Source organism: Streptomyces sp. NPDC126510 (assembly GCF_040302345.1).
Lineage (GTDB): Bacteria > Actinomycetota > Actinomycetes > Streptomycetales > Streptomycetaceae > Streptomyces.
In genome coordinates this window covers 172,288-283,898 of record NZ_JBEORR010000003.1, presented here as the reverse complement: position 1 = coordinate 283,898, position 111,611 = coordinate 172,288, and the positions used below count along the sequence as shown (strand labels likewise).

At 69.8% G+C, this 111,611-nt stretch carries 104 protein-coding genes and 5 pseudogenes (1 of these 109 running past the window's edge); 40 read left to right on the top strand and 69 right to left on the bottom strand.

Going from position 1 to position 111,611, the window contains the following annotated elements; translation table 11 throughout:
* Positions 1–277, top strand: the 3' portion of a protein-coding gene (locus ABTX60_RS05280) for a hypothetical protein (RefSeq protein ID WP_352095707.1). It extends 35 nt beyond the left edge of the window; the window shows 277 of its 312 coding nt (coding positions 36–312); its start codon lies beyond the left edge, outside the window; the stop codon is at positions 275–277.
* On the opposite strand, the gene ABTX60_RS43200 is transcribed toward ABTX60_RS05280, so the two are convergent.
* From ABTX60_RS43200 to ychF, 6 genes are all read right to left on the bottom strand, one after another.
* Entirely contained in the window at positions 231–452 is a 222-nt protein-coding gene (locus ABTX60_RS43200; RefSeq protein ID WP_502992274.1) for a DUF7848 domain-containing protein, read from the bottom strand. The two genes, ABTX60_RS05280 and ABTX60_RS43200, sit on opposite strands and share 47 nt — an antisense overlap.
* Positions 452–655, bottom strand: coding sequence for a hypothetical protein (locus tag ABTX60_RS05275; protein WP_352095706.1), 204 nt, complete (start codon positions 653–655; stop codon positions 452–454). The genes ABTX60_RS43200 and ABTX60_RS05275 overlap by 1 nt, the downstream gene beginning before the upstream one ends.
* Before the next feature lie 61 nt (positions 656–716).
* Positions 717–1,547, bottom strand: coding sequence for a helix-turn-helix domain-containing protein (locus ABTX60_RS05270; protein WP_352095705.1), 831 nt, complete (start codon positions 1,545–1,547; stop codon positions 717–719).
* Positions 1,544–2,089, bottom strand: coding sequence for a DUF6879 family protein (locus tag ABTX60_RS05265; RefSeq protein ID WP_352095704.1), 546 nt, complete (start codon positions 2,087–2,089; stop codon positions 1,544–1,546). Before ABTX60_RS05265 ends, ABTX60_RS05270 begins: the two co-directional genes overlap by 4 nt.
* Positions 2,073–2,264, bottom strand: a complete 192-nt coding sequence (locus tag ABTX60_RS05260; protein ID WP_352095703.1) for a hypothetical protein — start codon at positions 2,262–2,264, stop codon at positions 2,073–2,075. Before ABTX60_RS05260 ends, ABTX60_RS05265 begins: the two co-directional genes overlap by 17 nt.
* Before the next feature lie 331 nt (positions 2,265–2,595).
* On the bottom strand, positions 2,596–3,684 hold the full coding sequence (gene ychF / locus ABTX60_RS05255) for a redox-regulated ATPase YchF (protein ID WP_030842729.1): 1,089 nt from the start codon (positions 3,682–3,684) through the stop codon (positions 2,596–2,598).
* Positions 3,685–3,880: 196 nt separating this feature from the next.
* On the opposite strand from ychF, the gene ABTX60_RS05250 reads away from it, so the two are divergent.
* The gene (locus ABTX60_RS05250) at positions 3,881–4,474 is read left to right on the top strand and encodes a DUF6542 domain-containing protein (RefSeq protein ID WP_352095702.1); all 594 of its coding nucleotides are present in this window, start codon (positions 3,881–3,883) and stop codon (positions 4,472–4,474) included.
* Positions 4,475–4,582: 108 nt separating this feature from the next.
* On the opposite strand, the gene ppgK is transcribed toward ABTX60_RS05250, so the two are convergent.
* Complete coding sequence (gene ppgK / locus ABTX60_RS05245) at positions 4,583–5,329, bottom strand: polyphosphate--glucose phosphotransferase (RefSeq protein ID WP_352095701.1); 747 nt, start codon at positions 5,327–5,329, stop codon at positions 4,583–4,585.
* Between the two features lie 68 nt (positions 5,330–5,397).
* Positions 5,398–6,423: a 4-hydroxy-3-methylbut-2-enyl diphosphate reductase gene (locus ABTX60_RS05240; RefSeq protein WP_352095700.1), complete on the bottom strand. Its 1,026-nt coding sequence runs from the start codon at positions 6,421–6,423 to the stop codon at positions 5,398–5,400.
* 53 nt (positions 6,424–6,476) lie between these two features.
* On the opposite strand from ABTX60_RS05240, the pseudogene ABTX60_RS05235 reads away from it, so the two are divergent.
* From ABTX60_RS05235 to ABTX60_RS05220, 4 genes and pseudogenes are all read left to right on the top strand, one after another.
* Positions 6,477–6,672, top strand: a pseudogene (locus ABTX60_RS05235) (amino acid permease); the annotation flags it as partial.
* Positions 6,673–6,774: 102 nt separating this feature from the next.
* Positions 6,775–7,983 carry an exodeoxyribonuclease VII large subunit gene (gene xseA, locus ABTX60_RS05230; protein WP_352095699.1) on the top strand — a complete coding sequence of 403 codons (1,209 nt, stop codon included), beginning with the start codon at positions 6,775–6,777 and terminating at the stop codon, positions 7,981–7,983.
* A gap of 9 nt (positions 7,984–7,992) precedes the next feature.
* Positions 7,993–8,238, top strand: a complete 246-nt coding sequence (locus tag ABTX60_RS05225) for an exodeoxyribonuclease VII small subunit (protein ID WP_352095698.1) — start codon at positions 7,993–7,995, stop codon at positions 8,236–8,238.
* Between the two features lie 120 nt (positions 8,239–8,358).
* Entirely contained in the window at positions 8,359–8,949 is a 591-nt protein-coding gene (locus ABTX60_RS05220; RefSeq protein WP_352095697.1) for a malonic semialdehyde reductase, read from the top strand.
* Between the two features lie 67 nt (positions 8,950–9,016).
* On the opposite strand, the gene ABTX60_RS05215 is transcribed toward ABTX60_RS05220, so the two are convergent.
* Entirely contained in the window at positions 9,017–9,541 is a 525-nt protein-coding gene (locus ABTX60_RS05215) for a DUF4245 domain-containing protein (RefSeq protein ID WP_352095696.1), read from the bottom strand.
* Between the two features lie 127 nt (positions 9,542–9,668).
* Here ABTX60_RS05215 and glpX point away from each other — a divergent pair, with 127 nt between their 5' ends.
* The gene (glpX, locus tag ABTX60_RS05210; protein WP_352095695.1) at positions 9,669–10,703 is read left to right on the top strand and encodes a class II fructose-bisphosphatase; all 1,035 of its coding nucleotides are present in this window, start codon (positions 9,669–9,671) and stop codon (positions 10,701–10,703) included.
* Between the two features lie 166 nt (positions 10,704–10,869).
* Here glpX and ABTX60_RS05205 read toward each other — a convergent pair whose 3' ends face one another.
* Positions 10,870–11,247 (bottom strand): WhiB family transcriptional regulator, encoded by a 378-nt coding sequence (locus ABTX60_RS05205; protein WP_352095694.1) that lies wholly within the window; start codon positions 11,245–11,247, stop codon positions 10,870–10,872.
* Between the two features lie 114 nt (positions 11,248–11,361).
* Positions 11,362–12,078 (bottom strand): DUF1707 SHOCT-like domain-containing protein, encoded by a 717-nt coding sequence (locus ABTX60_RS05200; RefSeq protein ID WP_352095693.1) that lies wholly within the window; start codon positions 12,076–12,078, stop codon positions 11,362–11,364.
* 165 nt (positions 12,079–12,243) lie between these two features.
* On the opposite strand from ABTX60_RS05200, the gene ABTX60_RS05195 reads away from it, so the two are divergent.
* The 4 genes from ABTX60_RS05195 (at position 12,244) to ABTX60_RS05180 (ending at position 18,632) form a co-directional block, all read left to right on the top strand.
* On the top strand, positions 12,244–13,914 hold the full coding sequence (locus ABTX60_RS05195) for a fumarate hydratase (protein ID WP_352095692.1): 1,671 nt from the start codon (positions 12,244–12,246) through the stop codon (positions 13,912–13,914).
* A 77-nt stretch (positions 13,915–13,991) separates the two neighbouring features.
* Entirely contained in the window at positions 13,992–15,395 is a 1,404-nt protein-coding gene (locus ABTX60_RS05190) for a class II fumarate hydratase (RefSeq protein ID WP_352095691.1), read from the top strand.
* 83 nt (positions 15,396–15,478) lie between these two features.
* Entirely contained in the window at positions 15,479–16,171 is a 693-nt protein-coding gene (gene fomD, locus ABTX60_RS05185) for a cytidylyl-2-hydroxypropylphosphonate hydrolase (protein WP_352095690.1), read from the top strand.
* A gap of 322 nt (positions 16,172–16,493) precedes the next feature.
* Positions 16,494–18,632 (top strand): SpoIIE family protein phosphatase, encoded by a 2,139-nt coding sequence (locus ABTX60_RS05180; RefSeq protein WP_352095689.1) that lies wholly within the window; start codon positions 16,494–16,496, stop codon positions 18,630–18,632.
* A gap of 96 nt (positions 18,633–18,728) precedes the next feature.
* On the opposite strand, the gene ABTX60_RS05175 is transcribed toward ABTX60_RS05180, so the two are convergent.
* The gene (locus ABTX60_RS05175; RefSeq protein ID WP_352095688.1) at positions 18,729–21,023 is read right to left on the bottom strand and encodes a transglycosylase domain-containing protein; all 2,295 of its coding nucleotides are present in this window, start codon (positions 21,021–21,023) and stop codon (positions 18,729–18,731) included.
* 262 nt (positions 21,024–21,285) lie between these two features.
* Between ABTX60_RS05175 and ABTX60_RS05170 the strand changes: the two genes are divergently transcribed.
* The 5 genes from ABTX60_RS05170 (at position 21,286) to ABTX60_RS05150 (ending at position 26,139) form a co-directional block, all read left to right on the top strand.
* Positions 21,286–22,221: an SPFH domain-containing protein gene (locus tag ABTX60_RS05170; RefSeq protein WP_352095687.1), complete on the top strand. Its 936-nt coding sequence runs from the start codon at positions 21,286–21,288 to the stop codon at positions 22,219–22,221.
* Positions 22,218–22,478 carry a type II toxin-antitoxin system antitoxin gene (locus tag ABTX60_RS05165; protein WP_352095686.1) on the top strand — a complete coding sequence of 87 codons (261 nt, stop codon included), beginning with the start codon at positions 22,218–22,220 and terminating at the stop codon, positions 22,476–22,478. Before ABTX60_RS05170 ends, ABTX60_RS05165 begins: the two co-directional genes overlap by 4 nt.
* 126 nt (positions 22,479–22,604) lie before the next feature.
* Positions 22,605–23,129: a PadR family transcriptional regulator gene (locus ABTX60_RS05160; RefSeq protein WP_352095685.1), complete on the top strand. Its 525-nt coding sequence runs from the start codon at positions 22,605–22,607 to the stop codon at positions 23,127–23,129.
* A complete protein-coding gene (locus ABTX60_RS05155) occupies positions 23,126–23,815 on the top strand; it encodes an ABC transporter ATP-binding protein (protein ID WP_352095684.1) in 690 nt (229 codons plus the stop codon). Before ABTX60_RS05160 ends, ABTX60_RS05155 begins: the two co-directional genes overlap by 4 nt.
* Positions 23,812–26,139, top strand: a complete 2,328-nt coding sequence (locus ABTX60_RS05150) for an ABC transporter permease (RefSeq protein ID WP_352095683.1) — start codon at positions 23,812–23,814, stop codon at positions 26,137–26,139. Before ABTX60_RS05155 ends, ABTX60_RS05150 begins: the two co-directional genes overlap by 4 nt.
* A 77-nt stretch (positions 26,140–26,216) precedes the next feature.
* On the opposite strand, the gene ABTX60_RS05145 is transcribed toward ABTX60_RS05150, so the two are convergent.
* Entirely contained in the window at positions 26,217–27,152 is a 936-nt protein-coding gene (locus ABTX60_RS05145) for a LysR substrate-binding domain-containing protein (protein ID WP_352095682.1), read from the bottom strand.
* A gap of 148 nt (positions 27,153–27,300) precedes the next feature.
* On the opposite strand from ABTX60_RS05145, the gene ABTX60_RS05140 reads away from it, so the two are divergent.
* Positions 27,301–27,855, top strand: coding sequence for a peroxiredoxin (locus tag ABTX60_RS05140; protein ID WP_030842656.1), 555 nt, complete (start codon positions 27,301–27,303; stop codon positions 27,853–27,855).
* Between the two features lie 6 nt (positions 27,856–27,861).
* A complete protein-coding gene (locus tag ABTX60_RS05135; protein WP_031103031.1) occupies positions 27,862–28,395 on the top strand; it encodes an alkyl hydroperoxide reductase in 534 nt (177 codons plus the stop codon).
* Positions 28,396–28,487: 92 nt separating this feature from the next.
* Here the strand turns inward: ABTX60_RS05135 and ABTX60_RS05130 are convergent, their stop codons facing one another.
* From ABTX60_RS05130 to ABTX60_RS05115, 4 genes are all read right to left on the bottom strand, one after another.
* Positions 28,488–29,795, bottom strand: a complete 1,308-nt coding sequence (locus ABTX60_RS05130; RefSeq protein WP_352095681.1) for an AI-2E family transporter — start codon at positions 29,793–29,795, stop codon at positions 28,488–28,490.
* A 136-nt stretch (positions 29,796–29,931) separates the two neighbouring features.
* Positions 29,932–30,633: an aggregation-promoting factor C-terminal-like domain-containing protein gene (locus tag ABTX60_RS05125; protein ID WP_352095680.1), complete on the bottom strand. Its 702-nt coding sequence runs from the start codon at positions 30,631–30,633 to the stop codon at positions 29,932–29,934.
* A 419-nt stretch (positions 30,634–31,052) separates the two neighbouring features.
* A complete protein-coding gene (phoH2, locus tag ABTX60_RS05120) occupies positions 31,053–32,378 on the bottom strand; it encodes an RNA 5'-3' helicase PhoH2 (protein ID WP_352095679.1) in 1,326 nt (441 codons plus the stop codon).
* Between the two features lie 354 nt (positions 32,379–32,732).
* On the bottom strand, positions 32,733–33,506 hold the full coding sequence (locus tag ABTX60_RS05115) for an isoprenyl transferase (protein WP_352095678.1): 774 nt from the start codon (positions 33,504–33,506) through the stop codon (positions 32,733–32,735).
* Between the two features lie 802 nt (positions 33,507–34,308).
* On the opposite strand from ABTX60_RS05115, the gene ABTX60_RS05110 reads away from it, so the two are divergent.
* Positions 34,309–35,664: a winged helix DNA-binding domain-containing protein gene (locus ABTX60_RS05110; protein ID WP_352095677.1), complete on the top strand. Its 1,356-nt coding sequence runs from the start codon at positions 34,309–34,311 to the stop codon at positions 35,662–35,664.
* 18 nt (positions 35,665–35,682) lie between these two features.
* Here ABTX60_RS05110 and ABTX60_RS05105 read toward each other — a convergent pair.
* From ABTX60_RS05105 to ABTX60_RS05065, 9 genes and pseudogenes are all read right to left on the bottom strand, one after another.
* Positions 35,683–36,495: pseudogene (locus tag ABTX60_RS05105) on the bottom strand (methyltransferase domain-containing protein).
* A gap of 60 nt (positions 36,496–36,555) precedes the next feature.
* Positions 36,556–37,011 (bottom strand): annotated as a pseudogene (locus ABTX60_RS05100) (GNAT family N-acetyltransferase); the annotation flags it as partial.
* Positions 37,012–37,162: 151 nt separating this feature from the next.
* A pseudogene (locus tag ABTX60_RS05095) lies at positions 37,163–37,686 on the bottom strand (LLM class flavin-dependent oxidoreductase).
* A 78-nt stretch (positions 37,687–37,764) separates the two neighbouring features.
* Entirely contained in the window at positions 37,765–38,424 is a 660-nt protein-coding gene (locus ABTX60_RS05090) for a hypothetical protein (protein WP_352095676.1), read from the bottom strand.
* A gap of 11 nt (positions 38,425–38,435) precedes the next feature.
* Positions 38,436–39,107 carry a hypothetical protein gene (locus tag ABTX60_RS05085; RefSeq protein ID WP_352095675.1) on the bottom strand — a complete coding sequence of 224 codons (672 nt, stop codon included), beginning with the start codon at positions 39,105–39,107 and terminating at the stop codon, positions 38,436–38,438.
* A 9-nt stretch (positions 39,108–39,116) separates the two neighbouring features.
* Positions 39,117–40,346, bottom strand: coding sequence for a hypothetical protein (locus ABTX60_RS05080; protein ID WP_352095674.1), 1,230 nt, complete (start codon positions 40,344–40,346; stop codon positions 39,117–39,119).
* 117 nt (positions 40,347–40,463) lie between these two features.
* Positions 40,464–40,787 (bottom strand): DUF6317 family protein, encoded by a 324-nt coding sequence (locus ABTX60_RS05075; protein WP_352095673.1) that lies wholly within the window; start codon positions 40,785–40,787, stop codon positions 40,464–40,466.
* A 126-nt stretch (positions 40,788–40,913) separates the two neighbouring features.
* A complete protein-coding gene (locus ABTX60_RS05070) occupies positions 40,914–41,906 on the bottom strand; it encodes a hypothetical protein (RefSeq protein WP_352095814.1) in 993 nt (330 codons plus the stop codon).
* Positions 41,907–41,950: 44 nt separating this feature from the next.
* Complete coding sequence (locus tag ABTX60_RS05065) at positions 41,951–42,610, bottom strand: hypothetical protein (RefSeq protein ID WP_352095672.1); 660 nt, start codon at positions 42,608–42,610, stop codon at positions 41,951–41,953.
* A gap of 312 nt (positions 42,611–42,922) precedes the next feature.
* Here ABTX60_RS05065 and ABTX60_RS05060 point away from each other — a divergent pair, with 312 nt between their 5' ends.
* The gene (locus ABTX60_RS05060) at positions 42,923–43,300 is read left to right on the top strand and encodes a DUF192 domain-containing protein (protein WP_352095671.1); all 378 of its coding nucleotides are present in this window, start codon (positions 42,923–42,925) and stop codon (positions 43,298–43,300) included.
* A gap of 148 nt (positions 43,301–43,448) precedes the next feature.
* Positions 43,449–44,075, top strand: coding sequence for a hypothetical protein (locus ABTX60_RS05055; protein ID WP_352095670.1), 627 nt, complete (start codon positions 43,449–43,451; stop codon positions 44,073–44,075).
* 475 nt (positions 44,076–44,550) lie between these two features.
* Here the strand turns inward: ABTX60_RS05055 and ABTX60_RS05050 are convergent, their stop codons facing one another.
* The 16 genes from ABTX60_RS05050 to ABTX60_RS04975 all read right to left on the bottom strand — a co-directional run bounded on the left by ABTX60_RS05050 (position 44,551) and on the right by ABTX60_RS04975 (position 59,610).
* Positions 44,551–45,381, bottom strand: coding sequence for a hypothetical protein (locus tag ABTX60_RS05050; RefSeq protein WP_352095669.1), 831 nt, complete (start codon positions 45,379–45,381; stop codon positions 44,551–44,553).
* Entirely contained in the window at positions 45,378–47,603 is a 2,226-nt protein-coding gene (locus ABTX60_RS05045; protein ID WP_352095668.1) for a hypothetical protein, read from the bottom strand. Before ABTX60_RS05045 ends, ABTX60_RS05050 begins: the two co-directional genes overlap by 4 nt.
* Positions 47,604–47,804: 201 nt before the next feature.
* On the bottom strand, positions 47,805–48,386 hold the full coding sequence (locus ABTX60_RS05040) for an OmpA family protein (protein ID WP_352095667.1): 582 nt from the start codon (positions 48,384–48,386) through the stop codon (positions 47,805–47,807).
* Between the two features lie 80 nt (positions 48,387–48,466).
* Positions 48,467–49,042: a hypothetical protein gene (locus ABTX60_RS05035; RefSeq protein WP_352095666.1), complete on the bottom strand. Its 576-nt coding sequence runs from the start codon at positions 49,040–49,042 to the stop codon at positions 48,467–48,469.
* Positions 49,043–49,073: 31 nt separating this feature from the next.
* Positions 49,074–49,679: a pilus assembly protein TadG-related protein gene (locus tag ABTX60_RS05030; RefSeq protein WP_502992273.1), complete on the bottom strand. Its 606-nt coding sequence runs from the start codon at positions 49,677–49,679 to the stop codon at positions 49,074–49,076.
* Positions 49,676–49,909 carry a Flp family type IVb pilin gene (locus ABTX60_RS05025; RefSeq protein WP_352095665.1) on the bottom strand — a complete coding sequence of 78 codons (234 nt, stop codon included), beginning with the start codon at positions 49,907–49,909 and terminating at the stop codon, positions 49,676–49,678. The genes ABTX60_RS05030 and ABTX60_RS05025 overlap by 4 nt, the downstream gene beginning before the upstream one ends.
* A 145-nt stretch (positions 49,910–50,054) precedes the next feature.
* A complete protein-coding gene (locus ABTX60_RS05020) occupies positions 50,055–51,017 on the bottom strand; it encodes a response regulator (RefSeq protein WP_352095664.1) in 963 nt (320 codons plus the stop codon).
* Positions 51,018–51,043: 26 nt separating this feature from the next.
* Entirely contained in the window at positions 51,044–52,753 is a 1,710-nt protein-coding gene (locus ABTX60_RS05015) for a sensor histidine kinase (RefSeq protein WP_352095663.1), read from the bottom strand.
* 15 nt (positions 52,754–52,768) lie between these two features.
* Positions 52,769–53,656, bottom strand: a complete 888-nt coding sequence (locus tag ABTX60_RS05010) for a DUF5936 domain-containing protein (protein ID WP_352095662.1) — start codon at positions 53,654–53,656, stop codon at positions 52,769–52,771.
* A gap of 30 nt (positions 53,657–53,686) precedes the next feature.
* On the bottom strand, positions 53,687–54,631 hold the full coding sequence (locus tag ABTX60_RS05005; RefSeq protein ID WP_352095661.1) for a type II secretion system F family protein: 945 nt from the start codon (positions 54,629–54,631) through the stop codon (positions 53,687–53,689).
* Between the two features lie 9 nt (positions 54,632–54,640).
* Positions 54,641–55,978, bottom strand: a complete 1,338-nt coding sequence (locus tag ABTX60_RS05000; RefSeq protein WP_352095660.1) for a TadA family conjugal transfer-associated ATPase — start codon at positions 55,976–55,978, stop codon at positions 54,641–54,643.
* A 25-nt stretch (positions 55,979–56,003) separates the two neighbouring features.
* A complete protein-coding gene (locus tag ABTX60_RS04995) occupies positions 56,004–56,363 on the bottom strand; it encodes a TadE/TadG family type IV pilus assembly protein (RefSeq protein WP_352095659.1) in 360 nt (119 codons plus the stop codon).
* Between the two features lies 1 nt (position 56,364).
* The gene (locus ABTX60_RS04990; protein ID WP_352095812.1) at positions 56,365–56,694 is read right to left on the bottom strand and encodes a pilus assembly protein; all 330 of its coding nucleotides are present in this window, start codon (positions 56,692–56,694) and stop codon (positions 56,365–56,367) included.
* Between the two features lie 62 nt (positions 56,695–56,756).
* Positions 56,757–57,989 (bottom strand): CpaE/TadZ family protein, encoded by a 1,233-nt coding sequence (locus tag ABTX60_RS04985; protein WP_352095658.1) that lies wholly within the window; start codon positions 57,987–57,989, stop codon positions 56,757–56,759.
* Between the two features lie 9 nt (positions 57,990–57,998).
* On the bottom strand, positions 57,999–58,706 hold the full coding sequence (cpaB, locus tag ABTX60_RS04980; RefSeq protein ID WP_352095657.1) for a Flp pilus assembly protein CpaB: 708 nt from the start codon (positions 58,704–58,706) through the stop codon (positions 57,999–58,001).
* Between the two features lie 70 nt (positions 58,707–58,776).
* Positions 58,777–59,610 (bottom strand): hypothetical protein, encoded by an 834-nt coding sequence (locus ABTX60_RS04975; protein ID WP_352095811.1) that lies wholly within the window; start codon positions 59,608–59,610, stop codon positions 58,777–58,779.
* A gap of 385 nt (positions 59,611–59,995) precedes the next feature.
* On the opposite strand from ABTX60_RS04975, the gene ABTX60_RS04970 reads away from it, so the two are divergent.
* The 5 genes from ABTX60_RS04970 to ABTX60_RS04950 are packed head-to-tail and all read left to right on the top strand — an operon-like array spanning position 59,996 to position 64,679.
* Positions 59,996–61,555: a hypothetical protein gene (locus ABTX60_RS04970; RefSeq protein ID WP_352095656.1), complete on the top strand. Its 1,560-nt coding sequence runs from the start codon at positions 59,996–59,998 to the stop codon at positions 61,553–61,555.
* Positions 61,556–61,575: 20 nt separating this feature from the next.
* Positions 61,576–62,136 carry a hypothetical protein gene (locus ABTX60_RS04965; protein ID WP_352095655.1) on the top strand — a complete coding sequence of 187 codons (561 nt, stop codon included), beginning with the start codon at positions 61,576–61,578 and terminating at the stop codon, positions 62,134–62,136.
* Between the two features lie 2 nt (positions 62,137–62,138).
* Positions 62,139–62,570: a DUF3592 domain-containing protein gene (locus tag ABTX60_RS04960; RefSeq protein WP_352095654.1), complete on the top strand. Its 432-nt coding sequence runs from the start codon at positions 62,139–62,141 to the stop codon at positions 62,568–62,570.
* Positions 62,570–62,959 carry a hypothetical protein gene (locus ABTX60_RS04955; protein WP_352095653.1) on the top strand — a complete coding sequence of 130 codons (390 nt, stop codon included), beginning with the start codon at positions 62,570–62,572 and terminating at the stop codon, positions 62,957–62,959. The genes ABTX60_RS04960 and ABTX60_RS04955 overlap by 1 nt, the downstream gene beginning before the upstream one ends.
* Before the next feature lie 31 nt (positions 62,960–62,990).
* Positions 62,991–64,679 (top strand): chitinase, encoded by a 1,689-nt coding sequence (locus ABTX60_RS04950; RefSeq protein ID WP_352095652.1) that lies wholly within the window; start codon positions 62,991–62,993, stop codon positions 64,677–64,679.
* Positions 64,680–64,685: 6 nt separating this feature from the next.
* On the opposite strand, the gene ABTX60_RS04945 is transcribed toward ABTX60_RS04950, so the two are convergent.
* The 5 genes from ABTX60_RS04945 to ABTX60_RS04925 all read right to left on the bottom strand — a co-directional run bounded on the left by ABTX60_RS04945 (position 64,686) and on the right by ABTX60_RS04925 (position 70,727).
* The gene (locus ABTX60_RS04945; RefSeq protein WP_352095651.1) at positions 64,686–65,120 is read right to left on the bottom strand and encodes a hypothetical protein; all 435 of its coding nucleotides are present in this window, start codon (positions 65,118–65,120) and stop codon (positions 64,686–64,688) included.
* A 25-nt stretch (positions 65,121–65,145) separates the two neighbouring features.
* Positions 65,146–66,462 carry an Nramp family divalent metal transporter gene (locus tag ABTX60_RS04940; protein ID WP_352095650.1) on the bottom strand — a complete coding sequence of 439 codons (1,317 nt, stop codon included), beginning with the start codon at positions 66,460–66,462 and terminating at the stop codon, positions 65,146–65,148.
* Positions 66,463–66,573: 111 nt separating this feature from the next.
* The gene (locus ABTX60_RS04935) at positions 66,574–67,050 is read right to left on the bottom strand and encodes an ATP-binding protein (protein ID WP_352095649.1); all 477 of its coding nucleotides are present in this window, start codon (positions 67,048–67,050) and stop codon (positions 66,574–66,576) included.
* Positions 67,051–67,131: 81 nt separating this feature from the next.
* Positions 67,132–68,031 (bottom strand): anti-sigma factor RsbA family regulatory protein, encoded by a 900-nt coding sequence (locus ABTX60_RS04930; protein WP_352095648.1) that lies wholly within the window; start codon positions 68,029–68,031, stop codon positions 67,132–67,134.
* Positions 68,028–70,727, bottom strand: a complete 2,700-nt coding sequence (locus ABTX60_RS04925) for an ATP-binding protein (RefSeq protein WP_352095810.1) — start codon at positions 70,725–70,727, stop codon at positions 68,028–68,030. Before ABTX60_RS04925 ends, ABTX60_RS04930 begins: the two co-directional genes overlap by 4 nt.
* A gap of 274 nt (positions 70,728–71,001) precedes the next feature.
* On the opposite strand from ABTX60_RS04925, the gene ABTX60_RS04920 reads away from it, so the two are divergent.
* Positions 71,002–72,354, top strand: coding sequence for a M14 family metallopeptidase (locus tag ABTX60_RS04920; protein ID WP_352095647.1), 1,353 nt, complete (start codon positions 71,002–71,004; stop codon positions 72,352–72,354).
* 45 nt (positions 72,355–72,399) lie between these two features.
* Here ABTX60_RS04920 and ABTX60_RS04915 read toward each other — a convergent pair whose 3' ends face one another.
* From ABTX60_RS04915 to ABTX60_RS04895, 5 genes are all read right to left on the bottom strand, one after another.
* Complete coding sequence (locus ABTX60_RS04915) at positions 72,400–72,915, bottom strand: hypothetical protein (RefSeq protein WP_352095646.1); 516 nt, start codon at positions 72,913–72,915, stop codon at positions 72,400–72,402.
* 65 nt (positions 72,916–72,980) lie between these two features.
* Positions 72,981–74,459, bottom strand: coding sequence for a GntP family permease (locus ABTX60_RS04910; protein WP_352095645.1), 1,479 nt, complete (start codon positions 74,457–74,459; stop codon positions 72,981–72,983).
* Between the two features lie 101 nt (positions 74,460–74,560).
* The gene (locus ABTX60_RS04905; RefSeq protein ID WP_352095644.1) at positions 74,561–74,971 is read right to left on the bottom strand and encodes a RidA family protein; all 411 of its coding nucleotides are present in this window, start codon (positions 74,969–74,971) and stop codon (positions 74,561–74,563) included.
* Entirely contained in the window at positions 74,968–75,729 is a 762-nt protein-coding gene (locus ABTX60_RS04900) for an IclR family transcriptional regulator (RefSeq protein ID WP_104777651.1), read from the bottom strand. Before ABTX60_RS04900 ends, ABTX60_RS04905 begins: the two co-directional genes overlap by 4 nt.
* Positions 75,726–76,760 (bottom strand): sugar kinase, encoded by a 1,035-nt coding sequence (locus ABTX60_RS04895; RefSeq protein ID WP_352095643.1) that lies wholly within the window; start codon positions 76,758–76,760, stop codon positions 75,726–75,728. The genes ABTX60_RS04900 and ABTX60_RS04895 overlap by 4 nt, the downstream gene beginning before the upstream one ends.
* Positions 76,761–76,894: 134 nt before the next feature.
* Between ABTX60_RS04895 and ABTX60_RS04890 the strand changes: the two genes are divergently transcribed.
* Both ABTX60_RS04890 and ABTX60_RS04885 read left to right on the top strand, forming a co-directional pair.
* Entirely contained in the window at positions 76,895–78,178 is a 1,284-nt protein-coding gene (locus ABTX60_RS04890) for an amino acid deaminase (RefSeq protein ID WP_352095642.1), read from the top strand.
* Positions 78,179–78,191: 13 nt separating this feature from the next.
* Positions 78,192–79,805, top strand: a complete 1,614-nt coding sequence (locus tag ABTX60_RS04885) for an N-acyl-D-amino-acid deacylase family protein (RefSeq protein WP_352095641.1) — start codon at positions 78,192–78,194, stop codon at positions 79,803–79,805.
* Between the two features lie 25 nt (positions 79,806–79,830).
* Here ABTX60_RS04885 and ABTX60_RS04880 read toward each other — a convergent pair whose 3' ends face one another.
* Both ABTX60_RS04880 and ABTX60_RS04875 read right to left on the bottom strand, forming a co-directional pair.
* Positions 79,831–80,757 (bottom strand): S1 family peptidase, encoded by a 927-nt coding sequence (locus tag ABTX60_RS04880; RefSeq protein WP_352095640.1) that lies wholly within the window; start codon positions 80,755–80,757, stop codon positions 79,831–79,833.
* A gap of 162 nt (positions 80,758–80,919) precedes the next feature.
* Entirely contained in the window at positions 80,920–81,912 is a 993-nt protein-coding gene (locus tag ABTX60_RS04875) for a hypothetical protein (RefSeq protein WP_352095639.1), read from the bottom strand.
* A gap of 126 nt (positions 81,913–82,038) precedes the next feature.
* Here ABTX60_RS04875 and ABTX60_RS04870 point away from each other — a divergent pair, with 126 nt between their 5' ends.
* The 4 genes from ABTX60_RS04870 (at position 82,039) to ABTX60_RS04855 (ending at position 84,537) form a co-directional block, all read left to right on the top strand.
* The gene (locus ABTX60_RS04870; protein ID WP_352095638.1) at positions 82,039–83,250 is read left to right on the top strand and encodes a pyridoxal phosphate-dependent aminotransferase; all 1,212 of its coding nucleotides are present in this window, start codon (positions 82,039–82,041) and stop codon (positions 83,248–83,250) included.
* Between the two features lie 127 nt (positions 83,251–83,377).
* Positions 83,378–83,797, top strand: a complete 420-nt coding sequence (locus tag ABTX60_RS04865; RefSeq protein ID WP_352095637.1) for an SCO4983 family protein — start codon at positions 83,378–83,380, stop codon at positions 83,795–83,797.
* Positions 83,798–83,929: 132 nt separating this feature from the next.
* Positions 83,930–84,100, top strand: coding sequence for a hypothetical protein (locus ABTX60_RS04860; RefSeq protein ID WP_352095636.1), 171 nt, complete (start codon positions 83,930–83,932; stop codon positions 84,098–84,100).
* On the top strand, positions 84,100–84,537 hold the full coding sequence (locus ABTX60_RS04855) for an ATP-binding protein (protein ID WP_352095635.1): 438 nt from the start codon (positions 84,100–84,102) through the stop codon (positions 84,535–84,537). Before ABTX60_RS04860 ends, ABTX60_RS04855 begins: the two co-directional genes overlap by 1 nt.
* A 202-nt stretch (positions 84,538–84,739) precedes the next feature.
* Here the strand turns inward: ABTX60_RS04855 and ABTX60_RS04850 are convergent, their stop codons facing one another.
* Complete coding sequence (locus tag ABTX60_RS04850; RefSeq protein WP_352095634.1) at positions 84,740–86,569, bottom strand: phosphoenolpyruvate carboxykinase (GTP); 1,830 nt, start codon at positions 86,567–86,569, stop codon at positions 84,740–84,742.
* A 327-nt stretch (positions 86,570–86,896) separates the two neighbouring features.
* Here ABTX60_RS04850 and trhA point away from each other — a divergent pair, with 327 nt between their 5' ends.
* Together trhA and ABTX60_RS04840 are read left to right on the top strand one after the other, a co-directional pair.
* Complete coding sequence (gene trhA / locus ABTX60_RS04845; protein ID WP_352095633.1) at positions 86,897–87,610, top strand: PAQR family membrane homeostasis protein TrhA; 714 nt, start codon at positions 86,897–86,899, stop codon at positions 87,608–87,610.
* A gap of 121 nt (positions 87,611–87,731) precedes the next feature.
* Positions 87,732–88,463, top strand: coding sequence for a Mut7-C RNAse domain-containing protein (locus ABTX60_RS04840; protein WP_352095632.1), 732 nt, complete (start codon positions 87,732–87,734; stop codon positions 88,461–88,463).
* 88 nt (positions 88,464–88,551) lie between these two features.
* Here the strand turns inward: ABTX60_RS04840 and ABTX60_RS04835 are convergent, their stop codons facing one another.
* From ABTX60_RS04835 to ABTX60_RS04815, 5 genes are all read right to left on the bottom strand, one after another.
* The gene (locus tag ABTX60_RS04835; RefSeq protein ID WP_352095631.1) at positions 88,552–90,954 is read right to left on the bottom strand and encodes a galactose oxidase family protein; all 2,403 of its coding nucleotides are present in this window, start codon (positions 90,952–90,954) and stop codon (positions 88,552–88,554) included.
* Positions 90,951–92,144 (bottom strand): glycosyltransferase, encoded by a 1,194-nt coding sequence (locus ABTX60_RS04830; RefSeq protein ID WP_352095630.1) that lies wholly within the window; start codon positions 92,142–92,144, stop codon positions 90,951–90,953. Before ABTX60_RS04830 ends, ABTX60_RS04835 begins: the two co-directional genes overlap by 4 nt.
* Complete coding sequence (locus ABTX60_RS04825) at positions 92,141–93,790, bottom strand: ArnT family glycosyltransferase (protein ID WP_352095629.1); 1,650 nt, start codon at positions 93,788–93,790, stop codon at positions 92,141–92,143. The genes ABTX60_RS04830 and ABTX60_RS04825 overlap by 4 nt, the downstream gene beginning before the upstream one ends.
* The gene (locus tag ABTX60_RS04820; protein ID WP_352095628.1) at positions 93,787–95,070 is read right to left on the bottom strand and encodes a glycosyltransferase; all 1,284 of its coding nucleotides are present in this window, start codon (positions 95,068–95,070) and stop codon (positions 93,787–93,789) included. The genes ABTX60_RS04825 and ABTX60_RS04820 overlap by 4 nt, the downstream gene beginning before the upstream one ends.
* A gap of 146 nt (positions 95,071–95,216) precedes the next feature.
* Positions 95,217–97,250, bottom strand: a complete 2,034-nt coding sequence (locus ABTX60_RS04815; protein WP_352095627.1) for a thioredoxin domain-containing protein — start codon at positions 97,248–97,250, stop codon at positions 95,217–95,219.
* 170 nt (positions 97,251–97,420) lie between these two features.
* Between ABTX60_RS04815 and ABTX60_RS04810 the strand changes: the two genes are divergently transcribed.
* Complete coding sequence (locus ABTX60_RS04810) at positions 97,421–100,621, top strand: tetratricopeptide repeat protein (RefSeq protein ID WP_352095626.1); 3,201 nt, start codon at positions 97,421–97,423, stop codon at positions 100,619–100,621.
* Positions 100,622–100,766: 145 nt separating this feature from the next.
* On the opposite strand, the gene ABTX60_RS04805 is transcribed toward ABTX60_RS04810, so the two are convergent.
* Positions 100,767–101,072, bottom strand: coding sequence for a hypothetical protein (locus ABTX60_RS04805; RefSeq protein ID WP_352095625.1), 306 nt, complete (start codon positions 101,070–101,072; stop codon positions 100,767–100,769).
* Positions 101,065–101,946, bottom strand: coding sequence for a mycothiol conjugate amidase Mca (mca, locus tag ABTX60_RS04800; protein WP_352095624.1), 882 nt, complete (start codon positions 101,944–101,946; stop codon positions 101,065–101,067). Before mca ends, ABTX60_RS04805 begins: the two co-directional genes overlap by 8 nt.
* A 147-nt stretch (positions 101,947–102,093) precedes the next feature.
* Here mca and ABTX60_RS04795 point away from each other — a divergent pair, with 147 nt between their 5' ends.
* Positions 102,094–102,492 carry a DUF4307 domain-containing protein gene (locus ABTX60_RS04795; protein WP_352095623.1) on the top strand — a complete coding sequence of 133 codons (399 nt, stop codon included), beginning with the start codon at positions 102,094–102,096 and terminating at the stop codon, positions 102,490–102,492.
* Positions 102,493–102,671: 179 nt separating this feature from the next.
* Entirely contained in the window at positions 102,672–103,169 is a 498-nt protein-coding gene (gene greA, locus ABTX60_RS04790; RefSeq protein ID WP_352095622.1) for a transcription elongation factor GreA, read from the top strand.
* Between the two features lie 55 nt (positions 103,170–103,224).
* On the opposite strand, the pseudogene ABTX60_RS04785 reads toward greA, so the two are convergent.
* The 3 genes and pseudogenes from ABTX60_RS04785 to ABTX60_RS04775 form a co-directional block, all read right to left on the bottom strand.
* Positions 103,225–103,371 (bottom strand): annotated as a pseudogene (locus tag ABTX60_RS04785) (ABC transporter permease); the annotation flags it as partial.
* A 133-nt stretch (positions 103,372–103,504) separates the two neighbouring features.
* Positions 103,505–105,211, bottom strand: a complete 1,707-nt coding sequence (locus ABTX60_RS04780; RefSeq protein WP_352095621.1) for a recombinase family protein — start codon at positions 105,209–105,211, stop codon at positions 103,505–103,507.
* 11 nt (positions 105,212–105,222) lie between these two features.
* On the bottom strand, positions 105,223–105,462 hold the full coding sequence (locus ABTX60_RS04775) for a recombinase family protein (RefSeq protein WP_352095620.1): 240 nt from the start codon (positions 105,460–105,462) through the stop codon (positions 105,223–105,225).
* 774 nt (positions 105,463–106,236) lie between these two features.
* On the opposite strand from ABTX60_RS04775, the gene ABTX60_RS04770 reads away from it, so the two are divergent.
* On the top strand, positions 106,237–106,515 hold the full coding sequence (locus tag ABTX60_RS04770; protein WP_352095619.1) for a hypothetical protein: 279 nt from the start codon (positions 106,237–106,239) through the stop codon (positions 106,513–106,515).
* Here ABTX60_RS04770 and ABTX60_RS04765 read toward each other — a convergent pair whose 3' ends face one another.
* The 4 genes from ABTX60_RS04765 to ilvA all read right to left on the bottom strand — a co-directional run bounded on the left by ABTX60_RS04765 (position 106,516) and on the right by ilvA (position 110,647).
* On the bottom strand, positions 106,516–106,782 hold the full coding sequence (locus ABTX60_RS04765; protein WP_352095618.1) for a hypothetical protein: 267 nt from the start codon (positions 106,780–106,782) through the stop codon (positions 106,516–106,518).
* 581 nt (positions 106,783–107,363) lie between these two features.
* Positions 107,364–108,170, bottom strand: a complete 807-nt coding sequence (locus tag ABTX60_RS04760) for an ABC transporter permease (RefSeq protein ID WP_352095617.1) — start codon at positions 108,168–108,170, stop codon at positions 107,364–107,366.
* 118 nt (positions 108,171–108,288) lie between these two features.
* Positions 108,289–109,266 (bottom strand): ATP-binding cassette domain-containing protein, encoded by a 978-nt coding sequence (locus tag ABTX60_RS04755; protein ID WP_352095616.1) that lies wholly within the window; start codon positions 109,264–109,266, stop codon positions 108,289–108,291.
* 151 nt (positions 109,267–109,417) lie between these two features.
* Positions 109,418–110,647, bottom strand: a complete 1,230-nt coding sequence (gene ilvA, locus ABTX60_RS04750; RefSeq protein ID WP_352095615.1) for a threonine ammonia-lyase — start codon at positions 110,645–110,647, stop codon at positions 109,418–109,420.
* 163 nt (positions 110,648–110,810) lie between these two features.
* Here ilvA and ABTX60_RS04745 point away from each other — a divergent pair, with 163 nt between their 5' ends.
* A complete protein-coding gene (locus ABTX60_RS04745) occupies positions 110,811–111,317 on the top strand; it encodes a MarR family winged helix-turn-helix transcriptional regulator (RefSeq protein ID WP_352095809.1) in 507 nt (168 codons plus the stop codon).
* Positions 111,318–111,611 lie beyond the last annotated feature (294 nt).

Here is a 111,611-nt window from a genome sequence, read left to right as displayed (position 1 = left end):
CGTAGACGAGTGGACCGGCGACGACGCATCGCAGGGTGCAGCCGTCCTCGAAGCGAGGGTGGGTACTGTGGTCGACGCGAGCGGCATGAAGCCGGAGACCGTGCAGCACTGGCGTGCCGACTTCCTTGCGCCGGTGGTCACATCGCTGCGTACAGAAGGGGCGGCAGCCCTTGCCAGGGGCGAGTCGTGGAGCAAGGCCGCCGGACCGTTCCTGGCGTGCGCCTCTTCCGTCACCCCGTCCGCACCACCAGAGCGAATGACGTACACACGCGCCTGAAGCCCTCGTGGCCGGTGCGTCCCGTGTGTCCCATGCACTCGACGTCCACAGCCGCCCCGTCTTCGGAAGGCGTCGCTGACCAGTCGCAGTGGAGGCACTCGGCCTCGAATGTCACGTCGGTGTCCGGGTGCTGGGTGATCCGGTGCGTGACGTAGCGCAGCACAGCGCGGGGCATTACCCACCCCCGTGCGCGTCCCGCAGGTGCGCGCGCAGGGTCACGTTCATGTCGGACACCTTGGAGTAGTCCCAGACCGACCCGGCGTTGGCCCGTTGTACCGCGAGGCCGAGGCAGTCCCGGCAGCCCGGGACGGGTTCCGGCCGTGCCGGCGGTAGGGAAGAAGCCACCGGTTCCGGCAGCGTCGACGGTTCTCCGTGCATCTCGTACGCCTCCCCGCATCTCGTCGAGAAGGCCATGGTCAGCCGGTCCGAGGGGCCGAAGCTAGGGCGTTTCCCGTTCGCGCAAGAACGCGTCCCGGATGCCCTCGACTAGGTCGCGCATTGCGTCCCCGGCAAGGGACACGGAGACGAAGCGGTCGAATTTCTCGACGTACAGGGAGACGTCCCGTGGGTCGGTGACGACCACCTCGGCGTGTGTCGTCTCGACCGTCACCACGCGGTCGTCCCGGATGACGAAGGAGTGACCGGGCACGTCGCGCTGCGGCGCGTCGAGGGGAACCACGCGCACGTCCACGTTCGGCAGGCGGGACACCGACACGATGCGATCCAGCTGGCCCGCCATCATCGCGGGCGGGAGGAGACGCCAGCGCAGGACGGGTTCCGTCACCACGAAGTGGAGGACTTTTCCGGTGTCGTACAGGACGCGTTGCCGCTCGATCCGGGCGGAAGCCGTACGGGAGAGCTGCTCGTCCGTGAGGCCCTTCGGCTCCAGCACGGCCCGGATGTACTCGGGCGTCTGGAGCAGACCGGGAACCAGGGACGGCTGGAAGAGGCGCAGGAGCGTCATCGAGGACTCCAGCGCCCTGATCTGCTCCTGCTTCTTATGGTAGCCCATGCGCCGGAAGAGTCGCCATGCAGTCGCCTCGGTGGCCTGTGCACGGGCTACGGCGAGGTACTCGGCCTTGATCTCCGGGGACACGTCCAAGGCCGTGAGAATGCGCTCTACGTCCGCTGCCGCCGGGGCGACACGGCCGTTCTCGATCTTCGACAACTTGGCCGTCGACATGACAGCGCTGCGGGCAACGGCCTTGGCCTCCTTGCCGGACGCCTGCCGTAGCGCCCGCAGCGCGGCGCCCAGTTCTGCCTGATTCACGCTGCTCCGTGCTTCTCCCACCACTCGGCGAAGGGCACCGACATGGCCAGGGCGACGCTTCGATACGTCGCGTACTCGAACTCCTCGCCCGTGGGCAACGCCCCCTGTGCCGGGACAAAGGTCGGCCCGGTGAACGCCCCGTTCTCGTCGTAGTTGAGCACGACGGGCTCGCGCCCGTCGAAGAGCCAGAAGTCGGGCACACCTTCCAACGGATTCGGGCGGTCGGTCGTGTCGAGGATGTGGAACTCCTCGCCCGCCGTCATGTTCGTCTGGTAGCCCCAGCCCAGCTCGTAGCGGAGGTACGGCGTGAGCGGGCGGGACAGGATGTGGACGCGCACCATGCGCTTCGCGCTCTCCGTCGCCTTGCGCACAGTCTCCAACCAGCCCGCGTTGTAGTCCTCGGGCTTGGGCTCCCCTGCAAGGAAGGCGCGGAAGGCTGCGGGGTTTCCCGAGTTGCTGTAGTCGTCGAGGGTCTCCAGCCGGAACGCCTCCTCCTGGAAGGTGGAGAACCGGGCGGCCAGGTCGTTAGATGCGCTGATCACGGATTGCCTTCCGAATGAGGTCCATCGGGATTTCCGCCAGGGCTTCGCCCTCCGGCACGTCGAGACTGTGTCCCGTCGGCACGCCTCCCTGCACGATCAGGGTTCCCTTGTCGGTCGCGTACAGGGTGGGACAGTCCCCGTTCTCACAGGTCGTAGCCAGCTTCGTCAGCCTCATACGGTGCCCCCTCGTTCCCGTGCTCCGGTGTCCCGTTCATCGTTCCCAGTCGGCGGCCTGCACAACAAGAGGTTCGGATTTCCAGAACGGGAAACCGGTCTGCCGTCGCTTCGTCCGGGTCAATCCCTTCGGCTGCCCTCCCCTCCCCCGCCGGAGCCCCAGGTCAGAGCCCCGGATACCCGCTGCCAGGGTCAGCACCAAGTCAGCACACGCCCCGGAAACAGCCTGAATCCGCAGGAGAAAACAGGAAGGGGCCAGATTCGAAGATCTGGCCCCTGACCTGGGGTTTCTTGCTCTGACCAGCCACTTCAGCCGATCAAGGAATCAGGCACTACACGTTGAAGCGGAACTCCACCACATCCCCGTCCTGCATCACGTACTCCTTGCCCTCCATCCGCGCCTTCCCCTTCGCGCGGGCCTCCGCCACCGAACCCGTCTCCACCAGGTCGTCGAAGGAGATGACCTCCGCCTTGATGAAGCCCTTCTGGAAGTCGGTGTGGATGACGCCGGCGGCCTCGGGGGCCGTGGCGCCCTTCTTGATCGTCCAGGCCCGGGATTCCTTGGGGCCGGCGGTCAGGTACGTCTGGAGTCCCAGGGTGCGGAAGCCGACGTGGGCGAGGGTCGCAAGGCCCGGCTCCTCCTGGCCGACGGACTGGAGGAGTTCCAGCGCCTCGTCCTCGTCGAGCTCGGCGAGGTCCGCCTCCAGCTTGGCGTTGAGGAAGATCGCCTCGGCCGGGGCGACCAGCGCCCGCTGCTCGTTCTTGAAGTCCTCGTCGGTCAGCTCGTCCTCGTCGACGTTGAAGACGTAGAGGAACGGCTTGGTGGTGAGCAGGTGCAGGTCGTGCAGGAGCTCCTCGTTACCGGAGCCCTGGACGATGCCCGCGGAGAACAGCGTGTCGCCCTTCTCCAGGATCTCCTTCGCCTCCTCGACGGCCTTGACCTTCGGCGCGATGTCCTTCTTGATGCGCGACTCCTTCTGGAGGCGCGGCAGGACCTTCTCGATGGTCTGCAGGTCCGCGAGGATCAGCTCGGTGTTGATCGTCTCGATGTCGTCCTTGGGCGAGACCTTGCCGTCCACGTGCACGACGTTCTCGTCCTTGAAGGCACGGATGACCTGGCAGATCGCGTCGGACTCGCGGATGTTCGCGAGGAACTTGTTGCCGAGGCCCTCCCCCTCCGACGCGCCGCGCACGATGCCGGCGATGTCGACGAAGTCGACCGTGGCCGGGAGCACCCGCTGCGAGGAGAAGATCTCGGCCAGCTTGGTGAGGCGCGGGTCGGGGACGCCGACCACGCCGACGTTCGGCTCGATGGTGGCGAACGGGTAGTTGGCCGCCAGCACGTCGTTCTTGGTCAGGGCGTTGAACAGGGTCGACTTGCCGACATTCGGCAGACCGACGATTCCGATCGTGAGCGACACGTTGCGACTTCCCGTGAGTGGAGGGCCAGGGGGCCGGTTCCCGTGAGTGCGGGGCCAGAGGGCCAGGGGACCGGCCGATCCACCAGTCTACGGCGTGTCCGGAACCGTACCGGCGACGTATCGAACGCTTGGCCAAGCTCGGCCGACGGTGTGTCTGAGGGGCCATTCGGCATATTGAACGACCTAAGTTGGTGTGGTGGAGCAATACAGGACGCGATCTCCCCGGTACGGACCGCGACAGGACCGGCCCAGGCCGCCCCGGCAACCCGTGCCGTCACAGTCGGGACGGGGGGCGGGGGATGAGCCCGTGCGTGCGGCACGGCCGCCCGGGCAGCAGCGCCGCCCGGCGCCGGTACGACGGCCCGCGCCCGCACCGGCGGCCACCACGGGAGGACTCCCGAACCCCCGGCTGACCGGGCTGGGCAGCGGGCTGTTCTGCACGGTGGTGATGTTCCTGCTCGGCCTGCTCTGCTCGACGCTGTTCGGAACGTCCCTGACGGCGTACGGCGTGCTGTTCCTGCCGGTGTGCGCGCTGAGCGCCCTCTGGGTGCGCCGGGGGGACCTGATGACCCCGCCCGTCGTGCTGCCCATCGCGTTCACCGTGGGGCTGCTGCCGGTGGCCGACGGCGAGGGCGGGACCGGCGGAATGCTGATGGGCCTGGTGACGGCACTCGCCACGCAGGCCGGCTGGCTGTACGGAGGGACGCTGATCGCCGGGCTGATCGTGATCGTCCGGCGGATCCGGCTGGTGCACCGACGGCGGGCGGCAGGAGTCCGGCCGCCGACCTGACATCGCCCGGTCCGGAAACCGCCCCCGCGCCCACCACCGGTCTCACACCCGGCCCGGCACAACCCCCGCGCCGACCACCGGCCGCACTCCACCCGGCCGGGGACAGCCCTAGTGTCCGGCCGCCCGCATCGCCGCGCCCACGATGCCCGCGTTGTTCTGCAGCTGGGCCGGGACGATCTCGGCCTTGATGCCCTCGATGTGGGGCAGGAACTTGTGGGACTTGCGGCTGACACCGCCGCCGATGATGAACAGCTCCGGCGAGAACAGCATCTCGACGTGGGCCAGGTACTTGCGCACGCGGTGCGCCGCCCAGTGCTCCCACGTCATGTCGTGGTCCTCGCGGGCCTTGCTGGAGGCCCGCTTCTCCGCGTCGTGGCCGTCGAGCTCCAGGTGGCCCAGCTCGGTGTTGGGCACGAGGACGCCGTCGGCGAAGACCGCGCTGCCGATGCCGGTGCCGAGGGTCAGCAGGATCACCGTGCCCCGGCGGCCGCGGCCGGCGCCGAAGTGCATCTCGGCGACGCCTGCCGCGTCCGCGTCGTTGACCACCGTCACCGGCAGCCCGCCCAGCCGCTCGCCGAGCAGCGCGCGGGCATCGGTGTCGATCCAGCTGTCGTCGACGTTGGCCGCCGTGCGGATCGTGGCTCCGTCGGTGACCACGCCCGGGAAGGTCACTCCGACCGGGCCCGTCCAGCCGAAGTGGTCGACGACCTGCTTGACGCCGTCGGCCACCGAGTCGGGCGTGGCCGGGTGGGGGGTGAGGACCTTGTGGCGCTCCTGCGCCAGGTCGCCCTTGTCCAGGTCCACCGGCGCACCCTTGATCCCGGATCCGCCGATGTCCACTCCGAAGATCTGCATGGCCCTACGTTACGACGGACGACTGACGGTCACAGGCCGGACAGCGGTGCTCCCCGGCCTGTCCGCGATCACTCCCCGGAATTTTCACCGGTCCCGGCCCCGCCCCGCTCGGCGGCCAGGGCGGCGGCCTCCTCGCGCAGGTCGCGGCGCAGCTCCTTGGGCAGGGAGAACGTGATGGACTCCTCGGCCGCCTTGACGATCTCGACGTCCTCGAAACCGCGCCGGGAGAGGAACTCCAGGACCTGCTCGACCAGGATCTCCGGGACGGAGGCGCCCGAGGTCACGCCGACCGTGCTCACGCCCTCCAGCCAGGCCTCGTCGATCTCGTCGGCGAAGTCCACGAGGTAGGCCTCGCGGGCACCCGCGATCTTGGCGACCTCGACGAGCCGCTTGGAGTTGGAGGAGTTGCGCGAGCCGACCACGATGACCAGGTCCGACTCGGCGCCCATCTGCTTCACGGCCAGCTGACGGTTCTGCGTGGCGTAGCAGATGTCGTCGCTGGGCGGGGAGATGAGCTGCGGGAACTTGTCCTTCAGGGCGTCGACGGTCTCCATGGTCTCGTCGACGGACAGCGTGGTCTGGGAGAGCCAGACGACCTTGGACGGGTCGCGGACCTCGACCTTCGCCACATCGCCGGGCCCGTCGACGAGCTGGATGTGGTCGGGGGCCTCGCCGGAGGTGCCGATGACCTCCTCGTGGCCCTCGTGGCCGATCAGGAGGATGTCGTAGTCCTCGTTCGCGAAGCGGACGGCTTCCTTGTGGACCTTGGTGACCAGCGGGCAGGTGGCGTCGATGGTGGCGAGCTTGCCGCGCTCGGCCTCCTCGTGGACGACGGGGGCCACGCCGTGCGCGGAGAACATGACGATGTTCCCCGGGGGCACTTCCTCCGTCTGCTCGACGAAGATCGCGCCCTTCTTCTCCAGGGTCTGCACGACGTACTTGTTGTGGACGATCTCGTGCCGGACGTACACCGGAGCGCCGTACTGCTCCAGGGCTTTCTCGACGGCGATCACGGCGCGGTCCACACCCGCGCAGTAGCCACGGGGGGCGGCGAGCAGGACACGGCGGCCAGGCGAAGCAGACATGCGTCCCATCGTAAGGCCGCGTTCCGCGGGTCGAAGATCGCGTGTGCGCGCCGTCCCCCGGCGGTGCCGGGTTCGTGGCGACCTGGATGGCGATACTCGACTACGTCCTGATCCCCGCGGCGGCGTGCCTGTTCTCCGGGGTGGCGATGAACGCGCTGGTCCCGGAGGTGTCACGGTGGGTGTGGACCGCGCCGACCGTCGTGACGACGCCGCTGAACCAGTGGGGCGTGCGGACCGCCGCCCGGGTGGGCTTCGTGGCGTTCGTGGGTGTGCTGTTCATCGCGCGGACGTGTCTCGTGGCGCTGCTGGAGCCGGTGTCCTCACCGCGTGTTGTCGGCGGTGCCCACTACCCTCGCGGGCATGGCTGTGAACACGACTCCGGAAGCCCCGCTGCCCGTCGGCGAGGTGTCGCGGCTCATCGGGGGCTGGATCGACCGGCTCGGGGCGGTGTGGGTCGAGGGGCAGATCACGCAGTTGTCGCGGCGGCCGGGTGCCGGTGTGGTGTTCCTGACGCTGCGGGACCCCTCGTACGACATCTCCGTCGGCGTCACCTGCTACCGGCAGGTGTTCGACGCCGTCGCGGACGTGGTGAGCGAAGGCGCCCGGGTCGTCGTCCTCGCGAAGCCCGAGTGGTACGCCCCGCGGGGACAGCTGTCGCTGCGGGCCGCCGAAATACGGCCCGTCGGGGTCGGTGAACTGCTCGCGCGGCTGGAGCAGCTGAAGAAGTCCCTCGCGCGGGAGGGGCTGTTCGCGCCGGAGCGCAAGAAGCCGCTGCCGTTCCTGCCGCAGCTGATCGGGCTGGTCTGCGGACGGGCCTCGGCCGCCGAGCGCGACGTCCTGGAGAACGCCCGGCACCGCTGGCCCGCCGTCCGCTTCGAGGTGCGCAACGTCGCCGTGCAGGGCGTGCACGCCGTGCCGCAGGTCGTGCAGGCGGTGAAGGAGCTCGACGCGCTCGACGACGTGGACGTGATCATCGTCGCCCGGGGCGGCGGCAGCGTGGAGGACCTGCTGCCGTTCTCCGACGAGCAGCTGATCCGCACGGTCGCGCAGTGCCGTACGCCGGTGGTGTCCGCCATCGGGCACGAACCGGACAACCCCCTGCTGGACCAGGTCGCCGACCTGCGCGCCTCGACGCCCACCGACGCGGCCAAGAAGGTCGTGCCGGACGTCGGCGAGGAGTACGAGCGGGTGCGGATGCTGCGGGACCGGGCGCGGCGGTGCGTGGGCGCCCTGGTGGAGCGCGAGGAGCGCGGGCTGGCGCACGCGCTGGCACGGCCGTCGATAGAGGATCCGCACCGGATGATCGATGGGCGGGCCGACCAGGTGGCGGACCTGCTCGACCGGGGCAGGCGGTGTCTGCGGCACCAGCTCGACCGGGCGGACTCGGAGCTGGCGCACACGCACGCGCGCGTGGTGGCCCTCTCTCCGGCCGCGACCCTGAAGCGCGGGTACGCCGTGCTGCAGAAGGCGGACGGGCACGCCGTCCGCGACCCGGGCGAGGTGGAGGCCGGCGAGGCCCTGCGCGCGCGGGTCTCCGAGGGTGAGTTCTCCGTACGAGTGGACACATAGGGTGGGTGGATGACCAGCGAGGTTGACGAGACACCGGGCACGAGCGAGGCGCTCGGGTACGAGCAGGCGCGGGACGAGCTGATCGAGGTCGTCCGGCGTCTGGAGGCGGGCGGTACGACGCTGGAGGAGTCCCTCGCGCTCTGGGAGCGGGGCGAGGAGCTGGCGAAGGTGTGCAGGCGCTGGCTGGACGGAGCCCGGGCGCGGCTGGACGCGGCGCTGGCGGAGGAGGCCGCGGAGGAAGCGGACGGGCGGTAACAGGGACCGTTCGGTTCGGGTGACACACGACACCCCCACATTAGTTGAACGTTGAACTTCAGTGGCGTACGGTCGAAGACGTCAGCCGATCTTCCGGACCAGACACGAGAAAGTGCATCCATGTCCCTCGTTCTTGACCCCGCCGCCCAGGACCTGCTGTTCCGCGAGGCCCGTTCCGCCAACACCTTCACCGACGAGCCGGTGACCGACGAGCAGGTGCAGGCGATCTACGACCTGGTCAAGTACGGCCCGACCGCCTTCAACCAGACCCCGCTGCGCATCACCCTGGTCCGCTCCCCCGAGGCCCGCGAGCGCCTGGTGGCGCACATGGCCGAGGGCAACCGGCCCAAGACGGCGAGCGCCCCGCTGGTGGCGATCCTCTCCGCGGACAACGAGTTCCACGAGGAGCTGCCGCACCTGTTCCCGGCCGCCCCGCAGATCAAGGACATCTTCTTCACCGAGCGCCCGGTCCGCGAGAACGCCGCCGCGCTGAACGCCACCCTCCAGGCCGCGTACTTCATCGTCGGTGTCCGCGCCGCCGGTCTCGCCGCCGGCCCGATGACCGGCTTCGACTTCGAGGGTGTCCGCAAGGAGTTCCTGGACGACGACCACACCCCGCTGATGGTCGTCAACATCGGCCGCCCCGGCCCGGACGCCTGGTACCCGCGCTCCCCGCGCCTGGAGTTCGACCAGGTCGTCACGACGATCTGAGCCGCCCCCGCGGACGCACACGAGGAAGGCCCCCGGCACCTGCGCCGGGGGCCTTCCTCATGCGCGCTCACTTCGTCTGCAGCGCCTCGGCCATCTTCGTCAGCTGTGCGAACGACGCGGTGCCCGTCACGACCGTCGTCGAGCCCTTCGTGCCCTCCAGGACCAGCGCGTCGTAGCGGCCGCCCTCGTAACGGGTCCAGGTCTCGCCGGCGATCTTCTCGCTCTTCCCGGTCTCGTGAGCGCCCTGGGTCGCCTCGTCCAGGAAGACGGGGCGGCGCTGAGTGGACTGCTCGACCGCCACGTACTCCCCCTCGGGATCGTGGAAGCCGAGGTGCCAGGCGTCGTACTCGTCGCCCCGGAAGCGGACGGAGGTGGCCTTCCATGCGTCGGACAGCCCCTCGGGAGCGGCCACGGGGTAGGAGGCGGCGCGGCGTGCCGTGAGCAGCTCGACCCGGTAGTCGACGGCCTTGACGTCGGGCGCGCTGTCGTCGTGCGGGATGAAGAGGTACACGAAGCCCGCCACCAGGATGATGATCCCCATCGAGAGGATCATGTCCCGCGCCGTCTTCTGCTTGCCGTTCTCGCCTGCCACGCCCCCTATCGTCGCAGGTCCCTGCCGCGCTCATCCGTGGGGGCCCCTGCTCATTTTGCGGACTCGGGGATAGAGTCGGGCGACAACACCCTCATCCGGCCGTCGCCGTACAGAAAGGTGCGCTCCGATGACCGAGCATCATCATTTGCCGTCCGAACTCGATGTGCCCTCCGAGGCCCCCGACCGCAACCTCGCCCTGGAGCTCGTCCGGGTCACCGAGGCGGCGGCGATGGCCGCGGGCCGTTGGGTCGGGCGGGGGGACAAGAACGGCGCCGACGGCGCCGCGGTGCGTGCCATGCGGACCCTCGTCTCCACCGTCTCGATGAACGGCGTCGTCGTCATCGGCGAGGGCGAGAAGGACGAAGCCCCGATGCTGTTCAACGGGGAGCAGGTGGGCGACGGGACCGGGCCCGAGTGCGACATCGCCGTCGACCCGATCGACGGCACCACGCTGACCGCGAAGGGCATGACGAACGCGATCGCGGTGCTGGCCGCCGCCGAGCGCGGGTCCATGTTCGACCCGTCCGCCGTCTTCTACATGGACAAGCTGGTCACCGGGCCCGAGGCGGCCGACTTCGTCGACATCAACGCCCCGGTGTCGGTGAACATCCGCCGGGTCGCCAAGGCGAAGCGGTCCGCGCCGGAGGACGTGACGGTGGTGATCCTGGACCGGCCGCGGCACGAGGGCATCATCAAGGAGATCCGGGAGACCGGGGCCCGCATCAGGCTGATCTCCGACGGCGACGTGGCCGGCTCGATCCTGGCGCTGCGGGAGGGCACCGGGGTCGATCTGCTGCTCGGCATCGGCGGTACGCCCGAGGGCATCATCTCGGCCTGCGCGGTGAAGTGCCTGGGCGGCACGATCCAGGGCAAGCTGTGGCCCAAGGACGACGAGGAGCGTCAGCGGGCGATCGACGCGGGGCACGACCTCGACCGGGTGCTGACGACCGAGGACCTCGTCACCGGCGAGAACGTGTTCTTCGTTGCGACCGGCATCACGGACGGCGAGCTGCTGCGCGGGGTGCGCTACCGGGCGGAGACCGCGACGACCGACTCGATCGTGATGCGGTCGCGGTCGGGCACGGTCCGCCGGATCTCCTCCGAGCACCGGCTGAGCAAGCTGCGGGCCTACAGCGCGATCGACTTCGACAAGGGCAAGTAGCGCCGCTCGGCCCGGGGGGCGCGGGTTGCGGCGCGGCCGCGGCGTGTACGTGGCGTCGCGCCCGCGGCGCAGCCGCATATCGATACAGCCCGCCCCCGAAGAAGGCCGGTTGAACCAAAGGGCGTCCCCGGTGCGGTGGGGACGCCCTTCTCGTGCTGCTCGGCCGTCAGCCGGCCGCGGCTATCCGGTCCGCCGGGCGGGCCGTCTTCTTCAGCTCCATCTCGCGGCGGCGCCGCCGGGCCAGGACAACGCGGCGTTCCGCGGCGGTGAGGCCGCCCCAGACGCCGTAGGGCTCGGGCTGGAGCAGGGCGTGTTCGCGGCACTCGACCATCACGGGACAGCGGGCGCAGACCCGCTTCGCCGCTTCCTCCCGGGACAGCCGCGCGGCGGTCGGTTCCTTGGAGGGGGCGAAGAACAGGCCGGCCTCGTCGCGCCGGCACACGGCCTCGGTGTGCCACGGGGCGTCCTGGTCCCTGTCTCGCGTCGGCACCCGCTGGGCCGGAACGGCAGCGACCTGCAGGGACGAATGCGGCGGTTGCAGCACGGTCTACTCCTGACGACGGCTTCGGGAGCGAGCGACGATGCAGCAAGGCCTACCCGCTGTACGCGCGCCTATGCACTGAGTTCCGAACCGCCGGTTTCGGTGGATTCGCGGCTGTCAATGCCCCAGATGCTTGCGCAAACCCTTGTCGACCTTCCGCTGCACCCGGTCCAGGATGTCCGCGACGATCTTGCCTCGCCTCGGCCGCGCCTCGACGCTGCCCAGGACGGCCCAGCCGTCGACGTAGACGATGGGGGCCTCCGGGTCGTCCGAGTCGAGCGTGGCCACCTCGAAGCTGCCGAGGACGCCACCGCCCATGCCGCGGAGCGACACGTTCTCCGGGACGCGGATGTCGACGCTGCCGAAGATCGCGAAGGACTTGACGACGACCTGCTGGTGGTCGAAGAGGGCCTCGCTGAGATCTATCTCGACACTGCCGAAGATCGCGTACGCGTGGATACGGCGGCCCGCGCGCCGGCGGCCCTTGCGGACGGCGCCGCTGAACACCGCGACCACGTTGTCGTCCGGGTCGATCGGGATGGCACCGGCGGTGGGGCGCCAGGGGGCGGGGGTGTGGGCGGGGCCGGGGCTCCGGCGGTGGGCAGCGGGCAGGTCCCGCACGAAGACCTCCAGCTCGCCGACCGTCTTGGCGCGCAGCACCCCCTCGACGCGCTCGGCGTGCTCGTCCGCGGTGAGGCGGCCCTCGGCCAGGGCGTCGTGCAGGAGGTCGGCGATGCGGTCGCGCTCGGCGTCGGAGGCGCGGAGCTCGGAGGCGGCGGGCGCGCCCTGCTGCCGGAGATCCGGCTTCTGGAGGTCCTGCTTCTGAAGGTCCACGGCAGCAGCGTACCGAAACACGATAGATCGCGATAGCCCCCCTTCGGGGCCGACGTGACGAACTGAGCCTTACCTCACAGGCTCGCTGTCAGCGGCAGGTTCTACGCTGGTTGGCGCTCGCCAACGGAGGCGGGCCGCCGTCCGTCGAGTGAGGAATGGGCTGAGATGCCTGAGTTCGCGTACACCGATCTGCTCCCGCAAGGGGAGGACACCACGCCCTACCGACTGGTGACCTCCGAGGGTGTCTCCACGGTGGAGGGGCCGGACGGGCGGACCTTCCTCCAGGTGGAGCCGGAGGCGCTGCGCAAGCTCGCCGAGGAGGCCATCCACGACATCCAGCACTACCTGCGCCCGGCCCACCTCGCGCAGCTGCGCCGCATCATCGACGACCCCGAGGCGTCGGGCAACGACAAGTTCGTGGCGCTGGACCTGCTGAAGAACGCGAACATCGCGGCGGCCGGAGTGCTGCCCATGTGCCAGGACACGGGCACGGCGATCGTGATGGGCAAGCGCGGACAGAACGTGCTGACCCAGGGCCGCGACGAGGAGGCCCTGAGCCGCGGCATCTACGACGCGTACCAGAACCTGAACCTGCGCTACTCGCAGATGGCTCCGCTCACCATGTGGGAGGAGAAGAACACCGGCTCCAACCTCCCCGCGCAGATCGAGCTGTACGCGGCCGACGGCGGCGCCTACAAGTTCCTCTTCATGGCGAAGGGCGGCGGCTCGGCCAACAAGTCGTTCCTGTACCAGGAGACGAAGGCCGTTCTGAACGAGTCCTCCATGATGAAGTTCCTGGAGGAGAAGATCCGTTCGCTGGGCACGGCGGCCTGCCCGCCCTACCACCTGGCGATCGTGGTCGGCGGTACGTCCGCCGAGTACGCGCTGAAGACCGCGAAGTACGCCTCCGCGCACTACCTCGACGAGATCCCGGCGGAGGGCTCCGAGCTCGGGCACGGCTTCCGGGACCAGGAGCTGGAGCAGAAGGTCTTCGAGCTGACGCAGAAGATCGGCATCGGTGCGCAGTTCGGCGGCAAGTACTTCTGCCACGACGTGCGCGTGGTGCGCCTGCCGCGGCACGGCGCCTCGTGCCCGGTGGCCATCGCGGTGTCCTGCTCCGCCGACCGCCAGGCCGTCGCCAAGATCACCGCCGAGGGTGTCTTCCTGGAGCAGCTGGAGACGGACCCGGCGCGGTTCCTGCCGGAGACCACCGACGAGCAGCTCGACGAGAGCGGCGACGTCGTGAAGATCGACCTGAACCAGCCGATGGAGACGATCCTCGCGGAGCTCACCAAGTACCCGGTGAAGACCCGTCTGTCCCTGACCGGCCCGCTGGTCGTGGCGCGTGACATCGCGCACGCCAAGATCAAGGAGCGGCTTGACGCGGGCGAGGAGATGCCGCAGTACCTGAAGGACCACCCGGTGTACTACGCCGGTCCGGCCAAGACGCCCGAGGGTTACGCGTCGGGCTCCTTCGGCCCGACGACGGCCGGCCGGATGGACTCCTACGTGGAGCAGTTCCAGGCGGCGGGAGGCTCCAAGGTGATGCTCGCCAAGGGCAACCGCAGCAAGCAGGTCACCGACGCGTGCGACGCCCACGGCGGCTTCTACCTCGGCTCCATCGGCGGCCCGGCCGCCCGTCTCGCCCAGGACTGCATCAAGAAGGTCGAGGTCGTCGAGTACGAGGAGCTCGGCATGGAGGCCGTCTGGAAGATCGAGGTCGAGGACTTCCCGGCCTTCATCGTCGTCGACGACAAGGGCAACGACTTCTTCCAGGACCCGGCGCCCGCGCCCACGTTCACCTCCATTCCGGTACGCGGACCCGGACTCGCCTGACCACGGCGGTGATGATTCGCCTCCGCGGGGAACAGTGGTCGCGGCGCTGACGCTGTGACACGTGGAGGTGATCGTCGATGACCGACGAGCAGAACAGGACCGAGTACCGCACCGAGCACGACTCCATGGGCGAGGTGCGGGTGCCCGCGCACGCCAAGTGGCGGGCCCAGACCCAGCGGGCCGTGGAGAACTTCCCGGTCTCCGGGCAGCGCATCGAGCGTGCGCACATCGAGGCGCTGGCCCGCATCAAGGGCGCGGCGGCCAAGGTCAACGCCGAGCTGGGGGTCCTGGACAAGGACATCGCCCAGGCCGTCCAGGAGGCGGCCGGGGAGGTCGCCGAGGGCAGGTGGGACGAGCACTTCCCGGTCGACGTGTTCCAGACCGGGTCCGGGACCTCGTCCAACATGAACACGAACGAGGTCATCGCCACCCTGGCGAGCGAGCGGCTGGGCAGCGCCGTGCACCCGAACGACCACGTCAACGCCTCCCAGTCGTCCAACGACGTCTTCCCCTCCTCGATCCACATCGCCGCCACCGCCGCCGTGACGCGCGACCTCATCCCGGCCCTGGAGCATCTCGCCGCCTCCCTGGAGCGCAAGGCCGAGGAGTTCGCCGACGTCGTGAAGTCCGGGCGGACGCACCTCATGGACGCCACGCCCGTGACGCTGGGCCAGGAGTTCGGCGGGTACGCGGCCCAGGTGCGGTACGGCATCGAGCGTCTGGAGGCCTCCCTCCCCCGGCTCGCCGAACTGCCCCTCGGCGGTACGGCCGTCGGTACCGGCATCAACACCCCGCCCGGCTTCTCCGCCGCCGTCATCGAGGAGGTCGCACGGACGACCGGGCTGCCTCTCACCGAGGCCCGCGACCACTTCGAGGCGCAGGGCGCCCGGGACGGCATCGTCGAGACCAGCGGCCAGCTGCGGACCATCGCGGTGGGGCTGACGAAGATCGCCAACGACCTGCGCTGGATGTCCTCCGGGCCGCGCACCGGTCTCGCGGAGATCGCCCTGCCCGACCTTCAGCCCGGCTCCTCGATCATGCCGGGCAAGGTGAATCCGGTCATTCCCGAGGCCGTGCTGATGGTGGCCGCCCAGGTCGTGGGCAACGACGCCACCGTCGCGACCGCCGGCGCCGCCGGGAACTTCGAGCTGAACGTGATGCTGCCCGTCATCGCCAAGAACGTGCTGGAGTCGATCCGGCTGCTCGCCAACGCGACGCGGCTGCTCGCCGACCGCACCGTCGACGGCATCACCGCGAACCGCGAGCGGGCGCGGGAGTACGCCGAGTCCTCCCCCTCCGTCGTGACCCCGCTGAACAAGTACATCGGGTACGAGGAGGCCGCGAAGGTCGCCAAGAAGGCGCTGGCCGAGCGGAAGACGATCCGTCAGGTCGTGCTGGACGGCGGGTACGTGGAGCGCGGGGACCTGACCGCGGAGCAGCTCGACGAGGCGCTCGATGTCCTGCGGATGACGCACCCGTGACGAAGGGACTCCTTCGTGTGCCCGGCGCGTGAACCGTGACACGCGCCGCAGCGTCGTATGCCTACGGCACCTAATATCTGGTCATGGCAGACGGTGGAGCGATGAGACGCGTGGAAACGGGTGGTGCGGCAGGCTTCTGGGCGCCCGGGAGCCGGATCCTGTGGCGGTACCGGGAGAACGGCGGCACGCAGGTGCACATCGCGCGGCCCGTCACCGTCGTCCGGGACGACGCGGACCTGCTCGCCGTGTGGCTGGCGCCCGGCACCGAGTGTGTGAAGCCCGTGCTCGCCGACGGCACCCCCGTACACCTGGAGCCACTGGAGTCGCGCTACACCAAGCCGCGGACCGTGCAGCGCGACCGGTGGTTCGGCACGGGCGTGCTGAAGCTGGCCCGGCCCGGCGATCCCTGGTCGGTGTGGCTGTTCTGGGAGCCGGGCTGGCTGTTCAAGAACTGGTACGTGAACCTGGAGGAACCTCTGGCACGTTGGGCGGGCGGCGTCGACTCCGTCGACCACTTCCTGGACATCTCCGTCCATCCCGACCGCAGTTGGCACTGGCGGGACGAGGACGAGTTCGCCCAGGCCCGCCGGGACGGGCTGATGGACGACCAACTGGCGGAAAAGGTACAGGAGGCGGGACGGAAGGCGGTGGAGGTGATCCACGCCTGGGGGCCGCCGTTCTCGGAAGGCTGGCAGCACTGGCGCCCGGACCCCTCCTGGGCTGTACCGTCACTGCCGGAGGACTGGGATCGTACGCCCGCGCATGTGTCCTCATGAGACCCTTGCTGCGCCCCCGGGCAAGAAACGTAGGATCGTCCTCCGCAAGGGCGCGCGGCGACAACTACCGGAGCACGCGCTGGGCTTGACCGATCGTCACCGAGGGGCGGCAGGACGTGAGCGAGGGGTACGAGGGCAACACCGGCAGGGCCTGCGCCACAGGCCCTGTGGGCCGTCAGAAGGCCCCCGCGGGCCGCAGACGGTCCGTCGGTGGCACAGGAACAACCTCTGACCACGCGGGAATTCCGTTCCTGGGGCACGTAATCCGGGTATCGGAATTTCGGCGGGACCAACTGCGCGCGCGGCGCGCAGCTCCGGACGGATGGATTCGACACGCGTGACGGAGCAGCCGACCTCGTTCGAACGCCCCCAGGCGGGCGACGACCCCGCGGACCCCCGCGGGGCTCTCGTGCATACCCCGGCACCGGCGCGTGCGCCCGGCGCCTTACCGGTACATGGCCGCCCAGGCGGCGACGTCAGCGTTCCGGTCACGACGGCACACAGCACGCCGGGCACGTCGGAGCCGGGCACCTCCACGCCGTTCGGCAAGGGCAAGGACACCGTGAGCGACCCCGCCTCCGAGCACTCCCAGCCGGGTGCCGAGCAGACCGCCGAGCGCGAGACGCCTCGGCCGCGCCCCGCCCCCGAGGGCATTCCGGTCCAGCCGGCCGACGAACAGGACCGGCCGCCGGTGAACAGCGACGGGCAGGAGCGGCGCAGCGGCCAGAGCCTGCCGCCCGGCCGCCCCACGCCGATGCGGCGGGACGGCGACCGGCTCAGGTTCGTGGGGGCCGCCACCCGGCGGATCGCCCGCGGCATCGACCTCGACGAGATCGTCATGGGGCTGTGCCGGGCCACCGTGCCCACCTTCTCCGACGCGATCCTGGTCTATCTGCGCGACCCACTGCCCGTCGGCGACGAGCGGCCCACCGGCCCGCTGGTGCTGCGGCTGCGCCGCACCGACCGGATACCGGCGGAGCGCGACACGGAGAACGGCTTCCTGCCGGCCGCGCAGCCCGAGCCGAACGAACTCGACACGGTCGGCGCCGAGCTGTGCGAGGTACGGCCCGGCAGCGCCCTCGCCGAAGTGCTGCGCGGGGTGCGCCCGGTGTTCACCGACGCCCCCGCAGCCCGCGCCGCGCTGCCCGAACTGCTCGGGGAGGACGGCGAGTTCGCCGTGCCCGACGGGCAGCGCGCGATCCTCGCCCCGCTGCGCGGACGGCGCCGGGTCATCGGTGCCGCCCTGTTCCTGCGCCGCCCCGAGCGCAACGCGTTCGACCCGGACGACCTCCTGGTCGCCGCCCAGCTCGCCACGCACAGCGCCCTCGGCATCGACAAGGCCGTGCTGTACGGCCGCGAGGCCTACATCGCGGACGAGCTGCAGCGCACCATGCTGCCCGAGACGCTCCCCCGCCCGACGGGCGTGCGGCTGGCCTCCCGTTACCTGCCGGCGGCGGAGACGGCCCGGGTGGGCGGCGACTGGTACGACGCGATCCCGCTGCCCGGCAGCCGGGTCGCCCTGGTCGTCGGTGACGTCATGGGCCACTCCATGACCTCGGCCGCCATCATGGGCCAGCTGCGCACCACGGCCCAGACCCTCGCCGGTCTCGACCTGCCGCCGCAGGAGGTCCTGCACCACCTCGACGAGCAGGCCCAGCGTCTCGGCGTGGACCGCATGGCGACGTGCCTCTACGCCGTGTACGACCCGGTATCGCACCGCATCACCATCGCCAACGCCGGTCATCCGCCGCCCGTCCTGCTCCACCTGGGCGGCCGCGCCGAGGTGCTGCGCGTGCCCGCCGGTGCCCCGATCGGGGTGGGTGGCGTGGACTTCGAGGCGGTGGAGCTGGACGCGCCCGCCGGTGGGACACTGCTGCTCTACACAGACGGCCTGGTCGAGTCCCGGCTGCGCGACGTGTGGACCGGCATCGAGCAGCTGCGGGAGAAGCTCGCCGCGGTCGCTCAGCTCACCGGGCCGGACCATCCGCCGCCCCTGGAAGCGCTGTGCGACGAGGTGCTCGACATGCTCGGCCCGGGCGACCGGGACGACGACATCGCGCTGCTCGCCGCCCGCTTCGACGGGATCGCGCCCAGCGACGTGGCGTACTGGTTCCTGGAGCCGGAGGACGCGGCCCCCGGCCGAGCCCGCCGGCTGGCCCGGCGCGCGTTGCAGCGCTGGGGGCTGGAGGAACTCAGCGACTCCGTCGAGCTGCTCGTCAGCGAGGTCGTGACGAACGCCGTGCGGTACGCGTCCCGGCCGGTCACGTTGCGGCTGCTGCGCACGGATGTGCTGCGCTGTGAGGTCGGCGACGACGTGCCGCAACTGCCGCGACTGCGCCAGGCACGCGCCACCGACGAGGGCGGGCGCGGGCTGTACCTGGTGAACCGGCTGGCCCGGCGCTGGGGCGCGACCCGGCTCAGCACGGGCAAGGTCGTCTGGTTCGAGCTGAACCGCGGCTGACGGAGCCCCGAGAGCACGACGAACACGCCGAAGGGCGCCCGGTGCCCCCGGGCGCCCTTCGGCGTGTTCTGCCGGCCGTCTCCGGCCGGTCGTCTCCTACTGGTCGCCGTCGCCCGGCTTGATCGGGTCGAACGGGTCGCCACCGTCGCCCGGTGGTGTCGTCTGCGGGGTCGTGGGCGGGGTGAAGCTGGGCGGGGCCGTCGACGGGGTGGCCGGCGGGGACGACGAGGGCTCCTCCGTCGTCGGCGGCGGGGACGACGACGGCTCCTCGGTCGTCGGCTCCTGCGTCGGCTCCTTGGTCGGCTCCTGCGTGGGCGTCGGCGTCCAGGTCGGCTGGACGGCCGCGCCCTGCTGGGTTTCGAGGTCGAACTTGCTGACCTCGCCCATCACGCCGAAGGTGTACGCCGCCCAGATCCGCGCCGGGAAGTCACCTCCGTTGAGCCGGGGCTTGCCTGCCGCCTTGTACATCGCGACCTGGGCGTGGGTCTTGGCGTCCTCGCCGAACAGGCCCACCGAGGTGACCAGCTTCGGCGTGTAGCCGGTGAACCAGGCCGACTTGTTGTTGTCGGACGTACCCGTCTTGCCCGCGACCTGCTGGCCGTCGCGCAGGGGGTTGTTGCGCACGGACGCCTGTGCGGTGCCGTCGTCGACCACGCCGGTCAGCACCGAGGTGACCGAGTCGGCGGCCTCGCGGCTGATGACCTCTTCGCCGATCGGGTCGGGCATGGTGACGTTTTGGTTGAGGTGCTCCGCGGACTTCAGGACGGCCGGGGTGACCTTCCTGCCGTGGTTGTCGAGCGTCGCGTAGACACCGGCCATCTGCAGGGGGCTGGCTCCCATGCTGCCCAGGGTCTGCGCGGGCACGGCCTCCATGTTCTCGGTGTCCATGCCGAGCTCGCCGGCGACCTTCACCACCTCGGACATGCCGACGTCGACGCCCATCTGCGCGAAGACGGAGTTGACGGACTTGTTCATCGCCGTCTGGACGGAGATCGGGCCGTAGTTCCGGTCGTCCTCGTTCTCGGGGGCGAAGCCGACCTTGGTGCCGTCCTCCACGACCTGGCGCTTGCTCGTGCCGTCGTAGACCGTGTTGGCCGTGATCGGCTTGCCGCTCTGTGTCTGCGCCTGCTCCTCCAGGGCCGCGGCCAGGATGACCGGCTTGAAGGTGGAGGCCGGCTGGTAGTCGGAGCGGGTGGCGTTGTTCGTGTAGTGCTTGAAGTAGTCCTCGCCGCCGTACATCGCGACCACGGCGCCGGTCTTCGGGTTCACCGACGCGGCACCGGCCTGGACGTCTCCGTCCACCTTGCGCTTGTCGGGGTCGAGCTGGCTGGTCAGCTGCTGCCGGACGGACTTCTCCAACGCCGCCTGCTTCTTCTTGTCGATGTTGAGCGTGAGGGTCCAGCCGCCGGCGTTGACCAACGCCTCGGCTTCCTTGCTGTTGTCGGCGGTGCCTTCGGCGACGAGCTGCTTCTCCAGCGCCGCGTTGGCGGCGTTGACCAGGTAGCCCTTCTGGCCCTCCATGCCGGGGGCGGGCTTGGGCTCCTCCGGCACGGGGAACTTCATGCCGGCCCGCTTGGACGCGCTCAGCCAGCCCTCGTCGACCATGTTGTCCAGAACGTAGTTCCAGCGCGCCTTCACCAGCTTCTTACCCTCCTTCGAGGCGACGGCCCAGTCGTACTGGCTGGGGGCCTGGAGGAGTGCGGCGAGGTAGGCGCCCTGCGCGACCGTGAGCTGTTCGGCGTCCTTGCGGTAGTAGGCCTGGGCGGCGGCCTGGATGCCGTAGGCGTTGCGGCCGTAGTAGCTGGTGTTGATGTAGCCGGCGAGGATGTAGTCCTTGGACTTCTCCCGGTCCAGCTTCAGGGAGATGACCATCTCCTTCAGCTTGCGCGAGACGGTCTGTTCCTGCGTCAGGTAGTAGTTCTTGACGTACTGCTGGGTGATCGTCGAACCGCCCTGCGCGCCGCGGCCCGACAGCGTGTTGAACAGGCCGCGGGCGGTGCCCTTGAAGTCGACGCCGGAGTCCCTGAAGAAGGTCTTGTTCTCGGCGGCGACGAAGGTCAGCCGCACGCCCTTGGGGACCCGGGACAGGTCGACGTTCTCGCGGTTGACCTTGCCGTCGCGGGCCATGACCGAGCCGTCGCTGTACTTGTAGATGTTGCTCTGCCGCTCGGCGTCGACGTTCCCGGCCGCGGGGATCCCGATCATCATGTACAGCACGATGAAGGCGCCCATGCACAACAGGCACAGGCCGAGGAAGGTGCCGAGGATCTTCTTCCAGGTGAAGAGCCTGCGTATGCCGCCCTTCCCGGGCACGCCCGACGAACGGTGGCCCTTGGGTGCCGCCCGGCGCCCACCGCGCTGTCTGGCGCGTCTTTCTTCCGCTCGTCCCATGGGTCCGATCCGCTCCGCTTCGTTCATGTGTGCTCACGCGTCACACAGGTTCGCCGCTCAGGTCAGCTCAGAAAGCTAACACCGGGAGATAAGAGATAGGGCAGCCGATCCAGCCCTTTGCGGACGTGACAATCAGCACCCATTCCCAACGGAACCGACGTTCGAGACACCCGCAGGGTTGCCAGGTAGCGAAAAAGTGATATCACTTAGCTAGACGGAAGCTAAGCAGGAGCGGCTTCCCAGGAGAAACGGGGGATCACCCATGTCCACACCGGAACCGCAGGTCACGGCCGATGTGCCCGAGATGCCGGCACCCCGCGTGCGGGAGTTCACCGCCCACAGCATCGGCGGCGGACTCGCCCTGCTGCTCGGCCTGCTCGGGCTGCTGGCCGGCTCGGGACTGATCGCGGCCGCCACCTCGGTGCAGCCGGCCGGGGCGCAGGCCGGACTGATCATCGGCGGCATCCTGATCGCGCTCGCGGCGTTCCTCGCCATGTGCGGGCTGAACATGGTGGCGCCGGGCGAGGCCCGGGTCGTCCAGCTCTTCGGCCGGTACCGGGGCACCATCCGGCAGGACGGCCTGCGCTGGGTGAACCCCTTCACCTCGCGCACGAAGATCTCGACGCGCGTCCGCAACCACGAGACCGCCGTGCTCAAGGTCAACGACGCCTACGGCAACCCGATCGAGCTCGCCGCGGTCGTGGTCTGGCGCGTCGAGGACACCGCCCAGGCCACCTTCGAGGTCGACGACTACATCGAGTTCGTCTCCACCCAGACCGAGGCGGCCGTGCGGCACATCGCCATCGAGTACCCCTACGACGCGCACGAGGAGGACGGCCTCTCACTGCGCGGCAACGCCGAGGAGATCACCGAGAAGCTCGCCGTGGAACTGCACGCGCGCGTGGAGGCGGCCGGAGTGCAGATCATCGAGTCCCGCTTCACGCACCTCGCGTACGCGCCCGAGATCGCCTCGGCCATGCTCCAGCGGCAGCAGGCCGGAGCGGTGGTCGCGGCGCGGCGGCAGATCGTGGACGGCGCGGTGGGCATGGTGGAAGCCGCGATCGCCCGGATCACCGAGCGGGACATCGTGGAGCTGGACTCCGAACGGAAGGCGGCGATGGTCTCCAATCTGATGGTGGTGCTGTGCGGTGACCGGGCCGCACAGCCGGTCCTCAACACCGGGTCTCTCTACCAGTGACGGTCCCTCCCGAAGACCAGGGCCCGCAGCGCCGGCCGCCGCAGCAGCGCAAGCAGGTGCTGCTGCGGCTGGACCCCGCGGTGTACGAGGCGCTCGCGCGATGGGCGGGGGACGAGCTGCGGTCGACCAACGCGCAGATCGAGTTCCTGCTGCGGAAGGCGCTGGCGGAGGCGGGGCGGCTGCCGCGGGAAACCGGGCCGCTCCCCCGGCGGGGGCGGCCGCCGGCAGGGCCCCCCTCCGGACCGCCGTCGGCCTGAACACCCGGGGCGCGGCTGTTACAGAAGCGTGACAACGCGCTCCGACCTGCACGGCCGCACCCCGCGCCATGCCCTACACACTCGGCGTATACATACTGCGTATACACCCCGTGTACAGTCCTGCCCATGTCCATCGGTCACACTCTCCTGGGACTCCTGGAGTCCGGCCCGCGCCACGGTTACGACCTGAAGCGGGCCTTCGACGAGAAGTTCGGTCACGACCGGCCGCTCCACTACGGCCAGGTCTACTCGACGATGTCCCGCCTGCTGAAGAACGGGCTCGTCGAGGTAGACGGCATCGAGGCGGGCGACGGTCCCGAGCGCAAGCGGTACGCGATCACCGAGGCCGGCATCACCGACGTCGCGCGGTGGCTCGCCACGCCCGAGAAGCCGGAGCCGTACCTCCAGTCGACCCTCTACACCAAGGTCGTCCTCGCGTTGCTCACGCACCGCGACGCCGGTGACATCCTCGACACCCAGCGCTCGGAGCACCTGCGCAGCATGCGGATCCTCACCGACCGCAAGCGCAAGGGCGATCTGGCCGACCAGCTCATCTGCGATCACGCGCTGTTCCACCTGGAGGCGGACCTGCGCTGGCTGGAGCTCACCGCGGCGCGTCTGGACAAGCTCCGTGAGGCGGTGACCCGATGACGATTCCCGCCGGTTCGCTCCTCACCGCCCAGGACCTGCGCAAGGCGTACGGCCCGACGACGGCGCTCGACGGCGCCGAGTTCTCCATCCACCCCGGCGAGGTCGTCGCCGTGATGGGGCCGTCCGGGTCGGGCAAGTCGACGCTGCTGCACTGTCTCGCCGGGATCGTCATGCCCGACTCGGGCTCGATCACGTACAACGGACGTGAGGTGACCGCGATGGGCGACGCCGAGCGCAGCGCGCTGCGGCGCTCGGAGTTCGGGTTCGTGTTCCAGTTCGGTCAGCTCGTGCCGGAACTCACCTGCGTGGAGAACGTCGCGCTGCCGCTGCGGCTGAACGGCTCCTCCCGCAAGGAGGCCGAGCGGACCGCGCTGGCCTGGATGGAACGGCTGGAGGTCGACGACCTCCGCAAGAAGCGGCCCGGCGAGGTGTCCGGCGGTCAGGGACAGCGGGTCGCCGTCGCCCGCTCGCTGGTGACGAACCCCCGGGTGGTGTTCGCCGACGAGCCGACCGGCGCGCTCGACTCGTTCAACGGCGAGCGCGTGATGGAGCTGCTGACGGACGCGGCCCGGTCCGCCAACGCGGCCGTGGTGCTCGTCACGCACGAGGCCCGGGTGGCCGCGTACTCCGACCGCGAGATCGTCGTACGGGACGGCAAGTCCCGTGACATGGAGCGCGTCGTATGAGCCTCGGGCAGTGGAGCCGGGACCTGGCCATGGGGGTCCGGTTCGCCTTCGCCGGCGGACGCGAGGGGTGGACGCGGGCGCTGCTCACGGCCGTCGGTGTCGGACTCGGAGTGGCGCTGCTGCTGCTCACCACCGCCATCCCGAACGCGCTGGCGGAACGAGACCGGCGCGAGGAGGCCCGCAGCGACCACACCTTCGGCCAGCAGGAGATACCCAAGGCCGACGACACGCTGGTCGTCGTGGACTCCGACACCACGTTCCGGGACATGGACGTGCGCGGCCGGCTGCTGGAGGCGGAGGGCCCGCGGGCGCCGCTGCCGCCGGGTGTCTCGGCGTTCCCGGCGGTGGGCGAGATGGTCGTCTCCCCCGCGCTGAAGGAACTGCTCGCCTCGGACGAGGGCAAGCTGCTGCGGGAGCGGCTGGATTACCGGATCACGGGGACCATCGGCGAGCAGGGACTGGTCGGTTCGCAGGAACTCGCCTACTTCGCGGGCGGCAAGGGGCTCATGAAGGTGCTCGACGGGCCCGCCGGCGGGGCCCGGATCGACAGCTTCGGCAACGACGACCTGGGGCCGTCCGACCGCTGGGACCCGGTACTGCTCCTGTTGGTCCTGGTCGTCTTCGTGGTGCTGCTGATGCCGGTCGCCGTGTTCATCGCCGCGGCCGTACGGTTCGGCGGCGAGCGGCGCGACCGCAGGCTGGCCGCGCTGCGGCTGGTCGGCTCCGACAGCCGGATGACTCGGCGGATCGCCGCCGGCGAGGCACTCGCCGGATCCGTGCTGGGGCTCGTGCTCGGCACCGGGTTCTTCCTGCTCGGACGCGAACTGGCGGCCTCCGTGGAGGTCTTCCGCGTCAGCGTGTTCCCCAGCTATCTGAATCCCTCGCCCCTGCTGGCCGTCCTGGTCGCGCTGGCGGTGCCGGCGGCCGCGGTGCTGGTGACGATCCTCGCCCTGCGGGGCGTGGTCATCGAGCCCCTCGGCGTGGTGCGCACGGCCAAGCCCTCGCGGCGCCGCCTGTGGTGGCGGCTGCTGCTGCCGCTGGGCGGGATCGCGCTGCTCTACCCGATGATCGGGCAGGGCAACGAGGGCGGGAACTTCAACCAGTACCTCGTGGTCGGCGGCGTGATGCTCCTGCTGGTCGGCGTCACGGCCCTGCTCCCCTGGGTGGTGGAGTCGGTCGTGGCCCGGCTCGGCTCGGGCGGGGTCGCCTGGCAACTGGCCGTACGCCGACTGCAGTTGAGCAGTGGTGCGGCGGCCCGCATGGTCAACGGCATCGCGGTGGCGGTGGCCGGGGCGATCGCGCTGCAGATGCTGTTCGCCGGGGTGGAGGGCAACTACACCCAGGCGTCGCAGTACGACGTCTCCCGGGCCCAGATGAGCGTGGACGTGCCGGAGGGCGCCGACGCCTCTCCCATCATCGGGAAGTACCGCGACACCGAGGGCGTGCGCAAGGTCACCGTGCTGTCCGATGTGCATCTCGGCGACCGGCGCGACGATGCGGAGTCCCTCATCCAGATCACCGTGGCCGACTGCGCGTCGCTGGGCGAGGTGGCCACGTTCCCCTCCTGCCACGACGGTGACGTGTTCGCGGCCAAGGGCTCGGAGTACGACAACTCGAGCGAGTACCTGGCCAAGCCGGGCAGGAAGCTGTGGGCCGAATCGGACGACTCCGGCCGCTCGGTTTCCTGGACCGTGCCACAGGACATCCGGCAGGCCCAGTCCCGTGAGGACCCCACCGGGTACGAGCGCGGCGGCATCCTGATCACGCCCGGCGCGCTGCCCGAGAAGCTCGGGGCACTCACCTCCACCCAGCTCTACCTGAGCCTGGACTCCTCGGAGCCGGACGCCTACGACCACGTGCGCAACACGGCCGCGCGGCTCGACTCCGCGGTCCAGCCCATGACCTGGAACAGCACCGAGAGCAACGAACGCTACGCCACCATCCGCACCGGCCTTTCCGTGGGCGCCGCCTGCGTGCTGGCGCTGATCGGGGCGAGCCTGCTGGTCTCGCAGCTGGAGCAGCTGCGCGAACGCCGCAAACTGCTGTCGTCCCTGGTCGCCTTCGGCACCCGGCGCCGCACCCTCGGCCTGTCGGTGCTGTGGCAGACGGCGATCCCGATCGGGCTGGGTCTGCTGCTCGCCGCGACGGTGGGCATGGCCCTGGGCGTGGTGCTGCTACGGATGACCAACACGTCGGTCCGGGTGGACTGGCCGAGCGTGCTGTCGATGACCGGCATCGGCGCGGGCGTCGTCCTGGTGGTGACGCTGCTGAGCCTGCCGCCGCTGCTGAAGCTGATGCGGCCGGACGGGCTGCGGACCGAGTAGGGCCGGGTCCCGTACGAGCTGTCAGGCGCCCTGGCCGGGTCCCATGGAAGTACGGGACCGGCCAGCGGCACGAGCGGTCAGCCGTCCTGGTCCAGGACCCGCACGGGCAGCGGCCGCAAGGCCTGCCGCAGGGCGGCCGCCAGCTGCTCGTACTCCGCGCCGCGCGCGGCCCCCGCCCGCATCGCCAGTGCGATCCGGCGGGTGGGGGCCGGGTCGGCGAAGTATCCGGTGAGGAGCTGGTTGCTGCGGGAGGTCTCCACCTTCAGGGCGGTGCGCGGCAACAGCGTCACGCCGAGTCCGCCCGCGACGAGCTGCACCAGCGTGGACAGCCCGGCGGCGGTCGTGGTGACCGGCACGTCGTCACGGCCGGCCTCCCGGCAGATGTCGAGGGCCTGGTCACGCAGGCAGTGCCCCTCGTCCAGCAGCAGCAGGTTCAGCTCGCGCAGCGCCTGCCGCGGAATGCCCTCCCGTCCGCCGAGCCCGTGGTCGAGCGGGGTGACGAGCACGAAGTCCTCGTCGAACAAGGGAAGTTCGGCCACACCCGGGACGCCGAGGGGCACCGCGAGCAGCAGCAGGTCGAGCCGCCCGCTGGTCAGACCGTCGAGCAGGCTGGCGGTCTGCTCCTCGTGCACCTGGAGGTCGAGGAGCGGATACCGGTCGTGGACGAGCCGCAGCACGGTCGGCAGCAGATAGGGCGCGACCGTGGGGATGACCCCGAGGCGCAGCGCCCCGGTGAAGGGCGCCCGGACCGCCTCCGCCTCCTCCAGGAGCGCGCCCACCTCCCCCAGAACCGCCTTGGCCCGTACGGCGATCCGCTCACCCTCGGGTGAGAGCAGCACCTTGCGCGTCGTACGCTCGAGGAGCGTCACTCCGAGTGTTTCCTCCAGGGCCGACACGGCGCCCGAGAGGGCGGGCTGGCTCATGCCGATCGCCGCGGCCGCGTCCCGGAAATGAAGGTGCTCGGCGACCGCCGCGAAGGCACGGAGCTGAGCGAGGCTGGGCTGCCTGCGCATGCTACCGACAGTCACTGATAACTACCTCCGATCAACTCGACCGAGTGTAGCTATTTCCGTAATCAATCGAGCCTGTGCCAACATCAACACAGTCCAACCCATGGGAAACCCCCGCGATCCGGGAGTTTCTTCGCTGCAAGGAGAGTGTGTGCTCACCGTCGGTGACAAGTTCCCCGAGTTCGACCTGACCGCCTGCGTCTCGCTGGAGAAGGGCAAGGAGTTCCAGCAGATCGACCACAAGACCTACGAGGGTCAGTGGAAGGTCATCTTCGCGTGGCCCAAGGACTTCACCTTCGTGTGCCCGACCGAGATCGCCGCCTTCGGCAAGCTGAACGAGGAGTTCGCGGACCGCGACGCGCAGGTCCTCGGTTTCTCCGGTGACTCCGAGTTCGTCCACCACGCCTGGCGCAAGGACCACGACGACCTGCGCGACCTGCCGTTCCCGATGATGGCCGACTCCAAGCACGAGCTGATGCGCGACCTCGGCATCGAGGGCGAGGACGGCTTCGCCAAGCGCGCCGTGTTCATCGTGGACCAGAACAACGAGATCCAGTTCTCGATGGTGACCGCGGGCTCGGTCGGCCGTAACCCGAAGGAGGTCCTCCGGGTCCTGGACGCGCTCCAGACGGACGAGCTGTGCCCCTGCAACTGGTCGAAGGGCGACGAGACCCTCGACCCGGTCGCGCTGCTCTCCGGGGAGTGATCTGACATGTCGCTGGATGCCCTGAAGTCCGCGATACCGGACTACGCCAAGGACCTGAAGCTCAACCTGGGCTCGGTCATCGGCAACTCCGACCTGCCGGCCCAGCAGCTCTGGGGCACGGTGCTGTCGACGGCCATCGCCTCGCGCTCCCCGATCGTGCTGCGCGAGCTGGAGCCGGAGGCGAAGGCGAACCTGTCGCCGGAGGCCTACACGGCGGCCAAGGCCGCCGCCGCGGTGATGGCGATGAACAACGTCTTCTACCGCACCCGCCACCTGCTGTCGGACCACGAGTACGGCACCCTGCGCGCCGGCCTGCGGATGAACGTCATCGGCAACCCGGGCGTCGACAAGGTCGACTTCGAGCTGTGGTCCTTCGCGGTCTCCGCCATCAACGGCTGCGGCATGTGCCTCGACTCCCACGAGCAGGTGCTCCGCAAGGCCGGCCTCGACCGCGAGGTCGTCCAGGAGGCCTTCAAGATCGCCTCCGTGATCCAGGCGGTCGGCGTCACGCTGGACGCCGAGGCGGTTCTGGCCGAGTAATCCCCGGCCGCACGCCTTGAGGGTCCTTGGACCTCACGTATCGTAGGGCCCCGCCCACCTGACCGGTGGACGGGGCCCTGTCGGCGTTCCGGCTACTCCGAGGGGGTCTGTGGCGTCGGCTCCGCGCTCACCGCCGTGGCCCCGCGCGGCCGCACCGAGTGCCGCAGCGCCGACTTCTGCGAATACGACCGCAGATACCCCGCGACCGTGTTCGTCACCGCCACCAGCGGCACGGCAACCACCGCACCACCGATCCCGGCCACCATCGCGCCCGCCGCGACGGACAGCACCACCGCCAGCGGATGGACCCGAACGGCACGCCCCAGGATGAACGGCTGCAGGATGTGCCCCTCGATCTGCTGCACCGCCAGCACCACCACCAGCGTCATGACGGCCGTGAACACCCCTTGGGTGACCAGTGCGACGACCACCGCCAGCGCCCCGGACACCACCGCGCCCACCAGCGGGATGAACGCGAACAAGAAGACGAACACCGCCAGCGGCACGGCCATCGGCACATCGAGGAAGTAGATGCCAAGACCGATGAAGATCGCGTCGATCAGCGCGACGATCACCGTGCCCCGCACGTACCCGGTCAGCGTCCGCCACGCCGCCGGACCGGCCCCGGCCACTCCCGGCCGTGCCGCCGCCGGCACCAGCTTCAGCGTCCACTCCCAGATCCGCTTGCCGTCGTAGAGCAGGAACAGGGTGCAGAAGACCGACAGCAGGATTCCGGTGAGCGCCTCGACGACGACCGTCACGCCTTCCAGGCCCGCCGAGGTGATCTGGTCGGTGTTCGCCCCGACCGCCTCGCGCAGGTTCGTGGCGATCTCGTTGATCTGCTTGTCCGTGACGTGGAAGGGGCTGTTCAGCAGCCAGTTCCGCAACTCGTCGATGCCGTCCTGGATCTGGCCCGAGAGGTCGTCGATGTTCTCCATGACCTGCCAGGTCACGAACCAGCCGATGAGGCCGATGACGACGAAGCCGAGGACGGCCGTCAGCGCGGTCGCCGGACCGCGCGGCACGCCGTGGCGCCGCAGCCGCGCGACCGTCGGCTGCAGCATGGCCGTGATGAGCAGCGCGATGACGAACGAGAGCACCACGAGCTGGACGGCGCTGATGACCCGCATCAGCACCCAGAGCGTGCCCGCGAGGACGAGCAGCCGCCAGCCGGCCTCGGCCGCGACCCGCACGCCCCACGGCACGGCCAGCGCGGGATCGGGGCGGGCGGCGACGTCGGGGGCGTAGTCCGGGGGCGGTGGCACGTGTTCACCGGCGAGCGTCCCGGGCTCGGGGTCGTCCCGCTCCCGTTCGGCCTCGGCGCGGCGTTCGTTGTACCGCTCGCTCATCTCGGTCAGCCCGGCACCGAGCCGGCCGAGCCACCCTGGCACTCGCGACATGATCCGTCCTTTTCCCCCGTCTTGGCGCACCACTCCCCCGGGGGAGCCGCTCGTCCGACCGTACATGGCGCGAACCCCGCACCGGACGACGGTGCGGGGCTCGCGCGAAGTACAGGATCGGCCGGGGCCGGTCGGCTCAGTACCAGTGGTTGGCCTGCCAGAACGACCAGGCGTCACAGGGGCTGCCGTAGCGGTCGTTCATGTAGTTGAGGCCCCACTTGATCTGGGTGGCCGGGTTGGTCTGCCAGTCGGCGCCGGCGGACGACATCTTGGAGCCGGGCAGCGCCTGGAACATGCCGTAGGCCCCGGAGGAGGGGTTGACGGCCTTGTAGTTCCAGTCGGACTCGTGGTCCACGATGTTGCTGAAGCACTGGAACTGACCCGACGGCACCAGCTGCCTCGCCATCGCCTGGATCTGGGCGATGCTGTAGGAGCTCGCGACGGGGAAGTCGGAGATGTCCTTGGAGCGGCTGGCGGCGGCCTTGACCTCCGCGCGCTCCTTGGCCGCTGCCTCGGCCGCCTTGGCTGCCTTCTCAGCGGCCGCCTTCTTGGCGATGGCCGTGTCGGCGGCGGCCTTGCGGGCGGCCTCTTCGGCGTCCTTCTTCGCGCTCGCGTCCGCCTGAATGGCCTGTGCGTCGGCCTGCTGCGTCAGCGACGCGGTCTGCACCTGGGCCTGCTGGCCCGCGGGGATGTCCGCGAGCAGCGTGGCGCCGGTTGCCGTCGCTTCCGCGTCGTTGTTCTGCGCGGTGCTGCCCGAGGCAACGCCGACGACGCTTCCGACAGCGGTGACCGCCGTGGCCGAAGCCACTGCGAATCCCCGGACCGAGATCCGGCTCACACGGTTTCCTTCCAGCATCGCCCGCTTCGGTGACCCTCGCGGACGCAATCGTGCCCCTGGCACTGGCCTCCCCAACTGCGGGGTCACGGGAGGCGCGGGCCCGGTGGGCAACTCCCCCGAGGGGAGCGCCGTGTGTAGCTCGGGCGGCATACGACATCGCTATGCAGTTGATGCTGTTGCTTTTGTGGTGCCGTACCGCTGGGGGTACAGGTGTGTCGTATGCGGGGCCTGACAGGAGTGAGACTCTGCCGTAACACGACGGGGCAAGGCAATTCCGAGTTGCGTGTGAAAGCTCACATCCCGTTTGGCGCAGGTAATTCCACGGAACGGCCACACACGAAGGCGCCGCCCGGCTAGGCTCTTCACCTTTTCCGGACGGCGCCAACTATCGCATAACCGCTACTACTTACCGCGGCCGGTCAGATCTGCCCGTCTTCGAGCATTTCGGTCACAAGGGCGGCGATCTGGGACCTCTCGGACCGTGTCAGGGTCACATGCGCGAAGAGCGGATGCCCCTTCAGCTTCTCGACGACGGCGACGACACCGTCGTACCGGCCGACCCTGAGGTTGTCCCGCTGGGCCACGTCGTGGGTGAGAACCACCCGCGAATTGGCCCCGATCCGGGACAGAACGGTAAGAAGCACGTTCCTTTCCAGCGACTGGGCCTCGTCCACGATCACGAACGCGTCGTGCAGCGAGCGTCCCCGGATGTGGGTGAGCGGCAGGACCTCCAGCATCCCGCGCGCGGTGACCTCCTCGATGACCTCCCGGGACGTGACCGCCGACAGCGTGTCGAAGACGGCCTGCGCCCAGGGGCTCATCTTCTCGGCCTCGGAGCCCGGAAGATAGCCCAGCTCCTGCCCGCCCACCGCGTACAGCGGACGGAAGACCATCACCTTCTGGTGCTGACGGCGCTCCAGCACCGCCTCCAGACCGGCGCACAGGGCCAGCGCCGACTTGCCGGTGCCGGCCCGGCCACCCATCGACACGATCCCGACGTCCGGGTCGAGCAGCAGGTCGAGCGCGATCCGCTGCTCGGCACTGCGGCCCTTGATGCCGAACACCTCACGATCCCCGCGCACGACCCGGATGTTGCCGTCGGCCGTGACCCGGCCGAGCGCCTTGCCGCGCTCCGACTGGATCATCAGACCCGTGTGCACGGGGAGGCCGGAGACCTCGGGCACATACACGTGGCCTTCCTCGAAGAGGATGTCCACCTGCTCACCGGGCAGGGTCAGTTCGGACATTCCGGTCCAGCCGGAGGAGTCCGTGATGGCGAGTTCCGCGCGGTACTCCTCGGCGAGGAGCCCGACGGAGGACGCCTTGATCCTGAGCGGGAGGTCCTTCGACACGACGGTGACGTCGAACCCCTCGGCCTGCAGATTGCGGGCGACCGCGAGGATGCGGGAGTCGTTGTCCCCCAGGCGGTAGCCGCTGGGCAGCACGCTGGGGTCCGAGTGGTTGAGCTCGACACGGAAGGTCCCGCCCAGATCCCCCGTGGGGATGGGTGCGTCGAGGCGACCGTGCCGGACCCGGAACTCGTCGAGCAGGCGGAGGGCCTGCCGGGCGAAGTAGCCGAGTTCGGGATGGTGCCGCTTCGCCTCCAGCTCCGTGACCACGACGATGGGGAGCACGACCTCGTGCTCGTCGAAGCGGTTCAGGGCGTTCGGGTCGGCCAGCAGGACGCTGGTGTCGAGAACATAGGTGCGCCGGTCGGGCTTGTGGCGCTTTGTGCTGGTCACCACGGAAGGACGTACCCCCTCGGATGAGGTCGGGGAGCGACGGTATGGAGCTGGACCGGTCGTCGGCCGCCCTGCGCGGGCCGATAACCGGCCCTCCGCCTCTTCGTCCGTGCTGTGACCGCACGATCGGGCTGGTGCAAAGGGCCTCCCGGGCGGACGGCCCCGTGCCGTCCGCTGAGATCCGACACCCGTGGTTCGGGCGTCGACCTGTCTGGGTTATGCCCTCGAACGAGCGTCGCCATGCAACGGCATATGACGGCGAGCCGGTGAACTCGGAGTTACAAGCGTCGCGAAGGGGGTATTGGGAGGTGTTCTGACGTGGGACGTCCTGCGTCCGGGTGCCCGTCTGCGGGTACGTCAGCCGCCGTAGCGCCGGTGGCGGGCGGCGTAGTCGCGCATGGCCCGCAGGAAGTCGACCTTGCGGAACGCCGGCCAGAACACGTCACAGAAGTAGTACTCCGAGTGCGCGGTCTGCCAGAGCATGAATCCGGACAGCCGCTGCTCGCCGCTGGTGCGGATCACGATGTCGGGGTCGGGCTGGTCGCTCGTGTAGAGGTGACGCCCGATCATGTCGATGTCGACGGCCTCGGCGAGCTCCTCCATCGAGGTGCCCTTGTCCTGGGCGTCGAGCAGCATCGACCGCACGGCGTCGGCGATCTCCTGGCGGCCGCCGTAGCCGATGGCGACGTTGACCAGTATCCCGTCGACGTGCGCGGTGGTCTCCTCGGCCTCCTTGAGGATGGTCTGCATCCCCGAGGGCAGCAGGTCGGGCGTGCCGACGTGGTGCACGCGCCAGCGGCCGTCGGCGGCCAGGGTGCGCACGACGTCCTCGATGATGCCGAGCAGGGGGACGAGCTCTTCCTGCGGGCGGTCGAAGTTGTCCGTGGACAGGAGCCAGAGGGTGACGACCTCGACGTCCGTCTCACTGCACCAGCCGAGGAACTCCTCGATCTTCCCGGCCCCGGCCCGGTGGCCGTCGACGGTGCTGGAACCGGCGGCCTTCGCCCAGCGCCGGTTGCCGTCCATGATGACGCCGATGTGCTTGGGCACCTGAGCGTGGTCCAGGTGACCTTCCACCCGGCGTGCGTACAGCCTGACCAGCAGGCCACGCAGCTTGTCGCGCAGGTTCACGTGATTGTCAGCCCCTCCGTACGGATCGGACAGGCCGCGGCGTGCGGCCCGGTCGTGGCCGCGGGCGGTCCCTGCCCGTATGGCGGTCCCCGGAGGCGAAGCCTACCCTCGCCGGGGCCATGGGCCGCCAACGGGGGCGGAACGAGCGGTTCCGGCCGATGGTTCCAGCCGCCCTGCGGGCAAAGAAAAACGGGCCGGTCCGTGGGGGGGAGACGGACCGGCCCGAGGGGGGGTTTCCACCATAACCCTTCGTGAGTGCTGCTGGGTGCATCGGCGTGCCACAACTACTCTCCGGAGCCGACCGGCGACACGGCGACGCGTGCGGAGGCCTTCGTTCAGGGCCCGCCCCTGGCCGAAACTCGGCGCATAAGCAGGGGAATCAGACGTTCCGTGGCCGGGAACCGTAGGATTTGCCGCACCTTGGGCCCCGCTCGGGTGACTTGTCCCGACATCCCCCCGACGGGTGACGCACATGTGAACGCCCGCTTGACCCGGGAGCGGCCGGGGAACGCCTGCACGCCGCCCGCCTGTCGATGCTTTGCCGGCGGGATGTCGGCTCCGTGGCTCGGCGGGTGAGCCCTGGCACCGCGCAGCCCCCTCCACTGCGCGGTACCGCCCGCGCAGCTTTGCTCACGCGAATTGCCTCGTCCGAATCTACGTGAGCGGCCGCGCGGAGGCGAGCCGTGGGCGATAACGATGTGAAAACCGTCGTCGGATGATGCGCAAGTGCGGTGAGCGGGAGGAGTGACGCCGCCGCTCATATAGGACGGAATCTGTCCTCATCGGCTTCTAACGTCATTTCATGACGACGACCGTGAGGATCACGTGGGACGCGGCGAGCGCGCGCCGGGCGCGGCGGCAGTTCCTGACCTGGCCGGCCGCGACCGGGACGCCGGTCGCCGAGGTGGTGGGCGCGATGCTGGGGGCGCACGCGCAGGTGCTCTCCGCGGCCGAGCTGTCGGTGGGGATGCGGACGGACGCGGCGACACGGGCGGACGTACGGGCCGCGCTCTGGGACGACCGGTCCCTGATCAAGACGTACGGCCCACGCGGCACGGTCCACCTTCTCCCGGCCCGTGAACTCCCTCTCTTCTCGGCGGCGCTGACCGCCGTCCCGGCCGGACCGAGCCCGTTCCCGCCCGATGTACGGCTCACCGAGGAGCAGGCGGGCCAGGTCGTGGCGGCGATCGGTGACGCGCTCGACGGCAGGAACCTGACCGTTGACGAGCTGTCCGAGGAGGTCGTCGCCCGCACGGGCCCCTGGGCCGGTGACCGTGTGATGCCGGCGTTCCAGGACCTGTGGCCGCGCTGGCGTCAGGTGATGCACCGGGCCGGCTGGGCGGGCACGCTGTGCTTCGGCCCGAACCGCGGCCGCAAGGCGACGTACACGCGACCGCCGCGGCCGGATTCGGGGGTGGGGGTCGGGGCCGGGGCGGAGAGAGGGGCCGGGAGCGGCTCGGGGACCGGGAGTGGCTCGGGGACCGGGAGTGGCTCGGGGACCGGGAGTGGCTCGGGGACTGGCAATAGCGCGGGGGTTGGGGATGGCGCCGGGGCTGGGAACGGCTTGGATATGGGGAGTGGCTCGGGGGCTGGGGAGGCTCTGGCCGCTTTCGTCCATCGCTACCTGTACGCGTACGGTCCGGCGACCCCGCAGCACTTCGCACGCTGGCTGGCGGCGCCGCCCGGCTGGGCGACGGCGCTGTTCGGCGAGCTGGCCGCCAGTGGACGTATCGAGACGGTCGACTTCGAGGGGACGCCGGCGTGGGTGGCGGCGGGCGACACCGATGTCCGTGACGTACCGGAGGGGCCGGTCGTGCCGGACGGACCGGCGCGGGGTGTGCGCCTGCTTCCTTACTTCGACGCATATGTCATCGCCGGTCAGCCCCGCGAGCGGCTGTTCCCCGGGAAGGCCTACCAGCGCGCTCTCGGCGGCGGACAGGCCGGCAACTACCCGGTGCTGCTCGTCGACGGTGTGGTGGCGGGGGTGTGGCACCAGCGGCGCAAGGGCCGGCGTACGACCGTCACGGTCGAGCCGCTCGTACGGCTGACGGCACGGCAGCGACGGGAGCTGGACGAGCAGGTGGAGCGGGTGGGCGAGGTGCTGGAGGCGACGCCGGAGCTGGTGGTGGGAGAGGTGACGGTGGGTCCGCACGCGTGATGACCGACTCGGTGGGCGTCAGCCGGTCTTGCGTGCGTCGAAGAGGTGGCGGGCGCTGTGGGCGACGAAGGGCCCCTCGGCCTGGATGCGCTCGTGCAGTTCCCGCAGTTGCGGCTCGTACGCCTCGACGGTGAAGCCGGGGACCATCCAGACCACCTTGCGCAGGAAGTGCACGACCGCGCCGATGTCGTGGAACTCCATACGCAGCCGCTCCGCCCGCAGACCGACGACATCGAGCCCGGCGGCCTCGGCGGCGGCCCGCTCACGGTCGGGATGGCGGGCGCCTCGCACATCGTCCGACTGGGGCCCGAGGAAGTACTCGACGAGTTCGAAGACGCTGCTCGGGCCGACGTGCTGCGCGAAGTACGTCCCGCCGGGCCGGAGGACGCGAGCGATCTCGTCCCAGTGGGGGCGGACGGGATGGCGGCTGACGACCAGGTCGAAGGCGCCGTCGGCGAAGGGCAGGGGGGCGTCGTCGGCAGCGGCGACGACGCCGACGCCGCGCGGACGGAGCAGGGCGGTGGCCTTGGCGACGTTGAGAGGTCAGCCTTCGGTGGCGATGGTGAGGAGGGGTGGCTTGAGGGCTGCGGTGCCGGCGTCGGGGGCATTCCTGACGGTGGCGTCATAGGCGACCCTGGCGAGGGCGAAGTCCAGCACTTCTCCTCCCCCGGTCTGCACATCGAGCGCCGCACTCGCCCGGCCCAGCCGCCCGGCCATCGACACGGCGTACCCCCAGGAGGGACGCGCTTCCGTCGCCCGCCCCTCGAACCACGAGAAGTCCCAGCCTTCTGTCGGCACGGAGGCGCCTTCAGCGAGCAGCTCTTCGAAGATGGCCGGGTGTGAAGGGCGCGGTGGGCGCGATGAGCGCGATCCGTGCGGTTCCCGCTGGTCCAGGACGAGCACGACGTGCTCGTTCTCGCCGTGCCGTACGGTGCCGGTCCGGCGGAATCCGTGCTTCTCGAGGAGGCGTACGGAGCCGGTGTTCGCGAGGGCGGGGTCGGCGTAGAGAGGCCGGTTCTGCTCCCGCTGGAGAAAGAGGGCCAAGGCGCGGCTGCCGATACCGCGCCCCCAGTAGGGCTTTCCGAGCCAGTACCCGAGGAAGCGGCGGTCCCCGTCCCACCAGGCGACGACGCTGCCGGCGACCTCACCGTCGACGGTCACGGCCTGGACGAAGACGGTGTCGTCCCCGAGAACGTTGGTCTTCCAGTGCCGCAGGAACGCTTCGCGTGGCCGAGGCGTGAATCGGGACCGCCGGACGGCTTCCGGATCGTGCTCGTACGCGAGCAGGAACTCCAGGTCGGCTTCCCCAACGTCGCGCAGCCGTACGTCCACGTGGTCATCGCTCATGCGCGGAGTGTGGCAGCTACCACTGACAGCGGGCACGGGTCTGGGCTTGGGCTGGGCACGGGTCTGGGCTTGGGCTGGGCACGGGTCTGGGCTTGGGCTGGGCACGGGCTTGGGCCTGGCTCGGCTCACGCTTGGGACTTTGCCCGGGTCCTCAGAGGGCGAGGGGACACACTTCTTCGGCCGTGAACCGCACGAACCCCTCCGGGTCGGGCTCGTCCGCGGTCGGCTGGAGTACGACGCTGTCGGCGCCGGCCTCGACCAGCCGCCCGACGGCCTCGGCCACGGCCTTGGCATCCCCTGCGCCCACGAGGTCCGGCACGGATGCGAGTCTTTCGGCGACGAGTTCAGCCGGCGCCGACCTGCCCCATCCAGTCCTGAACGCCTTGCCCACACCGAGGATCGCCCGCCCGGGGAACATTCGGTGCAGGGAGGCGGCCTCCATGGCGATGATGGCAACGTTCCGCAAGGGCACAGGCAACAACCCGACCCCGACCCGCACGCGCTCGGTCCACGCGAGAGCGGCTGCGGCTGTGGAGATCCCGCCTTCGCTGAAGCCGTCTTTGCATAAACCAGAGCTCTTCGAGCCCGGCCCTCTCAGCAACCACCACAAACGGCCTGAAGCCTCTCGAGGGCCAACTGGGGGCGGAGGCTGCGCGCAGAGGGGGCATGGCGCAGTTCTTACCCACCGGGGAAGACGCCGAACAACACCGTTTCGGCTCCTCTGAAGCAGAGCACGCAAAAACGGAAAAGAGATCAGGCCTCCACGGCGCCTGGTGCGGTCGAGGATGGGCCCTCCACCCGGACACCTGCGCGACGAGCGTGCTCGACGGCTTGCAAGCTCGCACCCTCTACGCCGGGAGCAATTCCTCTGTAGCTCAAGCGCTGGCAGATGACATAGAGGCGTCGAGGGCCTGGGGCAGCAATGACGCCGGCAAAACGGGGGTCCCCGGCGAACCAGATCTCTTCGACCTGTGCTGCCTTTGCCGGCTTCACTCCTGGCCCAAGGCGCCTGGCCCAGAACACCGCCCTGAGATGGGAGCGCATCACCATGCCAACCGTCTCGTTGGGGCGATCGGGATCGGGGAACTTCAGCCAGACGTCAGCCGGCCCGGCATCCGGTATCTTCCCAATGCCGCTTTCCGGGTTCATGTGAATCTGCCACGGATATACCCGGAGCAGACGACGCGCGCGGAGGGCCCAAAGAATGTAGGCCGGCTGCAGGCAAGTCCGGTAAAACGCGTAGAGCATCGGCGCGAAGAACAGCCACAGGGTCCAGGTCGGCGAACTGACATACCAAGCCAGCAGGCCCACCCAGGCAGTTGGCCACAGGACTTGACCAAGGACCGCACAGACAACGAGCTTCATCCAGGCCCGACGCGTGGCCGGGGCATCCCAAGCTGTGATGTAGGACATATTGGCCATCGTCAATCCTCGTCGGACACATCAGGGAGTGGGTTGTCGAAAGTCACAGTCTGTGCGATGTCCCGAAGCAGGGCACAGTAGTGCTGCGCGCGTCCGACTGCAGCAGTAGCCAGGGTGAGCGCCGTCACGCGCGCGGCGTCGGGACACGGAACGTATGCCGTGATCTGGATCAGGTCTCGCCCAACAAGCCCTGACTCCGACGGTGCGGTCAGGCGCTCCTGTACGAGAGACGCCGGTCCGCAGGAAAGAGCGAGGCTCTCGATGCGCTCGGCACGCTCATTGCCCGCGGCTGCACGGGTCGCAATGACATTCCGCGGAGCCCAGTTGGTCGCCCGCCACGTCACCGTGAACAAGGAAAGCAGTAGACCACCGTCGCCTTCGTCGTCCACGTGCAGACCAAGGGAGCAGTGGATGGCTCCGGATTCCAAAAACGCCTTGGCCATCTGCTGGACAGGAGCGAAATCAAGCAGAATCTCTTGCCGATCTTCGGGATCGGAGATCCCTTCCAACAGTGGGAGCAACACATTTCCAGGGCGGGCCCCCTCAGCCGGGCCGCTCGCCGCCTCTGCCAGGTCCAAGAGCGGAAGTGCGAGGAATCCCGGAGGCAGCGCGAACCAGACCTCCGCGTCCCGGCTTCGCGCCGAGTCATCGATCATGTACGGCGTGGAGTTCACGAGGCCGCCCTAGCGCCAAACATAAGGAAGTGAAGTGCGCCAACCGCTGCCGGAAGATCCATTCCGAGGGTGCGAGGGCCATCGAGGCCACTGGTGACCGCTTTGGCGGAATCGGTGTCTAGGCTTTCCACAACGGTGCCCGCAACACCATAAAGAGCGGTCCCCGGCACCCATGATGGTCGCCGGACCGTCGATCTTCTCCACGAGCGGCGCCAACCGTCCACCGAAAACCTTTGGATGGGCCAGCATGCTCAGAGCTCCTTCGGCAGCGGTTGCCTCGGTTTTGATCGAAGTACCAACAGTCGCGATCTTCTGGGACAGAGTCAGCGCCTCTCCGCCGGCGCGCATGAGCTGAGGCGCCTTGAAAGCTCCCTTGAGCACTACTCCGAGTGCCGGGACCATCCCCAGGAAATCCCCAGCAACTCCGAGAGCGTTGCTCCAGAAATCGATATCCAGCTCGCCCTTGCCGAAGCCGTCCCCCAGAGACGCCCGAACCTCGGGGTCGCTCAGTCGCAGCCCAAGGGCAGTAGCACTCAACAGACCAGCCGCCAAAAAGAGCGCCCACGGCGCGATGGCCGTCAGCCCCAGAAGTGCGATCACGCCAAGTATCGCCGCGCATGCACTGAGAATGTCCGGCAGATTGTCGCCCAGCCAATCCGTGAACTTGTCCCACGCACCAGGTTCGTGCGGAGCCAGTTTCGTCGTGGCGTCGCCGATCTTTCCGGCGCGGTACCGGGCCCTTTGCTCGTGCTCCTCGGCGAGCTTCTTCGCCTGACCGATGATCTTGTCGAGGTCGGCCTGGGCCTCCTCCACCGCGGTATTCGCGTGGGTGAGCGCCTTCTGAGCGTCATCGTGGCGGGCGCCCTTCTCGTCCAGGTCGGGCGCCTTCCCCGCCTTGCTCGCACGGCCCTTCGCCGCGTCCAGAACTGCCTGGGCGTCCTTTGCGTCCTTTTCCAGGCGTTGGGCGCGACGCTGGAAGTCCTCGAGTTCTCCCTCCCAGCGATCCAATTGCCTGGAGGCCTTGCGGATCGAGTGCGCGGCGTTCTTGAGGTTCAGAGGCAGCGTCCCGCCGTCCAGCTCCTCGCGAAAGGCGACAGCGGCGTCACCCTTCCAATAACTGCCGTCCATCAACTTGGTGACCAGGTCGTGGCTTTCCTCCAGGACCTTGGCGCAGTTCACAAGTTTCTTGCGCAGATCACGGACGGTGTCCGGGTTGCCCGGCGTGGGATTGAAGCCCAAGTGCGCGTAGTCGGGATTCGCGACGTGGCGGCCGGACTGGAGTCCTTGCGGCTTGTCGAGATCCGTGGTGTACCGGATCGGCAGCAGTGCCCGGACGGCCGGAGCCAGAGGTGTCAGTCACGTGGAACCCGCCGACCCCGCCTTGCCGTTCCGGGCCTTCTTCAGCGCCTCTTCCAGCGCCTTGTCCACCTCGTTGTAGCTGTCCTTGCTCTGCCCGATGATCTTCGCGAGGTCCTCGGTCTGCTCACCGATCTGCTCGGTGCCGTACTTCCAGTCCTCCTGGAAGCTCTCGCACGCAGCATCAAGGTCGTCCGTACCCAGTCCGGTCACTGAAGCGTCGCTCAGCGCCTTGTGCAGCCCCTTCAAGGAGCTGCCCGACTTCTTCAACAACCTCATGAAGTGCGCGAGCTCATCGTCGTCGACGGCCAGCCGCTCCGCCATGCAGCCGCTCCCTCTCCACGCTCCTTGCCGCTTCTTCGAGTAAGTGACTCTATCCGTTCCGCTTACATGCGGACGGAGCGGCCACCCACACGGGTGGCCGCTCGCGGGCCGGAGCTGTGACTCGGCTCAGCGGTTGACGGATTGGATCTCCTGGACGACGACGTTCTGCTCCCCGCCGAAAGAACCGTCCGGCAGCCGCTGTTCGCCGGCGACGCCTGTACCGGTCCAGTGGATCTTCCAGGTGACCGTCGCCCTGAGCTGGTACGACCCATCGCCCGACGACCGTAGATACTTCACGCCGCAGGACGGGTTCTCATTGGCTTTGCCCTTGGCGTACGGCTCACCGATTCGTCCGTTCTGGATCTGACACACGCCCGAGGCGGGGTAAGTCTCGGCGTCCGTGGTGCCAGGCTCGATCTTCACCGATACGGGTTCGGCCGTTGTGGTCGCCTGGATGCCGAGGAGTGGAACGGAGGCCGTCACCGACACGGGCTTGAACTCCGCCGCGTCCAGCCACGCCCACGTAGGTAGATTCACCTTTGTGTTCGCCTGCGGGGCGAGATTCATCTTCGTGGCAGGGACGCGCACTTCGGCGTAGGCAAGCTGCGCGAGGACCTCGGTAGTGATGGCCTGCGGGATGTCGGCCGGCGGATCGTCGTTCTCGTCCACCCAGAAGATGGGCTTGTCACAGTCAAGCGCCCCCGGGTCCCCCTCCCGGCCGGGCGTGACGTAGAAGTCCCACCAGTAGCCCTTGCCGGTCTTGTCCTTGTTGAAGTCCTTGTAGGGATGCCCATTGACGTAGCGGTCGCGCTGCTTGGCGTCCCACTCATAGCCCGTCGAACCGGCCTCCCAGATCGGCTCGAGGTACTTCTTCAGCTGATCCGGGGTGTACTTCGGAGCGTAGTAGCAAGCCGGCGGGGTCCAGGTCGTCGAAGACGTCACCGGACCTGCCGCCTGGCCCGAGCCGTTGCGGGAACGGTCGAAGACGACGACTCCTGCGGTCGACGACAGAGTGCCGTCGCCGTCCGAGCCACCGTGGGCGTCCTTCTTCGGAGGAGGCATCTGCGATCCGCCGCCAATGACGTTGTCCGCCTGGGCGGGGGCTCCGCACAACAGCATCGAACCGATCGCCAGGGGCACGATCAAAGCCCGGAAAGCTGGTCTCAGGGCTGGCACCTGTCGCTCCCCCTCTGGGAAAGGATCTTCTCGATGACCCACACACCCTTGTCGTTCTTCTGCAGCAGGGTGTTGTAGAGCACGTAGCTGTTCTTGGATGTAGGCGTTTTGTTGATCTTCTTGTTCTTCAGGTACATGTCGTAGGCCTTGCTCTGGTCTTCGCAGTACACGAGCGACCCACTGCCTTCACCCTTGACATTGACCACGGGGTCGTAGAAGCGATACGCGCCCGTGACACGCGCTTTGGCCTTGACATATGCCTGAATGAACGTCTGCGTACCTGCGGCTGCCTCGCCCTCGTAGTAGTACATGTATGCCTTGTCGAGAGCGTTCTGGTTGACGATCGCCAGGTCCACTGCCTTGATGGACTGTTCGCTGTCGGCCAGGATCGCGTCCTTCTCCTTGTCCCCTGTCTTGGGCCAGTCGAAGGTGTAGGAGAGGTCCGAGGGCAGTTCGATGTTCGGCCGGCCAGCGGAGCCCGCAGCGCTCGGAGAGGGAGAGGGCGACGCCTTGTCCCCGGTGTCCGCTCCCGCGATCTTGTCGTTGTCCTTGCCCTTGGAGCTGTCATCGCTCCCGCACGCGGACAGCGTCAGGGCCGCTGCGGCGGTCAGCGTGAGCGCTGCGAGGAGGGTGGGGCGGCGGGTCACGGTCGGCTCCCGGGAGGTGGCGAGGGCTTCTCTTGAGCGAACCAAAGCTATACAGCGGGGTGCGGCCGCACCAGGGTGAAGGTTGTCAACTCACGGGGCGTATGGGGAGGAATTGGTTATTCGTCGTCACTTTCACGTCGTAACGGTTGCATAACGTGCCCAGAGGAGGCACCAACAGCCGTGCTGCTCGGGGCGTTTCAGTCAGGAATCAGCAAAGGGCATGGGTCCTTGGGCCCATGTGAGGGGCGGTCGGTACGGATACGTTCGGCGCGGAGCTGCCAGCAGGTGGTGGCACGGTCGGAGGGGGTCCGGATGGGGCGGCGTTGGCGGGACGGGCGTGGGGAGCTGGTCGTGCACGGGGGTGACGGGGAGCCGTCGCTCAGGGTGCCGCTGGAGATCGCCGGCTCCTACCGGGCCCGCACGAAGGGGCTGTTGGGGCGGGACTCCATCGACGGGGCGATCCTGCTCTCCCCCGCCAACAGCGTGCACACCTTTCGTATGCGCATGCCCATCGATGTCGCCTATCTCGATCGGCGTCTTCGCGTCATCGCCGTGCGGACCATGCGGCCGGGGCTGCTGGGGATGCCTCGGTTGCGGGCCCGGCATGTGGTGGAGGCCGGGGCCGGGGTGATGGGTGAGTGGGGGGTGCGGGAAGGAACGCGGGTGGAGGTCGTCGGGCCGGTGGAGTGAGGTGAGTGGCCTCGTTCGAAGGGCTCGGGTGGTGCTGTCAGGGGCTCGGCCGACTCCACCGTCCATTCGGCGAAGCGACCGGGTTCCGGGGCTCATAGCCGGCCGATCAAAGGCGCACCCAGCGGTCGCATGGGATGGAGTCGCTTCTATGAGTACCGACTTGTATGGATGGCTGGAGTGCAGGCATGAGCCCAGGCGCTACAGCGCTGGAGACGTTCCATGGGAGGCCTTCTCCGAACTACGGCACCTTTATTGGGCCCGGGATTACATGTCGTTGTCAGCACTCTTCGACGTCCGGAGTGTGGAGCCTGTCAAAGCTCTCTTTCCTGACCGCGGAGTGCCTGTGGATGTCTCGGACAGGGCACGGAAAGATGTGGACGAAATCAAGGGTCACAGTCATTCGTGGTTCTCCGGGCGTGAACTGTCGACTGTCGACTGGAACGCCCCCTGCACCGACGGCCCTTCTCGGTACTGGGTCCGCCGCTGGTCCCGTGCCGATGAGGGATCCCTCGTGCCCGAGGGACTGACCGTGCTCCCGGATGAGCTGTACGACTCGGCCGGCGCCACGTTCGGAGAAGTCAACATCGCTCCCTCCCGGTGGCCCGCCGGCAGAGAGCTTCCCCTCGGCAACGAGGTGTACCGACCTGTCTCCCCTGCCTACCGCGACCTGATACCGGCCGACGGACCGTGGCAACCTGTGTGGAATGTGATGGGCACGCTGGCGGAACTCCATGGTGAGGACAACGTCCGCCTCGTCGTCTGGTTCGGCGGCTGAAGGGAGACCTGGGGGCACCGGTCGTGCGTCACGCGGTGACGGCTTCCGAGCCGTCACCGTCCTTCTCGTCTTCGTCTCGGCCTACTGTCATTCCATCCCTGGACGCCTGAGCCGTCGTCAACCGAACCAGACGACCAGACGTACGTTGTCGTCCCCGTGCTCGTCTGCGAGGTCCCGCATCGCATTCCAGACGCGGGACCAGGGTGCCTGGTCCGGAGGAGCGAGCATCCGCGCTGTGAGAATCACAGGGCGGTACACGGCGCCGTCTAGGTGGACCTCGCCGCCCTGCGGCCATTCCGCTGGGCTGTACACATGAGGGAACGCTCCACACCCCTGTCCCGCCGAAGTTGAAGAGACACACCAGCGCCTCGTGGTCCCGCCCCAATTGCAGGTCCAGAAGGTCGACCGCCATCATCCAGCGTCCGTCGGCCGAGCCCTCCAAGGGCGTGCCGCGCTCCTTCTCGTCGTCGTGGGCTCACCATGGAACATGCCTTGGACGCCGACACCACCACCAGCGCTCGGCCTCCTCGTCGTTCCCGGGCTCGGTGCATGCACGGAAGATGCCGTCCAATCGCGTCACAGCGGATCGCAGGTTGTCGGCGTATACGTCGTCGACCTCGTGCACGAGACGCGCCAAAGTGTCCCGGGCCTCCAGATCACGTCGGAAGAGGTCTTCCCGGTACCGGCCAGAAGGGCTCCAGTCGGACTCCAATCGGCGCACCAGCCTCTCCCACACGTGCAGGCTGTAGTGGACACGTCCTTCGACGCTCCCCGCCGTGTCCGTCGGATACGTGGCCAGGAAGGCATCGGTGAGAGGCGTCCTGATGGGCTCGTGTTCGAGAGCTTCGGGGAGCCACTCCACCTTCGCACCAGGGAGATCGGCCACCTTCTCCTCCACCGCGTCGACCCGGTATCTCGTGTCCTCGTCGGAGTCGATCGCCTCCAGTCGGCATCTCACGACGCGTCCATCCGGCACCGCGACCCAGTATGCGGAGCCCAGGTCGATGTCCATCGAGGGGTAGAGGACCGAGGTCGTCGTACGGATCGCGAGCCCTTGCGCCAAGTCCGCCTCACCAAGAGCTCCGGCCGTCTCGTCCTCGACGTAGATGTCGAGCTCCTGCGCCAGGTCACCGGGCGGCAGCACGCGGTACGTGCACAGAACAGGTGAGTCCCAGCGACGCGCTTCCTGGTCTCCGTCCGTGTCGGCGACGTCGACCGCTTCGTGCGTCACGGCCAGCAACTGAGCCAGCGCCCCGCGGAGCCGCGACGCATCTGTCTCCGCGACGGTGAAAAGATTCGCGATCACTTGTACGTCCCGTCATATACCTGCTTGGCCTTCGCGATCTTGTCCGGATTGTTGACGAACTTCGGATCGCGCTGCAGTTGCTGTGACTTACTGAGATCACCTTTGTTCCGCACGATCTCCTTCAGAGCAGCGTATTCAATGCGGTCCATGTCGACCAAGCCAGGGCCGGAGACCGGAAAGACGGTTCCGGTGTCCTCCACTCGATACGTCCGTCCGTTGATCTCGTACGTGTTCTTGTCCGGCAGCAGCTTGGCACGCCCCTTCGCTATTGCCTCGATGTCCGCGCGGACCAGATCCTCGTTACCTCGGAGGATGACCGTGTTGCGTTCCTTGACCTGACCGCTGCCCGCTCCGCCCACGGTGTGCCGCTTGTTGGGGAACCTCAGCTTCTTCCCAGCCGCCGGACCGGGAACATCGTCTGTGGCCTGCCACTCGGTGGTCGGCTTATTGCTGGTGTTCTTGTTCTCAACCTCGTCAGCGGCCTTGTCCGCCTCGTCCGCTTGCTCGCGGGCCTCCTTCGCCTGTTCCTTGGCCTCCTCGTCGCAGCCGCCCTCCGCGAGGATGACGTACGGGGAGTCGGACGGGCCGGCGGCCAGGATCGTGGTGCCTGTGCCGGAGGAGCCGGTGAGGAGGCTGGTGATGAACCCGGGTGGGTTGCCGCCGTATGGGATCCGGCGGGCCGGCGCTGCGATGGTGCAACCGGAGTCGCGGGCCTGCTTCTCGGCCGCGTCCGCCGCCTCGTCGGCATCCTTCGCCGCCTTCCGAGCGCCCTCGGCATCGCCCGCCTCGGCGGCCTTGCGCGCCTTCTCCGCCGCGTCGGACGCCTTGTCGAGGGCTTCACCGACCTCGGCCAGCTTCTTGAACTTGGTGAACTTCGTGATGGTCTTCGGGCTGAGGATGCCGACGACGTTGACCACGGTGTTGCCGATGGAGGCACCGTAGTTGCCCTTCTCCCAGTTCTCCTTGTCGACCAGCGTGTCGGTCGCCAGGTCGGAGACGAAATCCTCGGGCGAATTGACCCAGCCCCATACGGAGGAGACGTACTCCCCCTTGTCCCACTTCTCGCCCAGCTCGTCGGACTTGTCGCCCCACCAGTCGGTGGTGTAGCCCTTCAAGCCGTTCCAGGTGTCCTTGACCGAGCCGACCGGGTCGCTGACGACGTCCATGGTGTCGGCCAGGAAGCTTTTGGTGGGCGCTACGAAGAAGCCCCGGACATGGTCCATGAACGTCCTGTCGTGGCGTTCCTGGTCATGTACGTCATCCCAGAGGGACTTGTCCTCGAACGGGCCCGGAGCGAGCGGGATCGTGTCGTTCGGGCCCGCGCCCTCGTAGGTGATGATCTGGGCCGACGCGGGGATGTCGCTGCCGCCCGTGTCACCGAGGCCCGTGCCGTCGCGGGATTCCGTGCCGCCGTCGGTTACCGTGCCGCCGCCGGCTTCGGTGTCTCCGCCGACTTCCGTGCCTCCCTGGCCGCCCGCACTGCCCTGGGTGCCCGACCCGCCTTGGGGTCCCGAGTCGCCCTGAGCGCCCGCATCGCCGCTCGCGCCCGCGCCGCCGTCCGGGCCCGCGCCGTTGCCGCCGTCGGCGCCGGCGTCCGCATCGCCCTGGTGGGCGGCGTCGTTGTCCCCGGCCGCCCCCGTCTCCGTACCGTCGCCCTGCGGAGCGGGGCAGGACGTGCCCGTCACCGAGCAGACCGCCGACTGGATGCCGTCGGCGATACGCCCGCCGAGGCCGCCCACGGAGAGCGCGACGATGATGGCCGCGACCACCGCGATGAGCCCCGCGTACTCCACCGCGGTCTGGCCCTCGTCCCGTCGCCAGCGGATCATTCTTTCCAGGCTGAACGGCCGCCGCTCCTCCCTGTCCTGGGGAGCGCTCTCGAACCACTCACGCGACCGGGCCCGGCGCAACAGCACGATGACGGCCACCGGCATCGCCGCCTGCGTGATGCCCCGCAGATCACCGTGCAACAGCGTGCCGAACGACAGCCACACGATCCAGGCCTGTACGGCGATCAGTGCGCGGCTCGTCCACACCCCGCCCCGCCACAGGCGCCGGGCCAGGTAGATCCCGGCCACGCTGGGCAGCGAGTCGTACACCAGGATTCCGAAGATCTCCCCGGAGTAGTACGTCACCACCGACAGCACGGTGATCACGTACAGCGCCGTCAGCGCGAACTGCACCCACAGCAGTACCTGCGCCCAGCCCAGCTCCCTCGGCAACGGCGAACGCCGAACCCAGGACGGGCTGTTCTGTGCACCCCCCGTCCCGTGCGGGGGTATCCGGTCACCGGCAGGAGACATGCGCGACCTCAGCTCAGCTCGATAAACGGCCGTTCAGGACGGATACCGAGCCGAGGCTAAGGAACGTCGATCACTCTCACATGGGCCCGTGGCCCCAACCCTGGGCCCATTTGCGGTGACTCAACTCTCGGTGCGCGGAAAGGAGACCTCGACGCGGCGGTTCTTCTTGCGGCCGGTCTCCGAGGAGTTGTCGGCGATGGGGTACTGCTCGCCGTAGCCGCGGACCTCGTACGTGACGTCGGAGTCGGTCAGTTCCTGGTCGAGGACGTTCTGTACGGCGTCGGCGCGCCTCTTGGAGAGGACGTCGCCGTGGGCGGAGGAGCCGAGGTTGTCCGTGAAGCCGAAGACGCGGATCTTCGTCGCGTTCTGCTTCTTGATCTCCGCGGCGATCGCGGAGATACGGGCCTTTGCCTCGCCGCTGAGTTTCGCGCTGTCCTTGCCGAAGAGGACCTCGGCCTGGAGGGCGAACTTGACGTCGGCGTTGGTGTCTTCCCGGCGTTCGTCCCCGCTTTGGTCTTCTACAACCTGTTTGATGTCGAGGACTTTGGCAGTGGCCAGAGTGGCGCCCTCGGGGAGCTTCAGGTCCGGGTCGTTCGAGTCGACCTTGACGGGCGCTTCGGCGGAGGGTTCGGTTCCTGGGGGCACACTGGGGCCGTCGTCGGCGTGGGCGCTCACCGCAGCGTTGAGGTGGGTGGTGACCACGAGGGCAGCGACAGTAACGATCAAGGAAAGGCGCTGCGCTGTCAGGCGGCCCGAGGTTGGTGTAATGGTCACAGCTCGCCTCACCCAGAGATCTTGACGAGCGCGCTAGGGAACAGCGGCAGTTGGAAGGTGACTTCGGTCGTGCTCGCCGGAGGCGCGGGGAACTGCAGGAACACGGCCATGGACTCCCCGGCCTTCAATGCGGAGAAGCCGGTGGTCGTCAAAGGGCGCCCATCTGTGTCACGCAGCACGTAGTACCGCTTTTTACCCTTCGAGTCGACGAGCGTGGCGCCACCGAACGACCTGCCATTGTTGATGATCTCGGTTTCGTTGCCACTCAGCTCGGCCGGGATCGTGACGATCTCGGAGCCGTCGTTCTTCAAGTTGCCGTTCACAGTGACGAACCCACCGGAATCACGCTCAACGGAGTTGATCTGGAGGAGGAGGCCGCTCGGTCCCTTTACTTCGGCCAAGGGCTTACTGTCCTGCCCCTCCTGAGCACTCGGCTTGGATCCACTGGCTTTGGAGCTGGACGCCGAGGGCTTCGGCTTCTCGTCATCGCCCCCACCGCCTCCACAGCCGGCCACAGCCATTCCGGCCGCGACGGTCAAGGCGACCGCCCCCCTGCGGACCTTCGTAGTGAACCGAATGCTCATTACTCTGCTTCCTTCAACTCGTCGTTCGCTGTCAGTCGGCCAGATGGACGTCGAAGAGGTCCTCGGGTTTCGGGAGATTCTCAGGAGGATCACCCGGCTTCAGATCCCAGTTCTTCCCGTCTTCGCAGAAAAGCCGGGGCAGCTCGTTCTCGGGCGCATCTTCAGCAAGCGGGTCGAACGTACAGCGCTTCTCGATCACGGCGGTGGCGGACGCACTCGATCGTTGGTCTGCTGTGCCGGGGATGACCGACTCGCCGACGGGCTTGTTGGTCTCGACCTCGACCCTGAACCCGAGAAGGCCATCCGGTGCGCAGCCGAGCACTCGGGCGTCGTTCGACTGGGCGAGCTGATGTGCCCGCCTGCACGAGTCTCCGGTTGCTTCGGCGTCGCCGTTGAAGATGTCCCCCCACTTCGCCGGATCGAGTACGTCGTTCAGCCACGCACCGGCGAGTAGGTCCCGCCTGTCCTGCGCCGCAGCAAGAGCTGCCGCGTCCGCGGCCGTCTGGGCGCCGTTCCGATTGACCGCGGCCTGGCCGACCGCAAAGTACGCGAACGCGAGGAAGAGCAGGCTCCCCACCACAGTGATGTAGATGGGGAATGCCTGCCCTGCGTCGCTGTACCGGCGCGGTCGGATCAAGGAGCGACCTTGTTGATCTGCGTGGTCAGCTTGTTGACGATCGTCTGACCGATGTTCGTCGAGGCGATCAGAACCACGATCGCGACGACCACCGCGATGATGCCGAGGTACTCGACCGCCGTCTGCCCCTTGTCGTCGGCGCGGCGCTGAATCGCCTCGACCGTCGTGTTCTTCCAGCCGTTCACACGAACCTTGGTCGCGACGGCGGTCTTCAGCATCAGGTCGCTCATGGTGTTCCCCTCCGGGTTCGGCTGTGTCGTTTTCGACACGAGGAACGTACGGCGGGACGCCCTGTTCGCCAGAGGGCCCCAGGGCCCAATTCCGGGCCCAATCGCTCGGGCCCAACGGGGTGTTCTCCCATCGCGTCACCGGAGGTCACCCCAGTCCCCGACGTGAGTCCGGCGCCGTACCGAGCCACTGGGCCACGGCCTCGCCACGGCTGACGCTGTGGAGCTTGGCGAAGATGCGGTTGATGTGGTTCTTGACGGTCTTTTCGCTGATGAAGCACGTGGCGGCGATCTGCTGGTTGTTCATGCCGGACGCGATGAGGTCCATGATCTCCGCCTCCCTCGTGCTCAGTCGGAACCGCGACCTGTCGGGAGCGGCCGGACGGCCACTCGTCCACTCAGACGAAGACTGTCCCACATGCGGTTGCATTTGCGAAAGGTTTTCTGAAGAAGTGGGTGCCGACGGGGCTGACGGGGGCATGAAATGCGCTGGCAGTGCAGGGTTCTGAGGTTGACTATGCGATTTTGCGGAAGTGGGAATTCCGTATGCAGTCGCACTCGATGACCCACCCAGACCTTCCGGCAGGGGCGGGGCCGGCGTCTGGTCCCGGCGGAGTTGGGCCAGCAACGCGCCCGCCGCCGTGGGCGTGAAGTGGGCCCGGCCCTCCTTGATGTCCCGTACGGCGTCGACCAGCTGGTCGGCCGTGAACTCGCCGTGGACCAGGTAGCCGCCCGCTCCCCGGCGCAGGGCCTCCTGGACGATCTCGGACTCCCTGCTGTAGGTCAGCATCACCACCGGCGCGATCCGTACGAGGTAGGGCAGGGCCGAGATGCCGTCCACGCCGGGCATGCGGACGTCCAGGAGGACGACGTCGGGGCGGTGCTGCTGGGCGGCGTCGTAGGCCTGGCGACCGTCGGTGGCCTCCGCCACGACCTCGATGTCCGGGCGGCCGGAGAGCAGGGCGGTGAGGCCGGCCCGGACGACCGGGTTGTCGTCCGCCACGACGACCCGCAGGCGACGGACCGGCTGCGCCGGTTGCGGAAGGTCGGCGAACGGGTGGTGCGGTGGCGGCTGCGGGGCGCCGGTGGGGTGAGGCGTCTGGTCCGGCATCGGGGGCCTCCTCTCGGGTCGTGGGGTCATGCGGTGGGGGTGGTCAGGGCGGCCAGGGGGAGTTCCAGGCGGACCTCCGTGCCCTGGGAGCGGCCGCCGCGGCCTATGCGGATGCGGGCACCGACCGAGGCGGCGCGTTCGACCATGCCGACCAGGCCGAAGTGGCCCGCTCGGCGGAGTTGTTCGAGGGTGGTGCCCGGCGGGAGGCCGCGGCCGTCGTCGTAGACGCTGATGCGGAGCAGGTCGCCGTGGACGCCCGCGCTGACGTCGACGCGGGTGGGGTGGGCGTGGCGGTGGGCGTTCTCCATGGCTTCCGAGGCGATGGTGAGAAGTTGGCGGGCGACGGCCGGGGGGACGGGGGGTACGGCGTGAGCGCCGGTGGGGCGGTAGACCGCCGGGAGGCCGGTGCGGGTGCTGAAGTCGCGGGTACGGGCTGCCAGTTCGACCAGGACGTCCGTGGCCTGGGACGGGTCCGATTCGCGGCGCAGGTCGGCCAGGAGCTCCCGGGATTCCGCGGCGGCCCGGCGGGCCGAACGGGCGACCAGTGCGGCCTGCCAGCTCACCAGGGCCGGGTCCATGCGGTCGGCGTTCGCCGAGGTGGTCAGGCCGTCGGCGGCCAGGGCCACGCCGTGCAGGGTCTTCGCGACCGAGTCGTGCATCTCGCGGGCGAGGCGGGCTCGTTCGGCGCTGACCGCTTCCGTCACGGCGAGACGGGCCTGGACGGTGGTGAGGGCCTGGGTGGCCGCGCCGAAGCGGAGCATGAGGTTGCGGAGGCTGGAGCCGACGGCTCCGGCGATGACGCAGAGGCCGGGCAGGAGGGACGACTCGGCGATGCCGGCGTGTACACCGGGCGATGTCGCGTGGACCAGCAGGAGGACCAGTGACTGCAGCGACGCGAAGACGGCTGCGCCGCGCCAGCCGTAGACGAGGCCTGCGAGCAGAGGCGTGCACACGCTGACGTACGCCAACGTGGTGTCCGGACCTGCGGAGATCAGCAGCAAGGAGCCGAAGAGGGTGTCGAGGGCCAGCAGGGAAGGATGGCGAAGGAGTAAGGGCCCGAAGCGCTCCCAGTCCCTGAAGAGGACGTACGAGGCCATGAAGGTGACGACCACTGCGATGCCGACCAGGCGGGTGCCCAGCCCTGGACTGGCGTTGACGAGGGCCGCGGGTGCTGCCAGGGCGATCATCGCCAGGCGGAAGCCGAAAACCTGTCGGCACAGTGCCTGGAGAGCATTGATCTGGATGGGAATGGTGGCGGTGTCCGGTGTCGCTGTCAGTGCTGCGGGCCATGGGGAAGGTTGAGCGCCATCGGCGGCGTCCTCGCCCTGGGGACCCGTGGCCGGGTCGCCGCCGCGCCCCGCCGTCGTCGTCCGTCCAGCCGGCGCTGCATCACCGGTCTGCGCGGGTGCCACGGCCTGGGTCGGCCGCTCGAGATCCGGCGCCTCGGACCGATGGCCCCCTTCCCTTCTCTCCCCCCGGATCCGTACGGTCCGCTCGACTTTGACCTCGCCTCCAGCCTCCGGCCGCCGGGCGGCCGCCGAGGCGAGCCCTGTGGCCACGGAGGTGTCCGCACGGACCCAGCCCGGCGGGAGTGCGGGCGTCGCGGACGTCACTGGGATGTCGGGCGCACCCGTCCTCACGTGGGCCGGGAGGACCGTGCCTGCCGGTGGAGTGGTGATCTCCGGCGTCTTCGGGCGGCGGCGCAGCAGTTTGGTGCGTTCCGATGTCGTCGACATGCCATCGCCCCCGTCCTACTCGCCTGTGATGGAGCTGAAGTCCGTGCCTGAGCCGAGCAGCATCCCCGCGCCGAGGAGGATCATCGTGGCCGGAACCATGAAGGTCGTGATCATCAGGGTTGCCTTGGGTACCGCGCGCGCGGCCTTGCGACGGGCGTTCTGCGCATCCGTGCGACGCATGTCTTTCGCGAGCGCGACGAGCGTGTCCACGATCGGCGCGCCCAGTTCCTCGCCCTGTTGAAGCGCCGTCACGAACATGGCCACTTGTTCCGAGTCATTGCGCCGGCGCAGTTCGTCGAAGGCTTGGCGCCGGCTCACACCGAGATCCATCTGACGCAGGGTGATCCGGAGCTCGTCGGCCCAAGGACCCTCGTACTTGGACGCCACCCGATCGAGCGCTTGGCGGAAGCCCAGCCCTGCGCTGACGACGACCGCGAGCACGTCCAGGAAGTCCGGCAGCGTCCGCTCGATCGCGTCCTTGCGGATGCGGATCGCGGACCAGATCCCGACATCGGCCCAGAAGACGGCGAAGGCGAACATCAGGAGCGCGGCGAAGAGACTGCCCTTGGTCAGCGCGATGAGGCCGCCCAGGCAGCCGATCACCCCGTACACAGCGCGCCTGGCCGCGTACCGGTCGATCGTGAGGCCTCCGGGATTACCCGCGAGGTCGATCTTTCGCCGGTACTTCGCGACCCGTTTTGGTCCCATCCACCGCAGCACGGAGGGCGCGTACCGCATGCCGAGCCGGTCGACGAGCGACCCTACGGCGTTGGTGCGGGATCCACCGATCTCCAGAGCCACCGCCAGGTCGCCGGGGAGCTGCGCCTCCGCTCGGTACATGCGGATACCGGCGAAGGCGCCCCACACGCTGAGTCCCATGACGAGTGCCAGCACAAGTCCCATGTGGCGCTTCTCCTCCTATGGCTCGGTGGTTCAGACGTCGATGCGCGACAGACGGCGGATGAGGAAGAAGCCGATGGCATACAGGCTGAAGGCGATGATCACGCAGGCCTGACCGATCGGTGACCCGGTCATTCGGTCGAGCGAACCGTCATTGATGGCGTTCAGCATGAACAAGGCGCCCACGCCCAGCACCGGCACCGCGTACGACGTCATGTTCACCTGCGACAACTGCGTCCGCACCTCGCGCCGTGTCTCCTTCCGCTCCTCCAAGGTGTCGGTCAGGTTCCGCAAGGCGCTCACCACCTGTCCGCCCGCCCGGTTCGACAGCATCAGCGTGGTGACCAGGACGACCAGTTCACGGGACGGGAGGCGGCCCGCAAGTTCCCCCAGTGCGTTGTCCAGGGGCGCACCCACGGCCAACTGTGCGGACACCTTGGCGAGCTCCTCGCCTGCGGGGGCCTCCAGCTCCTCCGCCGCCATTCCGACGGCCGTACGCAGTGCGAGGCCCGCCTGTGTGGCATTGGCAAGAATCCGGGCCAGCTCCGGGAGTTGGTTGATGAACTTCTCGATGCGCTTCTGGCGCTGCCAGTTGAGGAACTGAAAGGCCACCCATATGCCGAGCAGTCCCGCCAACGGCCCGAAGAACGGCGCCAGGGCCGCCTGGCCGATCAGCCACAGGCCCGCGACCGTGGCGAGCATGTAGACGAAGAACTCGCCGGGGGTGATGTCCAGGCCGGTCGCCGCCAGGCGCAGTTCCAGTTTCTTGCCGAGTTTGGTGCGGCGCAGACGGCGGTCGATCCCGCGGAAGTTGCGGCGCCGGCCGCCGGCCGGGATCTGGCCCGTGGCGGACAGGCGGTCGACCAGGGCCTGCCGTTGTGCCTTGCCCATGGCGTAGGAGTGCAGGCCGACGACCACGAGGGCGCAGGTCAGCAGAGTGACGCCGGTGGTGAGCGTGATGAGCGTGTGCAGTTCCATCGGTCGGTCCTACCTGGCTTCTCGGGTGGCTAGCTGGTCCGCCGACTGAGCGATGCCGAACGCCTGTGGGAGGGGCTGGCTCGCCATGTAGAGGCGGTCGGCGGTGCGGCGCGGGAGCGGGAAGTACTCGAAGGCGCCGTGGATACGGCCGTCGGAGGTCATGGGCTGTGCGTTGAAGCGGGCGACCGTGACCAGGCGGTACGGGTCACTGCCGTGGCTGTCCATCAGCGCGATCTCGGTGATGCGGCGGGCGCCGTCCGCGAACCGGGTCAGCTGCACGATGACGTCGATCGCGCTGTTGATCTGGTCGTGCAGTGCCACGAAGGGGATCTCCACGTCCGACATGGACGCCAGGGTCTGCAGTCGCATCAGCGCGTCCTCGGCGTTGTTGGCGTGGACGGTGGCCAGCGAGCCGTCGTGGCCCGTCGACATCGCCTGGAGCATGTCGAGGGACTCACCGCCGCGGACCTCACCGACGACGATCCGGTCGGGCCGCATGCGCAGGGAGTTGCGGACCAGGTCGCGGATCGTCACCTGGCCCTTGCCCTCGACGTTCGGCGGACGCGACTCCAGGCGGATCACGTGCGGCTGCTGGAGCTGGAGTTCGGCGGAGTCCTCGATGGTGATGATGCGTTCGCCCTGGGGAATGAGCCCCGACAGGGCGTTCAGCAGGGTTGTCTTGCCGGTGCCCGTCGCGCCCGAGACGATGACGTTGAACTTCGCCTGCACCAGGCCCGCCAGCAGGTACAGCATGTGCTCGTCGAGCGAGCCGAGGCCGATCAGCTCCTGGAGCGTGAAGGAGCGCGGGAAGCGGCGGATGGTGAGGGTGGCTCCCGTCAGGGACAGCGGCGGGATGATGACGTTGACGCGCTCGCCGGAGGGCAGGCGGGCGTCGACCATGGGGTTCGACTCGTCCACACGCCGGTTGACCGTCGAGACGATGCGCTCGATGGTCTGCATGAGCTGGTCGTTGGAGGCGAAGCGCAGGGGCAGTTGCTCGACCCGGCCGCCGCGCTCCACGAAGATCGCGTCCGGGCCGTTCACCATGATCTCGGTGATGGACGCGTCCTCCAGGAGCGGTTCCAGGATGCCGAGGCCCAGTGCCTCGTCGACCACCCTGCGGATCAGCTGCGAGCGCTCCACCGTCGACAGGACCGGGCCCTCGCGGCTGATGATGTGCCCGAGCACCCGCTCCAGCCGGGCCCTGCGCTCGGCGGCGGCCAGCGAACTCATCTCCGCGAGGTCGATCTCCTCCAGGAGCTTGGCCCGGTAGGAGGCGACCATGTGGCCGTCCTCGCCCCGGTTGCCGTTCTCCTCGGGGGTGTTGATGCGTGCTCGCAGGCTCATGAGTGCGGTGCTCCTAGCTCGTCTTTCAGTGGTCGAGCGGCATCGTGGCGATCTTCCGGGCCGTGCCGAAGTCGTCCTTTCCCGGGATGATCGACGGGATGGTGATCTCGGCGGTGACCGTGACCTCGTCGTCGCCACGCGATTCCGGGCATGTGGTCTTCCCCGCCAGCCAGTCGCTCACGGCGGCCCGGCAGTCCCGCTCGTGCGGCCCGTCCAGCGAGGCGCTGCGCGCCCCCGCCCGAGCCGCCGTACCCGCTTGTTGCGCCGTGTACGCGATCAGCCCCAGCTGCACGGCCCCTATCGCGACGAGGAGCAGGATGGGGAGAAACCCGAGGTACTCGAGGGCGACTTGGCCTCGATCGCGGCGCTGACGGCTGTCGTACATCTCAGTCCTCCTCTTCCTCGACCGCACCGGCGTGGCCTTTCACCTCGAACGGGAACGCGATGGTGCCGGGGAAGAGGACGGGCACCCGGAGCCTGACGTCAGCTGTCACGTAGCCGGTGGACGGAGGGCAGTTAACCTCGGCGCCGCCCCTCCACGCGTCCGACAGCTTGTCCTTGCCCGCCTGCTCGCATGCAGCCTGCCGACCTCCGCGTTCCGCGGCCGTCCCCGCCCGCACCGCTTCATCGGCGGCGTTGCCCGCGAGCGTGAAGGTGTAGCCCACCAGTACGAGCTGCCACAGCACCACCAGCGTCACGATGATCGTCGGCGTCATCCCCAGGAACTCGATCGTCACCTGACCCTTGTCCCGCTCCCTCGAAGGCACCCTCAGCACCCTCACCCCTCCTTCCTCCGCCGAAAGCCCACCGCCCCCCGGCCCCCCTTCTGGGCGCCCTCCGCGGTCTTGACCAGCTCCAGCTCCCCAGCGAGACCCCACAGGGCCTGCTTCACGGAGCTCTTGTTCTCCAGTTCGTGGATGCGGCCCGCGTCCACGACGCTCTGCAGTTCCTTGAAGTTGGCGGGGACCACGGTGGCCGCGACCGTCGTGCCGGTGATCTTCTGGATGAGGGGCGGCTGGATCTCCGTACCGCGCGAGTGCCGGTTGACGACGACGGTCGTCTCCTCGGCCTTGCGGATCTGCAGCCGGTCCCACATCCGCACGGCCCGTTTCGCGCCCCGTACGGCGACCACGTCCGGCGTGGTGACGAGCAGGGCCCGGTCGGCCATCTCCACGGCCGCCGCGCCGGCGCCGCCGAGCTGGGCGCCGCAGTCGATGACGACGATCTCGTAGCGGGAGCGCAGGGCGCTGACGATCTGCCGGGCGGCGCGGTCGGTGACGTCCTCGCCGCGTTCCCCTTCGGCGGGGGCGAGCAGCAGGGCGAGGCCGGTGTCGTGGCGGAATACCGCGTCGGCGAGGACGCGCGGGGAGATGTCGGTGATGGCGGCGAGGTCGACGACGGAGCGGCGGAACTGGACGTCCAGGTAGGAGGCGATGTCGCCGGTCTGGAGGTCCATGTCGACCAGGGCGGTGCTGCGGCCGGAGGCCTGCGCGGCGAGGGCCAGCTGGATCGCGGTGAGGGTGGCTCCGGCGCCGCCCTTGGCGCCGCTGACGGTGACGACGGTGCCGCCGACGCCGGTGAAGACGTCGCCGCCGGCGCCCAGGTGCCGGCGTACGCCGGTGGACCACTGGGCGACGGCCTGGACGCGGCTGGCGAGTTCCTCGTAGCTGAGGGGCAGGGCGACCAGGCCGCGGGCGCCGTAGTCCATGGCGGCCTGGAAGAGGCCGGGGCTCGCGTCGGAGGTGATGAGGATGACGCCGACGGCCGGGAAGCGCAGGGCCACTTCGCGGATCAGTTCCAGCGCGGGGACGGGGCCGATCCGCTCGTGGACGATCACGACCTCCGGCAGCTCGTCGACCGACTCGGCGGCCAGCCGCGCGAGGGTGTCGATGAGCTGGGTGGAGTCGACCACGGGGGCGACGGGCTCGGCATCCGGGAGCTGGCTGAGCAGTGTCGTGACGGACCGGACCGCGTCCGTGTCACCGACTGCCGGGAGGATCCTCGTGGGCATGGCAGCCTCTCACTTGTCCTTCGCGAGTTCGTACGTCCGGTCCCGCTCGGGGACGGTGGTGTCGCTGCCGGGCGCGACGAGGGCGAGGCGGACGCGCTTGGCGAACGACTCGGCGTAGGTGATGCGCTGGGCGTCGCGGGCGGACAGTGCGAAGGTGATCGGGACGGCGTCGGTGGGCTGCCGGGTGCGGTTGGACTCGTCGGGCTCGAGGGGGGTGAGGTCGCCGACGTCGAGGACCTTGGCGTTGGTGACGATGATCTTCGACTGGTCGGGGTCGCCCTCGCGGGCGCCCTCGAAGGTGGCGTAGACGTTGACCGAGGCGCCGGGCGTGATCTTGCCGGCCACGCCGGTCGCCGCGTCGATCATGATGGCGACCTCCTGCTGGCCGGGCTGCAGGGCCGGCTGGCGGACGATCATGTCGGACTGGAGCAGGGAGCCCGCGCGCAGCGTGGTGACGGCGATCTTGCCCTGTATCTCCCGCAGGTCGGTGACCGCGTTGTCGGAGAGCCACCGTTCGGGCATCTTGATCTTCTCGAACTGGCCCGTGCTGAGGGTGGTGTAGGGCGGCACCTCGGACTTGAGCCGGTAGGCGGTGACCTCGGGGCCGACCTTCGACTGCACGTCGCTGATGACGGAGAGCACGCCGGCGAAGGCGCCGAGGGCGCAGACGACCGACAGGAGCAGGAGAATCACGCCGCGGCGCTGACGGGAGTTCATGAACCGTACAACCTCGTTGGGGATATCGGTCGAGCGGGATCGGAACAGTGCTGACGAGCGGTGTCAGGCCTCAGCCGACGGCCGTTCGGCTCTCGGGCTGCTGGTGGGGTGGGCTGTCGGGGGCGGGTGGCATGGCCGAGCAGAACACGCAGCGGTCGCCGATGACGTCGATGCCGCACCAGTGGCACCGGCTGCGTCGCACGGAGGTGACCAGCTGGTAGAGGACGGACAGGTCCGGCAGATAGCTGCAGAACTCGACGAGCCTGCCGGTGCCCCACCAGCCGGGTGACTCGGCCGGGAGCGGGGTCTCGCGCAGCCCCTGCACCTTCCAGGAGGGGGCGAGGGTGCCGGTGACCCAGTCGGACGGGAGCTGGCCCTTGGCAACCAGCATCCAGGTGCCGAACTCGGGTCCGGGAAGGGTGGCTTCGGGGGTGATCCTGACGAGCTGCGGCTCGGGGTGGGCGAGGACGCCGAACTGGCTGCCGGGCACCCAGGACTTGGCGTGCGACTTCAGGCCGACGGGGACGCGGTCGAGGCGGGCCACGGAGTTCAGCAGCGCGCCGGCGTGGATGTAGTGCACGAGCAGCCGGCCGGCCGAGGCGAGCACGCCGGGGCTGATGTCGCAGGAGGCGAGTTGTCGTAACTGGCGCGCCAGGACGGCCAGTCCGAGGGGCGGCAGGTCCGGCCGGAACAGGGCGATGCGGTCGCTCTCCATGAGGGAGCGCAGGGTGTGCAGCCGTCGCTGCACCGCGGTGGGCGCGGCCTGCGAGCAGACCACGATCACATGCCCGTGGTGCTCGACCAGAGCCTGCATCTCGGCCAGCGCCTGCTCCAGGGGGCGCCGGTCGACGTCCCGCAGCACGACGGCGGGCAGGGTGCGTTCGTCCTGTGGCGGCAGCGCCATGTCGGCGCTGGTCACGGCAATGGCAGTTGGCACGCGCAGCTCCCCGTTTCCCCATGCCGGTCGGAACGCCGGGTGTCACTCCGGCGCACCGTGTCGACTTCACTGCGTGACTACCTCAGCACTGTATCCACGCCTCTGTGACCGGAGAACAGCGTTTGTGTAGCTGGAGAGCAACTGTCGTTGCACAAGAGGCGTCAAAACGGGGCAGGTTGAGCATCTTGCCGGTCGTCCCGGTGGGCCCGGGGCGGTTCCGGGCGGTGGGCCCAGCGGGCCCAGTGGTGACGATGGGCCTTCGTTTGGGTCCTGAGGCCCACGCCTGACTTAGCGTCGCGTACCTACGCTCGCCGTCCGAAAAGACACGCGGATCGGGTGAGGAGGGGGCCGTATGGCGGACGGGGGCGGCATACGGACGTACGGGCGCGGACCGGTCTTCGACGACCGGGGGGCGACCGGCACCGAGTACCTCGGGATGGTCGTCGTCAGCGCGGCGATCGTCCTGGCCGTCTCGGCCACCGGTGTCGGCCAGTTGATCTATGACAGGCTCGCCGCCCAGGTGTGCCGGGTCGCCGGCGGCGGCGACTGCGGGACGGGCGCGCCGGGGCCGGACAAGCCGCTCACCGACGCGGACTTCGAACCGGCGCTGTGCCAGGTCTCCTCGGTCACCGACAAGGCGGGCTCGAAGGCGAAGATCCTCTTCTGGGAGATCGGCAAGGAGTACGGCTTCCAGGAGCAGCACCTGAAGGCGAAGACGGACGTCAACGGGGACGGCACGGTCGACGACCGCGACCAGCTGGTCTACCTGACCTTCACGGACGCCGCGTCCGTCGCGGCGAAGAAGGACTTCAAGCCGGGGATGAAGGTGGGCCGGTTCGGCGCGGACAAGGTGGAGCTGGGGCTCGGCATCAAGGTCACCAACGGCGACACCTGGGTGTTCCAGAGCCCCGAGGAAGCCCAGCGGTTCCGGGACGACGTGGAGAAGCTGCAGATGTACGAGATGCGCCGCACCATGCCCGGCGGGGCGGAGGCGAGCATCGGCGACAGCATCGCCTACCTCTTCGGCAAGGGCCCCCTCAAGGACGAGGAGGACACCCAGAACCGCATCAAGGAGAACCTCGGCGACAACCGGAAGATCACCTACGGCAAGGTCGGCGTGGAGGCCTCGGCGTCGGCGGGCCTGAAGATCTCGGCGGGCGACGAGAAGAAGCTGAGCGCCGCGCTCGGCGGCTCCTTCAAGTACTCCCCCGAGGTGACCTGGACGGACAACTCCTACAAGAACACCAAGTCGTACACCTACTCCTCGTCCATCGAGTACGGCTCCAAGGTGGGCTACGAGGCGGGCCCGCTCAGCGGCGAGTACACGGCGAACACGACGCAGACCGGCACCATCACGGTCACCTACGACAAGAAGACCGGCAAGCTCATCCGCGTCGACATGACCCGCACCGTCGAGGAGGGCGGCCAGAAGGACGGCGCCAAGGCGGGCGGGGACAACGGCAGGAAGGACGGGGACAAGCGGGGCGGGAACGCCGGGGTGAAGGGCACCGGCTCGCAGACCGGCATCGAGGTCGTCACCCACACCCTCACCTTCGATCCGGGCCCGGCGGGCGACCGGGACCGGGCGGTCGCGGAGCGCTGGCTGGACAGCAACAACGAGCAGGTCGCGACGCCCTTCCAGTACATGTTCGGCGACCACGCGCCGACGTCCCGGCCGGGCGCCGACGACCCCTTCGGGCAGCTGGTGTTCGACCAGGGCAAGTCGAGCCGGATGACGTACACGGGCGATGTGAACGCGGCCGAGTACGGCTTCGAGTTGAATCTGGGGCTCAGTCTGGGCATGACGATCAGCACGGAGAAGAAGGCGGAGACCCTGACCGACGCCGAGTTCCTGGGGGCGCCGCACGGAGACGGCCGCTCCTATCTTCCCTACAGCTACTGTGCGAACTGACGAGACGGGAGCCCCTGCCGATGAAGATCCGCCGTGCCTGCCTGGCCGCCGCCCTGCTGACGACCGCCGTGGCCCTGACCGGCTGCGGGAGTTCCGGCTCCGGCGCGGGAGAGGTGCCCGAGGGCTGGGGGACGCTGAAGACGAAGGGCGTCGACGTGTCGTACCCGAAGGGGTACGAGGAGCAGAGCGCCGCCGAGCGGGGCGAGCACAACGCGGCCGCCGCGGTGCGCACGGAGGGCGGGAAGCAGGTCTCGGTCGTCACCGTACAACTCGGTTTCACCGAGGCGGACTCGGCCGAGCAGGCCGCGATCGCCGCCGAGGCGGGGATTCAGATGGGCGCCGACGTCGAGGGCCAGAAGGAGGTGGACCTGGCCGGCACGGACGAGGCCAGGCGCATCGACTTCTCCTTCAAGGCGACCGGCGAGGACGGCGGACCGGCCGCGGGCACACCCGTCGAGGGTGTGATCCTGGCGGGCCTGGACTCGAACGACACCACCTTCGCGATCCGGATAGACGCCGAGCGGGGTGCCCTGCCGGACGGGGACCTGGACCGGATCATCGAGTCGGTCGAGGTGCACTAGCCGTGGAGGTGCCGGGCGCCGGATACGTCGTCCTCGCGCTGCTGGTGGCGTTGTTCGGCGCACTGGCGTGGAGGTACGCGCGACGGCTGGTGACGGTGACGCGGGTGCTGCGGCGCGGCGCCCGGGCGGAGGGCAGGTGCGTCCGGGTGGAGACGGAGCCGTACCAGCACTCCGACGCCCGGCGGCACTTCTTCGCCTTCCGTACGGCCGGCGGCGTACAGGTCGAGTTCGAGGACCTGGCGGGTTGGTCGACGACGGAGGGCAGCGCGGTCACCGTGGCCTACGACCCCCGCGATCCCGCGGGCACGGCGACGGTCGCGGGCCGGGGCAGCTGGTCCCCGGTGGTCCAGGCACTGGCTCTGGTCGCCGGGTGCGGCATGGCCGCGGCCGGGTTCGCGATCCTGCTCTTCTTCGAGATCACCGGGGGTGGCTGATGACGCTCGTCCGCTGCTGGGCCGTCGGCATCGTTGTACTGGTCCTCACCGAGTACGTCCAGATGACGCTGATCCACGATCCGCTGGTCGGTCCGGAGGGTGTCGGTTCGTTCGGGGCCGCGCTGGCACTGGTGCACCTGCCGAACCTGGTGTGCGTCGTGCTGGCCACCTGGGCGGCGGCGCGGGTGCATCCGGAGCCGTGGCGGGAGATGCCCGCGCGGCACCTGGCGGCGGCGTGCGCGGCCCCGGCGGCGGCGCAGGTGCTGCTGCTCTCCCTGCGCCCCGGGGTGCTGGATCCGGCGGGTGCGGCGTTCTGGATGTCCACGGGCGTACTGCTGGCGGGCTGCACGGTGGGGCTGCTGCTCGACAGGTTGGTCTGGACCTCTTGACAGTAGCTTTGGTCTGGACCATTTTCTTGTCATGTCCCCACACAGACGATCCCTGCGGCTCTGGTCGGGTGCCGTCACGGCTGCCCTGGCCCTCACCGTCACGACCGTCGGCCAGGCGAGCGCCGCCGACGTCAACAACGCCCGGAACGCCGGATTCGAGTCGGGTTTGAGCGACTGGACCTGCTCGGCGGGCAGCGGCACGACGGTCCCCTCCCCCGTCCGCACCGGCACGGCCGCGCTGCGGGCGGCCCCCTCGGGGCAGGACAACGCCCGGTGCTCCCAGACGGTCCGGGTGAAGCCCGGCTCGACGTACACGCTGGGCGCCTGGGTCCGGGGCGGGTACGCCTACCTCGGCGTGACGGGCACGGGCACGACGGACGTGTCCACCTGGACGCCGGACTCCTCCTCCTGGAAGCAGCTGTCGACCACCTTCACCACGGGTTCCTCGACGACCTCGGTGACGGTGTACACGCACGGCTGGTACGGGCAGGCGGCCTACTACGCGGACGACGTGTCGGTGTTCGGCCCCGACGGCGGCGGGGGCACGGACCCGGGCCCGACGATCCCGTCCGCGCCGGGCGGCCTGAACGTCTCCGGGACGACGTCCTCGTCGGTCTCCCTCGCCTGGAACACGGTCTCCGGGGCGACGGGTTACACGGTCTACCGCGACGGCACGAAGGTGACGGCCGTCTCCGGCACCTCGGCGACGGTGACCGGGCTCGCGGCCTCGACGTCGTACTCCTTCCAGGTCACGGCGGTGAACGGGGCCGGTGAGTCGCCGAAGTCGGCGGCCGTGACGGGCACCACGAACAAGCCGGACGGGCCGGGCCCCGCGCTGCCCCGGCACGCCGTGACCGGCTACTGGCAGAACTTCGACAACGGGGCGGCCGTCCAGCGCATCTCGGACGTCCCCGCCGCCTACGACATCATCGCGGTGGCCTTCGCCGACGCCACGGGCACGCCCGGGGCGGTGTCCTTCACCCTGGACTCGGCCGGGCTGAACGGCTACACGGTCGAACAGTTCAAGGCGGACGTGAGGGCGAAGCAGGCGGCCGGCAAGAAGGTCGTCATCTCGGTCGGCGGCGAACGCGGCACGGTGTCGGTCAACGACGCCGCGTCGGCGGCGAACTTCGCGAACAGCGTGTACTCCGTGATGCAGACGTACGGCTTCGACGGCGTCGACATCGACCTGGAGAACGGCCTGAACGCGACGTACATGACGCAGGCGCTGCGCGCCCTGTCGGCGAAGGCGGGCCCCTCGCTCGTCCTGACGATGGCCCCGCAGACGATCGACATGCAGTCCACGTCCAACGGCTACTTCCGGACCGCGCTGAACGTGAAGGACATCCTCACGGTCGTCAACATGCAGTACTACAACAGCGGTTCCATGCTCGGCTGCGACGGCAAGGTCTACAGCCAGGGCTCGGTCGACTTCCTCACGGCCCTGGCCTGCATCCAGCTGGAGAACGGCCTCGCCCCGTCCCAGGTGGGTCTGGGCCTGCCGGCCTCGACGCGCGGGGCGGGCAGCGGCTACGTCTCACCGGCCGTGGTGAACAACGCCCTGGACTGCCTGACCAGGGCCACCGGCTGCGGCACCTTCAAGCCGCCGCGGACGTACCCCGAACTGCGCGGTGCGATGACCTGGTCGACCAACTGGGACGCCACGGCGGGCAACGCCTGGTCCAACGCGGTGGGGCCGCATGTGCACGGGTTGCCGTAACAACCCCTATCCCGCCGGACGGTAGTGGCCGAGCACCCAGGCCAGCTGCGGGAACCACTCCTGGAGCCGCGACCTGGGCTTGGCCTCCACCACGCACTCACAGAACCGGCCGTCCATGTGGACCACGGCGACCATCAGGGCCTTGCCGCTCGGGCTCGCCTGGTAGTGGACGCTGCGGATCTCGGGCCAGCGGAACTCGATCGAGAGACCGGACGACTCGAAGGCGACGCCCGACGCGTCGACGACGACCGCGTTGCGCTTGTCGACGGCCAGGAAGTCCGGGCCGCCCGCCGCCGGCTGCGGCGGAGCCTGGGCGTACGGCTGCTGCTGCGGGGCCTGGGCGTACGGCTGCTGCGGGGCCGCGTACGGGGGCGGCGCCGGCGCGTATTGCGGCGGGGGCGGGCCGAAGCCGGGGCCGGGGGGCGGGGGCTGCTGGGTCATCCGGCCATTCTCCCTGCCCCCTGCCCTAGAAGAACTCCCCCCACGGCTGGTCCCAGATCTGCTTCACGCACAGGACCAGGAACAGCAGGCCGGCGACGGCGAGCATGGCGTTGCTGAGGGCCCCGTTGCGCCATTCACGGGGCGTGCGAGAGGAGTTGAGGAGCCAGATCAGGGTGCCGGCCAGGAAGGGCAGGAAGGCCGCGCCGAGGACGCCGTAGATGATGATCAGGCGGAAGGGCTGGCCCTCGAAAAGCAGGATCATCGGCGGGAAGGTCAGCCAGAGCAGATAGGCGCGGAACGGCCAGGAGCGTTCGCGTGTCCCCGAGGCGACCTCCTCGCCCCCCGCCCGGCCCCTGCCCGACAGCCGGGCCACGAAGTCGGCGAACATCAGGCTCACGCCGTGCCAGACGCCGATCAGCGAGGTGAAGGACGTGGCGAAGAAGCCGATCAGGAAGAACTTCGCGGTGGCCGGGCCGTACTCCTTCTCCAGGATGTCGCCCAGCTGGATCAGGCCCTTGTCACCGCTGGCGATGGCGACGTTCGCCGAGTGGAGCATCTCCGCGCCGACGAACAGCATGGCGATGACGAAGATGCCCGTGGTGGCGTAGGCGACGCGGTTGTCCAGGCGCATGACCTTCATCCAGCCGGTGTCGGTCCAGCCCTTGGCGTTGACCCAGTAGCCGTACGCCGCGAGGGTGATCGTGCCGCCCACACCGCCGATCAGGCCCAGCGTGTTGAGGATCGAGTCCTTCTCGTCCGGCAGGACCGGCAGGAGTCCGGCGAAGGCGTCGGGGATGTTCGGCGTGACCCGGATCGCCAGGTACACCGTCACCACGAACATGACGCCCACCAGGACCGTCATGACCTTCTCGAACACCGCGTACTTGTTGAACCAGACGAAGACCAGGCCGACCAGACCGCAGGCGATGCCCCACCACTTGAGGTCCATCACGTCGGGGAACAGCGCCTGCAGCGGCAGCGCGCTCGACGACATCGCCGCGGCGCCGTAGACGAAGCCCCAGACGACGACGTAGACCGCGAAGAACCAGGTGGTCCAGCGGCCGAGGCTGGCCCAGCCGTCGAACAGGGTGCGGCCCGTGGACAGGTGCCAGCGGCCCGCCGCCTCGGCCAGGGAGATCTTCACCAGGCAGCCGATGATCGCGGCCCACAGGAGGGTGTAGCCGAAGTTGCTACCCGCGATCAGCGTGGCGACCAGGTCACCGGCGCCGACGCCGGTCGCCGCGACGACGATGCCCGGGCCGATGTACTTCCAGCTCGCTTTCCGGGGCTGTGGGGGGTGGGTGGCCTCGTTCTCGGTGGTGTTTCCCGTGGTGTCCGCCATGCAGGTCAAGAAAGCTCAAAGGCGCCCGCGGGACAAGAGGGCCTGACCGGATCTTCACTCGATGCCCGTAGGACACCCTGCCCGGTCAGGCCCGGCGGAGCGCTACGGCCGTCACCGACCACAGCCGTCCGCCCCACACGTGCCGAGCTCGAACCACACGGTCTTGCCCGGCCCGTCCCGATGGCAGCCCCAGCGCTGGGCGAGCGCGTCCACCAGGAACATTCCGCGGCCGCTCTCCCCGGTGCCCGCGTCCAGCACCCGCGGGACACGGCGCGCGGCGTCGGAGACCTCGCAGCGCAGGAGGCCGTGCGCGGCGAAGAGGGTGAGCCGGAAGGGGCTCCGGGCGTGCACCACGGCGTTGGTGGCCAGTTCGCCGACGAGCAGTTCGGCTACCTCCGCGACGTCACCGCGCTCGGCGAGCCCCCAGCCCTCCAGCTGCCTGCGGACCTCCGCCCGTGCCTCACGGACGGCGGAGGGCCGGGGTGCGTACTCGACCCTCAGATGCCCCGCTCCCAAGGGTGGTTGCGGGAACGGGCCGAAGTGGGCGTCGGGGTCGGGGAGGTGGTGCCGCCCGGAGAGTTGCAGCATGGGTCCAGGGTGATCCCCCCGGGCGGTCCCGCGCACGGGGAGGACTACCCGATCCCCTACCTGCTTGTGCAGGTGAGGAGGTCACGCGTACTGGAGACGGACCGTCGCTCCGTCGGCGTCGTCGCGGATGTCCACGTAGGCGCAGACCTGACGCGCGTACCACAGCCCCGGTCCCGGGTCCGGGGCCGCGGCCGGCGGGACGAAGCCGGCGAGCGGGTCGTCGAGACGGCGGGCCGAGCGCAGTTCGCAGACGCAGCCGGGAGCATCGCCCCACAGCAGGAGATCTCCGTCGAGGGGCGCGAGGGCGGCCGCGCTCTCCGCCACGGCGGCGGCGAACAGCTCGGCGTCCGCATCGGGCAGCCCCCGCCCCACGGCCCAGCTCTGTACGGCCGCACCGCGCGGCTCCCGCAGGCGCAGCGCACCGGCGGGGGGCAACGGCAGCGGTACGGCGTCGAGTTCGGCGGCGAGCCGCAGCGGGTCCTCGTACACCTCCGTGTCCGGGTGGGTGCGGCGGGCCGCGGCGACGACGGCGGGCCCGGCGGTGCGGGTGTCGTACGCGCACAGGGCGGTCGTGGACATGGGGGCGAAGAGGAGGTTGGCGAGGGCCTCGTAGCGGATCCACTCGGTGGTCTCGCGGGCCGACCGGCCGGCGCGGCCGCTCCAGACGGGCTCCATGACGAGGTGGAGCCGGCCGCCGGGGCCGGCGTGCGCCGCGAGATACGTGGCGGCCCGGGCGACGGCGTTGGCGGCGGAGCCGGTGTACCAGTCGGTGTGCGGGATGCAGGTGACGTCCTTCGCGCCGGTGCCGAGGGCGTCGCGCAGGAGGTCCAGGTGGTGCGGGGCGGCGATGGCCACCGGCGGGGGTTCGCCGGAGGCGTCGAGGCCCTCGCCGAGGAAGGGCAGGGCGGCGGCCAGGAAGCCGTCGTCGGAGTCGAAGACGGCCATGCGGTGGTCGAACGGGCTGAGTTCTGCGGTGGTCACGTGATCCCCTCGGGTGGGTGGGTGCGGGTGGGGGCGGGGCAGCGCTGGGCCGTCACCCAGGCGGCGATCTGGCTGCGGTTGCTGAAGCCGAGCTTGCCGAGGATGCGTTCCACATGGCCCTCGGCGGTGCGGCGGGCGATCACCAGGCGGTCGGCGATCTGCTGGTTGGCGAGCCCTTCGGCGACGAGTTGGGCGACCTCGGTCTCACGGCGGGTCAGACGGACCGTGCCGTCGTCGTGCGGGGGCGCGGTGGCGGGGGCGGGTTCCGTGGGGTGCGGGCGGCCCGGCTCCTGGAGCTCCTGGCCGGCCAGTTCCGCGAGACTCAGGGCCCCGCCGCGGCGGTGGGCCCGCTCGAACGCCTCGCGTCCGAGGGCCCGGGCAGCCCGCTCCTCGGTGTCCCGGCGTACGGAGTTGAGGGTGTGGGAGCCCCAGCGGCCGGTGTCGATGTCGGCCCAGACGCGGTCGGCGCCGCCCAGCAGCACGGCGGCGTGGTCGTGATCGCCGCGTGCGGCCGCGATCGACGCGAGCAGATCGAGGGTGAGGGCGATGCCGATGACGTCGTGGACGGCGAGTTTGAGCCGCAGGGCCGCACGGGCGTGCCGTTCGGCCCGGTGCCAGTCGCCGCGCACGGTATGGGCGAGGGCGAGGATGCGCAGCACGTAGGAGCGGACCCACTGTTCGCCGTGCCGCTCGCACAGCGCGAGGGCCCGCTCGCAGACCTCGACGGCCCCCTCGGCCTCGCCCAGGTAGCCCAGCGCGCAGGCGAGTTCGACCTGGTCGAGGCCGACGAGGCTGAGGTGCTGGCCGGGCACGGGGCCGCGGGCGACGGTGGTCTCGAAGTGCCGCAGCGCTCCGGGCAGGTCGTCTCCGAACAGCCGGATGACTCCGATGACGTACTCCGCGTGCGCGGCCTCGGCGTCGTCGCCGAGGGTACGGGCGAGGGCGAGGGCGTCGGTGGCGTGGCGGCGGCCCCGGGGGAAGTCCCGGGTGGCGGCGGCCAGCAGCCCCGCGACCCACAGGCCGCGGGCCCGTTCCCGGGTGGGCCCGGGGGCGGCGGTCAGGGCCCGGTCGAGCCAGTACAGGCCCTCGCGGGAGGCGCCGCAGGCGTGCCAGTGAAACCAGAGCGTGCCGGCGAGACGCAGCCCGGCGAGGGCCTCGCCGGGGGTGGAGAGGCTGAAGTCGAGGGCCGCGCGGAGGTTGTCCCGGTCGGCGCGCAGCCGGGCGACCGTCTCCGGCTGGCCGGGCCCGAACCAGCCGCGCTCGCACTCCTCGGCCCGCCGCGTCATCCAGTCCCGCTGCCGCCGCCGGACGGCCTCCTCCAGCCCGGCGCCCCGCCGCAACTGCTCCAGCCCGTACTGGCGCAGGGTGTCGAGCAGCCGGTAGCGCACACCGCCGGGCCCGGGCTTCCGGCAGAGCACGGACTTGTCCACGAGCCCGGCGACGGCCTCCAGGACGTGGTCCGTGCCCAGACCGGGGGGACCGGTGGGCGCTGCCACGGCCCGGGCGTGTGCGCCGGAGCCGTCCGGGCACCGTCCCGGCAGGGCGGGCAGGGCGGACGGTGTCGCGCTCCGGAGCGCGACGAGCTGCCCCCGGCCCTCCGCGCCCAGGACGACGGCCCCCGGAGGACGCGTGCTCTCCAGAGGCCGGGCACCGTCCGAACACGCACCCGGGCCCGGAGGCCCGGCACCGTCCGGCCACACATCCCCACCCAGAAGCCCGGCACCGTCCCGAACCTCGGCCCCGTTCACACACGCGGTGGTCCCGGCCGAAGGCCGGCTGCTCTGCGGGGCAGCGGCGTCCGCGCACACCGCCTCCGCCGTCTCCAGGTCGAAGCTGCCCGGCAGGACCGACAGCCGGGCCCACACCGTCTGCTCGGGGACGGTGCACAGGTCGTGGCTCCAGGCGACCGCCGCGCGCAGGGTCTGGTGGCGGGGCAAGGCCGCGGGGCTGCCGGTGGTCAGGAAGCGGTAGCGGTCGTCCAGGCGGTCCAGGAGCTGGTCGACGTCGAGGACCCGCATGCGGACGGCGGCGAGTTCGATGGCCAGGGGCAGACCGTCCAGGCGGCGGCACAGCCGGGCGACGGAGGCGCGGTTGGCCGGGGTGAGGCGGAAGCCGGGGACGACGGCGGCGGCCCGGTCGCTGAAGAGCCGGAGGGCCGGGTAACCCTCGGCCGCGGACAGGTCGCCGTCCGGGTCGGGCACCGGCAGCGGACGTACCTCCAGCAGGTGCTCCTCGGTGAGGCCGAGCCGGTGCCGGCTGGTGGCGAGGATCCGGACACCCTCGGAGCCGTGCAGCAGGGCGGCGGCGAGCCGGGCGCACGCGTCGGCCAGGTGCTCGCAGTTGTCGACGACGAGGAGCAGCCGCCGGTCCCGTACCTGTTCGACGAGGGCGTCCAGGGGCGGCTGGGCGGAGCGGTCGTGGAGCCCGAGCGCGTCGGCGACGGCCAGCGGGACGAGGGCCGGGTCGTGCAGTCCGGACAGGTGCACGTAACGCACGCCGTCCGGGAAGGCGCGCCGCACCCGGGCCGCGATGCGCGCCGCGAGCCGGGTCTTGCCGACGCCGCCCGGTCCGGTCAGCGTCACCAGCCGTGCGCGGGCCAGCAGTTCGCGGCCCTGGGTCAGTTCGCCACGCCGGTCGACGAAGCTGGTCGTCTCGGCCGGCAGGTGGTGGTCCCGTCGTGGCGCTGATCCGCCCATGATCAGCCAGTCCTCTGAGGGGTGGGGGTCCGGGGATCCGGACACTCCGGCTCCCTGTGCGCGGACCTCACTCTCTCCGAGTCCCGTACATATATGCACGCCGGAGCCACCCCTGGGGGTGCACTTCCGCCGTGACACCTCGACCGGGACGCCGCGCGCGTACACTGCGCGGCCACTTTCAGTCTTGACCTGCTCATGCCATTAGCAGAACGATGTGCGCCACCCGCACCACGTACGTCGCACGGATCAACCCCACCTCCCACAAGGAGATTTCATGCGACTTCGCATACGAGGCTCCGGTGCCCGCACCGGCAGACGCACCGCCGCCCTCGCCGGCCTCCTCGCCCTCGTCCTCGCGGCGCCCCTGTCCGCGACGACCGGCGACGCCACCGCCGACAGCGCCCGCAAGCCGGCCGCCTCGGCGGACGACGTCCGGCAGTACGAGATCCATCTGCACTCGACGGCCCAGGACCGCACGGCACTTCAGCGCACGGGCGTGACCGTGGACGAGGTCCACGGACACGGTGTCGTGGTCTCCGGCCGCGCCGACCAGATCAAGAAGCTGCGCACCCTGGGGTACGAGGTCACCCCGCTCGGCGCCGTGCCCGACCGGTCCGCCGGCGAGGACGACGTCCGGCTCCTCGACTTCCCGTCGGCCGACTCGAAGTACCACAACTACGCGGAGATGACGAACGAGATCAACTCGGTCGTCTCGGCCAACCCGTCCATCGCGAGCCAGCGCGTGATCGGCAAGTCCTACCAAGGCCGGAACATCGTCGCCATCAAGATCAGCGACAACGTGAGCGCCGACGAGTCCGAGCCGGAGGTGCTGTTCACGCACCACCAGCACGCCCGCGAGCACCTGACCGTCGAGATGGCGCTCTACCTGCTGCGCGAGCTGACCTCCGGCTACGGCTCCGACTCACGCGTCACCGGCATGGTGAACAACCGCGAGATCTGGATCGTCCCGGACATCAACCCGGACGGCGGCGAGTACGACATCGCCACCGGCTCCTACCGCTCCTGGCGCAAGAACCGGCAGCCGAACTCCGGTTCGTCATACGTCGGTACGGACCTGAACCGCAACTGGGACTACCGCTGGGGCTGCTGCGGCGGTTCCTCCGGCTCCGCTTCCTCCGACACGTACCGGGGTTCGGCCGCGGAGTCGGCGCCCGAGGTGAAGGTCGTCTCCGACTTCGTGCGCAGCCGGGTCGTCGGCGGCAAGCAGCAGATCAAGGCGGGGGTCGACTTCCACACCTACAGCGAGCTGGTGCTGTGGCCATTCGGCTACACGTACTCCGACACCACGACCGGGATGACCGCGGACGACAACGCGGCGTTCAAGGCGGTCGGCCGCAAGATGGCCGCGAGCAACGGCTACACGGCGGAGCAGTCCAGCGACCTGTACATCACCGACGGGTCGATCGACGACTACCTCTGGGGCACGCACAAGATCTTCGCGTACACCTTCGAGATGTACCCCCGGTCCGGTGGGGGTGGGTTCTACCCGCCCGACGAGGTGATCGAGCGGGAGACCTCCCGTAACCGCGATGCGGTGCTGCAACTGCTGGAGAACGCCGACTGCATGTACCGGTCGATCGGTAAGGAGACTCAGTACTGCGGTTAGTGCGCCCAGGCGGCGCAGCCGCACATCAGCAGAGCCTCGCGCCCCTTACTCGGCGTTTTCCTCGAAGTAGGCATCGAGGACCGCGTCCAACTGCTCGTCCCACTCCTTGAAACGGCTCCTGGCCGGCGCCTCGATCTCGATCGGGTACCAACGCCGGTCAGGGGTGTGGACGGTGACGGTGTACCGCTTGCCGAAGCGGGCCGTCTCCGTCTCCACCGCGCCGATCTCGTCCCAGCGGAACTCGCATTCCTGGTCGTCCAGGGACATGCGTACGCCTCTGTGGTCGGCGACCAGCCGGGCGCGGCGGTCGGACGCCTCGAAGACGGGGCCGTCGGCCGCGGGCTCCTCCTCTTCGGAGGGTTCCGCCTCCGCCGTGTCCTCCGGCTCGGGGACGGCCTCCTCGGCCTCCTCGACCTCCTCGCTCGCTGCGACCTCAGGCTCCTTCTCCGGCCCGTCCTCCTTGGTCCGTCCGGACGCGGGTGACGTGAGCCCGGGGATGAAAGCCGGGTCGAATCCGGCGCCTTCCAGGGGCTGGCTGCTCGAACCTATGCGCTGCTCCACAGCGCAGAAGTATGGTCGAGAAACCTGTGCGGCACACAGTCGACCCCGACTTCGTTATCAGACGCCTACACGAACAGACTCAAGCCCGCCGCGACCGCGAACCCGGCCACGGACAGCACACTCTCCAGCACGGTCCAGGTCCTGAGGGTGTCCCGCTCGCTGATGCCGAAGTACTTGGCGACCATCCAGAAGCCCCCGTCGTTCACGTGCGAGGCGAAGATGGATCCGGCCGAGATGGCCATGATGACCAGGGCGACGAAGGCCTGGGAGTGGTTCCCCTCGGAGAGGAGCGGGGCCACGATGCCCGCGGTCGTCACGATCGCCACCGTCGCCGAGCCCTGGGCCACACGCAGGACGACGGAGATCAGGTAGGAGAGGACGAGCACCGGCAGGCCCACGTCGTGGAACGTGTCCGAGAGGGCCTGGGCGACACCGCTGGCCTTGAGGACCGCGCCGAAGACGCCGCCCGCGCCGACCACGAGCAGGATGTTGCCGACCGGCTTGAGGGACGCGGTGGACACCGTCTCCAGGGACTTGCGGGACCAGCCGCGGCGGATGCCGAGCAGGTAGTACGCGAGGAACAGGGCGATGGTGAGGGCCACGAAGGGGTTTCCGAAGAACTCGATCACCGATCGCGCGGTGGACGGGTCCAGGGCGATCGAGGAGAACGTCGCGGCGAGGATGAGGACCAGGGGCGTGCCGATGATGCCGAGTACGGTGCCCAGGGAGACCGGCTGTTCGCTGGGCGCGACTCCGGCGGCCCGCTGCTCGTCCACGACGGCCTGCTTGGCCTCCTCCGCCGCCTCGACCATGTCCTGCGGCACGGCGACGAAGATGCGGCGGCCGACCCACGCCGAGTAGGCCCACGCGGCCGCCACGGCCGGCAGACCGCAGACGATGCCCATGAGGATGACCCAGCCGAGGTCCACGTGCAGGAGGCCGGCCGCTGCGACCGGGCCGGGGTGCGGGGGAAGGAAGGCGTGGGTGACCGACAGGCCCGCGAGCAGGGGCAGGCAGTACAGCAGGATCGACTTGCCCGACCGCTTGGCGGCGGCGTAGACGATCGGGGCCAGGACGAAGATGCCGACGTCGAAGAAGACCGGGATGCCGAAGATCAGGCCCGTGAGGCCCATGGCGAGCGGGGCGCGCTTCTCGCCGAACAGGCCGAGCAGACGCCTCGCCAGCACCTCGGCGCCGCCGCTGACTTCGAGGATCGCGCCGAGCATGGTGCCCAGGCCGATGATGATGGCGACATGGCCGAGGATGCCGCCCATGCCGGACTCGATGGTGGAGACGGCGTCCGACTTCTGGACCGTGCCGAAGAGTTCGGTGACCGAGAGACCGGCGGCGAGGCCGACGGCTATGGAGACCGCGAGCAGCGCGACGAACGGCTGGAGTCTCGTCCTGATGATGAGGAAGAGCAGCAGCACGATGCCGAGCGCTGCGGTGAGCAGGAGTCCGGCGGTGCCGTCCACGAGGAGGAGCAGGCCTCCGGTGTGGGGTGGGGTCCCGGCAGGGGCGGACGCGGCGAGCGAAGGGGACATTCGGGGGTCCTCTGCGTAAATGCATGCGGCTTCTGGGTAGGGGGGACCGCGGCGCGGCGCATCGAAGGCGCCGCGCCTCGAAGAAGGCGGGGTGGGGTGGGTCAGCCGAGGACGGCCAGGGCGTCGATCTCGATGAGGAGACCCGCGGGGAGGCCGACGTAGACCGTCGTGCGCGCGGCGGGCGGCTGGGTCAGCCCCTGCTCCTCGAAGTACGCGTTGTAGATCTCGTTCATCTCGGCGAAGTGGTCCACGTCCGTCAGGTAGACGCGGATCATCATCACGTCGTCCCAGGAGGCGCCGCCCTCCTCCAGGATCGCCTTGACGTTGGCCAGGGTCTGGAGGGTCTGCTCGCGCAGGCCCGGCCCGGCGGGCGTGGGCGCCTTGCCCTCCTCGGCGGGCAGGAAGCCGACCTGGCCGGCGACCTGGAGGATGTTGCCCTTCCTCACACCGTGGGAGAACTTCGCCGGCGGGGTGGTGTGGGTCTTCGGGGTGAGTGCGATCTTGTCCGTCATACGGTGCCCTTCACTGGTGTCCTGCCGGAGTACTCGCCGCTGATGGCGTCCGCCGTACGGCGCACCAGCGGCAGGAGGGTGAGGAGTTCGTCGGCGGTGACCACGACGTTCGGCGCGGAGACCGACATCGCGGCGACGACCCGGCCGTCGGCGCCGCGGACGGGCGCCGCGACGCAGTTGATGGACTCCTCGTGGCCGCCGAGGTCGGTGGCCCAGCCCTGTTCACGCACCTTCTCCAGCTCGCGCAGGAACGCGGCCGCGTCGGGGGTCGAACGGGACGTGTAGGTGGGGTAGTCGAGCTTCTCCGCGATCGCCCGCCGCTCGTGCTCCGGCAGGTCGGCGAGGAGCAGTTTCGCGACCGCGGCGACGGTGATGGCGACGGGCTTGCCGATGCGGGAGTACATCCGCACGGGGTAGCGGCTGTCGACCTTGTCGATGTAGAGCACCTCGTGCTCCTCGTACACCGCGAGGTGCACGGTGTGCCCGCAGCTCTCGTTGAGGCGGACCAGGTGGGGGTGGGCGATCTCGCGCACGTCGAGGTTCTCCATCGCCTCCTGGGCGAGCGCGAAGAGCCGGGCGCCGAGGCGGTAGCGCTGGTCGGACTGGCGGTAGACGAGGCCGTGCTCGTGGAGGGTGCGCAGCAGGCGCAGGGCCGTGGACTTGTGCACGCCGAGGCGGTCGGCGACCCGCCCCAGGTCGGCGGGGCCCTCGGCGAGCAGCGGCAGGATGCTGAGCGCGCGGTCGACGGTCTGGCTCATGGCGTACGTACCTCCTCGTCGGCCCGCTGTGTCCCCTCGGTCCAGCCCGGGCCGAGTCGCAGTCTCCCCCATGCCGCGTCGTCCAGGGCGGCGAGCCGGTCGGCGTGCCCCCGCGCGGGCGGTGTCGCGAGGTCGCCGGGCACGGTGAGGGCGGCGGCGGCCATGAGGTGCCCGTGCCGCAGCCGGTCCCTTACGGGCAGTCCGCGCAGGGTGGCGGAGAGGAACCCGGCGGCGAAGGCGTCTCCCGCGCCGACGGCGGCGACGACGTCGACCCGGGGTGCGGGCACGAAGGTGACGTCCCGCCGGTCGAAGACGGTGGCTCCGGCGGCGCCCTGCTTGACGACCAGCACCTCGGGTTCGGGGAGGGTGGCGCGGACGGCTTCGGGGCTGCTCAGGCCCCAGGCCTCGTCCTGCCCGACGAACACCAGGTCGGCGCCACGGGCGAGGTCTCGCAGGACCGTGGGGGCGTCCCCGTCGCGCCACAGGCCGGGCCGGTGGTTGACGTCGAAGGAGACCAGGGGGCGGCCGGGGCGGCGGGCGGTCAGCTCGCGCATCAGGTCGAGGCAGGTTTTGGACAGGGCCGCGGTGATCCCGGAGAGGTGCAGCACACGGCCCGCGCGCACCGCCGCCGGGTGCACCGTGTCGGCGGACATCGCCGAGGCGGCCGACCCGGTCCGGTAGTAGGCCACCTCGTGGGCGTCGCCGGCCCGGTCCCCGGCGGTGCGGAAGTAGATGCCGGTGGGGCGGTCCGGGTCGCGCCGGACGTGCGCCACGTCGACCCCGTACCCGGCGATCGTCTCCACCAGGTGGTCGCCGAACGGGTCCGCCCCCACGCTGCTGACCCACCGCACGGAGTGCCCCGCCGCCGCCAGCCCGCAGGCCACGTTCGACTCCGCCCCGCCGATCCCCCGCACGAAGGACGGCACGTCGGCGAGGCGTCCCGGCCCGGACGGCAGGAACGTGACCATGGACTCGCCGAGCGCGACGACGTCCACGACGCCGGGGGCGTCGCAAGGTCCGGTGGGGGTCACGATGGTCGTAGCTCCTCGGCGGCTCGGGTGGGTGGCGGTTTCATTGACCGGCGGTGGCCGAGATGTTAGACAGCGTTCAGCGCCCTATGCAATGAAGGTTGCAAGTACTGCAACACCGCAGATCAGGAGGCTCCATGCCAGCCGACACCGCAGCCGAGTCCCTCGCCCGGCTCGCCGCCGAGCGCGTCGACCACCGCTTCAAGGGCCTCCCGCCGGACGCCGACGGGCTGACCGTCGCCGAGCTGGCCGGCCAGCGCCGCAACCTCTTCACCGGCGGCTTCGCCACGCCCGTGCTCGCGCTGTCCGCCGAGCGCCTGGAGCACAACCTGAAGCTCATGGAGACGTACGCGGCCCGGCACGGCCTGGCCTTCGCGCCGCACGGCAAGACCTCCATGGCACCGCAGCTCTTCCAGCGGCAGATCGAGCACGGGGCGTGGGGCATCACGCTGGCCGTGCCGCACCAGGTGCGGGTGGCGCGGGCGTTCGGGACCCGGCGCGTGTTCCTGGCGAACGAACTGGTCGACACGGCGGCCCTGCGCTGGATCGCGGCCGAGCTCGACGCCGACCCGGACTTCGAACTGGTCTGCTACGTCGACTCCGTGCGGGGCGTCGAGCTGATGGACGCCGCGCTGCGGGACGCCGGCGCCACGCGCCCCGTGGACGTCGTCGTCGAGCTCGCCGCGGGCGAGGGCGCCCGGACCGGTATCCGCACGGAGGCCGAGTGCGCGGCGGTCGCGGACGCGGTGGCGGGCACCCGGACCCTGCGGCTCGTCGGTGTGGCGGGCTACGAGGGCGAGGTGCCGAAGGCCGACACCGAGCGGGTGACGGCCTGGCTGCGCCGGCTGGTGGCGCTGGCCGCCGACTTCGACACGGCGGGCCGTTTCGCGGGCCTGGAGGAGATCGTGGTCAGCGCGGGCGGCAGCGCCTGGTTCGACGCGGTGGCCGAGGTCTTCGCGGAGATCCCCGAACTGTCCCGGCCCGTGCTGAAGTTGCTGCGCTCGGGCGCCTACGTCTCGCACGACGACGGCCACTACCGCAAGCTGACCCCGTTCAACCGGGTCCCCGAGGAGGGCGCCCTGGAGCCGGCGTTCCGCCTGTGGACGCAGGTGGTCTCGCGCCCCTCCGCCGAGCAGGCCTTCGTCAACGCGGGCAAGCGGGACGCGGCCTACGACCTCGATCTGCCCTTCGCCCAGGTGATCCGCCGGGACGGCGCCGAGCGCCCGGCCACCGGCGTGTCCGTGACCGGCCTGTCCGACCAGCACGCCTGGCTCGCCACCACGCCGGAGGCGGACCTGGAGGTCGGCGACTGGGTCGGGCTCGGGCTGTCCCACCCGTGCACCTCGTTCGACAAGTGGCAGCTGATCCCCGTCACGGAGGCGGACGGCACGGTCGTCGACTACGTCCGCACGTTCTTCTAGGAGGCAGGCAGCGATGGAAGAGCTCGTCATCCGGGACGCCGACGTCGTCGACGGCTCCGGCTCGGACGCCTACCGGGCCGATGTCGTGGTCGACGGCGGCCGGATCGTCTCCATCGTCAAGGAGGCCGCCGCGGCCGGCTGCCAGCGGCCCACGGCCCGCCGGGAGCTGGACGCCGAGGGGCTCGTCCTCTCCCCCGGGTTCGTGGACATGCACGCCCACAGCGACCTGGCGCTGCTGCGCGACCCCGACCACAGCGCCAAGGCCGCGCAGGGCGTGACCCTGGAGGTCATCGGCCAGGACGGGCTGTCGTACGCGCCGGTCGACGACCGCACCCTCGGCGAGGTGCGCCGGGCGATCGCCGGGTGGAACGGCCCGGGGGACGACGTCGACTTCGACTGGCGCACGGTCGGCGAGTACCTGGACCGGCTGGACCGCGGGATCGCCGTGAACGCGGCCTACCTGATCCCGCAGGGCACGGTCCGGGCGCTCGCCGTCGGCTGGGAGGACCGCGAGGCGACCCCGGACGAGCTGGACCGGATGCGCCGGCTGGTGGCGGAGGGCATGGAACAGGGCGCCGTCGGCATGTCCTCGGGGCTGACGTACACCCCGGGCATGTACGCGCCCGACGCCGAACTGACCGAACTGTGCCGGGTGGTGGCCTCCTACGGCGGCTACTACTGCCCGCACCACCGCTCCTACGGCGCCGGGGCCCTCCGGGCGTACGAGGAGATGGTCGCGCTGACCCGCGAGGCGGGCTGCTCCCTCCATCTCGCCCACGCCACCATGAACTTCGGCGTGAACAAGGGCCGGGCGCCCGAGCTGCTGACCCTGCTGGACGAGGCGCTCGCGGCCGGGTCCGACATCAGCCTCGACACCTACCCGTACACCCCGGGCTGTACGACGCTGGCGGCCGTGCTGCCGAGCTGGGCGAGCGAGGGCGGCCCCGAGCAGACCCTGAAGCGGCTGGCGGACGAGGAGACGGCGGAGCGCATCCGCCACCATCTGGAGGTCACCGGCTCGGACGGCTGCCACGGCGTGCCCGTCGAGTGGGACACCCTCGAGGTCTCGGGCGTGAACGACCCGGCCCTGGCCGATTTCGTCGGCCGGACGGTGCAGGAGTCGGCGGACCGGCGGGGCGAGACGCCCTGGGCGACCGCGCGCGCACTGCTGCTGGCCGACCGGCTGGCCCCGACGATCCTCCAGCACGTCGGCCACGAGGAGAACGTCCGGGCGATCATGCGCCACCGGGTGCACACCGGCGGCTCGGACGGCATCCTCCAGGGCGCGAAGCCCCACCCGCGCGCCTACGGCACGTTCCCTCACTATCTGGGGCACTACGTCAGGGAGTTGGGGGTGCTGTCGCTGGAGGAGTGCGTCGCGCACCTCACGTCCCGCCCGGCCGCGCGGCTCCGGCTGCCCGACCGGGGGCTGGTCCGCGAGGGCTACAAGGCCGACCTGGTGCTGTTCGACCCGGCGACGGTCGCGGCGGGCTCCACGTTCGAGCAGCCGCGCACGCTCCCGGCGGGCATCCCCCATGTCCTGGTCGACGGCCGGTTCGTGATCGAGGACGGCCGGCGCACGGACGTGCTGGCGGGCCGGGCGGTCCGCAGGACTCCTCCCGCGTGACCGCCCGGCCGGCACCCTGCCTGCCTTACGGCTTGGGCAGGGTGCAGCCGCTCGCGCTCAGGTCGAGCTTGTTGTCGATCCCGAAGCAGGCCGGGATCCCGTAGGTCTCCTGGGCGTAGTTGATGCCCTTGCGGACGGTCACGTTGCCGTTCGCGTCGACCTCGCACGGGTTGTTCACCGTGCAGCGCTCACCGTCCTCGTTGCCGGTGTTGTTGATGGCGACGACCTTGTTGGTGGCCTGGTCGACGACGGGCGAACCGGACGTGCCGCCGATGGTGTTGCAGGCGGAGGTGTAGCGGACCGAGTCCTTCCAGGTCCAGTCGCCCTCCTTCAGGGTGGGGACGAACCCGTCGATGTTGCAGCTGTAGATGCGCTTCCAGTAACCGGAGGGGATGCCGATGGCGCTGCCGGCGACGGGGTGGCTGTCGTTCAGCGTCAGCGCGTTGATGTTGTACGAGCTCTTGATCTGCGCGTACGTGGTGGTGAGCTGGTACAGCGCGACGTCCGTGTCGGTCATCGTGCCGTAGGCGAGCTTGGCGGCGCGCAGGGTGGCGACGCGCGAGCCGGAGGCGTTCAGCAGGGTGAAGCTGCGGCTGGATGCCTTGTCGACGAGGACCTGGCCGGGGCCGGGGAACCCGGACTCCAGACAGTGGCCGTTGGTCATCACGAGCGCCGGGTCGTCGGCCTCGGAGTCCGGCATGCGGACGACGGAGCCGGAGCAGTTGCTGAGCGCGACGGTGCCGGCGAAGTTCACGGCCTTGGTCTGCGGGCCGCGGAGGCCGGACAGCGTCTGCTCCACGGACGTGACCACGCCGGAGACGGCGGACGTGGCCGAGCCCGTGTCCGCGACCTTGCCGACGCCCGTGGGGGCGGCCTCGGCAGCGGTCGCGGGGGCCGCGCCGGCCCCGGCTATCGCCAGGGCGCAGAACGCGGCGGCGAGAGGTTTTCTCATGGGGGGTCCCCTCTTGCGACGGAGGCGGCCGGAAATGTTCCGGCCGCCTGCACGATTGTCATGTGCATTGTGATCGCGCAAAGGGGGATGGCACAAGAACCTGTTCCACAACCGGAATCCAGGCGTCCTGAACGACCCTACTCAACCGCCCTCACGGGCAGGTCACTTGGGGTCCTTGGTGCCGCCGGGACCATGTCCGGGTTTCCCGCCGGACCTGCCGGGGGCCGAGGTCGTGGCGGCGGGACTGGAAGCGGAGTCCGCCGGGGGAGCGGTCGTAAAGGTGCCTGCCGGGGGTCTCGCGCCTCCCGTGGCGGACGCGGACGGGGTCCGGCTCACCGTGAGGGACGGACTCGGGGACCCGGCGCCGGTAGGCCCGCCGGAGTCCCCCGGCCGGCCCGCGAGCGGGGCCTCGGGGCTCGCCGCCGGACCGGTGTCCGCGGGTGACGCCGTCGACGACTCCCCCGCCGTCGGATCGGTGCGGCCGTCCTCGCCGCCCCGCTTCCCGCCGGAGGACCCACCGGAGGACCCACCGGAGAAGGAGAACGCGGCGATGAGCACGGCCGCCGACACGGCACCCACGGCACTGGCGACGACCGCCACGCGACGCGACCGCCACGCGGGCGGCTTGTGCCGGCCCCGGTGCCCGGCCCGGGACCGGCCACCCGGCTCCGGCACCACCGGCAGTTCACGCGTCTCACCGATGTCGTCAGCGCCCTCGGGGTGCGGGTGGGCGAGGGCGTCGCCGGAGTAAGCGGGGCCACTGCGGGCATCGTCCGCAGCACCGCCGGGGTAGGCGTGGCCGCCGGTGTCGCCGGAGTACGCCGGCCCGCCGCGCGCATCCGCCGCACCGCCGCGGTAGTACGCGTGGGCCCCGGCGTCACCGGGATACACCGGCCCGCCGTGGGCGTCGTACGCACCGGCGCCGGCAAGGGCGCCCGTCCCGCTCCCGCCGGTCGTGCCGCCGCCCGGATGCGGCGCGCCCCCGGCGGCCGCCGGGCCCGTCGCGCCGTACACGTCCTGCCATCCGTGCGCCGCCGCCGGATCCGCGTAGGCGTCGTACGCCGGAGGCGCGGCCCCCTGCGGCAGGTAGACGTTCGGCGGGCCCTGCGGCTCACCGCCCGTCGCTCCGTCGGCGTAATCGAATGGCTTGGACATGGCGGGGCATTCTAGGGACCGAAGGGGCTGGTGGGACAGCGTGCGCCGATATCGCCCCAAATCCCCGCGTCTCACGTGGCGGAAAACACGGCCCGGGAGGCATTACCGGGCCGTAAGCTCCCAGACATGCAGGTGATCCAGTCGACCAAGCTCGCCAACGTCTGTTACGAGATCCGGGGCCCGGTGCTCGAGGAGGCGATGCGACTGGAAGCTGCCGGTCATCGGATCCTCAAGCTGAACACCGGCAATCCGGCCGCGTTCGGCTTCGAGTGCCCGCCGGAGATCCTGGAGGACATCCTCCGCAACGTGTCCACCGCGCACGGCTACGGCGACGCCAAGGGCCTGCTGGCCGCACGCCGGGCCGTCGTCATGCACAACCAGACCCTCGGCATCGAGACCGACGTCGAGCACGTCTTCATCGGCAACGGCGTCTCCGAGCTGATCGTGATGGCGATGCAGGGCCTGCTGGACGACGGCGACGAGGTCCTCGTGCCCGCGCCCGACTACCCGCTGTGGACCGCCGCCGTCTCGCTGTCCGGCGGCACCGCCGTGCACTACCGCTGCGACGAGCAGGCCGACTGGATGCCGGACCTCGCCGACATCGAGCGCAAGGTCACCGACCGCACCAAGGCGCTCGTGGTCATCAACCCCAACAACCCGACGGGGGCCGTCTACGACGAGGCGATGATCAAGGGCCTGACCGACATCGCCCGCCGGCACAACCTTCTGGTCTGCTCCGACGAGATCTACGACAAGATCCTCTACGACGGCGCCACGCACACCCCGACCGCCTCCGTCGCCCCGGACCTGCTCACCCTCACCTTCAACGGCATGTCGAAGGCCTACCGGGTCGCCGGCTACCGGGTCGGCTGGATGTCGATCTCCGGGCCGCGCGCCCACGCCGACTCCTACATCGAGGGCCTGACGATCCTGGCGAACATGCGCCTGTGCGCGAACATGCCGGGGCAGCACGGAGTCGTGGCGGCGCTCAGCGGGCGCCAGACGATCAACGACCTGGTGCTGCCCGGCGGCCGGCTGCGCGAGCAACGGGACACGGCGTACGAGCTGCTGACCCAGATCCCGGGTGTGACCTGCGTGAAGCCCAAGGGCGCGCTGTACCTCTTCCCGCGCCTGGACCCCAAGGTCTTCAAGATCAAGGACGACCGCCGCATGGTGCTGGACCTGCTCCGGCGCGAGAAGATCATGGTCGTCCAGGGCACCGGCTTCAACTGGCCTGAGCCGGACCACTTCCGTGTGGTGACCCTGCCGACGGTCGGGGACCTGACCGACGCGGTGGGGCGGATCGGCCACTTCCTGGACGGCTACAGCCAGCCCTGACCACGCCCGGCCGACACGGACTGCCCGCTCACCCTATGTGCGCGGGCAGTCCGGTTTTGTGAACGGCTCAACTTTAGACGAAATCTAAGCTAGGATGGTTTCCTGTAAGAGCTCAGGAGGCCTTCCCATGTACGAACCGATCCGCACCAAGTCGGTCCACAGCACGGTGGACGGCCCCAACCCGGACTTCCCCCACCGTTCCCGCGAGGAAGAGCTGGACATCCAGCTCGCGGGCCATCTCGCCGCCCTGCTCGCCGTCACGGACGAGCTGCGCGCGACGCAGGCCTCGGCCGACCTGGACACGGCGGCGGAGCGGCTCGCGGAGCAGGTGAGCCGGCTGCGCGGCGGACGCACCCCGGTGCGCGCGCCGATCAGCGGCCGTCGCGGGACCGGCGCCGCCGCCCTGCACCGGCGGGCACTCGCCCTGGCGGGCCGCACGCTGGTCGTCGCGGCCTCCCGCGCCGACACGGCGGTCGCGATCCTGGCCGCCGAGCGGATGGACGCCCACACGGCGGCCTTGGAGCCCCGCGAACTCGCGTCCCACTGAGCCCATCGGGCTCCGTGCCCCTTCGAGGGGCTCTTCGAGCCCGGGCCCCCTTGAGCCTCCCCGGCTCCCCAGTGCGGCCCCGGTCCGCGCGCACCCGCAGCGACGCGCGGACCGGGCGCCACAAGCCCCTATGTGCAGGAGTTGCGAGCCGCGCTCGCCGCACACGGCATCACCCTGCCGTCCCTCGGAGTGGATCTCCCGGCTCTCGCCTCCCGGCCCGCGCGGCCGCTGATCACACTCGGCGCCTGCAATCTCCTCACCGCGCAGGCCCTGGCCACCGCTCTCCGCCAGGGTGCCGCGTGATGCGGCCGGTGATGACCCTGGAGTTGCTCGCGACCCCCGCCGAGGTGTCCAGCGTGCGGCGGGCTCTGCGCTCGTACGGCATCGACGTGCAGCTCTGCGCGAGCGAGCTCGTCACGAACGTCATCCGGCACGTCGGGGAGGGCGTCCCCGTGACGGTACGGGTGTGGCGGGAGGAGGGCGGACGCGTGCGGCTCGGGGTCACCGATCCCGACCCCCGGGCCTTGCCCGTCCTGATCGGAGCAGTCGGCCCCGAGGACGAGTCGGGCCGCGGGCTGGCGCTGCTCGACGCGCCGGCCCTGCGGTGGGGTGTGGAGCAGGAGGCCGGTCGCAAGACGGTGTGGTGCGAGTTGCTCGTCCGTGTTCCGAAAACGCCCGAGCGCCCCGGCCTGCACCAAGTGTCGGCCGGAGCGCTCGGTCATTCATCGGCACGTTCGTGAGCCCGCCTGGGGGCCGCGCCGAAGCGGGCGGGAGTGGGCCCCTCGCCGCCGGGTTCCGTCGGGGCGGACGGAGAGCGGCGACGGGCCCGGAACCCCGCACGCCGTTGTGCGGGCCCCGCCTGTCGGTCCCGCGGCCGGCCGTGACGATGTTGCTGGTCAGGGCACTGTCGGTTCCAGCCGGCCGCGGAGTTCGGGGTGGGGATCAGCCCAGGCGCTCCACCAGCGCGCGGTACTGGTCCCACAGCTCCTTGGGCGTGTGGTCGCCGAAGGTGTTGAGGTGCTCGGGGACCAGGGCGGCCTCCTCGCGCCAGACCTCCTTGTCGACCGTGAGCAGGAACTCCAGGTCGGACTCGGCCAGCTCCAGGCCGTCGGTGTCGAGGGCCTCCTTGGTCGGCAGGACGCCGATGGGGGTCTCGACGCCCTCGGCCTTGCCCTCCAGGCGCTCCACGATCCACTTCAGGACGCGGGAGTTCTCACCGAAGCCGGGCCAGACGAACTTGCCCTCGTCGTCCTTGCGGAACCAGTTGACGTAGTAGATCTTCGGCAGCTTGGACTGGTCCTTGTCCTTGGCCACGTCGACCCAGTGGGCCATGTAGTCGCCCATGTTGTAGCCGCAGAACGGCAGCATCGCGAACGGGTCGCGGCGCAGCTCGCCGACCTTGCCCTCGGCGGCGGCGGTCTTCTCGGAGGCCACGTTGGCGCCGAGGAAGACGCCGTGGTTCCAGTCGAAGGACTCCGTCACCAGCGGTACGGCGGTGGCGCGGCGGCCGCCGAAGAGGATCGCCGAGATCGGCACGCCCTTGGGGTCCTCCCACTCGGGCGCGATGATCGGGCACTGCGAGGCCGGGACGGTGAACCGGGCGTTGGGGTGGGCGGCCGGGACGCCGGACTCCGGCGTCCAGTCGTTGCCCTTCCAGTCGGTGAGGTGGGCCGGGGTCTCCTCCGTCATGCCCTCCCACCAGATGTCGTTGTCGTCGGTGAGGGCGACGTTGGTGAAGACGGAGTTGCCCCAGAGCGTCTTCATCGCGTTGGCGTTGGTGTGCTCGCCGGTGCCGGGCGCGACACCGAAGAAGCCGGCCTCGGGGTTGATCGCGTAGAGGCGGCCGTCCTCGCCGAAGCGCATCCAGGCGATGTCGTCACCGATGGTCTCGACCGTCCAGCCGGGAATCGTCGGCTCCAGCATGGCGAGGTTGGTCTTGCCGCAGGCGCTCGGGAAGGCGGCGGCGACGTACTTGGCCTCGCCGCGCGGCGGGGTCAGCTTCAGCACGAGCATGTGCTCGGCGAGCCAGCCCTCGTCACGCGCCATGACGGAGGCGATGCGCAGGGCGTAGCACTTCTTGCCGAGCAGGGCGTTACCGCCGTAGCCCGAGCCGTAGGACCAGATCTCGCGGTCCTCGGGGAAGTGCGAGATGTACTTGGTCTGGTTGCAGGGCCAGGGGACGTCCGCCTGGCCGGGCTCCAGCGGGGCGCCGAGGGTGTGGACGGCCTTGACGAAGAAACCGTCGGAGCCGAGCTCGTCGAGGACGGCCTGGCCCATACGGGTCATGGTGCGCATGGAGACGGCGACGTACGCCGAGTCGGTGATCTCCACGCCGAGTGCGGACAGCGGCGAGCCGAGCGGGCCCATGCAGAAGGGCACGACGTACATGGTCCGGCCGCGCATGGAGCCGCGGAACAGACCGCCCTGGCCGCCGGCGCCCTGGAAGATCTCCCGCATCTCGGCGGGGGCCTTCCAGTGGTTGGTCGGGCCCGCGTCCGCCTCCTTCTCGGAGCAGATGAACGTCCGGTCCTCGACGCGCGCGACGTCGGTGGGGTCGGAGGCGGCGTAGTAGGAGTGGGGGCGCTTGATCGGGTCGAGTTTGCGGAAGGTGCCCTTCTCGACGAGCTCCCCGCACAGGCGCTCGTACTCGGCCTCGGATCCGTCACACCAGACCACGTTGTCCGGCTGCGTCAGTTCGGCGATCTCGTTGACCCACGAGATCAGTCCCTGATGGGTGGTGGGGACGGTGGGAGCCGCGATGTCGCGCGCCACGATTGCTCCTAAATGAGGGATTTTTTGTGATGTGGAGGCCCCGTGGGGGCTGCGACCCGGATGCTTCAGGGTTGAACTTGGCGCTCATCCGGTGCCGACCGCACTCATTTGATCATCCGACGTGCGCGCCCATCTGTCCAGAGGAGCGCACAGGTGAGCAACGTGAGGCTCGCCACGGTTTCCGGCGCGGCTTTACGTGCACGTTGCGTTCATCAGAAGGTTCGTTTGCGTAACCATCGCCGGGTCACGGTGAGAGGATGGCCACTCTTCGCCTTGCAATCCGCAGCGCTGATACGTCACTTACGGTTCCGTAGCTACCATTCGCCCATGACTGCGTTCGTCCCCGACGCGCCCACGGACTCGGCGGCCGACGGCCACGGTCCGAAGGCGCTCTCCCTGCCGCACCCGGTGAAGCCGAAGCTGCGCGGCTGGCTGCACCTCGGCATGTTCCCGGCCGTTCTGGTCGCGGGCCTGGTGCTGACCGCCCTCGCCGACTCCTCCAGAGGACGCATCGCCTGCGGCATCTTCGCCCTCACGGCATGCCTGCTGTTCGGCGTGAGCGCGCTGTACCACCGGGGCAACTGGAGCCCGCGCATGGACGGCGTCCTGCGCCGGCTGGACCACGCCAACATCTTCCTGATCATCGCGGGCACGTACACGCCGCTGACCATGCTGCTCCTGCCCGGCGCCAAGGGACAGTGGCTGCTGTGGGGCATCTGGGGCGCGGCCGTGGCCGGCATCCTCTTCCGCGTCTTCTGGGTCGGCGCCCCGCGCTGGCTCTACACGCCCTGCTACATCGCGATGGGCTGGGCGGCCGTCTTCTACCTGCCGGACTTCATGCGGACCGGCGGCATCGCCGTCCTGGTCCTGGTCATCGTCGGCGGCCTGCTCTACAGCGCGGGCGGCGTGGTCTACGGGATCAAGCGGCCCAACCCGTCACCGCGCTGGTTCGGCTTCCACGAGGTGTTCCACTCCCTCACCCTGGCGGCCTTCATCTCGCACTACGTGGGCATCTCACTGGTGGCCTACCAGCACGGATAGCGCCCTCCCACCCCTTCGGGCCACGGCTCCCGGCCGTGGCCTCTCGCATGCCCGGATCACTCCGATGGCCGAGCACGAGAAATCCTGAGGCCGGCGCGGTGCGCCATGGCATCCTGACCGGGTGAACGGTCCCGAGATCCACGTCGAGTTCGCCCCCGAGTTGCACGTGTTCGTGCCCCGGGCCCGTCAGTCGGCCGGCGTGCGGGCCACCACGGACGGCGTCTCCAGCCTCGGCCATGTGGTCGAGTCACTGGGCGTGCCGCTGACCGAGGTCGGCGTGCTGCTCGTGGACGGCCGCGAGGTGCCCTTCGCGCACGTCCCGTCGGCCGGCGAGTCCGTGACGGTCCGGGCCGTCGCCCGTCCGCAGCACGTCCCGGGCGCTCCCCTGCGCTTCCTCCTCGACGTGCACCTCGGCACGCTGGCCCGCCGGCTGCGCCTGCTCGGTGTGGACACGGCCTACGAGTCGACCGACATCGGCGACCCGGCCCTCGCGGCGCGTTCGGCGGCCGAGCAGCGGGTGATGCTGAGCCGCGACCGGGGGCTGCTGCGGCGGCGCGAGCTGTGGGCGGGGGCGTTCGTGTACAGCACGCGGCCCGAGGAGCAGCTGCGTGACGTGCTGGAACGGTTCCGGCCCGAGTTGCTGCCGTGGACGCGGTGCACGGCCTGCAACGGGATGCTCCGCACGGTGAGCAAGGACGAGGTCGCCGATCAGCTGAAGCACGGTACGCATGCGACGTACGACGTGTTCGCGCGGTGCGGTGCGTGTGGGCGGGCCTATTGGAAGGGTGCGCATCACGAGCAGTTGGAGGCCATCGTGGAGCGGGCGCTTGCGCTCCGCGCGGAGCGCCGTTGATTCTTCAGCGCCGCGGGGAGCTGCGGGACCGTCGTGGCTGGTCGCGCAGTTCCCCGCGCCCCTGAGGGCGCGCCCCTTGGGGGCGCCCTCAACGCCTGGCCAGGTCCCCCTTGCCGCAGGCGATTCCGTCCCTGTTCCTGTCCAGGCTCAGGGGGTCATCCTTGCCGTTGATCTTCAGGCGGCCGTAGTCGTTCGTCTTGAGCCACTCGCAGCGGGCCGCCGTCGTCCTCTTCACCTCCGCCGGGAAGTCCGTCGGCACGCAGACGTTGATCGAGCCGTAGTGGCGGTCGCAACCGGAGATCGTCGGGCTGACCTTCTGCGACGTCCGCTTCTTGCCGGGCTTGACCACCTTGCCCGTGGGCTCCTCCGCGAAGTCGTGGACATGGGCGGAGGCGTCCGTCGCCTTGAGCGCCTGCGGGCCTTGGAGGTGCACCCACTTCGCCACCGAGGGCACGCCGTTCGCATCGACCGCGAAGAGCATGTACCAGCCGGGCGGGGCCAGGTTGGGGTTGCTCGTCACGTTCAGGTCGACGTTGTTGCCGTCGACGGAGAGCGGCAGGTCCACGAACCGCTGGTTCGGGTCCGAGGAGTGCGTGACGGCGGCCGGGCGGATCAGCTCGGCCTTGGCGATGGGCCGGTCGACGGTGATCCGCTGGGTGTCGCCGTAGTTCCACTCGGTGTCGATGACGGAAGTGATCGCCGGGCGCGGGCCCTTGAACAGGTAGGGCGGGCTGTACACCGACACGTCGTGGTTCCAGGTGCCGTTGCCCGGATTGTCGCCGGTCGTCATGATCCGGCCGTCCGGGAGCAGGAACGCCGAGGAGTGGTAGCCGCGCGCCTCGGGGTCGACGGCGACCGGGTCGAAGGTCTCCGACGCGGGGTCGAAGATCGACGTCTCGTAGACGGGGTCGGCGCGGTTGTGCAGCGCGCCGCCCGTCTCCAGCACCTTGCCGTCGGGCATCAGCACCGCGGAGACGTACATCTTGCCCTGGTTCCCGGTCTGCGGGACCGGGCCGTTGCCGAGGTCGACCGTGCCCTGCGGGATCGGCGGCCCGGCCACGTAGGCGGGGCTCGGCTGCTTGAGGTCGATGATGTCGGTCAGGCGGTTCGCGTCCGGGTTGGAGTCGATGTTGCCGCCGCCGAGGGTGAGGACCTTCTGGTCCTGCGCCGGGGGCAGCAGCACGCTGGCCGACTGGTCGCGCTCGTCCTTGTCGCGCAGGCCCGGGACCTGGGTGGTGGTGTTGGCGCCGTAGTCGTAGATCGCCGACCCCGTGCCCGGGATGTTGTTGCCGAAGACGTGGCTGCCCGAGTAGAAGAGGCGGCCGTCCTGCATGAGGATCATCGACGGGTACAGGCCCCAGTAGGACCAGGTCTGGTTGACCTTCCACAGCGGCTGCCACCGCTGCTCGGCCTCGGAGAACAGCTCGGCGGTGACCGAGCCGGTGGAGTCCTCGCGCAGCCCGCCGAAGGAGATGACGTCACCGTTGCCGAGGATCGTCGCCGACGGGTACCAGTGGCCGTCGTTCATGTCGTTGGTCTTGGAGTAGGTCTCGGTCTTCGGGTCGAAGACGTACGAGTCCTTGAAGCCCTCGTAGCCGTGCCCGCCCGGCACCGGATACGCCTTGTTGCCGCTCATCACCAGCACGCGGCCGTCCTGGAGCTGCACATGGCCGGCGCAGAACATGTCCTTCGGCGTGGGGATGACCTTGTAGGTGCCCTTCTGCGGGTCGTACACCGCCGAGGTGAAGGTGCCGGCCTCGAACATCGACTCGTCGTTGCCGGAGCCCGCGATCAGCAGGACCTTGCCGTTGTTCAGGACGACCGAGTGCATGGAGCGGACGGGGTTCCGCGTGGGCAGCACGTCCCACTTGCCGTTCGCGCAACTCTCGGCCGTGCCGGTGCACGCGGGCGGCAGGACCGGGTCGGGCACCTGGTCCATCGTGTAGTCGTCGGTGGTGGCGGAGCCGGTGCCGTAGACGGAGACGCCCCACGTGATGCGGTCGGTGCCGGCCGGGACCTCGGGGGTGCGGACGGTGGCCTCGGTCCAGTTCCCCGCCATGTCCAGCGTCTTGAGGTCGGTCCAGTACTGCCAGCCGGCCGTCGTGTCGTGCCGGAACAGGGTGATCGCCGCGTCCGGGGTCGTCGTCTTGTACCAGAGGCCGAGGTCGTACTGCTTGCCCGGCGTCACCACCGGTGCGCACGCGGCGGACTCGGTGATCAGCGCCTTGCGGTCGCCGTCGACCCGGCGGGTCAGCTCGACCTTCATGGCCTGGGAGCCGGTGTGGGCGTCGGCCGTGGTGGTGAAGGTGAAGTCGTTGTCGCCCCAGCCGGACTTCTCCCAGCAGTAGGGCATGCCGTCGGTGCCGGCCGTCTCGAAGCCGGGGTTCTTGATGAGGTTGGCGGCGGAGGCGGACTGGGGTGCGGTCAGGAGCAGGCCCGAGGTGAGGGCCGCCACGGACAGGAGTGCGGTCGTTCTGCGACGAAGGTTCACGTGGTTCTCCTCGCGGTGCGGCTCCCGCGCGCGGGCGTCTCACGGCCCCGGCGCGGCAGGTAGACCAGCGCTTCGGTCCCGGCGAAGCGCAGGACGAACGTCGTCACCAGCGCGAGCGCGGTGGCCGACAGCACGCCCAGGTCGAGCTGGTGCACGAACAGGGCGATCAGCGGGATGCGCAGCACCAGGTCGGCGTTGGCGAGCAGCGCGAACCGCCCCGCCCGGTCCCACCAGCGCCGGTGCCGGCGCCGCTCGCGGAACAGCAGGTGCTCGATGAGCAGGAAGTTCCAGGCGACGCCGAGCTGGTTGGCGAGGATCTCCGCCGGTACGTAGTGCATGCCGAGCGCGGTCAGCGCCCACAGGCCGACCAGGTTCGGCAGGAAGCCGGTCAGCCCGATCAGGCCGAACCCGACCATGCGCGCGACCGAGGAGGCGGTGCGCAGTCCGGCCAGGTGGCGCAGGAAGCGGAAGCCCTCCTGGGCGGTCGACTTGGACTCCCCGGCGAACCGGTCCTGGAAGACGAAGGGCACCTCGGTGACCGTGCGCGGGCGGCTGCGGACGGCGAGTTCGAGGAGGATCTTGTAACCGAGCGGCTGGAGGACCTCGGCCGTGACCGCGCTGCGGCGGATCGCGAAGAAGCCGCTCATCGGGTCGCTGATGCCGTGCAGCCGGCGCGGGAACAGCGCCTTGGTCAGCCAGGTCGCCCCGCGCGAGACGAAGACGCGGTAGCTGCCCGCGAGTCCGGCCCGGCTGCCGCCCTTGACGTACCGGGAGGCCACGACGAGCCCGGCGCCCGCCCGCTCGCCGGTGGCGACCAGGTCGGGCACGAGGGACGGCGGGTGCTGGCAGTCGCCGTCCATGACGACGATCCAGTCCGAGGTGGCCGCCTTCATGCCTTCGACGACCGCGCCGCCGAGGCCGCCCACCGGCTCCTCGCGGTGCAGCACGGTGACGGGGAACGGGCAGTCCTGCGCGGCCTTCTCGATGACCTCGGGCGTGTCGTCGGTGGAGTCGTCCACGAAGACGACCTCACAGGGCAGCCGGGCCGGGACGGCCTCGGTGATCTGGTGCAGCAACTGCCGTACGTTCGCGGACTCGTTGAACGTCGGTACGACGATGGTGACGGCGCCCGGCTCGGGGATCTCGGCGGTCTCGACGACCTCGCCGGGGACGGTGGACTCCTGGCTCATCGCGCGCCTCCGGCGGACGTCTGGATCTGGCGGATCTCGATGCGGTCCTCGCCGGTGCCGAAGGTGGCGACCGGCTCGGAGTGCTCCATGGCGGCCTTGACGTTGGGCAGGTCGGCCGCGTCCCGCCGTACGGTCGGCGAGGCGACGACGTAGTCGAGGTCCTTCCAGCCGCGCGGCATCGTCTTCGTCACCGCGGGGTCGAGGTCGGCCTTGTAGAACCAGATGGCGCCCAGGCCCGGCCGGTAGCCCTGGTGCACCAGGTCCAGCCAGAGCGCGTCGTCCACCAGCACCCGGGTGCGCTCCGGGTCCTCGACCTCCGTGGCCAGCCACTTGGACGCGGCCTGGTAGGGGGCGTTGGCGTCGGTGGTGACGGCCGTGCGGGCGCCCTCGTACCAGTGCGGGACGACGTAGGCGCCGGCGGCCAGGGCGAGGACGCCGGCGAGCGCGTACCGGCCCGCGCTGACGTACCGTTTCTCCGCCTCGGAGCGCCAGCGGCTCAGCACGGCGTGGGCGACGGAGGCGGTGCCTCCGGCGAGGACCAGCGCGAGGAACGGCAGGGCCTGGATGACGTACATCGCGGGCAGGTAGCCGTTCGGGCGCAGGGCCAGCGCGGCGAAGATCGCCACGGCCAGGGCCGGCCCGGCCAGGGCGCGGGCGGTGACCGACCATCGCCAGGTGACGAGCAGGAGCAACGCGCCCGCTAGGCCGCCGAGCGGCAGGATCCTGTCGTAGTACAGCCAGGACTGGAGCACGCCCCAGGAACCGGATCCCTGGTCGAGGATGAAGCCCGAACCCGGTCTGGTCATCTGGTACTTGACGCCGTCCCAGAGGGACACGTGCCCCGCCCCCGGCAGCAACTCGCCCTTGAGCAGGGCGAACAGCGGGTACGAGAAGCCGATCAGGGCGCACGCCGTGACGGCTCCGGTGAGGGCGAATTTGCGGGTGTCCTTGTGGCTGTGGCGCCACATGGTGAGGAACAGCGCGGGCAGGACGACGAGCATCGTCTCCTTCGTGAGCACGGCCGTCGCGGCCGCGATGCCCGCACCGAAGTGGTGCCAGAGGTGACGGCTCGGGGAGGCGGCCAGGGTGAAGGCCAGCAGCGTCCACATCACCGCGAGGTTGTCGAGGAAGATCTCCCGCTGGAGGACGACCGACAGCGGCGAGAGCCCGAAGAACACCATGCCGAGCGCGGCCGCCCAGCGGGGCAGCGCGAGGCGCCGGCCCAGCACGTAGACCAGGACCGCGCTGATGCCGCTGATCACCAGCATCGCGGCGCGCATGGTGCCCACCGTCATCGACTCGGGGCTGATCAGCGCGGGGATCCAGGTCAGGACGGCGATCTGGATCCAGCCGAGCGGCGGATGGTCGTACCAGTAGGTGTAGTGGGCGAGTCCGTCGCCCTGCTGGACCGACCAGGCCTGGGCGAGATAGGTGCCCTCGTCGTCGCTGAGGGCCGGGTAGTCGGCGATGTTCCAGCCCTGCACGACGAGGACCGCCACGAGGAGGACGCCGCACAGGATCAGGTCGGGCCGGGAGGAGCGCAGCCGGCGCGGCGGCTCCACGCGGCGGTGCGCACCGGTGCGGGGCGCGGGCCGGCGCTGCGCGGGGACCTTCGGGGTGGTCGCCGCGGGAAGGGTGGAGGTCACGCGGGAACGTCCTCTCGGGTCGCGTTCTGCCGGGTCACGGCGCTCTCGTCGAGGTGCGCGCCGACGTGGGTCGTCAACTCCCAGTCGTTGCGGCCGCGTTGCTCACGCCACACGGCCCGTACGGCCGCACCGGCGAGCAGGACCTGGTAGAAGGGGCCGCCCACGATCAGCTTCAGGTAGTGCGCGAAGCGGACGCGCAGCCCGTACTGCCTGCCGAAGTCGTGCAGTCCGACGATCTCGAAGACGAAGGTGACCAGGGCGGTGACGGCCGGCAGGAAGGTGATGAAGGCGATGCCGACGGGCACGTCCAGGAACAGGGCGATCGCCACGTTGAGCGGGATGATCAGGCCGGTGAAGGCCTGCATGAACGGGGTCATCAGGGTGTAGCGGGCGAGCAGCCGCTGCCCGAGGCTGGGCAGTTGCTTCCAGTCCTTCTTCCGGTACACCTGGAGGAACCCCTGGTTCCAGCGGGTGCGCTGCTTCAACAGGGACATCAGCGAGCCGGGGGTCTCCTCCCGGGTCACCATGTCGGAGTCGTAGGCGACGACCACCTTCTTGCCGACGCTGGACAGGCGCACGCCCAGGTCGCAGTCCTCGGCGAGGCAGTTCGGGTCCCAGCCGCCGGCCTCCCTGAGGACGTCCGTGCGGACGAAGACGGTGTTTCCGCCAAGCGGAATGAAACCTTTCTGCGCATGCAGATGGAGCCGCGAGCGGAACCAGAAGAAGTACTCCAGGCAGTTGCGCAGGCTGTACCAGCTGGAGTGGAAGTTGATCAGCTGCACCCCGCCCTGCACGACGTCCGCACCGGTGGTGAGGAAGGCGTGGTCGACGTGGGCGAGGAGCTCGGGGTGGACCTGGTCCTCCGCGTCGAAGACCCCGACGACGTCGCCGCGGCAGTGCGGCAGCGCCGTGTTCATGGCCTTCGGCTTGTTCTTCTTCTCGTGTGTGTCGACGACGACCCGGACCCGTGGGTCACGCGCGGCGGCCTGCTCGGCCACCGCGGTGGTCTCCGGGTCGTCGTGCCCGACGATCACGATGATCTCGAAGTCGGTGTGGCTCGACTCCAGCAGCCGCTGGATCGTGTGGTCCAGCACCGCCTGTTCGTGCCGGGCGGGCAGCAGCAGCGAGAAGGAGACGTGCTCGTCCCCGTCCGGGCTGCTGAACCGCGTGGAGGCGAGCACTTCCGGCGTACGCCAGGCGTGCATCTGCCACCACAGGGTGAAGGCCGCCATCCAGAACAGGGCAAGCGAAACAGCAGCGATGAAGACAGACGTCAGCAAGCAGATCCCCCCAGATCCCAGAACCCCCGGTCGTGACGGTGGGCCGGTACGGCCTCGTCCGCCACGTCACTGTGCAGAGATTAGGGGGGAACTGTGAAACCTGGGGGCTGTTCAGATAAAGACCATGTTTCCGTTGATACGTGACTTCAGCCACTCAAGACGGTACTGAGCCGGTCGGACTCGGTCGTCGGGGCGTCACAGGTGAAGTTACGGCAGACGTACGCGGCCGGTTCACCACCGACCAGCGGACGGTCCGCGAGCAGGGGAAACTCCTCGCTCCCCGCAACACCCACCGCGACCACCGCACCGGGCGCGGTGCCCAGAAGTGCCGTGCGGTGCAGGGTCCTCGTGCCCTCGTCGTCGAGGGCCGGACCCACGATCGCGACCTCGCGCGGCCCGTCCAGCACCGCCTCCGCCGCGGCCAGCCCCCAGCCGATGAAGCGCGGCACCCTCGGCCCCAGCGCCTTCACGACACCCAACGCCCTTTCGGCGGCGGTCCGGTGAGGCTCGGACCCCGTGTGCGCGGCGTAGCTCAGCAGGGCGTTCGCCGCCGCGGTCCAGCCTGACGGGGCCGCGTTGTCGGTCGGGTCCTGCGGGCGGCGGATCAGCCGCTCGGCGTCGGCCGCGGTGTCGTAGAGCGCACCCGACTCGGGGTCGGCGAAACGGACCAGGACGTGGTCGAGGAGGAACCCGGCGAACTCCAGCCAGACGCCCTCCCCGGTGACGGACGCCAGCGCGAGGAAGCCCTCCGCCACGTCCGCGTAGTCCTCCAGGACACCGGCGTTGGCGCCGGCATGGCCGTCCTTGCTGGTGCGGGTGAGCCGGGCCTGCTCGTCCAGGTGCAGCCGGACGAGGAGGTCGGCCGCGGCGACGGCGGCCTCGACCAGGTCGGGCCGGTCGAAGTAGGCGCCGGTCTCGGCGAGGGCGGCGATCGCGAGGCCGTTCCAGGCGGCGACGACCTTGTCGTCCCGGCCGGGCGCCGGCCGCCCGGACCGCGCCGCCAGAAGCCGCTCCCGGATGGAGGCGACCTTCTCCGCGTCGACGAGACCGTCCCGCACGGGCAGTTGGAGAACGGACGCGCCCTCCTCGAAGGTCCCCTCCTCGGTCACCCCGAAGTGCCGGGCCGCCGGCTCGGCGTCCTGCTCGCCGAGGACCTCCCGCAACTGCTCCGGCGTCCACACGTAGTACGCGCCCTCGACGTGCTTCCCCGTGCCGTCATCACTGTCGGCGTCCAGCGCGGAGGCGAACCCGCCCTCGGCCGTGCGCAGTTCACGCACCATGAAGTCGGCGGTCTCCAGGGCGACGCGCCGCGCGAGCTCCGAGCCGGTGGAGCGCCAGAGATGGGCGTACACCCGGCACAGCAGAGCGTTGTCGTACAGCATCTTCTCGAAGTGCGGCACGACCCAGTCCCGGTCGACGGAATAGCGGGCGAAGCCGCCCCCGAGCTGGTCGTACATCCCGCCCCGGGCCATGCGCTCGCAGGTGTCCTGCGCCATCTGCAGAGCGCCCTCGGCGCCGGTCCGCGCATGGTGCCTCAGCAGGAACTCCAGCACCATGGACGGCGGGAACTTCGGCGCCCCGCCGAAACCGCCGCGCTGCGGGTCGTACTCCCGGGTGAGCCCGAGCAGCGCCTGCGCGAGCTCCTCCTCGCCCGGGGTCTGCGCGTCGCCGTAGGAGATCTCCCGCCCGGCCAGATCCCGGACGATCTTCCCGGCGACCTCGTTCACCTCGTCCCGCCGTTCGTCCCACGCCTGGTGCACACCCTGGAGCACCTGCCGGAAGGAGGGCATGCCCTGGCGGGGAGCGGGCGGGAAGTACGTACCGAAGTAGAACGGCTCGGCGTCCGGGGTGAGGAAGACGGTCATGGGCCAGCCACCCTGCCCCGTCGCCGCCTGCACGGCCTCCATGTAGACGGCGTCGACGTCGGGACGCTCCTCGCGGTCGACCTTCACGCTCACGTAGTGCGCGTTGAGGTACTCGGCGGTCTCCTGGTCCTCGAAGGACTCGTGCGCCATGACGTGACACCAGTGACAGCTGCTGTATCCGACGCTGAGCAGCACGGGCACGTTCCGCTTCCGGGCCTCCTCGAAAGCCTCTTCCGACCAGGGCCACCAGTCGACGGGGTTGTCGGCGTGCTGGAGGAGGTACGGGGACGTTTCATGAGCCAGTCGGTTCGGCATGCTTCCATCCTGCCTCACGACGGCCACCCGGCCACGGAACGCGCCCCCCCTCGCACGAAGGGCGCTCGTAGGTCACCGGACCGCAAACGTTGATCGTCGCCCCCTCGCGCTCGCGCCTCCCACCAAGGACACTCGTAGCCACAGGAGTTGCCGCCGGAGGGGGACGTGACATGCGGGACGCTCATCGGGCGGAGGCCGAGCGGCTGCTGGGGCGGGCCGTGGAGGAGGAGGTGCGGCGCTCGGGCGGCCGCACCGACGGGAAAGTGCTGCTCGCACGGGCGCGCGGGGCGCTCGATGTGATGGCGCGGAGCGCGTCCGAGGAGTACGAGGCCTACACGCGCGCCCTGGACGAGGCGGCGGCCGGTCAGCTGACCTTCGGACAGCGCTACGCCCGGGAGGGCGCCGGGACACCCCTGCTGGTGGCCGGGGTCGCGGCCCTCGCGGCCGTCGTCGCGGACATGGCACTGGGGACGGGAACCGGGACCGCTCTGGGGGCGGGTGTGACGGTCGGCGTCGTGGGGGCCGCGGCGACGGTGGTGAAGGTGGTCGGGTCCCATCTGCCGGCCGCGAGCCGTCGCGCCGGGGCCGTGAGCCAGCCGGGCGGGCCGGAACAGTTGCGGCTGCAGTGGCTGACGGCGCTGGAGGTGCGGGGCATCCGGCCGTTCCTGGACCAGCAGCGGGTGCTCGCGGCCTCGACCGGCCCCAAGAAGACGGGCGGCCCGCGGCTGCGGGGCGCGGACAAGAGCGCGGCGGCGCGCGGGCGCAACGTGCTGGAGCAGTCCTTCGGGCAGCTCCCGGAACCGGTGGCGCCGTTCGCGGGGCGGCGGCAGGAGCTGGCGCAGATCCGGCAGTGGGTGCAGGCGGCCCGCGCGAGCACGGAGACGCAGCCGACCGTGGTCGTGCTGCACGGCCCGCCCGGCAGCGGCCGTACGACGCTCGCGGTGCACGCCACGCACGATCTGAAGGACTACTTCCGCGGTGCCTGCGTCGTCGACCTGCGCGCCGAGGGGCCGGCCGGGGCCCCGCTGTCCACCCGTGACGCCCTGCTGCATCTGCTGAACCGGCTCGGCGCACCCCGTGAACAGCTGCTGTTCCGCGAGCGCTCCTCACCGGACCAGCAGGTCAAACGGCTGAGCGAGCTGTATCACCAGCATCTGACGGGCCTGCCGGTCACCGTCGTCCTCGACGACGCCTCGGACGCGGAGCAGATCCGGGCCCTGGTCCCGGAGCGGTCCGACAGCCTGGTGCTGGTGACCGCTCGGGGTCCGCTGGAGCTGGAGGGCCTGCCCGCGCGGGTGCACCGGCTGGCGGTGGAGCCGCTGGACGCCGCCGGTGCGGAGGAACTGCTGGGCGCGGCGGCTCAGGACCGCTCCGGGCCGTACGACGCGGAGTCCGCGGACCGGGTCCGGGAGCTGTGCGGCGGGCTGCCGCTGGCGCTGCGCATCGCGGGCTCGGGTCTCGGCCCGCGCTCCCCCCGCGCGCTGGCCACGGACCTCGACGCCTACGGACCGGTCGAGCCGGTCGAACGCGCCCTGTGGCTGCGCTACACGGACCAGCCGGAGACCGTACGGCGGTTGCTGCGCCGGCTGGCCCTGGCCGGGCGGGCCTCGCTGGGCGCCGCGGCGGCCGCCGCGCTGCTGGCCACGGACGAGGCGGAGGCCAAGCGCCAGCTGCGGGTGCTGACCCGGGCCGGTCTGATCGACCACGTCCGGGGCGACCGCTACCGGCTGCACGACCTGGTCCGCTCCTTCGCCCAGGCGCGCCTCCTCGACGAGGAGGAGGCGGCCGAGCGCACGGCGGCGCAGGAGCGGCTGATCGTGAACTACGCCGAGCTGGCCGACTCGGTGCTGCGGATGGTCGACGGCAACATGTCGACCCGCACCAACCGCTTCAGCCCGTACGGCTTCACGTCCCTCGACGAGGCGCTGCGCTGGCTGGACGACGAGTCGAGCTTCATCACGGCGGCGCTGCGGCACGCCGAGGGTGTGGACCAGGCGGCGGTGCTGAACCTGCTGGGCGCGCTGTGCGACTACTGCCTGCTGCGGGGCGACCTGTACCGGCTGGGTGAGATCAGTGAGCTGGCCCAAGCGGTGGACGAGGGTCTCCTGGTCCGCTCGGTGCAGTGGCGCACGGGTATCGCGGCACGGCAGCTGGGCGAGCTGGACAAGGCCCGTACCACCCTCGCGTCGGTCGTGGACCTCTACCGGGAGGCCCATCACGACGCCGGTGCGGCCCGCGCGCTGTGCTCCCTCGGCATCACCCTGCACCACCAGGGCAACCTGACGGAGGCGTCGGAGAAGCTCCGCGAGGCCCTGGCGTTGCAGGCCTCTCCCGAGCTGGCGACCGACCGGGCCTGGACGATGCACGCCCTCGCGGCCGTCGAGCGGGACCGCGCCCGGGTGGGAGAGGCCCTGGAGCTGCTGACCGAGTCCCTGGTCCTGCATCGCGCGGGCGAGTCCGTGCACGGCCAGGCTTGGGCGCACTTCCAGCTCGGTCAGCTGGGGCTGCGCATGGGCGACGTCCCGCGGGCCGAGGCCGAGCTGCGGGCGGCCCTGGAGCTGTACGGGCGGACCCGTGACGCCCGCGGTGAGGCCTGGGCGCTGACCCAGCTGGCCCGGGCGCTGCTGGTCGCGGGGGACGCGTCCCCGGCGGTGGAGGAGCTGCGCGGGGCGGCCGCGCGCCACCGCGACAACGAGGACGCGCGCGGCGAGGCCTGGACGCTGTACTACCTGGGCCAGGCCCTGGAGGAGACCGGCGACCTCGACCAGGCGGTCCGCGAGCTGGAGCGGGCCCGCACGATGTTCTCCCGCATGCGGGACGTCTACGGGCTGGCCTGCGCACGCCATCACTCGGCCCGCGTCACCCGGGACCAGCGGGCGGCCCAGACGGGCTCCCTGCGCAACTCGGGCTTCGCCCGCCAGCTGCTCGTCGACGCCCGGGCCGACTTCCAGCGCATCGGCGTCGCCCACGGCGAGGCCTGGACGTGCCTGGAGCTGGCGGTCGTGGACGCGGGCAACGCCCGGACCCAGCAGGCGCTGGCCCTGTGCGACGAGGCGGTGGAGCTGTTCGCGTCCTACGGCGACCGCCGGGGCGAGGACTGGGCCCGCTTCCTGCGCTGCACGCTCCTGCCCTACTCGGCCCCGGGCGGCATGGAGGTGGGTACGGCGGTGGCACAGGAGGAACTGGCGCAGTTGTCCCGCGCGAGCCACGCCTTGCGCGACGGCAAGCTGGACGACTACCTCGACGCGTACGGGCTGCTGCTGGAGCGGGGCGTCACCCTGGAGGCGGGCTGGCAGGCCTGGCGCCTCGGCATGGTGCCGAACCGGCATGCGCGGGAGGTGATGGGGGTGGCGGTGGATCCGAAGGCGTAGCTCTTGCAGGCCTCGGGGCGCCGAGCCCGGGGCGCCCGTAGCACCCGGTCAGAGCGCCCCTTGCGGCACACCGGGAGACACCGGGCTGCCCGTCGGCGGCGGGCGTCGCCGGTCGCCGACGGGTGGTGCCCCCCGGGTGAGGGCGTCAGCCCTGCTTCTTGGCGCCCTGGCCGGAGGGCTCCGCTTCTGCGGTTTCCGCTTTCCCGTCCGCCCGGGACGGCTCCGCCTCCGACTGCTCCGGCTGCTCGGCCTCGGGGTCCGGGGCCTGGGGGAAGTCGACCCGGTTCATGTGCCGGCTCATGGACTTCATCAGGGCCCACACCGCCAGGGCCATCGCCGCGAAGACGATGAAGCCGAGGACGCCGGGGGTGACCTTGTCCTCGTCGACCTCCTTGGCGAAGGAGACGAGGTGCGTCATTGCCAGGCTTGCGCTTGCGCTCATGTCAGGCATTGTCGCGGATGCCCGCAAAGAGGTCGTCCTCGGGGAGGGAGGTATCGACGAGGGCCTTCGCCAGCTCGTACTCCTCCGTCGGCCAGACCTCCTGCTGGATCTCCATGGGCACCTTGAACCAGCCGCCGTCCGGGTCGATCTGCGTGGCGTGGGCGATCAGCGCCTTGTCGCGGATCTCGTAGAACTCGGCGCACGGGATGTGCGTGGTGAGGGTGCGCTGCTTCATGCCGAACTCCTCCCAGCGCTTGAGCCAGTCCCCGTAGGGGGACTCCAGGCCGCGGTCGAGCATGGCCTGGTGCAGGGCCTCGGTGCGCGGGCGGTTGAAGCCCTGGTTGTAGTAGAGCTTCTGCGGCTGGTAGGCGGGGCCGTACTCGGCCTCCGGGTACTTCTCGGTGTCCGCCGCCGACTCGAACGCCACCATGGAGATCTTGTGGGTCATGATGTGGTCGGGGTGCGGGTAGCCGCCGTTCTCGTCGTAGGTGGTGATCACCTGCGGCCGGAAGGCGCGGATCTTGCGCACCAGCTCACCGGCCGCGTGGTCCACGTCCTCCAGGGCGAAGCAGCCCTCCGGCAGCGGCGGCAGCGGGTCACCCTCGGGCAGGCCCGAGTCGACGAAGCCGAGCCACTCCTGCTTGACGCCCAGGATCTCCCTGGCCTCGTCCATCTCCTTCTTGCGTACCTCGTGAATGTGCTCCTCGATGTACGCGTCGCCCTGGAGCTTCGGATTGAGGATGGAGCCGCGTTCCCCGCCCGTGCAGGTCACGACCAGCACGTCCACCCCCTCGGACACGTACTTCGCCATGGTCGCAGCGCCCTTGCTCGACTCGTCGTCGGGGTGGGCGTGAACGGCCATCAGTCGCAACTGGTCAGTCAAGACTCAATCCTCAGTAAGTCGGCGCCCTGTGTGCGTCGGCGCAATCAGCGGCTTCTATAGTGACCGAATCGGGGGGCGAATAATTCCGGGGCCCGGTCCTGGAGCCCCTTCCGGGACCTTGATCCCGGCCCTGCCTGGAGGACGATCATGAGTTCGGCGAGCACGCGACTGCCCGAGGGCCGTTACGGCCGTTCCTCGGACGAGCGCGCCGACCGCACGCTCAAGGTCGTGGGCGCCGTCCTCGCGGTGGCACTGCTGGGGCTCGTCGGCTGGTTCGGCTACCACTACGTCGCCAAGAACGAGATCAGCGCCGAGGTGATCAGCTTCGAGCCGGGCAAGAAGTCCGTGCAGGTGCATCTGGAGGTCCGCAAGGACGCCGGCACCGAGGGCTACTGCACCGTGCGCTCGCAGGCCGAGAACGGGGCCGAGGTGGGCCGGGCCGACTTCCGCTTCGACGGGGACGGGACCCGCATCGACAAGGTCGTCACGCTCCGTACGACCTCCCCGGGGACGACGGCCGAGCTGCTGGGCTGCCACGCCGGCTGACGACAGCTTGAGGTCACCTGGAATACGTAGAGCCTGACCTGCTTAGACGTGATTCTGGTCGCTTATGTCCTCCCCCTCGGGCCCCTGAATTGTTAGGCTCGTGGTTTCGCCCTTCCGTGAAGGAACATTCTTCTGGGTAGGGCGATGCTTTGTATTCCCAGTACCTACGAGGAGCACCTGTGACCCAGACCAGCGAGAACGTCACCTGGCTGACCCAGGAGGCGTACAACAAGCTCAAGGCTGAGCTTGAGTACCTTACTGGTCCCGCGCGGGCGGAGATCTCCGCGAAGATCGCCGCGGCGCGCGAGGAGGGCGACCTGCGTGAGAACGGCGGGTACCACGCGGCCAAGGAGGAGCAGGGCAAGCAGGAGCTCCGTGTGCGCCAGCTCACCCAGCTCCTCGAGAACGCCAAGGTCGGCGAAGCGCCCGCGGCGGACGGTGCGGTGGCGCCCGGCATGGTAGTGACGATCGCGTTCGACGGTGACGAGGACGACACGCTGACGTTCCTGCTCGCGTCCCGCGAGTACGCGAGCTCCGACATCGAGACCTACTCGCCGCAGTCCCCGCTGGGCAGCGGTGTGATCGGCCACAAGGTCGGCGAGGACGCGGAGTACGAGCTGCCGAACGGCAAGAAGGCCCTGGTGAAGATCCTCAAGGCCGAGCCGTACGAGGGCTGACCGGCCACCCGATCCCTGACGTGCCCCCGGCGCCGCTGCGGCGCCGGGGGCATCGTCATGCCGTCGCCGAGCGGTACTTGCGCACCGCGAGGGTCCGGAAGATCAGCAGGATCAGGATCGAGTAGATCAGCGAGGCCCACACGGGGTGCTGCATGGGCCAGGCGTCCGACGGGGACTGGCCCGGGTTGGCGAACAGCACACGGTAGACGCGCCAGCGACCAGCAGGGCGACGACGGCCAGGGTGAGGGTCGTCTGCAGATCGGCAGCAGCACCAGCGCCGCCGACGACAAGAACTCCCCGGTGGCTGGCATCGTCGCCCCACGCGGGAGCGCTGCTCACCGGGCGCCCCCTCGCCGACTCCGTGTGCCCTCCCGGCCTTGGTCGCACTCCCTCGCTACCTGAGCAGCGGTGAACTTCGGATCGACCGCACCGGTGACCAGCATGCGAGGCAGCACGTACAGGGGCGGCACATGAGCCGCTGGATAGGGCCTCAGAGCCTCCAGGGCGGCTTCGTACTCCCCAGAGTCAAACCAGTGATGGACACGCCGGTACAGCGACGCATAAGTCCGTCCACCGATCCGCTCACAGCCGCTGTACTCGTTCCACGGTTTCGCGGTGCGCAGCTTCTCCAACATCACATCGAACGCTCCACGCACATCCTTCCACTGGCGCGTGCCAGACAGGATGCCCTTGACCTTGCCCCACATCTCGTCTGTCAGCTCAGCGGGGACTGGGATGTCCTTCTCTCGGTGCCACTCCGTGATGGGGTCCACCAAACCCTTGTGCCGAGGCACGCCCCTGTCCATGATCTGGATCTGAACGTCGAGGAGCTCCAGAAGATCCAACTTCTGGTCGAGGGTGAAGTCCTCCGCCGCGGTATCGGTCCTGTCCACCGCGCGGAGGAGCTCCCCGGCCCGATCTTCCTGCGCTTCCGCGTCGCCCAGCCAATCCTCGACGCGGCTGCGCTCCTGAAGCAACTCCTCCTCTTGCTGCTCGAGCTCCGCCCTGAGTTCCTCGATCAGGGCGGCGTCGTCCTCATCCTCGCCGGAGGCCAGAAGCAAGGCAATCTTGCGCTTGCGGCTCGACCGCTTCTTCTCAAGCTGCTCGTCCAGCTCGGCCACTCGGCGCCGGTAGGAAGCAGCCCGGTCCGGCACGCTGCCCAGCCATTTGGTGATCAGCCCGTGAAGCTTCGTCTTGTCTTCCAGCAGGCCCTCGATCTCGGACCAGACAGCCGCGTCGACGTCCTGAACCGGCAGCTCCCAGCAATCGTCGTGGTTCTTCGCCGCTTCCCCTGCGATGCGCCGACCCATACACCGGTAGTAGCGACCCGTGGCAAGGGTGCTGCCTGTCCGGTGCGCCCCGCACACGCTGATGAGGCGGTTGGACAGCAAGTACCGGGAGTGCATGCCCTTGGCACGCCTGCCCCGGTTGATGGCCATGCGTAGTTGCTCGATACGTTCCTCGACCAGCGGCTTCGGGACGTCGACTCGGAAGGTCGTGGTAATGGGGTCGCCGTCCTCGTTCTCTCCCGCGAATACGAACTCGACGTATCCGCGAAGGCTGGCCTCAATACGCCGGCCGAGGTTGCCTCCCGCCCACGGCTTGCCGTTGCGCTGGGCGTATCCGATGGCGTTGAGATGACGGGCCGCGTCCTCCTGTGTCACTGGCTCAGGCGAGTCGATCACGAAGGCGGCATACGCCTCGATCTGCTTGACCTCCTCCGGGTTGAGCACGGGCTCTCCGTCCGCGCCGAGCATGATGCCGAAGGGCGGTTCACCCAGCGGCCAACCCCCGGTGGCAGCCTTCTGCATCCGGCCGCCCAGAGTGCGCTCAAGGATCAGGGCATGCTCAACTTCGGCCATGTAGGCGAGGAGCGCGAGTTGGATGCCGAACTTGTCGTCTTCGGAGTCGATGCGACCATCAGCGGTGGCCACTCGGGCGCCATGGCCAGTGACGTCGTACACCCAACGGTGAATGTTCTTCATGGTGCGGCCGATGCGGTCGAGCTTGCCGAAGACGACCAGATCGACTTTGCCGCCCATGACGTCGACGGTCAGGCGATCAGGTTGTCACGATTGGCAAGCTTTCCCGATACTCCGCCATCCACGTACATATCGACAACCACGTGCTTCTGTCCGCGCAGGGCGTAGGCAAGCCAGGCCCGGCACTGCTCCTCCTGAACCTTCAGGCCGTACCCTTCAAGCTGCTGCGAGGTGGAGACGCGCAGGTAGATGGCAACGCGGACGATGCTCTGCACCCTCCGGCGTCCGCGCGCAACGATATTCTTTCCCATGTCAGTCCCTCCGTGACTGGCAGCCGGTCCTCGACCGGCCGACCCCAGGGGGTGCCCGCCTCCTGGGGTCTTCCATGTGATGGCCTGTCAGAGGAGCTACGTATTCGGCTACTCGTCAGATGATCTACGCCAACTTCACTCATAGTCAGGTGCGTTGGGAAAAGCCTGAGCAGGAGGCCGGTTAGACGCCACAATGCTTCCGCTCCCCACCAAACGGCGCGCCCCCTAGAAGTCACCTGCCCCAACCGTCGGGGCAAGCATTCTTCCCGCGCTGGTCCGCTACTCCGTGCGAGGTCCTCGGCAACGCCCGCCCCGCTACAGCTACAGCGTGGCCAGACCGACACCGGAGAGCCCCTATCTGCACTCGTGACACTTCCCGATCTGCTCGTCCAGCTCGGCGAGGCGGCAATTGGGGCGGCGCGGTCGGGGATGCCACCCACGACCGCTTCATCCGGCACTCGACGACCACGCCGAGGAGGCGACCGCCACGCCGACCGGTTCGATCCGCCAAGCTGCACGGCGTGAGCGAGGACATCGATCCAATCTACGCCCGGCACTACCTGCGCCGCGTCCGGTTCTCGATTACCTACCCCGGCCCAGGCCAAGACGGTGCAGGAGGCTCTGAAACGCCGGCCACCTGGTCGAGAAGTGCAGCTGCGTCCAGTCCGGCAGCACGATGGTCGTCGCCTACCCGACGAAGGAGAAGCTGGTCGCCGAGGTCGAGGCCATGGGCTACGACCCGGCCATCGTGGAGTCCGCCGACGAGATCGACCGATGCTCGCCATGCAGGCGATGCACCAGACCGGTGACGCCGACAACGCCGTCTCGTTCACGGTGAACTCCCCCGACGGCAAGTACCCGGTCGGCGAGGCGGCACAGATCATCAAGGCGTGGCTGCCCGACCCGAAGGGCGCCACCCAGGTGCCGGACGGCACCTACGCGCAAGCCCCGTACCAGCGGATTACGGCCAGCGAGTTCGCCCAATACGCTGTGACCTCCGTGGAAGACGGCACCGACGAGGAGTGCGCGACCGACGCCTGCCCCGTCCGGTAGTCACGGCACAGGCGACCCCTGCGAGTTCGGGGGCGCCTGTCCGGATGCAGGTGGCTGGGGGCGAGTGTCGGAGAACTCGAACAGCGCGACCCATGCAGCGGAACCCGGGAAGAGGAAGCCAGCCACGGTCCCGAACACCACCAGGACTGCCCAGTCGTCGTGCTCCTCGTCGATGAGCACGAACAGCAGAGCGCAGATCGCGCCGAGTGCGACAGAGGTGACGAACGCCACGAAAGCGGCGAGTAGCGTCTTCTGGTTGGGGCTCATGCCCGGTGTTTCCCTCCAGTGTCGGAGGTGACCGGGCTACTCTCGGCATGAGACTCGACCGGTCACCCAATGAACAGGTGACGCAAAGGAGTTGTCCGGCTGGCGGTAGGCCGGACGTGACTCCTTGAGCGCCCGGCTTGGCGGTGCCGGCCACTCGGTCGAGTCTCGTTGTGCAACCACGTCAACAAGGCTCGGGTAGAACGGTGGTCAATGACCGTACTTCTACTGTCCGATGGGCAGCGGTTGCGCTTCTGCCCACCTGTCTCTTTCCTGCCCGGAAGGTAGCACAAAGCGATTGGTCGACTACAAGTTGATCGACTCCCGCCACGGCGAAGACCCCCCAACCGCGAGGTTGGGGGCATGCTCATGTTGGCCGTTCGCCTACTTCAGGCCGCCCTCGACCCTCGAAGCCGCCCGAGTCGGCCTCCTTCTGCCGGGCAACATCGTGTCGCTCAGCCTGGCGTGCCGTCCGAACCGGCACCATCCCGAGCTTGTGTGCCCGCGCGCGTGACGTCAGCACCCCACGAAGAGAGCCCCCACCTGTTCGGTGAAGGCTTCTTCGTTCGTGAGGGCGGAACCGGTCAGCCTTCCGCCGCCCGGTACTTCCGCACTGCAAGAGTCCGGAAGATCGCGACGATCAAAACGGACCAGATCAGGGACGCCCAGACCGGATGTTGCATGGGCCAGGCGTCGGACTGGACCACGCCCGGATTGCCGAACAGCTCGCGGCACGCCTGCACCGTCGCACTGAACGGGTTCCACTCCGCGATGTGCCGCAGCCAGGGCGTCATCTGGCTGGAGTCGACGAAGGCGTTCGAGATGAACGTCACCGGGAACAGCCAGATGATCCCACCCGAAGTGGCTGCCTCCGGGGTCCGGACCGAGAGCCCGATCAGGGCCCCGATCCACGTGAAGGCGTAGCCGAGGAGGAGGAGCAGCCCGAAGGCTCCCAGGACTCGGCCTACATTGGTCGGCTCGGCCGAGCCGGTGCGCCATCCGACGATCAGCGCGACGATCGCCAGGACGGTCAGCGTGATGCACGTCTGCACGAGATCCGCGACGGTCCGGCCCGTCAGCACCGCACCGCGGGCCATCGGTAGGGAGCGGAAGCGATCGACGAGCCCTTTCTGCATGTCGTCCGCGATACCAGCGGCCGATCCCGCGGTCGCGAAGGTCACCGTCTGGGCGAAGATGCCGGCCATCAGGAAGTTCTTGTAGACGTCCGGATCGGTGGACCCCCCGATGCTCATCGAGCCGCCGAAGACGAACGTGAACAGGACCACGAACATTACTGGCTGGATGACCCCAAAAAGGACCATCTCGGGAATTCTGGTCATACGAATCAGGTTCCTGCGGGCGATGACCAGCGAGTCGGCAACCATGCTCATGCGGGACACCCCTTCCCAGCACTCACGTGCCGACCTCGAATGCTCGACGTTGTGAAGCGTGGAGACTGGCTGACCGGGTTCGCGGCCGGCGCGACCCGCACGGTGTCGGTGACGGCGCTCACTGGGCGGCCTCCTTGTCGTTCTCCTGGTCCTTGGTCTCGGCCACGTGTCCGGTGAGGGACAGGAAGACGTCGTCGAGAGTCGGCCGGCGCAGGCCGATGTCGTCGATCTCGATGCCCCGGGTGTCCAGTTCGCGGATGACCTCGGCGAGGAGCTTGGCGCCGCCGGTCACGGGGGCGGTGAGCTTGCGCATGTGGTCCTCGACGGTGGTCTCGCCCTTGCCGAAGCCTCCGAGGACCTCGGCGGCGGCCTGGATGTGCTCGCGCTGGTGCACCACGACCTCGACGCGCTCGCCGCCGGTGCGGGCCTTGAGCTGGTCGGAGGTGCCCTGGGCGATGACCTTGCCGTGGTCGACCACCGCGATGTCGTGGGCCAGGTGGTCGGCCTCCTCCAGGTACTGCGTGGTGAGCAGCAGGGTGGTGCCGCCGGAGACCAGTTGCTTGATGACCTCCCACAGCTGCTGGCGGTTGCGGGGATCGAGGCCGGTGGTCGGCTCGTCCATGAACATCACGGGCGGCGAGACGACCAGGGCCGCCGCGAGGTCGAGGCGGCGGCGCATGCCTCCCGAGTAGGTCTTGGTGGGGCGGTCGGCGGCGTCCGTGAGGTGGAACTGCTCGAGCAGTTCGGCCGCGCGCTCCTTCGCCGCCTTCGCCCGCATCTGGTACAGCTGCCCGACCATCTGGAGGTTCTCCCGGCCGGTGAGGTATTCGTCGACGGCCGCGAACTGGCCGGACAGGCCGATGGAGCGGCGGACCGCGTCGGGCTGTTTCAGCACGTCGATGCCCGCGACGACCGCTCGTCCGCTGTCGGGCCGCAGCAGGGTGGTCAGGCAGCGGACGGTCGTGGTCTTGCCCGCGCCGTTCGGCCCTAGCAGGCCGAGAACCGTGCCCTCGGGCACGTCGAGGTCGACGCCGTCCAAGGCCTTTACATCACCGAAGGTCTTGACCAGACCTTCGGTGTAGATGGCGCCTGGCATATGAGTCTCCACGTCTTCGGGGATGACCGGACGGATGTCCGGTGAAGCTTCTCACCGACACACCATAACGCGATGTATCGCGTCTCACAATGAGTTTTCCCGCGTTGCTCTCCGTGAGACGAAAGGATCTTCGACCGGCTCGGGAGCCCGGTCAGCCGATGACCGTGTAGCCCGCCTTGCGCAGCGCCTGACCCACCTCGGCGCAGTGCGCCGGGCCCTTCGTCTCCAGGTGCAGCTCGACCTCCGCCTCCGTGAGCCCGAGCCGTGGGTCGGTTCGCAGGTGACTCACATCGAGGACGTTAGCGTCGACCACTGACAGCACGCCCAGAAGAGTGGCAAGGGCACCGGGCCGGTCCGTCAGCCGCAGCCGGACCGCCAGGTAACGGCCCTGCGCGGCCATGCCGTGCCGCAGCACCCGCTCCATCAGCACCGGATCGACGTTGCCGCCGGACAGCACCGCGACGACCGGGCCCTCGAAGGCGCCGGGGTCGCTCAGCAGCGCCGCGACCGGGCTCGCCCCGGCCGGCTCCACGACCAGCTTGGCCCGCTCCAGGCACAGCAGCAGCGCGGCGGACAGCTCGTCCTCGCTGACCGTGCGCACCTCGTCGACCAGCTCGCCGACGATCCTGAAGGGCACGTCCCCCGGCCGCCCGACCTTGATGCCGTCGGCCATCGTCGCCGGCCTCTCCACCGACACCGGCCGGCCGGCGGCCAGGGAGGGCGGGTAGGCCGCCGCGCCCGCCGCCTGCACGCCCACGACCCGCACCTCCGGGCGCAGCGCCTTCACCGCCACCGCGATCCCGGCGGCCAGCCCGCCCCCGCCGACGCCGACGAGGACCGTGCGCGCCTCGGGGCACTGCTCCAGGATCTCCAGTCCGACCGTGCCCTGGCCCGCGATGATGTCGGGGTGGTCGAAGGGGTGGATGAACACCGCGCCCGTCTCGGCCGCGTACTCCTGCGCGGCGGCCAGCGTCTCGTCGACCACCTGGCCGTGCAGCCGCACCTCCGCCCCGTAGTCCCGGGTGGCGCTCACCTTGGGCAGCGGTGCGCCCTTCGGCATGAACACCGTGGAGCGCACGCCGAGCAGGGCGGAAGCGAGGGCGACGCCCTGCGCGTGGTTGCCGGCGCTCGCGGCGACGACACCGGCGGCACGCTCCTCCGGAAGCAGACCGGCGATCCGCACGTATGCGCCGCGCAGCTTGAACGAGCCCGTCCGCTGGAGGTTCTCGCACTTGAGGTGCACCGGCGCACCGACCATCTGGGACAGGTGCCTGCTGCCCTCCATCGCGGTCACCCGCGCCACACCCGACAGCATCTTCTGCGCGCCGCGCACGTCGTCGAGGGTGACGGGCCGAAAGGAGTCAGCCGTGCTGTAGCTCATGACTCCAGCATCGCAGTTCACAGGCGGGAACGGCCGTTGTGACCAACCTCCGAGACCCGCTTTGCGCAGCGCCGGTACGGCCTGCCCTCCGGCCGCGTACCCTGTCCCCCAATCTGCCAGCCCTCCACGAAGTGAGCCCCCGGCCATGCCCACAACACCTGAAATGTCGATGGACATGACGACCGTCGGTGACACCGGTCTTCTCGACACGCTGCAGCACGAGGTGGCGCTGTTCGCCCGCCGTGCCGAACAGACCCGGCTCGGCGGGGTCGGGCAGGTGCGCAACTCCATGGACCGCGCCGCGTATCTGCTGCTCAACCGCCTCGACAAGGAAGGCCCGATGGGCGTCAAGGCACTCGCCGCGAGCATGGGGATCGACTCGTCGACGGTCACCCGGCAGGTGGCTCCGCTCGTCGACACCGGCCTGGTCAAGCGCACCTCCCACCCCGAGGACGGGCGCGCGGTGGTGCTGCAGCTGTCCCCGCGCGGGCAGGCCCGGCTGGAGGAAGTGCGCTCCTCCCGGCGCCAGTTGATGGCCGAGCTGACGCACGACTGGGAGGCCGACGAGCGCGAGGCGTTCTGCGACCTCCTCACGCGTTTCAACACCGCGCTCTCCTCCCGGATGGCGGCGCAGGGAGTGCCGGGGCCGGAGGCACAGGCGGCATCCTGAACGCCCCGAGGCCCGGCTCCCGACGGCGCCGGCACGACGGCCGGGCCCGAAGGCGGACGGCCGGGCCCGAGGGCGGACTACCGGGCCCGCGCGTGGACGGCCGGGCCCGCGCGCGTATGTGACACCGGCCGAGCCGTATGTGGCATCTGCCGAGCCGTGCGCGGCACCGCCCGAGCCTTGCATGACGCCGCCCGAGCCATGCGCGGCACCGCCCGAGCCTTGCATGACGCCGCCCGAGCCATGCGCGGCACCGCCCGAGCCTTGCATGACGCCGCCCGAGCCATGCGCGGCACC

What these genes read in the sequence shown, in the direction of transcription:
- ABTX60_RS43200 (WP_502992274.1), bottom strand. Translation starts at nt 452, where the DNA reads ATGCCCCGCGCTGTGCTGCGCTACGTCACGCACCGGATCACCCAGCAC.
- ABTX60_RS05275 (WP_352095706.1), bottom strand. Translation starts at nt 655, where the DNA reads ATGCACGGAGAACCGTCGACGCTGCCGGAACCGGTGGCTTCTTCCCTA.
- ABTX60_RS05260 (WP_352095703.1), bottom strand. Translation starts at nt 2,264, where the DNA reads ATGAGGCTGACGAAGCTGGCTACGACCTGTGAGAACGGGGACTGTCCC.
- ppgK (WP_352095701.1), bottom strand. Translation starts at nt 5,329, where the DNA reads ATGCAGATCTTCGGAGTGGACATCGGCGGATCCGGGATCAAGGGTGCG.
- ABTX60_RS05240 (WP_352095700.1), bottom strand. Translation starts at nt 6,423, where the DNA reads ATGGGACGCATGTCTGCTTCGCCTGGCCGCCGTGTCCTGCTCGCCGCC.
- xseA (WP_352095699.1), top strand. Translation starts at nt 6,775, where the DNA reads ATGGCTGTGAACACGACTCCGGAAGCCCCGCTGCCCGTCGGCGAGGTG.
- ABTX60_RS05225 (WP_352095698.1), top strand. Translation starts at nt 7,993, where the DNA reads ATGACCAGCGAGGTTGACGAGACACCGGGCACGAGCGAGGCGCTCGGG.
- ABTX60_RS05220 (WP_352095697.1), top strand. Translation starts at nt 8,359, where the DNA reads ATGTCCCTCGTTCTTGACCCCGCCGCCCAGGACCTGCTGTTCCGCGAG.
- glpX (WP_352095695.1), top strand. Translation starts at nt 9,669, where the DNA reads ATGACCGAGCATCATCATTTGCCGTCCGAACTCGATGTGCCCTCCGAG.
- ABTX60_RS05195 (WP_352095692.1), top strand. Translation starts at nt 12,244, where the DNA reads ATGCCTGAGTTCGCGTACACCGATCTGCTCCCGCAAGGGGAGGACACC.
- ABTX60_RS05190 (WP_352095691.1), top strand. Translation starts at nt 13,992, where the DNA reads ATGACCGACGAGCAGAACAGGACCGAGTACCGCACCGAGCACGACTCC.
- fomD (WP_352095690.1), top strand. Translation starts at nt 15,479, where the DNA reads ATGGCAGACGGTGGAGCGATGAGACGCGTGGAAACGGGTGGTGCGGCA.
- ABTX60_RS05180 (WP_352095689.1), top strand. Translation starts at nt 16,494, where the DNA reads ATGGATTCGACACGCGTGACGGAGCAGCCGACCTCGTTCGAACGCCCC.
- ABTX60_RS05175 (WP_352095688.1), bottom strand. Translation starts at nt 21,023, where the DNA reads ATGGGACGAGCGGAAGAAAGACGCGCCAGACAGCGCGGTGGGCGCCGG.
- ABTX60_RS05170 (WP_352095687.1), top strand. Translation starts at nt 21,286, where the DNA reads ATGTCCACACCGGAACCGCAGGTCACGGCCGATGTGCCCGAGATGCCG.
- ABTX60_RS05160 (WP_352095685.1), top strand. Translation starts at nt 22,605, where the DNA reads ATGTCCATCGGTCACACTCTCCTGGGACTCCTGGAGTCCGGCCCGCGC.
- ABTX60_RS05155 (WP_352095684.1), top strand. Translation starts at nt 23,126, where the DNA reads ATGACGATTCCCGCCGGTTCGCTCCTCACCGCCCAGGACCTGCGCAAG.
- ABTX60_RS05150 (WP_352095683.1), top strand. Translation starts at nt 23,812, where the DNA reads ATGAGCCTCGGGCAGTGGAGCCGGGACCTGGCCATGGGGGTCCGGTTC.
- ABTX60_RS05145 (WP_352095682.1), bottom strand. Translation starts at nt 27,152, where the DNA reads ATGCGCAGGCAGCCCAGCCTCGCTCAGCTCCGTGCCTTCGCGGCGGTC.
- ABTX60_RS05135 (WP_031103031.1), top strand. Translation starts at nt 27,862, where the DNA reads ATGTCGCTGGATGCCCTGAAGTCCGCGATACCGGACTACGCCAAGGAC.
- ABTX60_RS05130 (WP_352095681.1), bottom strand. Translation starts at nt 29,795, where the DNA reads ATGTCGCGAGTGCCAGGGTGGCTCGGCCGGCTCGGTGCCGGGCTGACC.
- ABTX60_RS05110 (WP_352095677.1), top strand. Translation starts at nt 34,309, where the DNA reads ATGACGACGACCGTGAGGATCACGTGGGACGCGGCGAGCGCGCGCCGG.
- ABTX60_RS05090 (WP_352095676.1), bottom strand. Translation starts at nt 38,424, where the DNA reads ATGTCCTACATCACAGCTTGGGATGCCCCGGCCACGCGTCGGGCCTGG.
- ABTX60_RS05075 (WP_352095673.1), bottom strand. Translation starts at nt 40,787, where the DNA reads ATGGCGGAGCGGCTGGCCGTCGACGACGATGAGCTCGCGCACTTCATG.
- ABTX60_RS05070 (WP_352095814.1), bottom strand. Translation starts at nt 41,906, where the DNA reads ATGCTGTTGTGCGGAGCCCCCGCCCAGGCGGACAACGTCATTGGCGGC.
- ABTX60_RS05060 (WP_352095671.1), top strand. Translation starts at nt 42,923, where the DNA reads ATGGGGCGGCGTTGGCGGGACGGGCGTGGGGAGCTGGTCGTGCACGGG.
- ABTX60_RS05055 (WP_352095670.1), top strand. Translation starts at nt 43,449, where the DNA reads ATGAGTACCGACTTGTATGGATGGCTGGAGTGCAGGCATGAGCCCAGG.
- ABTX60_RS05035 (WP_352095666.1), bottom strand. Translation starts at nt 49,042, where the DNA reads ATGAGCATTCGGTTCACTACGAAGGTCCGCAGGGGGGCGGTCGCCTTG.
- ABTX60_RS05025 (WP_352095665.1), bottom strand. Translation starts at nt 49,909, where the DNA reads ATGAGCGACCTGATGCTGAAGACCGCCGTCGCGACCAAGGTTCGTGTG.
- ABTX60_RS05020 (WP_352095664.1), bottom strand. Translation starts at nt 51,017, where the DNA reads ATGCCGGACCAGACGCCTCACCCCACCGGCGCCCCGCAGCCGCCACCG.
- ABTX60_RS05015 (WP_352095663.1), bottom strand. Translation starts at nt 52,753, where the DNA reads ATGTCGACGACATCGGAACGCACCAAACTGCTGCGCCGCCGCCCGAAG.
- ABTX60_RS05010 (WP_352095662.1), bottom strand. Translation starts at nt 53,656, where the DNA reads ATGGGACTTGTGCTGGCACTCGTCATGGGACTCAGCGTGTGGGGCGCC.
- ABTX60_RS05005 (WP_352095661.1), bottom strand. Translation starts at nt 54,631, where the DNA reads ATGGAACTGCACACGCTCATCACGCTCACCACCGGCGTCACTCTGCTG.
- ABTX60_RS05000 (WP_352095660.1), bottom strand. Translation starts at nt 55,978, where the DNA reads ATGAGCCTGCGAGCACGCATCAACACCCCCGAGGAGAACGGCAACCGG.
- ABTX60_RS04995 (WP_352095659.1), bottom strand. Translation starts at nt 56,363, where the DNA reads ATGTACGACAGCCGTCAGCGCCGCGATCGAGGCCAAGTCGCCCTCGAG.
- ABTX60_RS04990 (WP_352095812.1), bottom strand. Translation starts at nt 56,694, where the DNA reads ATGACGCCGACGATCATCGTGACGCTGGTGGTGCTGTGGCAGCTCGTA.
- ABTX60_RS04985 (WP_352095658.1), bottom strand. Translation starts at nt 57,989, where the DNA reads ATGCCCACGAGGATCCTCCCGGCAGTCGGTGACACGGACGCGGTCCGG.
- cpaB (WP_352095657.1), bottom strand. Translation starts at nt 58,706, where the DNA reads ATGAACTCCCGTCAGCGCCGCGGCGTGATTCTCCTGCTCCTGTCGGTC.
- ABTX60_RS04975 (WP_352095811.1), bottom strand. Translation starts at nt 59,610, where the DNA reads ATGGCGCTGCCGCCACAGGACGAACGCACCCTGCCCGCCGTCGTGCTG.
- ABTX60_RS04970 (WP_352095656.1), top strand. Translation starts at nt 59,996, where the DNA reads ATGGCGGACGGGGGCGGCATACGGACGTACGGGCGCGGACCGGTCTTC.
- ABTX60_RS04965 (WP_352095655.1), top strand. Translation starts at nt 61,576, where the DNA reads ATGAAGATCCGCCGTGCCTGCCTGGCCGCCGCCCTGCTGACGACCGCC.
- ABTX60_RS04955 (WP_352095653.1), top strand. Translation starts at nt 62,570, where the DNA reads ATGACGCTCGTCCGCTGCTGGGCCGTCGGCATCGTTGTACTGGTCCTC.
- ABTX60_RS04950 (WP_352095652.1), top strand. Translation starts at nt 62,991, where the DNA reads ATGTCCCCACACAGACGATCCCTGCGGCTCTGGTCGGGTGCCGTCACG.
- ABTX60_RS04945 (WP_352095651.1), bottom strand. Translation starts at nt 65,120, where the DNA reads ATGACCCAGCAGCCCCCGCCCCCCGGCCCCGGCTTCGGCCCGCCCCCG.
- ABTX60_RS04940 (WP_352095650.1), bottom strand. Translation starts at nt 66,462, where the DNA reads ATGGCGGACACCACGGGAAACACCACCGAGAACGAGGCCACCCACCCC.
- ABTX60_RS04935 (WP_352095649.1), bottom strand. Translation starts at nt 67,050, where the DNA reads ATGCTGCAACTCTCCGGGCGGCACCACCTCCCCGACCCCGACGCCCAC.
- ABTX60_RS04925 (WP_352095810.1), bottom strand. Translation starts at nt 70,727, where the DNA reads ATGGGCGGATCAGCGCCACGACGGGACCACCACCTGCCGGCCGAGACG.
- ABTX60_RS04920 (WP_352095647.1), top strand. Translation starts at nt 71,002, where the DNA reads ATGCGACTTCGCATACGAGGCTCCGGTGCCCGCACCGGCAGACGCACC.
- ABTX60_RS04910 (WP_352095645.1), bottom strand. Translation starts at nt 74,459, where the DNA reads ATGTCCCCTTCGCTCGCCGCGTCCGCCCCTGCCGGGACCCCACCCCAC.
- ABTX60_RS04905 (WP_352095644.1), bottom strand. Translation starts at nt 74,971, where the DNA reads ATGACGGACAAGATCGCACTCACCCCGAAGACCCACACCACCCCGCCG.
- ABTX60_RS04900 (WP_104777651.1), bottom strand. Translation starts at nt 75,729, where the DNA reads ATGAGCCAGACCGTCGACCGCGCGCTCAGCATCCTGCCGCTGCTCGCC.
- ABTX60_RS04890 (WP_352095642.1), top strand. Translation starts at nt 76,895, where the DNA reads ATGCCAGCCGACACCGCAGCCGAGTCCCTCGCCCGGCTCGCCGCCGAG.
- ABTX60_RS04885 (WP_352095641.1), top strand. Translation starts at nt 78,192, where the DNA reads ATGGAAGAGCTCGTCATCCGGGACGCCGACGTCGTCGACGGCTCCGGC.
- ABTX60_RS04880 (WP_352095640.1), bottom strand. Translation starts at nt 80,757, where the DNA reads ATGAGAAAACCTCTCGCCGCCGCGTTCTGCGCCCTGGCGATAGCCGGG.
- ABTX60_RS04875 (WP_352095639.1), bottom strand. Translation starts at nt 81,912, where the DNA reads ATGTCCAAGCCATTCGATTACGCCGACGGAGCGACGGGCGGTGAGCCG.
- ABTX60_RS04870 (WP_352095638.1), top strand. Translation starts at nt 82,039, where the DNA reads ATGCAGGTGATCCAGTCGACCAAGCTCGCCAACGTCTGTTACGAGATC.
- ABTX60_RS04865 (WP_352095637.1), top strand. Translation starts at nt 83,378, where the DNA reads ATGTACGAACCGATCCGCACCAAGTCGGTCCACAGCACGGTGGACGGC.
- ABTX60_RS04855 (WP_352095635.1), top strand. Translation starts at nt 84,100, where the DNA reads ATGCGGCCGGTGATGACCCTGGAGTTGCTCGCGACCCCCGCCGAGGTG.
- trhA (WP_352095633.1), top strand. Translation starts at nt 86,897, where the DNA reads ATGACTGCGTTCGTCCCCGACGCGCCCACGGACTCGGCGGCCGACGGC.
- ABTX60_RS04830 (WP_352095630.1), bottom strand. Translation starts at nt 92,144, where the DNA reads ATGAGCCAGGAGTCCACCGTCCCCGGCGAGGTCGTCGAGACCGCCGAG.
- ABTX60_RS04815 (WP_352095627.1), bottom strand. Translation starts at nt 97,250, where the DNA reads ATGCCGAACCGACTGGCTCATGAAACGTCCCCGTACCTCCTCCAGCAC.
- ABTX60_RS04810 (WP_352095626.1), top strand. Translation starts at nt 97,421, where the DNA reads ATGCGGGACGCTCATCGGGCGGAGGCCGAGCGGCTGCTGGGGCGGGCC.
- ABTX60_RS04805 (WP_352095625.1), bottom strand. Translation starts at nt 101,072, where the DNA reads ATGCCTGACATGAGCGCAAGCGCAAGCCTGGCAATGACGCACCTCGTC.
- ABTX60_RS04795 (WP_352095623.1), top strand. Translation starts at nt 102,094, where the DNA reads ATGAGTTCGGCGAGCACGCGACTGCCCGAGGGCCGTTACGGCCGTTCC.
- ABTX60_RS04780 (WP_352095621.1), bottom strand. Translation starts at nt 105,211, where the DNA reads ATGGGCGGCAAAGTCGATCTGGTCGTCTTCGGCAAGCTCGACCGCATC.
- ABTX60_RS04775 (WP_352095620.1), bottom strand. Translation starts at nt 105,462, where the DNA reads ATGGGAAAGAATATCGTTGCGCGCGGACGCCGGAGGGTGCAGAGCATC.
- ABTX60_RS04770 (WP_352095619.1), top strand. Translation starts at nt 106,237, where the DNA reads ATGCTCGCCATGCAGGCGATGCACCAGACCGGTGACGCCGACAACGCC.
- ABTX60_RS04765 (WP_352095618.1), bottom strand. Translation starts at nt 106,782, where the DNA reads ATGAGCCCCAACCAGAAGACGCTACTCGCCGCTTTCGTGGCGTTCGTC.
- ABTX60_RS04760 (WP_352095617.1), bottom strand. Translation starts at nt 108,170, where the DNA reads ATGAGCATGGTTGCCGACTCGCTGGTCATCGCCCGCAGGAACCTGATT.
- ABTX60_RS04755 (WP_352095616.1), bottom strand. Translation starts at nt 109,266, where the DNA reads ATGCCAGGCGCCATCTACACCGAAGGTCTGGTCAAGACCTTCGGTGAT.
- ilvA (WP_352095615.1), bottom strand. Translation starts at nt 110,647, where the DNA reads ATGAGCTACAGCACGGCTGACTCCTTTCGGCCCGTCACCCTCGACGAC.
- ABTX60_RS04745 (WP_352095809.1), top strand. Translation starts at nt 110,811, where the DNA reads ATGTCGATGGACATGACGACCGTCGGTGACACCGGTCTTCTCGACACG.